Origin of the sequence: Pseudomonas sp. Au-Pse12 (genome assembly GCF_021341665.1) — a bacterium.
Lineage (GTDB): Bacteria > Pseudomonadota > Gammaproteobacteria > Pseudomonadales > Pseudomonadaceae > Aquipseudomonas.
Window position 1 is genome coordinate 1 of the sequence record NZ_JAJTTH010000008.1, and the last position, 111,133, is coordinate 111,133.

At 62.7% G+C, this 111,133-nt stretch carries 114 protein-coding genes (1 of these 114 cut by a window edge); 67 read left to right on the top strand and 47 right to left on the bottom strand.

Annotated elements, in window-relative coordinates; translation table 11 throughout:
- Positions 1-150 precede the first annotated feature (150 nt).
- The 30 genes from rpsJ to bfr all read left to right on the top strand — a co-directional run bounded on the left by rpsJ (position 151) and on the right by bfr (position 16,092).
- On the top strand, positions 151-462 hold the full coding sequence (gene rpsJ / locus LXM55_RS21700) for a 30S ribosomal protein S10 (protein WP_003186070.1): 312 nt from the start codon (positions 151-153) through the stop codon (positions 460-462).
- Positions 463-542: 80 nt separating this feature from the next.
- Entirely contained in the window at positions 543-1,178 is a 636-nt protein-coding gene (gene rplC, locus LXM55_RS21705; RefSeq protein WP_007924205.1) for a 50S ribosomal protein L3, read from the top strand.
- Between the two features lie 12 nt (positions 1,179-1,190).
- Positions 1,191-1,793, top strand: coding sequence for a 50S ribosomal protein L4 (gene rplD / locus LXM55_RS21710; RefSeq protein WP_007924200.1), 603 nt, complete (start codon positions 1,191-1,193; stop codon positions 1,791-1,793).
- The gene (gene rplW, locus LXM55_RS21715) at positions 1,790-2,089 is read left to right on the top strand and encodes a 50S ribosomal protein L23 (protein WP_002555488.1); all 300 of its coding nucleotides are present in this window, start codon (positions 1,790-1,792) and stop codon (positions 2,087-2,089) included. The genes rplD and rplW overlap by 4 nt, the downstream gene beginning before the upstream one ends.
- Positions 2,090-2,103: 14 nt before the next feature.
- The gene (gene rplB, locus LXM55_RS21720; protein ID WP_011063775.1) at positions 2,104-2,928 is read left to right on the top strand and encodes a 50S ribosomal protein L2; all 825 of its coding nucleotides are present in this window, start codon (positions 2,104-2,106) and stop codon (positions 2,926-2,928) included.
- 16 nt (positions 2,929-2,944) lie between these two features.
- On the top strand, positions 2,945-3,220 hold the full coding sequence (rpsS, locus tag LXM55_RS21725) for a 30S ribosomal protein S19 (RefSeq protein ID WP_002555486.1): 276 nt from the start codon (positions 2,945-2,947) through the stop codon (positions 3,218-3,220).
- A 13-nt stretch (positions 3,221-3,233) separates the two neighbouring features.
- The gene (rplV, locus tag LXM55_RS21730) at positions 3,234-3,566 is read left to right on the top strand and encodes a 50S ribosomal protein L22 (RefSeq protein WP_003103908.1); all 333 of its coding nucleotides are present in this window, start codon (positions 3,234-3,236) and stop codon (positions 3,564-3,566) included.
- A gap of 13 nt (positions 3,567-3,579) precedes the next feature.
- Entirely contained in the window at positions 3,580-4,266 is a 687-nt protein-coding gene (gene rpsC / locus LXM55_RS21735; protein ID WP_007924192.1) for a 30S ribosomal protein S3, read from the top strand.
- A 12-nt stretch (positions 4,267-4,278) separates the two neighbouring features.
- Positions 4,279-4,692 (top strand): 50S ribosomal protein L16, encoded by a 414-nt coding sequence (gene rplP / locus LXM55_RS21740; RefSeq protein ID WP_003228729.1) that lies wholly within the window; start codon positions 4,279-4,281, stop codon positions 4,690-4,692.
- Positions 4,692-4,883, top strand: coding sequence for a 50S ribosomal protein L29 (rpmC, locus tag LXM55_RS21745; RefSeq protein ID WP_002555481.1), 192 nt, complete (start codon positions 4,692-4,694; stop codon positions 4,881-4,883). The genes rplP and rpmC overlap by 1 nt, the downstream gene beginning before the upstream one ends.
- A 2-nt stretch (positions 4,884-4,885) precedes the next feature.
- Complete coding sequence (gene rpsQ, locus LXM55_RS21750) at positions 4,886-5,152, top strand: 30S ribosomal protein S17 (protein WP_003194644.1); 267 nt, start codon at positions 4,886-4,888, stop codon at positions 5,150-5,152.
- Between the two features lie 23 nt (positions 5,153-5,175).
- Entirely contained in the window at positions 5,176-5,544 is a 369-nt protein-coding gene (gene rplN, locus LXM55_RS21755) for a 50S ribosomal protein L14 (RefSeq protein WP_011063774.1), read from the top strand.
- A gap of 11 nt (positions 5,545-5,555) precedes the next feature.
- Positions 5,556-5,870: a 50S ribosomal protein L24 gene (gene rplX, locus LXM55_RS21760; protein WP_007896770.1), complete on the top strand. Its 315-nt coding sequence runs from the start codon at positions 5,556-5,558 to the stop codon at positions 5,868-5,870.
- Between the two features lie 20 nt (positions 5,871-5,890).
- A complete protein-coding gene (gene rplE, locus LXM55_RS21765) occupies positions 5,891-6,430 on the top strand; it encodes a 50S ribosomal protein L5 (protein WP_003210069.1) in 540 nt (179 codons plus the stop codon).
- 13 nt (positions 6,431-6,443) lie between these two features.
- Positions 6,444-6,749 (top strand): 30S ribosomal protein S14, encoded by a 306-nt coding sequence (gene rpsN / locus LXM55_RS21770; protein ID WP_003228726.1) that lies wholly within the window; start codon positions 6,444-6,446, stop codon positions 6,747-6,749.
- Positions 6,750-6,957: 208 nt separating this feature from the next.
- A complete protein-coding gene (gene rpsH / locus LXM55_RS21775) occupies positions 6,958-7,350 on the top strand; it encodes a 30S ribosomal protein S8 (protein ID WP_011063773.1) in 393 nt (130 codons plus the stop codon).
- A 12-nt stretch (positions 7,351-7,362) separates the two neighbouring features.
- Positions 7,363-7,896: a 50S ribosomal protein L6 gene (gene rplF, locus LXM55_RS21780; protein ID WP_025129400.1), complete on the top strand. Its 534-nt coding sequence runs from the start codon at positions 7,363-7,365 to the stop codon at positions 7,894-7,896.
- Between the two features lie 10 nt (positions 7,897-7,906).
- Positions 7,907-8,257 (top strand): 50S ribosomal protein L18, encoded by a 351-nt coding sequence (rplR, locus tag LXM55_RS21785; protein WP_003186037.1) that lies wholly within the window; start codon positions 7,907-7,909, stop codon positions 8,255-8,257.
- A 3-nt stretch (positions 8,258-8,260) separates the two neighbouring features.
- On the top strand, positions 8,261-8,761 hold the full coding sequence (gene rpsE, locus LXM55_RS21790; RefSeq protein ID WP_007924184.1) for a 30S ribosomal protein S5: 501 nt from the start codon (positions 8,261-8,263) through the stop codon (positions 8,759-8,761).
- Positions 8,762-8,763: 2 nt separating this feature from the next.
- Entirely contained in the window at positions 8,764-8,940 is a 177-nt protein-coding gene (rpmD, locus tag LXM55_RS21795; protein WP_003176408.1) for a 50S ribosomal protein L30, read from the top strand.
- Positions 8,941-8,943: 3 nt separating this feature from the next.
- Complete coding sequence (gene rplO / locus LXM55_RS21800; RefSeq protein WP_007924183.1) at positions 8,944-9,378, top strand: 50S ribosomal protein L15; 435 nt, start codon at positions 8,944-8,946, stop codon at positions 9,376-9,378.
- Positions 9,379-10,707: a preprotein translocase subunit SecY gene (gene secY, locus LXM55_RS21805; protein WP_003210064.1), complete on the top strand. Its 1,329-nt coding sequence runs from the start codon at positions 9,379-9,381 to the stop codon at positions 10,705-10,707.
- Positions 10,708-10,731: 24 nt separating this feature from the next.
- Positions 10,732-10,848 carry a 50S ribosomal protein L36 gene (gene rpmJ, locus LXM55_RS21810; RefSeq protein WP_002555468.1) on the top strand — a complete coding sequence of 39 codons (117 nt, stop codon included), beginning with the start codon at positions 10,732-10,734 and terminating at the stop codon, positions 10,846-10,848.
- Positions 10,849-10,978: 130 nt separating this feature from the next.
- Positions 10,979-11,335 (top strand): 30S ribosomal protein S13, encoded by a 357-nt coding sequence (gene rpsM, locus LXM55_RS21815; RefSeq protein ID WP_003186020.1) that lies wholly within the window; start codon positions 10,979-10,981, stop codon positions 11,333-11,335.
- A 30-nt stretch (positions 11,336-11,365) separates the two neighbouring features.
- Positions 11,366-11,755, top strand: a complete 390-nt coding sequence (gene rpsK, locus LXM55_RS21820) for a 30S ribosomal protein S11 (protein WP_007924177.1) — start codon at positions 11,366-11,368, stop codon at positions 11,753-11,755.
- An 18-nt stretch (positions 11,756-11,773) separates the two neighbouring features.
- Complete coding sequence (rpsD, locus tag LXM55_RS21825) at positions 11,774-12,394, top strand: 30S ribosomal protein S4 (RefSeq protein ID WP_025129398.1); 621 nt, start codon at positions 11,774-11,776, stop codon at positions 12,392-12,394.
- 22 nt (positions 12,395-12,416) lie between these two features.
- Positions 12,417-13,418 (top strand): DNA-directed RNA polymerase subunit alpha, encoded by a 1,002-nt coding sequence (locus tag LXM55_RS21830; protein WP_007970428.1) that lies wholly within the window; start codon positions 12,417-12,419, stop codon positions 13,416-13,418.
- A gap of 42 nt (positions 13,419-13,460) precedes the next feature.
- The gene (rplQ, locus tag LXM55_RS21835; protein WP_007924175.1) at positions 13,461-13,847 is read left to right on the top strand and encodes a 50S ribosomal protein L17; all 387 of its coding nucleotides are present in this window, start codon (positions 13,461-13,463) and stop codon (positions 13,845-13,847) included.
- Between the two features lie 176 nt (positions 13,848-14,023).
- Entirely contained in the window at positions 14,024-15,472 is a 1,449-nt protein-coding gene (locus tag LXM55_RS21840) for a catalase (protein ID WP_233322275.1), read from the top strand.
- 155 nt (positions 15,473-15,627) lie between these two features.
- Complete coding sequence (bfr, locus tag LXM55_RS21845) at positions 15,628-16,092, top strand: bacterioferritin (protein WP_011063770.1); 465 nt, start codon at positions 15,628-15,630, stop codon at positions 16,090-16,092.
- Between the two features lie 118 nt (positions 16,093-16,210).
- Here bfr and uvrA read toward each other — a convergent pair whose 3' ends face one another.
- Positions 16,211-19,045 carry an excinuclease ABC subunit UvrA gene (gene uvrA / locus LXM55_RS21850; protein WP_233322276.1) on the bottom strand — a complete coding sequence of 945 codons (2,835 nt, stop codon included), beginning with the start codon at positions 19,043-19,045 and terminating at the stop codon, positions 16,211-16,213.
- Positions 19,046-19,223: 178 nt separating this feature from the next.
- On the opposite strand from uvrA, the gene LXM55_RS21855 reads away from it, so the two are divergent.
- Positions 19,224-20,618, top strand: a complete 1,395-nt coding sequence (locus LXM55_RS21855; RefSeq protein WP_233322277.1) for an MFS transporter — start codon at positions 19,224-19,226, stop codon at positions 20,616-20,618.
- 9 nt (positions 20,619-20,627) lie between these two features.
- Positions 20,628-21,137, top strand: a complete 510-nt coding sequence (locus LXM55_RS21860; protein WP_011063767.1) for a single-stranded DNA-binding protein — start codon at positions 20,628-20,630, stop codon at positions 21,135-21,137.
- Between the two features lie 96 nt (positions 21,138-21,233).
- Here the strand turns inward: LXM55_RS21860 and LXM55_RS21865 are convergent, their stop codons facing one another.
- From LXM55_RS21865 to LXM55_RS21925, 13 genes are all read right to left on the bottom strand, one after another.
- Positions 21,234-22,286 carry a hypothetical protein gene (locus LXM55_RS21865; protein ID WP_233322278.1) on the bottom strand — a complete coding sequence of 351 codons (1,053 nt, stop codon included), beginning with the start codon at positions 22,284-22,286 and terminating at the stop codon, positions 21,234-21,236.
- Positions 22,287-22,298: 12 nt separating this feature from the next.
- A complete protein-coding gene (locus tag LXM55_RS21870) occupies positions 22,299-24,125 on the bottom strand; it encodes a hypothetical protein (RefSeq protein ID WP_233322279.1) in 1,827 nt (608 codons plus the stop codon).
- Between the two features lie 3 nt (positions 24,126-24,128).
- The gene (locus LXM55_RS21875) at positions 24,129-25,415 is read right to left on the bottom strand and encodes a hypothetical protein (protein WP_233322280.1); all 1,287 of its coding nucleotides are present in this window, start codon (positions 25,413-25,415) and stop codon (positions 24,129-24,131) included.
- A 13-nt stretch (positions 25,416-25,428) separates the two neighbouring features.
- Entirely contained in the window at positions 25,429-26,370 is a 942-nt protein-coding gene (locus LXM55_RS21880; RefSeq protein ID WP_442799779.1) for a hypothetical protein, read from the bottom strand.
- A gap of 67 nt (positions 26,371-26,437) precedes the next feature.
- On the bottom strand, positions 26,438-28,867 hold the full coding sequence (locus LXM55_RS21885; protein WP_233322281.1) for a hypothetical protein: 2,430 nt from the start codon (positions 28,865-28,867) through the stop codon (positions 26,438-26,440).
- Between the two features lie 11 nt (positions 28,868-28,878).
- On the bottom strand, positions 28,879-30,066 hold the full coding sequence (locus LXM55_RS21890) for a hypothetical protein (RefSeq protein ID WP_233322282.1): 1,188 nt from the start codon (positions 30,064-30,066) through the stop codon (positions 28,879-28,881).
- Complete coding sequence (locus tag LXM55_RS21895) at positions 30,045-31,490, bottom strand: alkaline phosphatase family protein (RefSeq protein WP_233322283.1); 1,446 nt, start codon at positions 31,488-31,490, stop codon at positions 30,045-30,047. Before LXM55_RS21895 ends, LXM55_RS21890 begins: the two co-directional genes overlap by 22 nt.
- Positions 31,480-32,718, bottom strand: coding sequence for a metabolite traffic protein EboE (gene eboE, locus LXM55_RS21900; protein WP_233322284.1), 1,239 nt, complete (start codon positions 32,716-32,718; stop codon positions 31,480-31,482). The genes LXM55_RS21895 and eboE overlap by 11 nt, the downstream gene beginning before the upstream one ends.
- Positions 32,715-33,599: a TatD family hydrolase gene (locus LXM55_RS21905; RefSeq protein WP_233322285.1), complete on the bottom strand. Its 885-nt coding sequence runs from the start codon at positions 33,597-33,599 to the stop codon at positions 32,715-32,717. The genes eboE and LXM55_RS21905 overlap by 4 nt, the downstream gene beginning before the upstream one ends.
- A gap of 57 nt (positions 33,600-33,656) precedes the next feature.
- The gene (locus LXM55_RS21910; RefSeq protein WP_233322286.1) at positions 33,657-34,424 is read right to left on the bottom strand and encodes an EboA domain-containing protein; all 768 of its coding nucleotides are present in this window, start codon (positions 34,422-34,424) and stop codon (positions 33,657-33,659) included.
- Complete coding sequence (locus tag LXM55_RS21915) at positions 34,421-35,305, bottom strand: UbiA family prenyltransferase (RefSeq protein WP_233322287.1); 885 nt, start codon at positions 35,303-35,305, stop codon at positions 34,421-34,423. Before LXM55_RS21915 ends, LXM55_RS21910 begins: the two co-directional genes overlap by 4 nt.
- Positions 35,302-37,185 (bottom strand): 3-dehydroquinate synthase, encoded by a 1,884-nt coding sequence (locus LXM55_RS21920; RefSeq protein WP_233322288.1) that lies wholly within the window; start codon positions 37,183-37,185, stop codon positions 35,302-35,304. Before LXM55_RS21920 ends, LXM55_RS21915 begins: the two co-directional genes overlap by 4 nt.
- A 741-nt stretch (positions 37,186-37,926) precedes the next feature.
- The gene (locus tag LXM55_RS21925) at positions 37,927-38,493 is read right to left on the bottom strand and encodes a cysteine hydrolase family protein (protein WP_233322289.1); all 567 of its coding nucleotides are present in this window, start codon (positions 38,491-38,493) and stop codon (positions 37,927-37,929) included.
- A 159-nt stretch (positions 38,494-38,652) separates the two neighbouring features.
- Here LXM55_RS21925 and LXM55_RS21930 point away from each other — a divergent pair, with 159 nt between their 5' ends.
- Positions 38,653-39,594: a GlxA family transcriptional regulator gene (locus tag LXM55_RS21930; protein WP_267924536.1), complete on the top strand. Its 942-nt coding sequence runs from the start codon at positions 38,653-38,655 to the stop codon at positions 39,592-39,594.
- 27 nt (positions 39,595-39,621) lie between these two features.
- Here the strand turns inward: LXM55_RS21930 and LXM55_RS21935 are convergent, their stop codons facing one another.
- On the bottom strand, positions 39,622-43,908 hold the full coding sequence (locus tag LXM55_RS21935) for a DEAD/DEAH box helicase (protein ID WP_233322291.1): 4,287 nt from the start codon (positions 43,906-43,908) through the stop codon (positions 39,622-39,624).
- A 190-nt stretch (positions 43,909-44,098) separates the two neighbouring features.
- Here LXM55_RS21935 and LXM55_RS21940 point away from each other — a divergent pair, with 190 nt between their 5' ends.
- Together LXM55_RS21940 and LXM55_RS21945 are read left to right on the top strand one after the other, a co-directional pair.
- Positions 44,099-44,983, top strand: a complete 885-nt coding sequence (locus tag LXM55_RS21940; protein ID WP_233322292.1) for a sugar nucleotide-binding protein — start codon at positions 44,099-44,101, stop codon at positions 44,981-44,983.
- Entirely contained in the window at positions 44,976-45,905 is a 930-nt protein-coding gene (locus LXM55_RS21945) for an NAD-dependent epimerase/dehydratase family protein (protein ID WP_233322293.1), read from the top strand. The genes LXM55_RS21940 and LXM55_RS21945 overlap by 8 nt, the downstream gene beginning before the upstream one ends.
- Positions 45,906-45,963: 58 nt before the next feature.
- Here LXM55_RS21945 and LXM55_RS21950 read toward each other — a convergent pair whose 3' ends face one another.
- The 5 genes from LXM55_RS21950 to LXM55_RS21970 form a co-directional block, all read right to left on the bottom strand.
- On the bottom strand, positions 45,964-46,662 hold the full coding sequence (locus tag LXM55_RS21950; protein WP_233322294.1) for an OmpW/AlkL family protein: 699 nt from the start codon (positions 46,660-46,662) through the stop codon (positions 45,964-45,966).
- A gap of 179 nt (positions 46,663-46,841) precedes the next feature.
- On the bottom strand, positions 46,842-47,363 hold the full coding sequence (locus LXM55_RS21955) for a DUF3299 domain-containing protein (protein ID WP_233322519.1): 522 nt from the start codon (positions 47,361-47,363) through the stop codon (positions 46,842-46,844).
- Positions 47,364-47,388: 25 nt separating this feature from the next.
- Complete coding sequence (locus LXM55_RS21960; protein WP_233322295.1) at positions 47,389-48,654, bottom strand: ABC transporter permease; 1,266 nt, start codon at positions 48,652-48,654, stop codon at positions 47,389-47,391.
- Position 48,655: 1 nt separating this feature from the next.
- Positions 48,656-49,366, bottom strand: coding sequence for an ABC transporter ATP-binding protein (locus LXM55_RS21965; RefSeq protein WP_233322296.1), 711 nt, complete (start codon positions 49,364-49,366; stop codon positions 48,656-48,658).
- 58 nt (positions 49,367-49,424) lie between these two features.
- A complete protein-coding gene (locus LXM55_RS21970) occupies positions 49,425-50,042 on the bottom strand; it encodes a DUF2796 domain-containing protein (protein ID WP_233322297.1) in 618 nt (205 codons plus the stop codon).
- Positions 50,043-50,176: 134 nt separating this feature from the next.
- Between LXM55_RS21970 and LXM55_RS21975 the strand changes: the two genes are divergently transcribed.
- On the top strand, positions 50,177-50,530 hold the full coding sequence (locus tag LXM55_RS21975; protein ID WP_233322298.1) for a hypothetical protein: 354 nt from the start codon (positions 50,177-50,179) through the stop codon (positions 50,528-50,530).
- 92 nt (positions 50,531-50,622) lie between these two features.
- On the opposite strand, the gene trxA is transcribed toward LXM55_RS21975, so the two are convergent.
- The 3 genes from trxA to LXM55_RS21990 form a co-directional block, all read right to left on the bottom strand.
- On the bottom strand, positions 50,623-51,495 hold the full coding sequence (trxA, locus tag LXM55_RS21980) for a thioredoxin (protein ID WP_233322299.1): 873 nt from the start codon (positions 51,493-51,495) through the stop codon (positions 50,623-50,625).
- Between the two features lie 62 nt (positions 51,496-51,557).
- On the bottom strand, positions 51,558-52,214 hold the full coding sequence (locus tag LXM55_RS21985; protein ID WP_233322300.1) for a class I SAM-dependent methyltransferase: 657 nt from the start codon (positions 52,212-52,214) through the stop codon (positions 51,558-51,560).
- Entirely contained in the window at positions 52,211-52,669 is a 459-nt protein-coding gene (locus LXM55_RS21990) for a hypothetical protein (protein WP_233322301.1), read from the bottom strand. Before LXM55_RS21990 ends, LXM55_RS21985 begins: the two co-directional genes overlap by 4 nt.
- A gap of 129 nt (positions 52,670-52,798) precedes the next feature.
- Between LXM55_RS21990 and nrdR the strand changes: the two genes are divergently transcribed.
- From nrdR to LXM55_RS22050, 12 genes are all read left to right on the top strand, one after another.
- Complete coding sequence (gene nrdR, locus LXM55_RS21995) at positions 52,799-53,263, top strand: transcriptional regulator NrdR (protein ID WP_019095943.1); 465 nt, start codon at positions 52,799-52,801, stop codon at positions 53,261-53,263.
- A complete protein-coding gene (ribD, locus tag LXM55_RS22000; RefSeq protein WP_233322302.1) occupies positions 53,260-54,393 on the top strand; it encodes a bifunctional diaminohydroxyphosphoribosylaminopyrimidine deaminase/5-amino-6-(5-phosphoribosylamino)uracil reductase RibD in 1,134 nt (377 codons plus the stop codon). Before nrdR ends, ribD begins: the two co-directional genes overlap by 4 nt.
- A gap of 47 nt (positions 54,394-54,440) precedes the next feature.
- On the top strand, positions 54,441-55,106 hold the full coding sequence (locus LXM55_RS22005) for a riboflavin synthase (protein ID WP_233322303.1): 666 nt from the start codon (positions 54,441-54,443) through the stop codon (positions 55,104-55,106).
- Between the two features lie 16 nt (positions 55,107-55,122).
- Positions 55,123-56,214 carry a bifunctional 3,4-dihydroxy-2-butanone-4-phosphate synthase/GTP cyclohydrolase II gene (gene ribBA / locus LXM55_RS22010; RefSeq protein WP_233322304.1) on the top strand — a complete coding sequence of 364 codons (1,092 nt, stop codon included), beginning with the start codon at positions 55,123-55,125 and terminating at the stop codon, positions 56,212-56,214.
- A 91-nt stretch (positions 56,215-56,305) separates the two neighbouring features.
- Positions 56,306-56,782 carry a 6,7-dimethyl-8-ribityllumazine synthase gene (ribH, locus tag LXM55_RS22015; RefSeq protein WP_011063735.1) on the top strand — a complete coding sequence of 159 codons (477 nt, stop codon included), beginning with the start codon at positions 56,306-56,308 and terminating at the stop codon, positions 56,780-56,782.
- Complete coding sequence (gene nusB, locus LXM55_RS22020; RefSeq protein WP_047306286.1) at positions 56,779-57,279, top strand: transcription antitermination factor NusB; 501 nt, start codon at positions 56,779-56,781, stop codon at positions 57,277-57,279. The genes ribH and nusB overlap by 4 nt, the downstream gene beginning before the upstream one ends.
- 18 nt (positions 57,280-57,297) lie before the next feature.
- The gene (gene thiL, locus LXM55_RS22025) at positions 57,298-58,263 is read left to right on the top strand and encodes a thiamine-phosphate kinase (protein ID WP_233322305.1); all 966 of its coding nucleotides are present in this window, start codon (positions 57,298-57,300) and stop codon (positions 58,261-58,263) included.
- On the top strand, positions 58,260-58,763 hold the full coding sequence (locus LXM55_RS22030; RefSeq protein WP_233322306.1) for a phosphatidylglycerophosphatase A family protein: 504 nt from the start codon (positions 58,260-58,262) through the stop codon (positions 58,761-58,763). Before thiL ends, LXM55_RS22030 begins: the two co-directional genes overlap by 4 nt.
- Before the next feature lie 10 nt (positions 58,764-58,773).
- Complete coding sequence (locus LXM55_RS22035; protein ID WP_233322307.1) at positions 58,774-59,532, top strand: substrate-binding periplasmic protein; 759 nt, start codon at positions 58,774-58,776, stop codon at positions 59,530-59,532.
- A 113-nt stretch (positions 59,533-59,645) separates the two neighbouring features.
- Positions 59,646-60,263, top strand: a complete 618-nt coding sequence (gene ribA, locus LXM55_RS22040) for a GTP cyclohydrolase II (protein WP_233322308.1) — start codon at positions 59,646-59,648, stop codon at positions 60,261-60,263.
- Positions 60,260-60,679 carry an MFS transporter gene (locus LXM55_RS22045; protein WP_233322309.1) on the top strand — a complete coding sequence of 140 codons (420 nt, stop codon included), beginning with the start codon at positions 60,260-60,262 and terminating at the stop codon, positions 60,677-60,679. Before ribA ends, LXM55_RS22045 begins: the two co-directional genes overlap by 4 nt.
- Positions 60,679-61,476 carry a cobalamin-binding protein gene (locus tag LXM55_RS22050; protein ID WP_233322310.1) on the top strand — a complete coding sequence of 266 codons (798 nt, stop codon included), beginning with the start codon at positions 60,679-60,681 and terminating at the stop codon, positions 61,474-61,476. Before LXM55_RS22045 ends, LXM55_RS22050 begins: the two co-directional genes overlap by 1 nt.
- Before the next feature lie 64 nt (positions 61,477-61,540).
- On the opposite strand, the gene LXM55_RS22055 is transcribed toward LXM55_RS22050, so the two are convergent.
- The 4 genes from LXM55_RS22055 to LXM55_RS22070 form a co-directional block, all read right to left on the bottom strand.
- Positions 61,541-63,433 (bottom strand): TonB-dependent receptor plug domain-containing protein, encoded by a 1,893-nt coding sequence (locus LXM55_RS22055; protein WP_233322311.1) that lies wholly within the window; start codon positions 63,431-63,433, stop codon positions 61,541-61,543.
- 121 nt (positions 63,434-63,554) lie between these two features.
- On the bottom strand, positions 63,555-65,456 hold the full coding sequence (gene dxs / locus LXM55_RS22060) for a 1-deoxy-D-xylulose-5-phosphate synthase (RefSeq protein ID WP_233322312.1): 1,902 nt from the start codon (positions 65,454-65,456) through the stop codon (positions 63,555-63,557).
- A gap of 101 nt (positions 65,457-65,557) precedes the next feature.
- Entirely contained in the window at positions 65,558-66,445 is an 888-nt protein-coding gene (locus LXM55_RS22065) for a polyprenyl synthetase family protein (RefSeq protein ID WP_233322313.1), read from the bottom strand.
- Positions 66,442-66,684 (bottom strand): exodeoxyribonuclease VII small subunit, encoded by a 243-nt coding sequence (locus LXM55_RS22070; RefSeq protein ID WP_011063724.1) that lies wholly within the window; start codon positions 66,682-66,684, stop codon positions 66,442-66,444. Before LXM55_RS22070 ends, LXM55_RS22065 begins: the two co-directional genes overlap by 4 nt.
- Before the next feature lie 368 nt (positions 66,685-67,052).
- Here LXM55_RS22070 and LXM55_RS22075 point away from each other — a divergent pair, with 368 nt between their 5' ends.
- From LXM55_RS22075 to nirK, 7 genes are all read left to right on the top strand, one after another.
- The gene (locus tag LXM55_RS22075; protein ID WP_233322314.1) at positions 67,053-67,844 is read left to right on the top strand and encodes a YfaP family protein; all 792 of its coding nucleotides are present in this window, start codon (positions 67,053-67,055) and stop codon (positions 67,842-67,844) included.
- Between the two features lie 37 nt (positions 67,845-67,881).
- Complete coding sequence (locus tag LXM55_RS22080) at positions 67,882-69,594, top strand: DUF2138 domain-containing protein (RefSeq protein ID WP_233322315.1); 1,713 nt, start codon at positions 67,882-67,884, stop codon at positions 69,592-69,594.
- Positions 69,564-70,238 (top strand): DUF1175 domain-containing protein, encoded by a 675-nt coding sequence (locus tag LXM55_RS22085; RefSeq protein ID WP_233322316.1) that lies wholly within the window; start codon positions 69,564-69,566, stop codon positions 70,236-70,238. The genes LXM55_RS22080 and LXM55_RS22085 overlap by 31 nt, the downstream gene beginning before the upstream one ends.
- Complete coding sequence (locus tag LXM55_RS22090; RefSeq protein ID WP_233322317.1) at positions 70,235-74,812, top strand: alpha-2-macroglobulin family protein; 4,578 nt, start codon at positions 70,235-70,237, stop codon at positions 74,810-74,812. Before LXM55_RS22085 ends, LXM55_RS22090 begins: the two co-directional genes overlap by 4 nt.
- 1 nt (position 74,813) lies before the next feature.
- Entirely contained in the window at positions 74,814-76,457 is a 1,644-nt protein-coding gene (locus LXM55_RS22095) for a DUF2300 domain-containing protein (protein ID WP_233322318.1), read from the top strand.
- A gap of 3 nt (positions 76,458-76,460) precedes the next feature.
- Positions 76,461-77,276, top strand: a complete 816-nt coding sequence (locus LXM55_RS22100) for a YfaP family protein (protein WP_233322319.1) — start codon at positions 76,461-76,463, stop codon at positions 77,274-77,276.
- Between the two features lie 113 nt (positions 77,277-77,389).
- The gene (gene nirK / locus LXM55_RS22105; RefSeq protein ID WP_233322320.1) at positions 77,390-78,478 is read left to right on the top strand and encodes a copper-containing nitrite reductase; all 1,089 of its coding nucleotides are present in this window, start codon (positions 77,390-77,392) and stop codon (positions 78,476-78,478) included.
- Between the two features lie 13 nt (positions 78,479-78,491).
- Here the strand turns inward: nirK and LXM55_RS22110 are convergent, their stop codons facing one another.
- The 15 genes from LXM55_RS22110 to exaC all read right to left on the bottom strand — a co-directional run bounded on the left by LXM55_RS22110 (position 78,492) and on the right by exaC (position 94,955).
- Positions 78,492-79,574: an alpha/beta hydrolase gene (locus LXM55_RS22110; RefSeq protein ID WP_233322321.1), complete on the bottom strand. Its 1,083-nt coding sequence runs from the start codon at positions 79,572-79,574 to the stop codon at positions 78,492-78,494.
- Between the two features lie 126 nt (positions 79,575-79,700).
- On the bottom strand, positions 79,701-80,150 hold the full coding sequence (locus LXM55_RS22115; RefSeq protein WP_233322322.1) for a DUF3828 domain-containing protein: 450 nt from the start codon (positions 80,148-80,150) through the stop codon (positions 79,701-79,703).
- Between the two features lie 10 nt (positions 80,151-80,160).
- Positions 80,161-80,532, bottom strand: coding sequence for a CHAP domain-containing protein (locus tag LXM55_RS22120; protein ID WP_233322323.1), 372 nt, complete (start codon positions 80,530-80,532; stop codon positions 80,161-80,163).
- Between the two features lie 192 nt (positions 80,533-80,724).
- Entirely contained in the window at positions 80,725-81,876 is a 1,152-nt protein-coding gene (locus LXM55_RS22125; RefSeq protein ID WP_233322324.1) for a GGDEF domain-containing protein, read from the bottom strand.
- 141 nt (positions 81,877-82,017) lie between these two features.
- Positions 82,018-82,449: a hypothetical protein gene (locus LXM55_RS22130; RefSeq protein WP_233322325.1), complete on the bottom strand. Its 432-nt coding sequence runs from the start codon at positions 82,447-82,449 to the stop codon at positions 82,018-82,020.
- Between the two features lie 506 nt (positions 82,450-82,955).
- Positions 82,956-83,483 (bottom strand): inorganic diphosphatase, encoded by a 528-nt coding sequence (gene ppa, locus LXM55_RS22135; protein WP_011063696.1) that lies wholly within the window; start codon positions 83,481-83,483, stop codon positions 82,956-82,958.
- Positions 83,484-83,723: 240 nt separating this feature from the next.
- Positions 83,724-84,536, bottom strand: a complete 813-nt coding sequence (locus LXM55_RS22140; protein WP_233322326.1) for a zinc-dependent peptidase — start codon at positions 84,534-84,536, stop codon at positions 83,724-83,726.
- Between the two features lie 5 nt (positions 84,537-84,541).
- On the bottom strand, positions 84,542-85,198 hold the full coding sequence (locus LXM55_RS22145; RefSeq protein WP_233322327.1) for a DedA family protein: 657 nt from the start codon (positions 85,196-85,198) through the stop codon (positions 84,542-84,544).
- Positions 85,199-85,442: 244 nt separating this feature from the next.
- The gene (locus tag LXM55_RS22150; protein ID WP_233322328.1) at positions 85,443-85,901 is read right to left on the bottom strand and encodes a GNAT family N-acetyltransferase; all 459 of its coding nucleotides are present in this window, start codon (positions 85,899-85,901) and stop codon (positions 85,443-85,445) included.
- 106 nt (positions 85,902-86,007) lie between these two features.
- Positions 86,008-86,832, bottom strand: a complete 825-nt coding sequence (eutC, locus tag LXM55_RS22155) for an ethanolamine ammonia-lyase subunit EutC (protein ID WP_233322329.1) — start codon at positions 86,830-86,832, stop codon at positions 86,008-86,010.
- An 11-nt stretch (positions 86,833-86,843) separates the two neighbouring features.
- The gene (locus LXM55_RS22160) at positions 86,844-88,238 is read right to left on the bottom strand and encodes an ethanolamine ammonia-lyase subunit EutB (RefSeq protein ID WP_233322330.1); all 1,395 of its coding nucleotides are present in this window, start codon (positions 88,236-88,238) and stop codon (positions 86,844-86,846) included.
- A gap of 51 nt (positions 88,239-88,289) precedes the next feature.
- A complete protein-coding gene (locus LXM55_RS22165; protein ID WP_233322331.1) occupies positions 88,290-90,485 on the bottom strand; it encodes an ethanolamine ammonia-lyase in 2,196 nt (731 codons plus the stop codon).
- 29 nt (positions 90,486-90,514) lie between these two features.
- On the bottom strand, positions 90,515-91,951 hold the full coding sequence (locus LXM55_RS22170; RefSeq protein WP_233322332.1) for an ethanolamine ammonia-lyase reactivating factor EutA: 1,437 nt from the start codon (positions 91,949-91,951) through the stop codon (positions 90,515-90,517).
- A 25-nt stretch (positions 91,952-91,976) separates the two neighbouring features.
- The gene (eutH, locus tag LXM55_RS22175) at positions 91,977-93,257 is read right to left on the bottom strand and encodes an ethanolamine utilization protein EutH (RefSeq protein ID WP_233322333.1); all 1,281 of its coding nucleotides are present in this window, start codon (positions 93,255-93,257) and stop codon (positions 91,977-91,979) included.
- Positions 93,258-93,434: 177 nt separating this feature from the next.
- Positions 93,435-94,955, bottom strand: coding sequence for an acetaldehyde dehydrogenase ExaC (gene exaC / locus LXM55_RS22180; protein ID WP_060841271.1), 1,521 nt, complete (start codon positions 94,953-94,955; stop codon positions 93,435-93,437).
- A gap of 375 nt (positions 94,956-95,330) precedes the next feature.
- On the opposite strand from exaC, the gene LXM55_RS22185 reads away from it, so the two are divergent.
- The 4 genes from LXM55_RS22185 (at position 95,331) to LXM55_RS22200 (ending at position 99,643) form a co-directional block, all read left to right on the top strand.
- A complete protein-coding gene (locus LXM55_RS22185) occupies positions 95,331-97,250 on the top strand; it encodes a sigma-54-dependent Fis family transcriptional regulator (protein WP_233322334.1) in 1,920 nt (639 codons plus the stop codon).
- A 134-nt stretch (positions 97,251-97,384) separates the two neighbouring features.
- The gene (mpl, locus tag LXM55_RS22190) at positions 97,385-98,734 is read left to right on the top strand and encodes a UDP-N-acetylmuramate:L-alanyl-gamma-D-glutamyl-meso-diaminopimelate ligase (protein WP_233322335.1); all 1,350 of its coding nucleotides are present in this window, start codon (positions 97,385-97,387) and stop codon (positions 98,732-98,734) included.
- Positions 98,731-99,363 (top strand): flavin prenyltransferase UbiX, encoded by a 633-nt coding sequence (ubiX, locus tag LXM55_RS22195; RefSeq protein ID WP_233322336.1) that lies wholly within the window; start codon positions 98,731-98,733, stop codon positions 99,361-99,363. The genes mpl and ubiX overlap by 4 nt, the downstream gene beginning before the upstream one ends.
- Positions 99,356-99,643 (top strand): YceK/YidQ family lipoprotein, encoded by a 288-nt coding sequence (locus LXM55_RS22200; protein WP_233322337.1) that lies wholly within the window; start codon positions 99,356-99,358, stop codon positions 99,641-99,643. Before ubiX ends, LXM55_RS22200 begins: the two co-directional genes overlap by 8 nt.
- Positions 99,644-99,703: 60 nt before the next feature.
- On the opposite strand, the gene LXM55_RS22205 is transcribed toward LXM55_RS22200, so the two are convergent.
- From LXM55_RS22205 to LXM55_RS22215, 3 genes are all read right to left on the bottom strand, one after another.
- Entirely contained in the window at positions 99,704-100,345 is a 642-nt protein-coding gene (locus LXM55_RS22205; RefSeq protein ID WP_233322338.1) for an oxidoreductase, read from the bottom strand.
- Between the two features lie 28 nt (positions 100,346-100,373).
- Positions 100,374-102,092, bottom strand: a complete 1,719-nt coding sequence (locus tag LXM55_RS22210; RefSeq protein WP_233322339.1) for a C13 family peptidase — start codon at positions 102,090-102,092, stop codon at positions 100,374-100,376.
- 103 nt (positions 102,093-102,195) lie between these two features.
- Positions 102,196-102,651, bottom strand: coding sequence for a MaoC family dehydratase (locus LXM55_RS22215; protein WP_233322340.1), 456 nt, complete (start codon positions 102,649-102,651; stop codon positions 102,196-102,198).
- A 178-nt stretch (positions 102,652-102,829) separates the two neighbouring features.
- Here LXM55_RS22215 and LXM55_RS22220 point away from each other — a divergent pair, with 178 nt between their 5' ends.
- Genes LXM55_RS22220 through LXM55_RS22230 form a run of 3 tightly spaced genes read left to right on the top strand, consistent with a single transcriptional unit; the run spans position 102,830 to position 104,506 of the window.
- Positions 102,830-103,192 (top strand): CidA/LrgA family protein, encoded by a 363-nt coding sequence (locus LXM55_RS22220; protein ID WP_233322341.1) that lies wholly within the window; start codon positions 102,830-102,832, stop codon positions 103,190-103,192.
- On the top strand, positions 103,189-103,905 hold the full coding sequence (locus LXM55_RS22225) for an LrgB family protein (RefSeq protein WP_233322342.1): 717 nt from the start codon (positions 103,189-103,191) through the stop codon (positions 103,903-103,905). Before LXM55_RS22220 ends, LXM55_RS22225 begins: the two co-directional genes overlap by 4 nt.
- Positions 103,906-103,915: 10 nt before the next feature.
- Positions 103,916-104,506: an LON peptidase substrate-binding domain-containing protein gene (locus tag LXM55_RS22230; RefSeq protein ID WP_233322343.1), complete on the top strand. Its 591-nt coding sequence runs from the start codon at positions 103,916-103,918 to the stop codon at positions 104,504-104,506.
- A gap of 56 nt (positions 104,507-104,562) precedes the next feature.
- On the opposite strand, the gene LXM55_RS22235 is transcribed toward LXM55_RS22230, so the two are convergent.
- Positions 104,563-105,879 (bottom strand): bifunctional DedA family/phosphatase PAP2 family protein, encoded by a 1,317-nt coding sequence (locus LXM55_RS22235; protein ID WP_233322344.1) that lies wholly within the window; start codon positions 105,877-105,879, stop codon positions 104,563-104,565.
- Between the two features lie 48 nt (positions 105,880-105,927).
- Entirely contained in the window at positions 105,928-106,614 is a 687-nt protein-coding gene (locus LXM55_RS22240; protein WP_233322345.1) for a DNA-3-methyladenine glycosylase, read from the bottom strand.
- Between the two features lie 175 nt (positions 106,615-106,789).
- Here LXM55_RS22240 and LXM55_RS22245 point away from each other — a divergent pair, with 175 nt between their 5' ends.
- The 5 genes in view from LXM55_RS22245 to mrdA are tightly spaced (at most 60 nt apart) and all read left to right on the top strand, a layout consistent with a single transcriptional unit that may run on beyond the window.
- Positions 106,790-108,055, top strand: a complete 1,266-nt coding sequence (locus tag LXM55_RS22245; protein WP_233322346.1) for a glutamate-5-semialdehyde dehydrogenase — start codon at positions 106,790-106,792, stop codon at positions 108,053-108,055.
- A complete protein-coding gene (gene nadD, locus LXM55_RS22250) occupies positions 108,055-108,699 on the top strand; it encodes a nicotinate-nucleotide adenylyltransferase (protein WP_233322347.1) in 645 nt (214 codons plus the stop codon). The genes LXM55_RS22245 and nadD overlap by 1 nt, the downstream gene beginning before the upstream one ends.
- Before the next feature lie 60 nt (positions 108,700-108,759).
- Positions 108,760-109,182, top strand: a complete 423-nt coding sequence (rsfS, locus tag LXM55_RS22255) for a ribosome silencing factor (RefSeq protein ID WP_015637171.1) — start codon at positions 108,760-108,762, stop codon at positions 109,180-109,182.
- A 9-nt stretch (positions 109,183-109,191) separates the two neighbouring features.
- Positions 109,192-109,659: a 23S rRNA (pseudouridine(1915)-N(3))-methyltransferase RlmH gene (rlmH, locus tag LXM55_RS22260; RefSeq protein WP_011063671.1), complete on the top strand. Its 468-nt coding sequence runs from the start codon at positions 109,192-109,194 to the stop codon at positions 109,657-109,659.
- An 11-nt stretch (positions 109,660-109,670) separates the two neighbouring features.
- A protein-coding gene (gene mrdA / locus LXM55_RS22265) for a penicillin-binding protein 2 (protein WP_233322348.1) crosses the window boundary here: on the top strand, positions 109,671-111,133 show its 5' portion. The gene runs 433 nt beyond the window's last position; 1,463 of the gene's 1,896 nt are visible here — the first part of the coding sequence; it begins with the start codon at positions 109,671-109,673; its stop codon lies beyond the right edge, outside the window.

A 111,133-nucleotide genomic window follows, 5' to 3' on the forward strand; every position in this document is an offset into this window, starting at 1 on the left:
TATCGAGTAATCGACGACTCATGAAGAAGCCCCCGCTTGCGGGGGCTTTTTTATTGGGTTGACACTCTGTGGGGCCGTCTATAGAATTGCGCCTCCTTTTAACGGGCGTATTGCGCCCGGTGGGAATAGCAGCCTGGAGTCTGAAATCCAATGCAAAATCAGCAAATCCGTATCAGGTTGAAGGCTTTCGACCATCGCCTGATCGACCAATCCACCCAGGAAATCGTGGAAACCGCGAAACGTACTGGTGCTCAAGTGCGTGGTCCAATTCCACTGCCTACCCGTAAAGAGCGGTTCACCGTTCTGGTCTCCCCGCACGTCAACAAAGACGCGCGTGACCAGTACGAGATCCGTACTCATAAGCGCGTACTGGACATCGTCCAGCCAACGGATAAAACCGTTGATGCTCTTATGAAGCTTGATCTTGCGGCAGGTGTGGAAGTGCAGATCAGCCTCGGCTAAGACTCGGTCTTAGTCGTGTAACGCTCTGAAATGGGCGGCCATAGCGGGTGAAAGCCCCGTACACTCATGAGGTTTACAACATGACTATTGGTGTAGTCGGTCGTAAATGCGGTATGACCCGTATTTTCACCGAAGAAGGTGTCTCCATTCCGGTCACGGTCATTGAGATCGAGCCGAATCGCGTCACCCAGTTCAAAACTGAAGAAACCGATGGCTATCGTGCAGTGCAAGTCACTGTAGGTGAGCGTCGTGCTTCGCGCGTGACTGCTGCTCAAGCGGGTCACTTCGCTAAAGCGAACGTTGCTGCCGGTCGTGGCGTTTGGGAATTCCGTCTTGAAGAAGGCGAGTACCAAGCTGGCGATCTGATCAATGCAGAAATCTTCGCAGCTGGCCAACTGGTAGATGTTACCGGCCAGTCGAAAGGTAAAGGCTTCGCCGGTACCATCAAGCGTTGGAATTTCCGCGGTCAAGATAACACCCACGGTAACTCCGTTTCCCACCGCGTCCCGGGCTCTATTGGCCAGTGCCAGACTCCTGGTCGTGTATTCAAGGGCAAAAAAATGTCCGGTCATATGGGCGCTGAGCGCGTGACCGTGCAGTCCCTGGAAGTAGTGCGCGTCGACGCTGAACGCAATCTGTTGTTGGTCAAGGGTGCTGTTCCTGGCGCTACTGGCGGCAACCTGGTTGTACGTCCGGCGGCCAAGGCTCGCGGTTAAGGGGAAGCTGACATGCAATTAAATGTAAATGACGCTCAAGCGATCGAAGTTTCCGAACTGACATTTGGCGGCGAATTCAACGAGACGCTGGTTCACCAAGCAGTCGTGGCCTACATGGCTGGTGGCCGTCAAGGTAGCAAGCAGCAAAAGACCCGTTCCGACGTTTCCGGTGGCGGCAAGCGCCCATGGCGTCAGAAAGGTACTGGCCGTGCTCGTGCCGGTACTATTCGTAGCCCAATCTGGCGTGGCGGCGGTACCACTTTCGCAGCTCGTCCTCAGGATCACTCCCAAAAGCTGAACAAGAAGATGTACCGCGCAGCAATGCGTTCCATCCTTGCTGAGCTGGTGCGTACTGATCGTCTGGTCGTGGTTCAGGATTTCGCTGTTGAAACTCCGAAAACCAAAGATCTGCTGGGCAAACTGAACAACATGAGCCTGACCGACGTTCTGATCGTGTCGGACGCTGTTGATCAGAACCTGTACCTGGCTGCTCGTAACCTGCCACACGTCGATGTGCGTGATGTGCAAGGTTCCGATCCAGTTAGTCTGATCGCATACGACAAAGTGTTGATCACTGTGTCGGCCGTGAAGAAATTCGAGGAGCTGCTGGGATGAACCAGGAACGCGTATTTAAAGTTCTGCTTGGCCCGCACGTTTCCGAGAAGGCTACGGTTCTGGCAGACAAGAAAGGCCAGTTCGTTTTCAAGGTTGCTACTGACGCAACCAAGCTGGAAATCAAGAAGGCCGTCGAAAGCCTGTTCAGCGTGAAAGTGGAACGCGTTACTACCCTGAATGTTCTGGGTAAGAGCAAGCGTACCGCTCGCGGTCTGGGCAAGCGTAATGACTGGAAGAAGGCAGTTATCTCCCTTCAGCCAGGCCAAGATCTCGATTTCAGCAGCAGTGCTGAGTAAGGAAGGGGTGCATCATGGCAATCGTTAAATGCAAACCGACTTCCCCTGGCCGCCGTTTTGTGGTCAAGGTGGTCAACCAGGAGCTGCATAAAGGCGCTCCTCACGCACCGCTGCTCGAGAAGAAGTCGAAGTCTGGTGGTCGTAACAACAATGGCCGCATCACTACTCGTCACGTTGGTGGTGGTCATAAGCAGCATTACCGTCTGGTCGATTTTCGTCGCAACGACAAAGATGGCATCGCTGCCACTGTCGAGCGTATCGAATACGATCCAAACCGTACTGCTCACATCGCTCTGCTGCTGTACGCAGATGGCGAGCGTCGCTACATCATCGCCCCTAAAGGCGTGAGCGCTGGCGACCAGCTGATCGCAGGTGCTCTGGCACCGATCAAGCCGGGCAACGCTCTGCAGCTGCGCAACATTCCAGTTGGTAGCACCGTACACGGCATCGAACTGAAGCCAGGTAAAGGCGCGCAAATCGCTCGTTCGGCTGGTGCTTCGGCTCAGCTGGTCGCTCGTGAAGGTGTCTACGTGACCCTGCGTCTGCGTTCTGGTGAGATGCGTAAAGTGCTGGCTGAATGCCGTGCGACCCTGGGCGAAGTCTCGAACTCCGAGCACAGCCTGCGTTCGCTGGGTAAAGCTGGTGCCAAACGCTGGCGTGGCGTTCGCCCAACCGTTCGTGGTGTTGCCATGAACCCGGTTGACCACCCACATGGTGGTGGTGAAGGTCGTACCTCTGGTGGTCGTCATCCGGTATCGCCATGGGGCTTCCCGACTAAGGGCGCGAAGACTCGTGGTAATAAGCGTACCGACAAAATGATCGTCCGTCGTCGCAAGTAAATAGAGGGATACGACAGTGCCACGTTCTCTGAAAAAAGGTCCTTTTATTGATCTTCACCTACTGAAGAAGATCGAAGTGGCGGCGGAAAAGAACGATCGCAAACCAGTTAAGACCTGGTCGCGCCGTTCCATGATCCTGCCACAAATGGTCGGTCTGACCATTGCTGTGCATAACGGTCGTCAGCATGTTCCAGTTCTCGTGAACGAAGACATGGTCGGCCACAAACTGGGCGAGTTCGCCGGTACCCGTACATATCGCGGGCACGTGGCTGACAAGAAAGCCAAGCGTTAAGGGGTAAGGAACGATGGAAGTAGCCGCTAAGTTGTCGGGCGCTCGAATCTCCGCCCAGAAAGCCCGCTTGGTCGCCGACCAGATCCGCGGGAAGAAGGTGGGCGAAGCGCTCAACCTGTTGGCTTTCAGCAGTAAGAAAGCCGCCGAGATCATGAAGAAAGTGCTGGAGTCGGCCGTAGCCAACGCCGAGCATAACGAAGGCGCAGACGTTGATGACCTGAAGGTCTCTACCGTTTTCGTCAACGAAGGGCGTTCGCTGAAGCGCATCATGCCACGTGCCAAAGGCCGTGCTGATCGCATCGTCAAGCGGTCTTGCCATATCACTGTCAAGGTTGCTGACAAGTAACGGAGTCGAAGAGATGGGTCAGAAAGTACATCCCATTGGCATTCGCCTGGGAATCGTCAAGGAGCACACCTCCGTCTGGTACGCAGACGGTCGGACTTATGCGGACTATTTGCTCGCAGATCTGAATGTGCGTGAGTATCTCCAAGACAAACTAAAAAGCGCGTCCGTAAGCCGTATCGATATCCATCGTCCGGCTCAAACTGCACGCATCACCATCCACACCGCTCGTCCCGGCATCGTGATCGGCAAGAAAGGTGAAGATGTTGAGAAGCTGCGTCAGGACCTGACCAAGCAAATGGGTGTGCCTGTGCACATCAATATCGAAGAGATCCGCAAGCCGGAGCTCGACGGTATGCTGGTTGCGCAGAGCGTAGCTCAGCAGCTGGAGCGCCGCGTAATGTTCCGTCGTGCTATGAAGCGCGCCGTACAGAACGCCATGCGCATTGGTGCCAAAGGCATCAAAATCCAAGTGAGCGGTCGTCTCGGCGGTGCTGAAATCGCACGTACTGAATGGTATCGCGAAGGTCGTGTGCCACTGCACACCCTGCGTGCCGATATCGACTATGCCACCTACGAAGCTCACACCACTTACGGTGTGATCGGTGTGAAGGTTTGGATCTTCAAAGGCGAAGTAATTGGTGGTCGCCAAGAAGAGCTGAAGCCGCAAGCACCTGCGCCTCGTAAAAAAGCTGCTAAGTAAGGGGTACGCCAAATGTTGCAACCAAAGCGTACGAAGTTCCGCAAGCAAATGACCGGCCACAACCGTGGTCTGGCATTGCGCGGTAGCAAAGTCAGCTTCGGCGAGTTCGCGCTGAAGTCTGTTGCTCGTGGTCGTCTCACCGCTCGTCAGATCGAGTCAGCGCGTCGTGCTCTGACCCGTCACGTAAAACGTGGTGGCAAGATCTGGATCCGTGTATTCCCGGACAAGCCTATTTCCAAGAAGCCACTCGAAGTTCGGATGGGTAAAGGTAAGGGTAACGTCGAGTACTGGGTAGCCCAGATTCAGCCAGGCAAAGTCCTGTATGAAATCGAGGGTGTTTCTGAAGAGCTGGCGCGTGAGGCTTTCGCCCTGGCTGCTGCAAAGCTGCCGCTCGCCACCTCCTTTGTTAAACGGACGGTGATGTGATGAAAGCGAATGAACTTCGTGAAAAATCCGCACAGCAGCTGAACGAGCAACTGCTCGGCCTGCTGCGCGACCAGTTCAATCTGCGCATGCAGAAAGCAACTGGCCAGTTGGGGCAGTCTCATCTGCTCTCGCAAGTTAAGCGTGACATCGCTCGCGTGAAGACTGTGCTCAACCAGCAGGCAGGTAAGTAATCATGGCTGAAGCCGAAAAAACTGTCCGTACGCTGACTGGCCGTGTTGTCAGCGACAAGATGGACAAGACCATCACCGTTCTGATCGAGCGTCGCGTTAAGCACCCTATCTACGGTAAATACGTTAAGCGTTCGACTAAGCTGCACGCGCACGACGAAACCAATCAGTGCCACATCGGCGACAAAGTCACTATTCGTGAAACTCGTCCGATGGCCAAGACCAAGTCTTGGGCCCTGGTTGATGTTCTCGAACGCGCTGTGGAAGTCTAAGGGCTAGGGGTCGGAGAAATTATATGATTCAGACTCAATCCATGCTCGATGTGGCCGATAACAGCGGCGCTCGCCGTGTTATGTGCATCAAGGTGCTGGGTGGCTCCCATCGTCGTTACGCTGGTATCGGTGACATCATCAAAGTTACCGTCAAGGAAGCAATTCCTCGCGGTAAGGTGAAAAAAGGCCAAGTGATGACTGCTGTTGTAGTCCGCACTCGCCATGGTGTTCGTCGCGCAGACGGCTCCATCATCCGCTTTGATGGCAACGCTGCTGTTCTGTTGAACAACAAGCAAGAGCCGATCGGCACCCGTATCTTTGGGCCAGTGACCCGTGAACTTCGTAACGAGAAGTTCATGAAGATCGTCTCGCTCGCCCCAGAAGTGCTGTAAGGAGATCCGACATGCAAAAGATTCGTCGTGACGACGAGATCATCGTGATCGCCGGCAAAGACAAAGGTAAGCGCGGTAAGGTGCTTAAGGTTCTGGCTGACGACCGTCTGGTTGTTGGTGGCCTGAACCTGGTCAAGCGTCATACCAAGCCTAACCCGATGTCGGGCGTACAGGGCGGTATCGTCGAGAAAGAAGCGCCACTGCACGCTTCCAACGTCGCCATTTTCAACGGCGAAACCAACAAGGCTGACCGCGTTGGTTTCAAAGTAGAAGACGGCAAAAAAATTCGTGTCTTCAAGTCGACCCAAAAAGCGGTTGATGCTTGAACACTGCTAGGTAGAAGACCATGGCACGACTAAAAGAGATTTACCGGAAGGAAATCGCTCCGAAACTTAAGGAAGAACTTAAGCTTTCGAACGTGATGGAAGTTCCGCGCGTTACCAAAATCACCCTGAACATGGGTCTGGGCGAAGCGATCGGTGACAAGAAAGTCATCGAGCATGCTGTTGCTGACCTGGAAAAGATCACCGGCCAGAAAGTCGTTGTGACCTACGCTCGTAAATCCATCGCTGGCTTCAAAGTCCGCGAAGGATGGCCGATCGGCGTCAAAGTGACCCTGCGTCGTGAGCGTATGTACGAGTTCCTGGATCGTCTGCTGTCGATCTCCCTGCCTCGGGTTCGCGACTTCCGCGGCCTGAATGCCAAGTCCTTCGACGGTCGTGGCAACTACAGCATGGGCGTGAAAGAGCAGATCATTTTCCCGGAAATCGATTACGACAAGATCGATGCTCTCCGCGGTCTGGACATTACCCTGACCACCACTGCTAAGAACGATGATGAAGGCCGCGCTCTGCTGCGTGCTTTCAAATTCCCGTTCCGCAACTGATTGGAGTAGGAAAATGGCCAAGAAGAGCATGAAAAACCGTGAGCTGAAGCGTCAGCTCACCGTTGCCAAGTACGCCACCAAGCGTGCAGCGCTGAAAGCTATCATCGTGGATCTGAACGCAAGTCCAGAAGCTCGTTGGGAAGCTACCGTAGCTCTGCAGAAGCAGCCACGTGACGCAAGCGCTTCGCGCATGCGTAACCGCTGCCGCCTGACTGGTCGTCCGCACGGCGTTTACCGCAAGTTCGGCCTTGGCCGTAACAAGCTGCGTGAAGCTGCAATGCGTGGTGACGTACCAGGTCTGGTTAAAGCCAGCTGGTAATAGCTATCAAAGTCGCGGTGGTCGGGGTTGCAAGATCCCGATCGCCGGTGGCCTTGAACGTGAATCAAGCCCCTTTTGGGGCTTGATTCATTTCTGGGGTGTGTCTAGAATGACCGGCTCGCCTGAGCCCGTGTTTTTTTGCCCGGAATTTCTCGGCGACAGTTGTAGCCGCAAGGCTAATTCTTTTTGTATCAGGAGCATCTAGCCCATGAGTATGCAGGACCCGTTAGCGGACATGCTAACTCGAATCCGTAATGCCCAGATGGCTGAAAAGTCCGTCGTAAGCATGCCGTCTTCCACGCTGAAGGTGGCTGTAGCAAAAGTCCTGAAGGACGAAGGTTACATCGCGGGTTATCAGATCAGCAGCGAAATCAAACCTCTGCTGTCCATCGAGCTGAAATACTTCGAAGGCCGTCCGGTCATCGAAGAAGTGAAGCGCGTTAGCCGTCCAGGCCTGCGTCAGTACAAGTCCGTTGAAGAACTGCCGAAAGTACGTGGCGGTCTTGGCGTGTCTATCGTCTCCACCAACAAAGGTGTGATGACTGATCGTGCTGCGCGCGCTGCCGGTGTCGGCGGCGAAGTTCTTTGCACTGTGTTCTAAGGGGGGATAAGCATGTCTCGCGTCGCTAAGAACCCCGTTAAGCTGCCAGCTGGTGTCGAAGTTAAATTCGCCGGCCAACAGCTTTCGGTGAAGGGTGCCAAGGGCACTCTCGAACTGAACGTTCACTCGTCCGTTGAAATTGTTGAGGAAGCTGGTGAGCTGCGTTTTGCTGCTCGCAATGGCGACCAACAAACTCGCGCAATGGCCGGTACCACTCGTGCTCTGGTAAACAACATGGTCCAAGGCGTAAGCCAAGGCTTCGAGCGCAAGCTCCAGCTGGTCGGTGTTGGTTACAAGGCACAGGCAAAAGGCACAGTGCTGAACCTGGCCCTCGGCTTCTCGCATCCAGTGGATTACGAACTGCCGGAAGGCATCACCGCTGAGACTCCTAGCCAGACCGATATCCTGATCAAGGGCATCGATAAGCAGCTGGTAGGTCAAGTGGCCGCTGAGATCCGCGACTTCCGTCCACCAGAGCCTTACAAAGGCAAAGGTGTGCGCTACGCGGACGAAGTCGTCCGTCGTAAAGAAGCCAAGAAGAAGTAGGGCATAGCAAATGACCGACAAAAAAGTTACTCGACTGCGTCGCGCTCGCAAAGCACGCCTGAAAATGCACGAACTCGAAGTCGTGCGTCTCTGCGTGTTCCGCTCTTCGCAGCACATCTACGCCCAGGTCATTTCGGCCGACGGCAACAAAGTCCTGGCAAGTGCCTCGACTTTGGATAAAGAACTGCGTGATGGCGCCACTGGCAACATCGACGCGGCCACTAAGGTTGGCCAGCTGGTCGCTACGCGTGCGAAAGCCGCTGGCGTCTCGCAGGTGGCTTTCGACCGCTCTGGCTTCAAGTACCACGGCCGCGTCAAGGCGCTGGCTGATGCTGCTCGTGAAGCTGGGCTGGAGTTCTAAGTTATGTCAAATAACGACCAAAAGCGCGACGAAGGCTACATCGAGAAGCTGGTTCAAGTTAACCGCGTAGCCAAAACCGTAAAAGGCGGCCGTATCTTCACTTTTACCGCGTTGACCGTGGTTGGTGATGGTAAAGGCCGTGTTGGCTTCGGCCGTGGCAAGTCGCGTGAAGTGCCTGCTGCGATCCAGAAGGCAATGGAAGCTGCTCGCCGCAACATGATCCAAGTTGATCTGAACGGCACTACTCTGCAGTACGCAATGAAGTCCGCTCACGGCGCTTCCAAGGTGTACATGCAACCTGCCTCTGAAGGTACCGGTATCATCGCTGGCGGCGCTATGCGTGCTGTTCTCGAAGTTGCTGGCGTTCAGAACGTTCTGGCCAAATGCTACGGCTCGACTAACCCAGTAAACGTGGTTCACGCCACTTTCAAGGGTTTGAAGGCTATGCAGTCCCCTGAATCCATTGCCGCCAAGCGTGGCAAAAGCGTCCAGGAGATCATCTGATCATGGCTACCGTAAAAGTAACGCTGATCAAAAGCATGACCGGCCGTATCCCTAACCACAAACTGTGCGTTAAGGGTCTGGGTCTGCGTCGCATCGGTCACACTGTAGAAGTCCAAGATACTCCCGAGAATCGCGGGATGATCAACAAGGCTTACTACATGCTGCGTGTCGAGGGTTAATCGATGAAACTCAATGATCTGAGTCCAGCGCCGGGTTCCCGTCGCGAAAAGCATCGTCCGGGCCGTGGTATCGGTAGTGGTTTGGGTAAGACTGGTGGCCGTGGTCACAAAGGTCAGACTTCCCGCTCCGGTGGCACCATTGCTCCAGGCTTTGAAGGCGGTCAACAGCCGCTGCATCGTCGCCTGCCGAAGTTCGGTTTCGTTTCCCTGAAGGCCATGGACCGCGCAGAAGTGCGTCTGTCCGAGCTGGCTAAAGTGGAAGGCGACATCGTCACCGTGCAGTCCCTGAAAGATGCCAACGTGATTAATCAAAACGTACAGCGTGTGAAAATCATGCTGTCCGGCGAAGTTACTCGCGCTGTGACTATCAAGGGCATCGCAGCCACCAAAGGTGCGCGTGCGGCTATCGAAGCAGCTGGCGGCAAGTTCGAGGAATAAATGGCTAAGCAAGGTGCTCTCTCTGCGCTCGGCAAAGGCGGTATGTCTGAACTCTGGGCTCGTCTGCGTTTTCTGTTCCTGGCGATTATCGTCTACCGAATAGGCGCACACATCCCGGTTCCAGGTATCAACCCTGACCGACTCGCAGACCTGTTTCGACAGAATGAGGGGACCATTCTTAGCTTGTTCAACATGTTTTCCGGCGGCGCGCTGGAGCGGATGAGCATCTTTGCACTGGGGATCATGCCGTACATCTCGGCATCGATCATCATGCAACTGATGACCGCCGTCAGCCCGCAGCTGGAGCAGTTGAAGAAGGAAGGTGAAGCTGGCCGTCGCAAGATCAGCCAGTACACCCGCTACGGCACTGTCATCCTGGCCCTGGTTCAAGCTATCGGCATGTCCGTTGGTCTGGCGGGTCAGGGTGTTGCGTTCACTGGTGACTTTGGCTTCCATTTCGTCGCGGTATCCACTTTTGTGGCTGGTGCGATGTTCATGATGTGGCTGGGTGAGCAGATTACTGAGCGTGGTGTTGGCAACGGTATCTCGATGTTGATTTTCGCAGGTATCGTCGCCGGTCTTCCGAGAGCGATCGGGCAGTCTTTCGAGTCTGCGCGTCAGGGTGATATCAATATTTTTGCCCTGGTTGCGATCGGTTTGCTGGCAGTAGCGATTATCGGTTTTGTGGTGTTCATTGAGCGTGGCCAGCGTCGTATTGCTGTTCACTACGCCAAGCGTCAGCAGGGCCGTAAGGTGTTTGCTGCGCAGACCAGCCACTTGCCGCTGAAAGTGAATATGGCCGGTGTTATTCCTGCTATCTTCGCGAGCAGCATTTTGCTGTTTCCGGCTTCGTTGGGTGCCTGGTTCGGTCAGTCTGAAGGTATGGGCTGGTTGCAGGACATCTCGCAGTCGATCGCTCCTGGTCAGCCGTTGAATATTCTGCTGTTTAGTGCAGGGATTATTTTCTTCTGCTTCTTCTATACGGCGTTGATGTTCAATCCGAAAGACGTAGCGGAAAACCTGAAGAAGTCCGGTGCCTTTATTCCGGGCATCCGTCCGGGTGAGCAGTCGGCGCGCTACATTGATGGCGTTCTGACCCGCTTGACCATGTTCGGTGCTCTATATATGACGGCCGTCTGCCTGTTGCCCCAGTTCCTGGTGGTTGCTGCAAACGTTCCGTTCTACCTTGGCGGGACCTCGTTGCTGATCGTGGTCGTGGTTGTTATGGACTTTATGTCGCAAGTACAATCGCACCTCGTTTCCCACCAGTACGAATCCCTGATGAAGAAAGCCAACCTGAAGGGTTACGGCAGCGGCATGCTGCGCTAATCCATAAGGTTCGAGGAGTTGGTGATGAAAGTTCGTGCATCGGTGAAAAAGCTGTGCCGTAACTGCAAGATTATTCGCCGCGAAGGTGTTGTTCGAGTAATTTGCAGCGCGGAACCGCGTCACAAACAGCGCCAAGGCTGAGTGTGATTGTGCTTCAAGCCCGGCAGCTAGTGCGCTGCCGGGTTGATTATTTGTTATTACAGCGATATTATCTCGCGCCCTATTTCTTGGCTTCCGGGGCGTAGGTAGCTGTCAATTGGAGTCCCACTGAATGGCCCGTATTGCAGGCGTTAACATTCCAGATAACAAGCATACTGTTATCTCGCTGACCTACATCTATGGTGTTGGTCGCACTACTGCGCAGAAAATCTGTGCGGTGACTGGGGTCAACCCAGCGGCGAAGATCAAGGATCTGAGCGACGAGCAAATTGAACAGCTGCGTGGCGAAGTGGCGAAGTTCACCACTGAAGGTGACCTGCGTCGCGAAATCAACATGAAAATCAAACGCTTGATGGATCTGGGCTGCTACCGCGGTCTGCGCCATCGTCGTGGTCTGCCAGTACGCGGTCAGCGTACCAAGACCAACGCGCGTACTCGCAAAGGTCCGCGTAAGCCGATCCGCAAGTAATCGCACCAGCGAATCGACAGGAATTTAGTCATGGCAAAACCTGCTGCTCGTCCTCGTAAAAAGATTAAAAAGACAGTGGTTGATGGCATCGCCCACATCCACGCGTCTTTCAACAACACCATCGTGACCATCACCGACCGTCAAGGTAACGCTCTTTCCTGGGCAACCTCCGGTGGTTCGGGTTTCCGCGGTTCTCGCAAGTCCACCCCGTTCGCTGCTCAAGTAGCTGCTGAGCGTGCTGGTCAAGCTGCGCTGGAATATGGCCTGAAAAACCTCGACGTTAACGTCAAGGGCCCAGGTCCAGGTCGTGAATCCGCAGTCCGCGCTTTGAACGGCTGTGGCTACAAGATCGCCAGCATCACCGACGTGACGCCAATCCCGCACAACGGGTGCCGTCCGCCGAAGAAGCGCCGCGTGTAATCCAGGAGATTGTAAAGAATGGCTCGTTACATTGGTCCAAAATGCAAACTGGCTCGTCGCGAAGGCACCGATCTCTTCCTGAAGAGCGGCGTGCGCGCTATCGAATCCAAGTGCAACATCGAAGCAGCTCCTGGCATCCACGGCCAGCGTCGCGGTCGTCAATCCGACTACGGCACCCAGCTGCGTGAAAAGCAAAAAGTTCGTCGTATCTACGGCGTACTCGAGCGTCAATTCAGCGGCTACTACAAACAAGCAGCTGGCAAGAAGGGCGCAACCGGCGAAAACCTGTTGCAACTGCTCGAATGCCGTCTGGACAACGTTGTATACCGCATGGGCTTCGGTTCTACTCGTGCCGAATCCCGTCAGCTGGTATCGCACAAGTCGATCAGCGTAAACGGTCAGACCGTTAACGTCCCGTCTTTCCAGGTTCGTGCTGGTGACGTGGTCGCTGTCCGCGAGAAAGCAAAAAACCAACTTCGCATTGTCCAAGCTCTCGATCTGTGTGCTCAACGTGGCCGCGTAGAATGGGTAGAAGTAGACACTGAGAAGAAGTCGGGCGTTTTCAAGAACGTTCCAGCTCGCAGTGATCTGTCCGCCGACATCAACGAAAGCCTGATTGTCGAGCTCTACTCCAAGTAAGGGCTAGAAAATAGGTGCATCCATGCAGATTTCGGTAAATGAGTTCCTGACACCCCGCCACATTGATGTGCAGGTTGTCAGTCCAACCCGCGCCAAGATCACCCTCGAGCCTCTCGAGCGTGGTTTTGGCCACACCCTGGGCAACGCGCTGCGCCGCATCCTGTTGTCCTCAATGCCCGGCTGTGCAGTAGTCGAGGCCGAGATTGACGGTGTGCTCCACGAGTACAGCGCCATCGAAGGTGTACAGGAAGACGTAATTGAAATCCTGTTGAACCTTAAAGGTCTGGCTATCAAGCTGCACGGCCGTGACGAAGTTACGCTGACCTTGTCGAAGAAGGGTTCGGGGGTGGTTACCGCTGCCGATATTCAGCTGGATCATGATGTCGAGATCGTTAATCCCGATCACGTAATCGCTAACCTGGCGTCTAACGGCGCCCTGAACATGAAGCTCGTAGTAGCTCGTGGTCGTGGTTATGAACCGGCCGACTCGCGTCAGAGCGATGAAGACGAAAGCCGCAGCATTGGTCGCTTGCAGCTCGATTCTTCGTTCAGCCCGGTTCGCCGCATCGCATACGTGGTGGAAAACGCCCGTGTCGAGCAGCGTACTAACCTGGACAAGCTGGTTATTGATCTGGAAACCAACGGTACTCTGGATCCTGAAGAGGCTATCCGTCGTGCTGCAACCATCCTGCAACAGCAGTTGGCTGCGTTCGTCGACCTCAAAGGTGACAGTGAGCCAGTGGTAGTCGAGCAGGAAGACGAGATCGATCCGATCCTGCTTCGCCCGGTTGACGATCTGGAACTGACTGTACGTTCGGCTAACTGCCTTAAGGCGGAAAACATTTACTACATCGGCGACCTGATTCAGCGTACCGAAGTAGAACTGTTGAAGACTCCGAACCTCGGCAAGAAATCCTTGACTGAAATCAAGGACGTTCTGGCCTCCCGCGGTCTGTCCCTCGGCATGCGCCTCGACAACTGGCCGCCTGCAAGTCTTAAGAAGGACGACAAGGCGACTGCCTGATCGTCGTAATCACCGAACGTTGTGTTTGGTAAGGAATGAACCATGCGTCATCGTAAAAGTGGGCGTCACCTGAGCCGCACCAGCTCGCACCGCAAGGCCATGTTCCAGAACATGGCGGTGTCGCTGTTCGAGCACGAGCTGATCAAAACTACACTGCCGAAAGCTAAAGAACTGCGCCGCGTTGCCGAGCCGCTGATCACTTTGGCTAAGACAGACAGCCTGGCTAACCGCCGTCTGGCTTTCGACCGTACTCGTTCGAAAGCTATCGTTGGTAAGCTCTTCAACGACCTGGGCAAGCGCTACGCTACCCGTGAGGGTGGCTACCTGCGCATCCTCAAGTGCGGTTTCCGCGCTGGCGACAACGCTCCTATGGCGTACGTTGAACTGGTTGATCGTGCTGTCGGCGGTGAAGCTGTATCCGCTGAGTAAGACGTCAGTCTGAAACAAGAAACCGGGCCTAGTGCCCGGTTTTTTGTGTCTGTATGTATTAGATATTTCTATCGTTAGCTAATGTGTAATGCATTGGATGTTGTAATACTGCTGGTCAATACTCTTTGTCAGCCGATTAGCCGGCAGTTTCACAGACTGACAGAGGAAGATTGAGCATGAGCCAGACCAAAACTCTTACTACCGCAAGTGGCGCTCCTGTCGCTGATAACCAGAACTCCCGTTCCGCCGGCCCCCGGGGCCCTTTGCTTCTCGACGATTTTCACCTGATCGAAAAGCTCGCCCATTTCAACCGCGAGAATATTCCGGAGCGTCGCGTGCACGCCAAGGGCTCGGGCGCCTATGGTACTTTCACCGTTTCTCGCGATATCACCCAATACACCAGTGCCAAGTTGTTTGAGGCGGTAGGCAAGAAGACTCCGACCTTTCTGCGTTTCTCCACAGTAGGTGGCGAACGTGGCTCGGCTGACACCGAGCGCGATCCGCGCGGCTTTGCCCTCAAGTTCTACACCGAAGAAGGCAACTGGGACATCGTTGGCAACAACACCCCGGTATTCTTCATCCGTGACCCGCTGAAGTTCCCTGACTTTATCCACACGCAAAAGCGCCTCCCTCAGAGCAACCTGAAAAGCGCCCAGATGATGTGGGATTTCTGGTCGCATTCGCCTGAGGCGCTGCATCAGGTGACCATCCTGTTCTCCGATCGGGGCATTCCAGACGGTTACCGTCATATGCACGGCTTTGGCAGTCACACCTATAGCCTGATCAACGCCAAGGGCGAGCGGCACTGGGTCAAGTGGCACTACAAGACCAAGCAGGGTATCAAGAACCTCGCGCCGGCAGAGGCTGCACGTTTGGCAGGTACCGACCCGGATTACGCCCAGCGCGACCTGTTCAACGCCATCGAGCGCGGTGATTTTCCGAAGTGGAGCGTATGCATCCAGGTCATGACCGAAGCTCAGGCCGCTGGACATTACGAGAACCCGTTCGATGTGACCAAGACCTGGTCGCAGAAGGAGTTCCCGCTGATCGAAGTCGGTGAGCTGGAGCTGAACCGCAACCCGCTGAACTATTTTGCGGAGGTTGAGCAAGCGGCATTCGGGCCTAGCAACATGGTCCCGGGCGTAGGCCTTTCGCCAGACCGCATGCTGCAGGGGCGGGTATTCGCTTATGCGGATGCGCACCGCTACCGTGTCGGTACCAACCACCAGCAGTTGCCGGTGAACGCTCCATTGAGCCCGGTGAATAGTTACCAGCGCGACGGATCCATGGCTTTTGGTAGCAATGGTGGTGCCGCACCCAACTACGAGCCCAACAGCTACAGCGCTGCGCCGAAGCAGGCTCCACGCTATGCGGAACCGCCCTTGGCGCTTAGCGGTGCCGCGGATCGCTACGATCATCGTGAAGACACCGACTATTACAGCCACGCGGGAGCTCTGTTCCGCCTCATGAATGACGAACAGAAGGCTCTGTTGATCAACAATATTGCTGGTGCGATGACGGGTGTGACGGCTGATGTGGTTGATCGTCAGCTGCAACATTTCTACAAGGCTGACCCGGCTTACGGCGAAGGTATTGCCAATGCCTTGGGCGTATCGCTCAAGTAAGTCTAAATAAGAAGCAGAACCGCCCTCATTAGGGCGGTTTTTGCGTTATTTCTACTGGTTTTCTCAGATATTCTTAACTTTTCTAGCTGTTTCTAAGTGACCTGCAAGTCAGCTTGGTTCAAACTATCCACTTTCAAGCAGGGAGATTTAGGGCGATGCAAGGTCACCCGGACGTAATCGATTACCTCAACACGTTGCTGACGGGCGAACTGGCAGCACGCGACCAATATTTCATTCATTCGCGGATGTATGAAGACTGGGGCTTCACCAAGCTCTATGAACGTATCAACCACGAAATGGAAGAGGAGGCGCAACACGCCGATGCCCTGATGCGTCGCATTCTGATGCTCGAAGGCACACCACGCATGCGCCCCGATGATCTAGACACTGGGACCACCGTGCCCGAGATGCTGGCCAGCGACCTGCGCCTGGAATACAAGGTCCGCGCTGCGCTGTGCAAAGGCATCGAGCTGTGCGAACTGCACAAGGACTACGTCAGCCGCGACATCCTGCGTATTCAGTTGGCAGATACCGAGGAAGATCACACCTACTGGCTGGAGAAGCAGTTGGGCCTGATCAAGTCCATCGGGTTGGAAAACTACCTGCAATCGCAGTTCTGATTGCGTTAGCTGTGGTGGCCTGTTCGCGAGCAAGCTCGCTCCTACGGGAAACACAGCAACCCATAGAGACAAAAAAAGCCCCTGGCACCGTCAAGTGCCAGGGGCTTTTTCATGGGCCTCAGGCGCGGTCGCGAGTCAGCAACGGCTTGAGGTAGTGCCCGGTGTGGGACTGCGGCATCTCCGCAACCTGCTCCGGGGTACCGACGGCGATGATCTGGCCGCCCTTGGAGCCGCCTTCCGGCCCCAGGTCCACCAGCCAGTCGGCGGTCTTGATCACATCCAGGTTGTGTTCGATTACCACCACGGTGTTGCCGTGGTCGCGCAGGCGGTGCAACACGTCCAGCAGCTGCTGGATATCCGCAAAGTGCAGGCCTGTGGTTGGCTCATCGAGTATGTACAGGGTCTTGCCGGTGTCGCGCTTGGACAGCTCGCGGGACAGCTTGACCCGCTGGGCCTCGCCGCCGGACAAGGTTGTCGCCGACTGGCCGAGCTTGATGTAGGACAGGCCCACATCCATCAGCGTCTGCAGCTTGCGCGCCAGGGCCGGCACTGGATCGAAGAACTCGCGAGCCTCCTCGATGGTCATTTCCAGTACCTCGTGGATGCTCTTGCCCTTGTACTTGATCTCCAGGGTCTCGCGGTTGTAGCGCTTGCTCTTGCACACGTCGCAGGGCACGTAGATGTCCGGCAGGAAGTGCATCTCCACCTTGATCAAACCATCGCCCTGGCAGGCTTCGCAGCGCCCGCCCTTGACGTTGAAGGAGAAGCGCCCAGGCCCGTAGCCTCGGGAGCGCGACTCGGGCACTCCGGCAAACAGCTCGCGGATCGGCGTGAACAACCCGGTGTAGGTCGCCGGGTTGGAGCGCGGAGTACGACCGATCGGGCTCTGGTCGATGTCCACCACTTTATCCAGGTGCTGCAGGCCGTTGATGCTGTCATGCGGCGCCGCTTCCAGCGTGGTTGCTCCGTTCAGCGCCGTGGCGCTCAAGGGGAACAGGGTGTTGTTGATCAGCGTCGACTTGCCCGAGCCGGATACCCCGGTGACGCAGGTCAGCAGGCCAATCGGGATTTCCAGGTCGACATTGCGCAGGTTATTGCCGCGCGCGCCCTTGAGGGTCAGGGAAAGCTTCTTGTTGCGCGGCGTACGCTTGGCCGGCACCACGATCTTCACCCGACCGGACAGGTACTTGCCGGTCAGGGAGTCCGGGTGCGCCATGACTTCCGCGGCAGTACCTTCGGCCACGATGCGCCCGCCATGCACACCGGCACCCGGGCCGATGTCCACCACGTAGTCGGCCAGGCGAATGGCGTCTTCATCGTGTTCAACCACGATCACCGTGTTGCCGATATCCCGCAGGTGTTTCAGGGTGCCCAGCAGTCGGTCATTGTCCCGTTGGTGCAGGCCGATGGATGGCTCGTCGAGGATGTACATCACCCCGACCAGGCCCGCGCCGATCTGGCTGGCCAGGCGGATACGCTGGGCCTCGCCGCCGGACAGGGTATCGGCGCTGCGGTCCAGGGTCAGGTAGTCGAGCCCGACGTTGACCAGGAACTGCAGGCGTTCGCGGATTTCCTTGAGAATCTTGTCGGCGATTTCGCCGCGGCGCCCAGTCAGTTTCAGGGTGCCGAAATAGTGGGTGGCATCGCCGATGGGCAGGCTGGTGACCGCCGGCAGGGTCTTCTCGCCCACCCACACGTGCCGCGCTTCGCGACGCAGGCGCGTGCCGCGGCAATCCGGGCAGGGCTGGGTGCTGAGGAACTTGGCCAGTTCTTCACGCACGGTGGCCGACTCGGTTTCCCGGTAGCGACGCTCCAGGTTCGGCACTATCCCTTCGAACGGGTGGGACCGCTTGACGATGTCGCCCCGGTCATTGAGGTACTTGAAGTCGACATTCTGCGTACCGCTGCCATGCAGGATGACTTTCTGCTGATCCGCCGGCAGTTGATTGAACGGCACTTCAAGGCTGAAACCGTAATGTGCGGCCAGCGAGCCGAGCATCTGGAAGTAATAGACATTGCGCCGATCCCAGCCGCGGATCGCCCCTTCGGCCAGAGTCAGCTCGCCATTGACCAGGCGCTTGATGTCGAAGAACTGCTTGACCCCCAGGCCGTCACAGGTCGGGCAGGCACCTGCCGGGTTGTTGAAGGAGAACAGCTTGGGTTCCAGCTCGCTGATGGCATGACCGCAGATCGGGCAGGCGAAGCGCGCGGAGAAGATCATCTCTTCGCCCGGCTCGTCGTCCATCGGCGCCACCAGGGCAATCCCGTCTGCCAGCTTCAGCGCAGTTTCAAAGGATTCGGCCAGGCGCTGCTGCAGGTCGGCGCGGACCTTGAAGCGGTCGACCACCACATCGATGGAGTGCTTCTTCTGTTTATCCAGCTTCGGCAATTCGTCCAGCTCGAACAGCTTGCCGTTGACTCGGGCACGGACGAAGCCCTGGGCCCGCAATTCTTCGAAGACCGACAGGTGTTCACCCTTGCGCTCGCGAATTACCGGCGCCAACAGCATCAGCTTGCTGCCTTCAGGCTGGGCCAGCACCAGGTCGACCATCTGGCTGACGGTCTGGGCTTCCAGCGGGATGTCGTGGTCCGGGCAACGCGGAGTGCCGACGCGGGCATAGAGCAGGCGCAGGTAGTCGTAGATTTCGGTGATGGTGCCGACGGTGGAGCGCGGGTTGTGGGAGGTGGATTTCTGTTCGATGGAAATCGCCGGCGACAGGCCCTCGATGGTGTCGACATCGGGCTTTTCCATCATCGACAGGAACTGGCGGGCATAGGCCGACAGCGACTCGACATAGCGGCGCTGGCCTTCGGCATACAGCGTGTCGAAAGCCAGGGACGACTTGCCGGACCCAGACAGCCCGGTGATGACGATCAACTTGTCCCGTGGCAGGGTCAGGTCGATGTTCTTCAGGTTGTGGGTGCGGGCCCCACGAATCAGAATCTTGTCCAAAAGTGGCCTCGATCGGCGGGCGTAAAGGCAGGAGTATAAAACCAAATACTGGATGGATGCACACTATCGTTCGGTGCTTTTTTGATCGCTGGCAAGGGCCGCGCGGCAAAGCGTCGCCATATACCCCCTCAATCGATCCGACTGGTAGAATCGCCGCCGGTTCACATGAGGTTTATCCATGCACGATCCCCACAACGAACGCATGAGTGGCAGCGAGACCCGCGCGGCAAGCGGGCTGGCCCTGGTGTTCGCCTTCCGTATGCTTGGCATGTTCATGGTACTGCCGGTCCTGGCGACCTATGGAATGGATCTCGCAGGAGCGACCCCGACGCTGATCGGGCTGGCGATTGGTGCCTACGGCCTGACCCAGGCAGTGTTCCAGATTCCCTTCGGGATCATTTCCGACCGCATCGGCCGGCGCCCGGTCATTTACCTGGGGTTGATCGTGTTCGCCCTGGGCAGCGTGCTGGCGGCCAATGCCGATTCGATCTGGGGCGTGATTGCCGGACGTATCTTGCAGGGCGCCGGGGCGATTTCCGCGGCCGTGATGGCGCTGCTCTCCGACCTGACCCGCGAGCAGCACCGGACCAAGGCGATGGCCATGATCGGCATGACCATTGGCCTGTCTTTCGCCGTGGCCATGGTGGTCGGCCCGCTGCTGACCCGCAGTTTCGGTCTTTCGGGGCTGTTCCTGGCTACCGGCGCCATGGCCCTGGTGGGCATCCTGATCATCGCCTTCATGGTGCCGCGCTCCACCGGGCCGCTGCAGCACCGCGAATCCGGAGTGGCGCGCCAAGCGCTGGTCCCGACCCTCAAGCATCCCGATCTGCTGCGCCTGGATCTTGGTATCTTCGTGTTGCACGCGATGCTGATGTCGAGCTTCGTTGCCTTGCCCCTGGCGCTGGTGGAAAAAGCCGGCCTGCCCAAGGAACAGCACTGGTGGGTCTACCTCACCGCGTTGCTGATTTCCTTCTTCGCCATGATCCCGTTCATCATCTACGGCGAGAAGAAACGCAAAATGAAACGAGTTCTGTTGGGCGCGGTCAGTACGCTGCTGCTCACCGAGCTATTCTTCTGGCAGTTCGGCGACAGTTTGCGGGCGCTGGTGATTGGCACCGTGGTGTTCTTCACGGCCTTCAACCTGTTGGAAGCGTCCTTGCCGTCGCTGATCAGCAAGGTTTCACCGGCCGGTGGCAAGGGCACGGCGATGGGGGTGTATTCCACCAGCCAATTCCTCGGTTCGGCGCTGGGCGGCATCCTCGGCGGCTGGTTGTTCCAGCATGGCGGTTTGTCGGTTGTGTTCCTCGGATGCGCAGGTCTGGCTGCACTCTGGCTGGCCTTTGCTGTTACCATGCGCGAGCCCCCGTATGTGACGAGCCTGCGCTTGCCGTTATCGCCCGAAGCGATCCGCGAAGCCGGCCTGGTCGAGCGCCTGAAGGCCGTTGTTGGGGTAACAGATGCCGTGGTGGTGGCCGAAGAGGCCGCCATTTACATCAAATTGGACACCGAATTATTGGATCGCACGACCCTCGAGCAGCTGGTCAATCCAGCGCCGTCGGCGCGCGAAGCCTAGGAGAACGTTATGGCCCGTGGGGTTAACAAAGTCATATTGGTCGGCACTTGCGGCCAGGATCCCGAAGTTCGCTACCTGCCTAACGGTAACGCCGTGACCAACCTGAGTCTGGCCACCAGCGAGCAGTGGACCGACAAGCAGACCGGTCAGAAGGTCGAGCGCACCGAATGGCACCGTGTGTCGATGTTCGGCAAGGTGGCCGAGATCGCCGGCGAGTACCTGCGCAAAGGTTCGCAGGTCTACATCGAAGGCAAGCTGCAGACCCGCGAGTGGGAAAAAGACGGTATCAAGCGTTACACCACCGAGATCATTGTCGACATGCAGGGCACCATGCAGCTGCTGGGTGGCCGTCCACAGGGCGACCAGCAGGGCCAGGGCGGCATGTCCAACTCGGCACCGCGTCCTCAACAATCGCGTCCTGCGCCGCAACCTCAGCGTGAGTCGCGTCCAGCGCCACAGCAGGCCGCTCCGCAGCCGGCACCGGATTTCGACAGCTTTGATGACGATATTCCGTTCTGATCGCCTTTTCCGGCGTTCAGCAGCGATGACAAAGGGGCCCCGTACAGGGCCCCTTTTTCATGCCGGATGGTTTTCTTGCGCGGCGTTGCTGCCGCTTCAAAGCTGCACCCGGCGCAAGCGTCCGCTCAGGGCCACCACCTGCTGATCCGCCGTGGGAATCGGCCGTCCACTCAGGCCCATGCCTTCGCTGACCAGCACCGCGCCCTCGACACAACACAGGTTGGACGGCGTATCCAGGCCCTGGGCAAGTACTTGCACGCGGCGTTGCTGCAAATCGCAACGCAGCAGGCGGCCGCTGAAGCGGGCAAAGCCGCCGTGCAGCACTTCGCCGGACCAGTCGGGCTGCAGGGGCTGCAACAGGCGGTCGCACAGTTCCAGCACCAGAATCCGCCCTAGTGGGTCCAGTGCCAGCCCGGTGGGCAGTTGCAGCCCGCGAATCAGCACTTCGATTCGACCGCTGGCCGGCCAGACGCGAATCACCTGGCCGGCCTTGTCGGCGAAGTCGATGCCCTTGCGCGCCGGGTCGCGATGCAGTTCTCCGGAGAACAGGCTGATCAGCACGGCATCGGTCTGCGGTTCGTGGACCAGGGTCACGGGGACCGCTTCCTGGCCTTGATCCAGGTCGGGCAACTGGGCCAGGACCTGCTCGCCGGCTTCGGTGAACTCCACCAGTTGGTTGGTATCGGGCTTGACCGCCAGCCAGCTTCGGCGCGCGGGGTGATAGCACAACGAGTTGAGATTGCCGCGGCTGTGGAACAGTGGCTCGGGCGGGCTGTATTGCAGGTCCAGGAGCTTCGACCCGGCGACGTAGTCGGTCTGGCTGACCAGGTAGCGCCCGGCACCGAAGGCGATGTCCGACAGGCCCATGATCTCGTCGCGCAGCATGCGCGCCTGCATGTTCATCGAGCGAAAGCCCTGGGCCAGGACCTCGGGTGGCCGGTAACCGCCGGGGGCCTGCGGATCGGGTCGCAAGCGGCTGACGCGGCCGCTGAACGCTTGATCCGGCAGGCCTGAGCCGGCTTCCACCAGCAGCAGGCTACCCTCCGCTTCCACGCAGACCCCGCGGGGGTTGAGCAGGCCTTCGGCGATGATGCTGCCGGGGCGCAGCAGCGGTTCCGGCTGGGCGGGAATATGCAAAGCAACGGGCATGGTCTTCTCCTTTCAAGGCCGCCAGGGCGTGCCATTGAGATAGGCCGCCAGCAGCTCTCGTTGGCTCGGCGACATCGAGCGCACCACCGACATGTAGAGGGTGGTGTTGTGGTACTCGGGGGATATCCGGGCCAGGATCGCCTGCTTGTAGCCCATCACGGCATCGGGCTGGTTGAGTTGGATGTAACGGGACATGGCGGGGAAGGCCAGGTAGTGAAAGCGCAAGACGTTCTGATAGGCCTGCTCCCAGGTGATGAGGCTGCCGGCGGGAATGCCGAAGTCGGTCTGGGCGTATTTGCGGAAGTTGCTGAAGCTCTGGCTCAGCGGATGGCTGCCGAGGTTGTAGTTCAGCGTGGTAAAGCCGGCCTGGCCACTGGAGCCGGCAACCGGGACGACGTTGAAGCTCACCGAGGGTTGACCGGCCGGCACCGTCAGTGCGGTCGGAAACTCCAGGAAGTCCCAGTAGCGGGTGGCCTCGTAAACGGAGGTTGCCGAAGCGGCGATGCTGATCGGTGTGTCCGTCGGCACCGGGGCTCCCAGGTAACGGGCTTGCAAGGTGATCTGGACCCCCGAGTTGTTCGGGTCGAAGTAGCTGTTGCGCTGGTCGCTGTAGACCCGGTAGGGGCATTCGGGCGCCGATAGCGCTGGATTGCGGGCATTCCCGGGGGCGCTGATGCACAAGGGCGTGCTCTGCACCAGTTGGGTCTGGGCCGTGTCGAGCGGCACGTCGACGATTCCGCCGTAGCGGTAGTAGTCCTGCAGGATCGGGGCGCTGGGTTCGAAGCTCGCCAGGGCGGTCTCGCCCGCGGCGACGGTGACGGTCCCGTAGTCGGCGTTGGGTCCGATGGGGCTGGTGATATCGTCGCGCACGGCCCTGAACCGCTGCTTGGGGATCAGGTTGACCATGTCGATGCTCAGTTGCCCGTTGGCGACCTCGGCATAGGCGACGCTGGTGATGTTCAGGTCCTGGTCGGCATTGATGATCTGGCGGCCCGGCGGGCAGATCTGCGGCTCATCGGCATAGGCCGTGGCCAGGGTGCCGATGACCCGGCCAATGCTCGGGTTGGGGCTGAACTGGTTGGCGGCGTAGTCCGCGTTCAGTTGGTCGGTGGTCAGAGTCGGGCACATTTCGAACATCACGAAACGCAGCACGATCCCGCTGGCGTTGGGTGCCTCGATCAGGGCCTTGAGCCCGGCGCTGTCCTTGTTGTAGCTGACGATGCTGCTCAGTGGAAAAGTCAGTTGAAAGGTGCCGCTGCCATGAAAGGAGCCGGGAGCGTCCATGCTCCTGGGCTCCAGGACTCGAGTGTTGACGTCGAAACTGCTGCAGACCGCGTTCCAGCGGATCAGGAGTTGGGGGTTGCTGCTGTTGCCGATCTGCAAGCCGCCGACAAAGATCTGGGTGGTGGTGGTCGCCGTGGGGTCGAGGTCGACCATCATCGGGCCGGAATAGGGGCCTTGCCCGGTGCCGGGGGTCACCGAGCCGAGCAGGTACACCGGCTGGCCGACCATGTCCCCTTCCAGCGCGATGTTGCCCGGGGTGCCCTGGGAGCTGATCAGCGCGTTGTGCAGCGTCACCACGTGTTCACCGTAGTGGTTCCAGCCGCCGGCGGTGTAGCGGCTGTTGGGGCCGATCCTGGGGTCTGGGGCGTTGATCAACTCATACAGCTGGTCATCGCTGTAGGTCCGGGCCTGTTCCGCCACGGTCGAGGTGGTCAGGTCGAACAGGTCCAGGGAGGTTTCGATGCCATTGGGCAGGGTCGGCGAGTTATTCGGCACGCTGACGTCGGTGGAAATACCGCCCCAGAAGTTCAGCCGGGGTCCGTTCAATATGCTCATGATCTATTCCTTATCCTGGGTGGCACGGGTGACCGGGGGGTGGGCGAATCTGAACAGGAAGGAGAAGTCGCTCTTGGATTGGCTGTGCAGCGGTGTCGCCATGGAGTGACAGTTCATGCAGCTGCTGTTGGGCTGGATGTAGCTTTCCATGGTGACGTTGGCCGACAGCGATGGGGTTGGCTGGCCCAGCGGGTTGCCGGGGTTGTCCGGCGACTGGGGGCGCTGGGTGGTGATCAACTGGTAGTACTTGAACACGCTCTGCTGGACCTGCGGATTACCCTGGTACTGGGTATTGATCTGCTGGGTCACGTCGGTGATCGGAGTGACCCGGTTCAGCGGGTCCGGGGTGCTGAAGCTGGAACCGGGTTTTGGGGTGCAGACCATCTTTGCGTCTTGTTGCTGCCACAGGCAGGGGGATTGGTTGACGCTGTCGGCGGGGGCCTTGGCGTTGAAGTAGGAGTAGAAAATCCCCGAGACCGGTTGATCGACCCATTTGCCCTCTATCTTGGCCTTGGGGGGCACGTTGTCGATCTGCTCGAAGGTCGACCAGATCCACTGCGGGAAGCCCTCCACCTTGCTGATGATGTGCAGCCCTACCAGCCCCAGGTTGGCCGGTCTGGTGCCGTTGGGCCGCCCCTGGCTGTCGAATTTCGTGACCAGGGCTTTCATCGTCAGGTAGCGGCGGCTGTCGTCGGCGCTGGTGAGGATGCGCCAACTGGCCTTGATCTCGCTGGCGTTGTCGGGAAAGTTGATGTTCTTCGCCGCATCGACGATGGCTGCGTTGTAGAAGCCGTTGCTGACGATGTAGTTGTAGGACACCTCGTTGGCGGCGATGTCGTAGTAGGTCGGGTTGCCGCGCTGATCGATCAGCCAGCCGCCGACCGCCTGGTTGTCCGATTGCACCACCTGGGTGTTCTTGACCGCGGCGATATTGATCAGGCTGAGGTTCCGGCGCGGCAGCTGCGAATTCCAGGGCCCCGGATTCTTGGCCCCGGGGAGGAACGTTTCGCTGACGCTCTTGTAGGTCTGCCACACGGTATTGCCGGGGCTGCCCAGGGGCTTGCTGCAATCGGCGACCCCGCGTTGGCCGATCTTGGCCGGCCAGTTGAGGTTGATGAACAGCTGCCAGCTGTATTGATCGAACGCCTGCTGCGAGGCGCCGGCAGCAGGCACCACGGCAGTGGGCGGGCAAGCAGTCTGCGGCCCCGGCGCGCTGGGCTGCAGGGCGCTGGCCTGCTGGCAGCCCAGGCCCAGCAACAGCAGGGCGGTGAAACGGCTCCAAGGGTTCATGAGGCGGCTCCTGTCACTGCGGGGTGGGCGAGAGTTGGTTCCATTGCGGCCGCGCACCGTTTTTCAGCGACGGCGGTGGGGTGAAGAGCTGGCAGTCCGGCGGGTTGGCCGGGCACATTTTCGCCACCTGGTCCCAGGTCTTGGCCGGGTCCGGTTTGGCGTTGCTCCAGTTGCGATAGTTCTGGCTGACGATCGGCGCGTTGGCCACGCTGGCATCGCCGGAGAAATAGAACGACTGCGGATGCTGATAGGCCGGCTGGCCCGGGCCGTCGCTGGTGGCTTTCTTGTAGAACGCGTAGCCGAACAGGATCGGGCTCGGCTTGACCGGGATCTCCAGCGCGTAGGCCTGTACGCTGCCGTCCAGGTGCTGGCTACGGGCGGCGCTGTAAGGCAGGTGCTTGATGAAGTCCTGGCGGGGCGGGTGGTTCATGGGCGAGAACATGCAGCAGGCCGGCATGTCCTTGGGCCGGTCTTCGGGGTAGGTGAGGAAGTAGGCCTTGTTGCCCAGGGAAACGAAGGAGCAGGTGTAGTTGTTGTTCTTGATCGGGAAGATCGGCAGGCAGTACTTCTCGTAGTGCTCCATCATCGCGCCGGTGCCGTCACCGTCGGCCGGCACATAGTCGTTGTCGTAATAGCTGGTGCCCTGGGACACGGTGTAGTCGGAAGGTTGCAGGGTGCTGGGCGGGCTGCTGTAGGGCGGCGGGTTCTTCGCGTAGTTGGCGGTGACCCGGTACATGGTCCAGTCGCTGACCCAGGTCGCCGGGTAGAGCGGGTCGGCCGGATCGCCGGGCTTGCGCTTGGCGATGCAGTTGTTGGTCTTGGCGTCGCAGCCCTTGTTGTTGTGCACGCCCATGTTGAAGTAGACGTTGTCGGGGTATTCCTGGGCCCACAGCGTCTGGCTGGCGCCCAACAGCAGGGCCGCCCACAGCAGGCGTTTGAGGAAGCGCATGTTCATCTGACTCTCCTTTGCCAACGCCGGGCGCCGTGGGGCGCCCGGGGTTCCATTGCCGGGCCGTTGCGGCTCAGCCGTGCGGGTAGTTGTTGAGGTTCAGCGGGCGCGGTGGGTAACCCGTGCTCACCAGGTCCTTGGCCCAGATCTCCAGCACCTGGCGCCGGCTTTGCGGCAGATCCCGGGTAATGGGCATGGCCAGGGTGCTGGCCTCCTGATACTCCTTGCTGATCAATTTGATGAACTGCTCGATCGCGCCCTCGATGCGTTGCAGGGAGTTGAGCGGCATGTACTTGTTCATGATCGGGTAGAGGTAATAGAAGGGCTGGAGAATCCGCGGATAGATGAACTCGTTCCAGATCCGCACATTGGCGTTGTCGGCCGTGCACATCCGGTTCCAGCTGTCGATGAAGTCCTTGAGCATCTCTGTCTCTTGCGGCAGTACCCGCAGCGGCGACAGGAAGTCGGTGAAGGCATCGGTGTAGGAGAAGCTGAACGGAATGCCCGCCGGATCGTCCTGGATGAAAAAGCGCAGGGTGGGGAAGCCCGCTGCCACGGCTTGCACCGTCACCTGGGCAATGCCGGCGTCATTGGTCTGGATGCGCGCCAGGCTGTAGCTCACGGTGGCGCCCAGGCCGGCGTCATTGTCCAGTTTTCCGGTCATCGGTTGCGGCGTGTCGAACCTCAGGCATGGGCCCAGATCGACAGCGGCCGGGGTTTTCAGGAAGTCCTGATAGTGGATGGGGATGCTGGGCGGATCTTCGTTCTTGGCGCTCTTGATGAGCAGGGCGCTCAGGCGCCTGCCGCTGCCCTCCCTGGACAGGCTGGGATGCTGCGAGGCGTCGGCGAACTGGGGCATTCCCGGCTTATTGTTTTCTCGAGCCTGCGGAACGTCGTTGATCAGCACGAAATCCGCCGGGTTGCTGAACGCCAGGTAGTAGTTGCTGGTGGTCAGCATGAAGGCGTTGTTGTACTCGGCGACCCACAAGGTGGTGCCGGGCGGTGCGGGCTTGCCGTTGTACTGCACCATGATGTTCAGCGTCCGGCTGTCACCGACGTCGATGAAACTGCCGCTCTCGATGACTTCCGCGGTCCACATCTGCTGTTGAGCGGCGATGGTGTCGGTGCCCTTGAGCCGCAGCGCCAGGTTGCCGTTTTCCAGCAAGGCCTGGGCACTGGCGTCGAGGGGCAGGTCCAACAGGCCGGAGCGCTTGTCAAAGGCCGATTGCTGATACTGGTTGAAGCCGATGCTGGTCAGCGGTTCGAAGTTGTTGCCCAACTGCACCCCCAGCTCATAGCTGCCGACGTGGAACTTCGCGGCGACCGGAATCCCGTTGTTGCGTCCATCGAGATCGGGGGCAGCCGGGCCGTCATGGACGGCCGGGTAGATCGGAAAGGTATTGCCCAGGTCCAGCGACAGCGTACTGCCGTTGAGCTGGGCGCTGATCACGCCCAGGTTGACCACTTGTTCCTTTTTATGGATCAGCGCATCTCCCGGCACTTTCTTGTAGAAGGGCACTGGGTCCTTGGGCGCCAGGCGCTGGCCGGCGGGTGCGGTGGGGAACTCGTTGTTGAGCCACAGGCCCAGGGTGCCGGCGGTGCGGCTGTAGGCCGGGTTGAAGAAGAGTTCGGTCGGGTTGTCCAGGCCAATTTGATAGAGCATCTGCAACCTGGACATGTCCCAGGGCGCCTGGGAGTGGCTGTTGACGATCTTGAAGTCGTTGAACAGGCCGTTCTTGTCATAGACCGTCAGGTAGGTGGTGAACCTGAGCATCAGGCCCTGGGCGTCCTTGTTCTGCTCCATTTCATCCTTCAGGTTCTGCAGCAGTTGCGAACCACCGACGAAAAAGTCCACCTGGTCCTTGGTAAAGCAGGTCTGCCAGGTGCAGGTCACATAGACCAGGCCGCCGAATGCCCCCCAGTTGAAATCGAGGAAGCGGTTGAGCATGCGGCAGCCCTTGTTCAGGGTCACCCCGCAGGTGGTATCGCCCAGCGTGATCTTTTCGAAGTACAGCGCGGTGAAGGTGTTCTGCCAGGGGCTGACGTCGACAAAACGTGCCGCGGTCGGGCTCGGGTTACCGAAGGAGTTGCCCAGCAGTTGGTAGGGCTTGTTGATCAGCGGATCGCTGTCGATGTAGCTGTCGACCTTGGATTCCCCACCGATGATCACCGAGCGGAACTGTTGGTAATCCACGGTGCCGCAGGCGTTGTCACCGAACAGGTCCCACTCGGCGGGAATCATCGGGTAGTTGCTGGCGTCGCCGTTGGTGGGCACCTGCAGCACGTAGTCCGGAACGTCCTTGTAGGCCAGTGGGGCGATGGCCCACGGCATCAGCGTTTGCGGGGCATTCTTGTCGTTGATCCCGTACTTGCTCAAGAAGCGCCAGTTCATCTGCATCTGCACGGCGTCGTACAGCGGTAGCACATCGTTGTTGTTGAAGGTGGGCGGGTTCCAGAACATGAAACCGTTGAGGTAGATCCGAGGAAAGTTCAAGACACTCATGGTGGCTCTCCTTAGCGTTTCCACTGGGCGCGTTTGAGCGACCAGACGTAGTCCAGTTTTTGATAGCCGATGAAGTCTTCGTTCGGCAGTACGCTGGTGGGGTAGAGGATTCCGCCTGTGTGGTCGATGTTGAACGAGAAGAAGGTGTTCTTCTGCGTCGAATAGGCCGCGGTGCTGTGGCAGGCCAGGCACGATGAGGTGCCCTGGAAGGCCGACTCCAGCTGGGAGTTGGCCAGCAGCTTGGGCTCGGCCCGGTTCTGGTCGTACTGCACGCCGATCAGTTCGTACTGGGCCAGGTTCGAATACTGCTGCTGGAAGCTGCTGTTCACCGGCTTGGCCGCCTCGGTGGGGCCGGTGGTGTTGGTCATGGGCTTGGGCGGCGTGTCGTTGGTGACGGTGTACTTGGGATTGTTGCGGTTCTCGAAGGTGGTCCAGACCCAGTCTTCAGTCAGCTTGTTGATCACATGCATGCCGCTCAGCGCGGCATAGCCCACCTGATACTGGCCGGTGCTGTTCACGTAGTAGGCCTGGGAGATGTAGTAGCCGTCCTTGACCAGCTGGGACTTGAAGTCCTGGTTGGTGCCGATCCAGAACCAGGACGTCTTCAGCTCCCAGGCCGTGGCTGGAAAGCTCAGATTGCTGGTGAGCTTGGCCAGGCCGTCGCGGTTGTAGATCCCGTTGCTGACGATGAAGTTGAAGGTGTCCTCGCCCATCATCAGGTGAAAGCGCACCAGCTGTTCCTTGTTCGAGGGGGGAACCGGCGGGTTGGGGCTCATCTTCAAGGCCAGCCCATCCACCTGCTGGATACCGTTCTGCGGGCTGCCCGGGGTGTCATTGCCAAGAAACTGGAACAGCCCCTTGGGGTCCATGCCCTGTTGCTGCGCCAGTTCCGTGACCTGGCTCGGCAGGTTCTCCCGGGAGCTGTAGGGCAGCGGCTCCGCGCCCTTGAGCAGGTAGACCTGATCGTCAGGCTTGAAGGTTTCCCAGACCCGCAGGCTGGCTTGCGTGGCATCAGGCTGATTGAGGCACACGAACCAGTTCCAGGCCATGGTTTCCGGGCTCTGCTTGAAGGTGGTCAGCGTCGTGCCGGGATCGTTCGCGAACTTGAGGAAGTTGTTGCAATTAAAGGCATTCGAGGTCTGTGCCTGAGCAAGGCCGCTCAACACACTCAGCACGACTATAGGGATGGTTCGCCGCATGGAATCTCCTTGGCCTGAGCCGTATCGTCATAGGGGCGCCCTAGGAAATGCTCTAGGAGCAGGTGCTTTACCGCGGTGGCCGGCAGATGCTCCGGCAGGGGTAAATCGCAATCGGTGATCAGCAATGGCCCGACCTCAGGGTGGCTCGGCAAGCGTCCGTGGCTGCCGCGAATCAGTGAGGTGTCCAGGGGAATCAGGTCCATGTAGTAGCGAAAGCCGAGCTTCTTCTGCAGCAGCCGGCGGGCGACCCGCAGCTTGGGAAAACGAATCGCCGGGTCGATGAACAGCTCCAGCGGGTCGTAGCCCGGCTTGCGGTGAATATCCACGGTGCGGGCGAAATCCGGGGCCAGACGGTCGTCGAACCAGTAGTAGTAATCGAACCAGAAGCCTGCTGCGGCCACCGCCACCAGCTCGCCGCTGCGTGGGTGGTCGAGCTGGCAAGCCTGTTGCTCGCGCTTGTCCAGCACCTGCTCGATACCGGGCTGGCGCAGCAGCAGCGCCTTGACCCGGGCAATGTCCTCGGGCTGGCGCACGTAGACGTGGGCGATCTGGTGGTCGACCACGGCAAAGGCCGCGCTGGCGCCGGGGTCCAGCAGCTCCCAGCTCAGTGAACGGCGCACCTGCAGCAGGCCCTGCTCGCGCAGCACGCGGTTGATGGAAATCGATTGCTGCACCGCTTCGATGCCGTATTCGGAAAGCAACATCACCGCCGCGCCCTGCTGCTGGGCAAAGTCCAGCAAGCGCCCGACCTCATGATCGATGGCCCGCACTTCGTCGCTGATGGACGGATGCTCCGGCCCCAGGCGCTGCAGGCTGTAGTCCAGGTGCGGCAGGTAGATCAGTTGCAGGTCGGGACGGCTGATCTGGAATTCGGCGATGGCGCAATCGACGATCCAGCGGCTGGAGGCGATTCCCGCTGCCGGGCCCCAGAAGCTGGGAAAGGGGAATTCGCCGATCTGTTGTTCGATGCGTTCATGCAGGCCCGGTGGCGACGAATAGAGGCCGAACATCTTGCGCCCGTCGGCCGGGTAGTGCGGCCGCGGAGTAATGGCCGCCTCGACCTGGGCGTACATGTTGAACCACCAGAACAACTGGCTGCAGCGCAAGCCGGGGATTTCCCGTTGCAGCGTCTGCCAGATCTTCTCGCCCTGGATCAGCGCATTGGGTTGCAGCCAGAAGCGCACTTCGGCCTGATCGCGAAAATACCAGCCGTTGCCGACGATGCCGTGTTCGGCGGGCGGCAACCCGGTGAGGATCGAGGCCTGCACCGTCGAGGTCACGGCGGGGAACACCGGCCGCAGCCTGGCCATCCGCGCCCGTTGCAGCAGGCTGTTGATGCGCGGTGTGGCCGCGCCCAGCAGGCTCGGGGTCAGGCCCACCACATTGATCAGGAGCAAGGGTTGGCGTGCGCGTTCAGAAGGCATGGGCCGAGGCCTCCAGGGACAAGGACAGGCTACGCAGCAGGTCCCGCTGCTGCAGTTGGCCCTCGACCCACTGCAGCTCGCTGGCGATGCCGTGCAGCAAGGCCTGTTCGCTGTCCGGACGCAGCTCGCCGGGCAGCACGTTCCAGCTGTAGGTTTCCACTTCGAGCACCGGCTGGAAGGACGGATGCGCGGCGAGGAAGTCGAAGGTGCGCAGCAGGGCCGGCTGGCTGCCACTGAGCTCGGCCAGGAGCAACTGTTCGCTGAACAGCGGCACATGAAAGTGAATGCGCAGTTCGGGGCATTGCCCCTGTGTCGGTTCGGCGGCGTTCAAGGCCCCAGGCAGGTCGGCCCAGGCCAGCAGTTGCCCAGCGCTGTCGCGGGCCTTGACCTGATGCAGGTAGGTGGCTTCGGCAAAGGTGCCCAGGGCCAGCAGCACCTGCTCGCGGCGCCGGCGATCGGTGAGCGGCAACTGGCAGATCAGCGCATTGGACAGCTGGATCTTGCCCACCGGAACCCGCGCATCCAGCAGCCGTTGCAGGGATTGGTAGCAGTCTTCGAAGACCACCGCCTGATGGCAGACATCGAAGCACAGCGCCAGGTAGCCATGATGAGGATCGGTGGCTTGCCAGTGCTTGAAAAAAGCCAGGGCCTGGTCGGTGTTTTCCAGCACGCAGTCCGGCTCCATCTCCAGGCACAGCAGAATCTTGCGGCCGCTGCTGCGGTGCAGGCTGGCCAGCTCGGCGGTCAGTTGCCGCAGGTGGGCTTCGGCCTGTTGCTGCTGGCTCTCGTCCCAACAGGCGGCGTAACCGAAGGGCACGCTGGAAATCACCCCTTGCTGGCAATCCAGCGGCAGGGCGGCGGCCAGCAGGTGCGCCAGTTGCAGGCTGTACTCCAGGCGCTGGGGCTCGGCCCAGGTCGGCCGGTAGACCTCGGCTTTCACCGCGCCCTGATGGAACTGGCCATAGGGAAAACCGTTGAGCGACGTCAGGCGCAGGCCGCAGTCGTGCAGCAGGTCGATGAAGGCCTCGCGCACCTCGGGTACCTGCAGTTCGGCGGCGGCCTGGGCACTGATCCACAGGCCGCTGTCCTGTACCGCCAGCCCGCGCTGGCGCCGTACCCCCTGGAAGTGCTGCTGGATCGACGCCCGCAGGCCCGCCACGTCAAGGGCCGGATGCACGTTGCTGCAGTAGCCGATCTGCGCGGCGCTCCAGCCGGCCCGGGTACTCATTTGACCACCGGTTCCTGGCCGCGCAGGGCCGAGTTGTCCTGCCACTGGCGACGCTGGTCAATCGGCAGCGGGGTGCTCACCTGTTGCTTGTCCAACTGCCCGCTCTGGGCGAAGAAATCCACCGGGTTATGGAACAGCACCTGCTCTACCTGGGCCTCGCTGAAGCCGGCGGCGAGCATCGCCTGGCCGGTCTTGGGCACCTTCAGCGGGTCGCTGATGCCCCAGTCGGCGGCGCTGTTGACCACCATTTTCTCGGTGCCGTACTCCTGCAGTAGGGCCACCATGCGTTGCTCCGACATCTTGGTGTTGGGGTAGATCGAGTGCCCGCGCCAGCAGTCGCTGTCCAGCACCAGGGGCAGGGTCAGCTCGTTGAGGTGGTCGATGATCACCAGGTTCTCGGCGATGCCCACTTCACGGATCACCGCCAGGGTGCGCTTGGTGCCGCCGATCTTGTCACGGTGCGGTGTATGCACCAGCACCGGCAGGTTGAACTGTTTGGCCAGCTCCAGTTGCGCGGCCAGAAAGCGGTCCTCTTCCGGGGTGATGTCGTCATAGCCGATTTCCCCTACCGCCACCACGCCGTCCTTGACCAGGTAGCGCGGCAGGATCTCCAGCACTTCGTTGGCCACCGACAGGTCGTTGGCTTCCTTGGGATTGAGGCCGATGGTGCAGAAGTGATGGATGCCGAACATGCTGGCGCGAAAGCGCTCCCAGCCCAGCAGGGTGTCGAAATAGTCGATGAAGCTGCCGACGCTGGTGCGCGCCTGGCCCTGCCAGAAGGCCGGTTCGATGACCCCGGTGATGCCGGCGGCGGCCATGTTCTGGTAGTCGTCGGTGGTGCGGCTGACCATATGAATGTGCGGATCGAAGTACTTCGCCATGGTGGCTCCTTGATGTGCTTGTAGAGAAACCGTTGCCTGGGCCCTGCCGGTTGCGGTTCAGGCGCCGGCCGGGAAATGTTCGCGCCAGTGCCCTGGCAATCGCCCCTGCTGGCACAGGCCGCGCAGGCGCAGGCGCTGGGCCTGGCTCAACAGGTCGAAGGCGATGGCCTGGGGCAGGCCGTAGGAAACCTCGCGCTCGGCGGCCAGTTGTTCTTCCATCAGGTCCAGGGCCAGCTGGTTGAGGTCGACGCTGCGGCGCTCGGCCAGGCCATCGATGCGGCGGCTGTCCAGGCCCATGCCCAGGGCCTTGAGCACCAGTTGATGGAAGGCCCGGTCCGGGTAGTGGCGCGCGGCAAAGGGGTTGTCCAGGGCGAGGGCGGCGAACACCTCGCGGTTGTTGGTGCGCCCGGCCTGGAGCGCCAGGTCGAGGCTGGCACCCTGGCTGTCGAGGTCATCCAGGGCTTTGAGCAGCGCGGCTTTTTCCTGGTCGTCGCCCCAGAGAAACAGCTGGCGCAGCAACGCCAGTTGCTCGGCGCCGGCCTGTTGTTCCAGCCACTGGGCCAGCAGCAGCGCCCGAGCCAGTTGGGTGCGGCTGGAGTGCGGGCTGGCGGCCAGGGGCGCATCCCCGAGGCGGCGCCGGCACTGGCTGCTGAGCAGTACCAAGGTATTGGCCGAAGGCGCTCGGGCCAGTTGCTCCCGGGCTTGTTGCCACCAGCGGCGGCTCTCATCGTCCAGATGCCGCTCCAGCACTTGCTGGCGCTCGGCGAAGGCTGCATGACGAATGGCGAGCGCAGGTTGCGCGAAGGAAAGGGCGTCCATGCTCATGTCGGCTTGATCCAGCGTTGAAGGTGGGGCAGCAGAAAGAACACCAGCACACACAGCAGGCTGCCCAGGGGCTGATTGGCCACGGCCAGCACCAGGGCATCGAACAGTGGCAGGGCGGCCAGCCCGGCACCAATGAAGGCGCGGATCTGCCGGTGCTGCGGGTTGGCCAGATGGCGTTGGTAATGCCAGCCCAGCCAGCCCAGCCACAGCAGCAGGACCAGCCAGAACACAGGGTTGTCGGCGTAGGCGGCCAGGAGCAGGGGGCTGAGCATGAGCAGCAGCGGCAGGCGGCTGAGCAACTGGTTGCGATGCTCCAGGCGGGCCAGGTAGGTCAACCCGGCAATGTAGGTGCCCAGCAGCGCGGCGCACAGCCACAACGGCTGGGGCGGCATGGCCAGGCTGGCGGCGGCGGTCAGGTACAGGGCCGAACGGCAGCCGCCCATCAGCCAGACGCTGTGCGGGTACTTTTTATGCAGCAGGTTGTAGCCAAGGATGAACAGCAGCAGCAAGCCGGCACTGGCCAGCAGCCAGTGGGGCTGGGCGATCAGCCGGCTCAGGCCGAGGACCGCCAGCGCCGCCAGCAGCAACAGCGCGGCGGTGGCCAGGCTGACCTGGGTGCGGCTGACCAGGCCGAGGACGATCGGCCGCGGGTTGTGATGCCGCTGGTCCCAGTCGGCATCCAGCAGGTCGTTGAGCAGCATGCCCGCCAGGTACAGCGCCGAGAGCGCCACCAGCAGCAAGCTCCAGACCAGCGGCGAGGGCGGCGCCAGGGTGGTGACGCTGCTGGCCAGCAGCGCGGCGGCCAGGGCGTTGGTCCACACCGTCGGCAGGTTGGACACCCGCCCCAGGGTCAGCCAGGTGGTCAGCGCCGAGTGAGTCATTGCACGCACCTCGAACCCCAGGCGAAATCCGGCCCGCCGAAACCCGCCAGGCGCAGCAGGGCCTGTTCCATCAGCGGCAGCTCAATGTGGTGCACGTCCACCGACTGGCCCAGGCGGCTGAGCATGGGGATCGACAGCTGGCCGCCCAGGTGCTGGCGAAACTCTTCCAGGCCCTGGAGGATCGGCGAGCGGCCCTGGGCATCGCGCAGGCTCAGTTCCGGCGGGCACAGGTTGAAGCCGAGCTTGTCCAGCAGTTGCAGCAGGCGCTGGCAGTCGGCGTCGGACAGCAGGCCGCAGGCGTTGGCATACAGCGCATCCAGGGCCATGCCCACGGCCACGGCTTCACCGTGGCGCAAGCGGTGCTGGCTGAGGTTTTCCAGCTTGTGGGCGGCCCAGTGTCCGTAATCCAGGGGCCGGCCATTGCCGCGCTCGAACGGATCGCCGGCGCCGGTGATATGCCCCAGGTGCAGCTCGGCGCAGCGGCGGATGGCGTAGCGGCTGGCCCGGTGCTCGAAACTAGCCAGGGCGTCCACTTGCTGCTCCATCCACTGGAAGAAGGCCGCGTCCTTGATCACCGCGACTTTTACCGCCTCGGCCAGCCCGGCCATCTGGTCTCGCTGGGAAAGGCTGAGCAGCAGCTGGAAGTCATTGATCACCGCCGTGGCCGGGTAAAAGGCCCCCAGCAGGTTTTTCTGGGCGAAGGCGTTGATGCCGTTCTTCACCCCGATGCCGGCATCGTTCTGCGCCAGCACGGTGGACGGGATGCGGATCAGGCGCATGCCCCGGTGGAAGGTGGCGCAGGCATAGCCCACCGCATCCAGCACCGCGCCGCCGCCCAGGGCCAGCACATAGCAATGGCGATCCAGGCCGTGTTCCAGCATGTGCGCGTACAGCTGCTGGAGCACATCCGGGGTTTTGCTCAACTCGCCGGCCGGCACCGCGATCGGTGCGGCCTGCAGATGCAGGTCGGCGGCGTGGGCGCTGAAGTAGTCGTTGATCTGTTGCGGCAATTGGGGTGAGCACAGCAGCAATTGTTCATCGGCAAACACCAGCACCGTGATCGGCCCCTGGCTCTGCCGGGTCAGTTGCTGGTGCAGGCACGGGTTGTCCGCCTGGAAGATGTGGTCGGTGAACAGCACCGGGTAGTGGTAGCTCACCTGGAAGCGGCCCTGCAGAGGCTGAGCCTGGTCGAGCGGTGGCTGGGCCAGACGTTCTTTGAACAGGCTGCGGGCGCCGAGGAACAGCCCGGGCAGTACCATGCTGGCAAGAATGGTCGCCAGCAGTGCGTGCTGCTCCACCAGCAGGCTGCCGATGGCGGCGTAGGCCAGGGCCAGCCCGGCATTGGCCAGGGTGGTGACCAGCAGGAACTGGCGCAGCGGATAGCGTTGCATGCCGGCCGCCAGTACCGAGGTTTCCGCCAGCACCGGCACGCCGCGCAAGCACACCAGCGACAGCGTACTGAGGCGATAGGCCAGTTGCCCGGGTTGCCAGCTTCTGAGCCCTAGCCAGTTGGACAGCAGGCGAAAATAACCGGCCCCCAGCCAATAGCCGAGGCTGGCCCCCAGGCACAGGCCGACGAAAATCACCAGGTAGCCGCCAATGGCCCCCAGCGCCGCCACCGCCAGCAAGGCCACCAGGCTGGAAGGCACGGGCAGCAGCACGTCCAGCGCCAGCAGCGTGACCAGCAGCAGGGCCAGGCTCAGGCGTTGTACCGGGTCGCTGGGAAGGAAGGTGCCCAGGTGGTTCAGCAGTTGTTGGATCTGCTGTTCAAACAGCAGAAAACTGACGATCACCAGGGTCGAGAACACCAATAACGAGAGCCAGTAGTTTTCGGCCGCACCCTTGAACGAAAAGGCACCAGGCAACGAGCTGCGCTTCATCAAGCATCCCTCTTGATTGATATGACTAAATTCCGTGTCAGTGTCAGCAGGGTACGGTGGGAGGGCGTCCGGTTATTGAATACCTCGACGATTGTTATTGAGGTTCTGGCGGCTGAATAACTCTTCAGTGGCGAGTAGCTATCAACTTAGTCAAGGTCAAGGGTTTTGCAAGTAAGTTCAATCAACAAGCCTGTCGGGCAATGCTGTGCCAGCTGGAAAAAGTGCGGGATTAATCAGGGGGGATCTGGGCGTCGCACTGGAGACGCTTTGCCGGGGTGCGGCGCCGCTCAATGGAATCGGGGGGGAGTGCGAAGGAGGTGGGATTTTATTCGCGTTCGCTATAAATATTATGAACTTTTGAAATATAAAAGAATGCCATCTAGTAGAGGTGGATCAAGTGTTTTGCAAGGGCTGTATTTATGCGCGTTGGTGGAATCTTGTAAATGTTTCAAATCAGGTTTTGAAATAACGGATTAACGCTTGATTTCTATTGGTCAGCTATTTAGTGGTTTGCTTATTAGTCGGCGGTTATTTGCCTGGATAAATAACATTCGCCCGAGTAGTTGGCTTGGTTTTACTTGTTTCGGTAGCGAGAAGCATTCGCATTGTCTGTGATTAAGTTGCCAGGCCTGTAACTTTCGGCACCTTCTGTAATAACCCGCGAGCCAACAAGGGCGAACTAATTCCCGTCAATGCCCGGCATGAAGTTGCGGTGAGCCACGGCTCACCGCGCTCCGGGTTTCAAGCCGAAGTGGCCTGTCCGGTTGTCAGAAACTGCTCGGTGGAGAGGACGCTGGCGTAGGCGAACGCCAGCGCCGCCATCGCTGTGCTGTGTACCTGGGCGGCGGCAATGCGCTGGCCATTGAACTCCAGGTCGAGGGTGGCGCAGGCATCGTGGATCACCTTCACCGGGTAGCCCAGGTCGGCGGCGGCCCGGGCGGTGCCCTCCACGCACATATGGCTCATGTTGCCGACGATCACCAGCTCCTCGATGCCCTGCTGCACCAGGACCGATTGCAGTTCGGTGTCGCGGAACGAGTTGACGAAGTGCTTGAGCACCACCGGCTCATCGGCGCGGTTCAGCACCTTGGGGTGCAACTGTGCGCCGGGGGAGCCGGGGGTGAAGAAGGGCGCGTCGTCGGAGGTGAATTCGTGGCGGACGTGCACCACCGGCTCGGCGTTCTGGCGAAATGCCTGGATCAGCCTGGCGGCGTTGTCCGCTGCGGCGTCGACGCCGATCAGTGGCCACTTGCCGCCGGCGAAGTAGTCGTTCTGGATATCGATTACGATGAGCGCCTGTCTGGCCATGGGAAGTACCTGCGAGTGAGTGGATAACGTGGGGGCCAGTATCGCCACCGGCCGTTCCTTGGGGGATTGGCCGCACCGACATTAACCGGGGGAAAACTGACAGTGGGCATTCAAGGCACGCGCGCCGAATTGGGGGTACTGCTCTATCCCGGTGTGCAGATGGCGGCCGTACACGGCCTGACCGACTTGTTCGAGGTGGCCAATCGCGTTGCTGGCGAACAGCCGCAAGCGCAGTTGCCGCTGTTGCGCGTCAGCCATTGGCAGGCGACGGATGAACAGCCTCCGGTGCGGGTCTACGACAGCCTGGCCGGCGCCCCCGAGGGCTTGCTGGGCGTCTTGATTCCACCTTCGCTGGCGGGGTTTTCAAGCCATCAATCATCACCCGCCTTGATGAGTTGGCTACGCCAGCAGCACGCCGCCGGGGCCACCCTGGGCGGGGTCTGCGTGGGCTCGATCCTGCTGGCCGAAAGCGGCCTGCTCGATGGCCGCAGCGCCACCACTCACTGGACTTCGGCCCAGGCATTCGCCAAGCGTTATCCACAGGTGCGGCTTGAGGCCGACCAGCCCATCGTCGATGACGGCGACCTGATCACCACCGCCGGGCTGATGGCCTGGGCCGAGCTCGGGCTGCGCCTGGTGAACCGCTTGCTGGGGCCGAGCATCGCCAGTGCCACCGCGCGTTTCCTGGTGATGGAGCACAGCGCCAGCGCCAGCCAGTGCGGCAGCAATTTCGCGCCGATCCTCAGCCATGGCGATGGGGCGATTCTCAAGCTCCAGCACTGGTTGCAGGCCAATGGCGCGGTGGACGTGTCGCTGGCGGTGATGGCGCAGCAGGCCGGGCTTGAAGAACGCACCCTGCTACGGCGCTTCCGGGCGGCCACTGGCCTGAAACCGACCCAGTACTGCCAGCACCTGCGGGTGGGCAAGGCTCGGGAGTTGCTGGAATTCACCAACGGCACCATTGATCACATCGCCTGGACCGTGGGCTATCAGGACCCCGCGACCTTTCGCAGCCTGTTCCGGAAAATCACCGGGTTGGCGCCCAGCGAATACCGCAATCGTTTCGGTGCCACTCCCGCGGCGGCTAGCCGGGCACAGTAACGCCGGGCGCCGGCGGGGTGGGAAGGGTCAGTGCTGGATGAGTTTGTTGCGCAGCGCCTGGGTGGCCTGAGTGTCCAGCTCCAGCCACAGGTGCTGGGTGCCGGCGATGTCGGCCGCGGCGGGCAGGCCGTCGCGGTACACCAGGCGGTTGCCGCTCAGGGCCGGAACCTTGGGCCCGGGCAGCAGGGTGCCGGCAAGGTTCAGCGGGTCGACGCCGCACACCGCGATCAGGCTGCCGTCGAGGGGGCGGCGGCGTACTTCGCGCAGCAGCGGGATGGCTTCCGGCAGGGCGAATTGTTCGCCAGCCAGACCGCTGACGAAGCGCCCGCCACGGATCTCTCCCCGCGCTTCCAGGCGATGGAAGGTGCGCAGCAAATCGCGCCAGCTGGGCAGCCAGTCGGCCTCGCGTTCCAGCAGGCGCCAGAACACCACGCCATAGCGTCGCAACAAGGTCATGGCCACGTGTTCCAGGGTGGCGCTGGAGTCTTCGCTCGTGGTGCGGCGCAGCAAGGCCCAGCGCCCGGCATCGTCCATGCCGCCGACAAAGGCGCCGCGCCCGCGTCGGCTGCTGCGGTTCTGGCGTTTGCTGGCCGGGGTGATCAGGGCCCGCAGCCCGGCGAAGCTGTCGGCGTTCACTCGCCCGGCTCCCACCAGTTCCTGCAGCACCGTTTCCAATTCGCTGCGCAGCAGGTGCGCTTCATGCAGCAGTTCATCGAAAAACAGTGCGCCCTGCTCGCTGAGCACGGCATGGACCTTCTGCGCCTTGGGTGACAGCTCGCAACGTTCGGGCGGGCAGGTCAGGGTGCTCCAGAGCGCCGCCCGGGCCCGGGGCAGCAAGACGATGGGGGTACTGCGCAAGGCGCTGCTGACGCTTTTGCCACTGCTGTTGATCCGACTCCAGACCACCTTGCCACTGCGGCACAGCTCATCCAGCCAGTTGGCGGAGTAATCCTTCAGGCGCGCCGGCAGCAGGTCGCTGTCCCAGGCCGAGGCCGCCGCGGGGTAGCCTTCGAACTGCGCGACCACCTTGGCCAGCATGGCGCTGCCCTGGCCCTGGGTGCCCGGAGACAGGTGCTGCCAGTCGAACAGAAAGCGCATGAAGTCCTGCAGGGCCACCGGTTCGATTTCCCGGCGCAGGCGTTTCACCGTGTAGCGATGGATCCGCGCCAGCAGGTGCCGCTCGCACCATTGTTCTTCAAGGCCTGCGGGGCTGAAGCGGCCCCGCAGTACATAGCCTTCGCTCTCCAGCTGGATCAGCGCCTGATGGATGCTCGCCGCGGGCAGCCCCAGGGGCGCGGCGATCTGCGCCAGGGTCAAGGGCGCGAAGCCGCTGAGGCGCGCGCGAAGCAGTTCCACCAGCGCCGCTTGCGCCTCCCAGGCTTGGTCAAAGCCGGGCACCGGCAGCAATGCGGGTTGCAAGGCGGCCTGGGGATACAGCGCCCGCAGGCAACTGATGCGCTCCAGCGCCAGCCACAAGCCGCCATCGGGCCCGGCCTGCAAGCGGCAGGCGCGGCCCTGGGTGGCGAGGGTTTGCAACCAGCCCGGCCAATGAGCGTTGGCCTGCGCCTCGGCCGCGCTGATACAGGCCAGGCTCATCAGCGCTTCATGCATTTCATCGGCATTGGCCGGTGCTGGCCAGGCCTCGCTGGCGACCGCGGCAATCGCTTCGGCATCCAGGGCGCCGAGGTCATCGGCGGCTTGCGGGTCGCTCCAGCGCCGGGCCAGCACCGCCTGGGTGCGGCGTTCCTCCAGCGGTGCGTCATCGAGAAAGGTGTAGGGCTTGGCGCTGAGAATTTCCGCCGCCAGGGGCGAGGGCGCCGGCAGATCGCGGCTGAGCAGGCGTACCTGGCCCTGCTCCATGCGCCGCAGCAGGTGCAGCCAGCCTTCGCTGTCCATGGCTTCGTGCAGGCAGTCGTCTAGGGTCTGCTGCACCAGCGGGTGATCGGGAATCTCGCGCTCGCCGGCGAGGTTTTCCAGGCAGGCGATCTGGTCGGGAAACACGCTGGCGATCAGGTCTTCGCTTTTCATCCGCTGGATCTGCGGCGGGACTTTGCGCCCGCCGCTGTAGCGCGGCAGGGCCAGGGCCACGCCGGCGTTCCAGCGCCAGCGCACGCCGAACAGCGGGGCGTCCAGCAATGCCTGGATCAGGATGTGTTCGGCGCTGTTGCTGTGCAGGTAACGCCAGACGTCGTCCAGGGCGAAGCTGTGGCTGGTGGACAGCGACAGGACGATCGCGTCTTCGCTGGCGGCGGCCTGCAGCTCGAAATTGAAGGTACGGCAGAAGCGCTTGCGCAGGGCCAGGCCCCAGGCGCGGTTGATGCGGCTGCCGAAGGGGCTGTGGATCACCAGCTGGGTGCCGCCGGACTCGTCGAAGAACCGCTCCATGATCAGCGTGTCCTGGGACGGCAAGGCGCCCAGGGCCAGGCGCGCGGGCGCCAGGTAGTCCACCAGTTGCTCGGCACTGGCCAGGTTCAGCCCCAGTTCGTCGTGCAGCCAGTGGATGGCCGCGTGCGGTTGCCCGGGCGTGGCGCCGAGCCGTTCGTCCAGCTGGGCCAGCAGGCGCGCCACGGCGCTGGACAGTTCGGCGCTGCGCCCCGGGGCCTCGCCGAGCCAGAAGGGGATGTTCGGTGGCTGGCCCTGGGCGTCTTCGACCCGCACCTTGCCGGTTTCCACCCGCAGGATGCGATAGGAGGTGTTGCCCAGCTGGAACACGTCGCCGGCGATGCTTTCCACGGCGAAGTCTTCGTTGACGCTGCCGATGTTCAGGCCTTGGGGTTCCAGCAGCACGCTGTAGTCGGCGTTGTCGGGAATGGTCCCGCCGCTGGTCACGGCGGTCAGCTTGGCCCCCCGCCGCCCACGCAGGCTGCGGGTCTGGGCATCGCGGTGCAAGTAGGCGCTGCGCAGGCCCTGGCGCCCGTTGAAGCCCTCGGCGAGCATCTGCAGCAGCGCCTGGTAGTGGGCCTGATCCAGATCGGCGTAGGGCGTGGCGCGGCGCAGCATCTGCAGCAAGGCGGCTTCCGACCATTCCTGGCAACTGACTTCGGCGACGATCTGCTGGGCCAGCACATCCAGCGGTGCATGGGGGATCAGCAGGCTGTCCAGTTCGCCCCTGCGCACGCAGTCGAGCAGGGCGGCGCATTCGATCAGGTCGTCGCGGGTCAGGGCGAACAGCCGGCCCTTGGGCGTGCCACCGACCTGATGGCCGGAGCGGCCGACCCGTTGCAGAAAGGCCGAGATCGAGCGCGGCGAGCCGATCTGGCACACCAGGTCGACCTCGCCGATATCGATCCCCAGTTCCAGGGACGCGGTGGCGATCAGCACTTGCAGGTCGCCGGCCTTGAGCCGTTGTTCGGCGTCCAGGCGCTGTTCCTTGGCCAGGCTGCCGTGGTGCGCGGCCACCGCCTGCTTGCCCAGGCGCTCGCTCAGGTGCCGGGCCAGGCGTTCGGCCAGGCGCCGGGTGTTGACGAAAATCAGCGTGGTGCGGTGTTCCCGGGCCAGATCGGCGAGGCGTTCGTACACCCGTTCCCAAACGTCATTGGCCATCACCGCCGACAACGGCACCGGCGGCACTTCGATGTCCAGGTCACGGGGGCGGGCATGGCCGATGTCGACGATTTCGCAGGGGCGGTCGTGGCCCACCAGAAAGCGCGACACGGCATCGATGGGCTTCTGCGTGGCCGACAGGCCGATGCGCAGCAAGGGTTCGGCGCACAGGGCCTGCAAACGCTCCAGGCTCAGGGCCAGGTGGCTGCCGCGCTTGCTGCCGGCCAGGGCGTGGATTTCGTCGACGATCACGCTGCGGGTGCTGGCCAGCATGCTGCGGCCGGAATCCGAACCCAGCAGCACGTAGAGGGATTCCGGGGTGGTGACGAGGATCTGCGGCGCATTCTTGCGCATGGCGTTGCGGTCTTTCTGCGGCGTGTCGCCGGTGCGCACCGCGGTGCTGATCGACAGTTCCGGCAAGCCCATCCGGCGCAATTGCTCGGTGATGCCGGCCAGCGGTTGCTGCAGGTTGATCTGGATGTCGTTGCTCAGGGCCTTGAGCGGCGAGACATACACCACCAGGGTGGCGTCCGGCAGTTGGCCGCCGGCGGCCAGCCCCTGGCGCACCAGGTCATCGATCACCGCGAGAAAGGCGGTCAGGGTCTTGCCCGAGCCGGTGGGCGCGGCGATCAGGGTCGAGCGGCGCTGGGCGATCAGCGGCCAGGCGCGAGCCTGGGCCGTGGTCACGGCGGCAAAAGTGCGCTTGAACCAGGTGCTGACGGCGGGGTGGAAGCCGTCCAGCACCGCGTTCATGGATTGGGCGAGGTTCATGGAGGGATTTATGCGGCCGCACCTGGCAACTTGCAAGCACCGTTGATTCCACGGCCGCTTCGACACTTTCTCAGTGACGCTTGCGCCACAAACCCGCAAAATGCAACGATTCCGGCAATTCTCGACGGCCAGACCCACGGGATTGGCCGACCCCAACCATCGTTCTGAACAGACTGGGCCTGCTGACTCTATGCGAATGCGCCTTATGTTACTGGGCGGCGGAAATGCCCTTGGGCAGGCGCTGATTCGCCTCGGTGCGGAGGAAGACATCGGTTTCCTCGCCCCCCGTCCGCCGCAAGACGGCTGGGATGCCGCGAGCCTCACGCAACTGCTCGACGACACCCGCCCGGATGCCTTGATCAACCTGGCTTACTACTTCGACTGGTTTCAGGCGGAGACCGTGAGCGAGGCGCGCTTGAGCGGCCAGGAACGGGCGGTCGAGCGGCTGGCGGAGCTTTGCCAGCATCACAACATCATCCTGCTGCAACCTTCGAGCTACCGGGTCTTCGATGGCTCGCGCGCTACCGCCTACAGCGAAAAGGACGAGCCGGTGCCTCTGGGCCTGCGCGGCCAGGCGCTGTGGCGGGTCGAGCAAAGTGTGCGCGCCACTTGCCCGCAACACGTGCTGGTGCGTTTCGGCTGGCTGCTGGACGACAGCCCGGATGGCATTCTCGGGCGTTTCCTGGCCCGCGCCGAAGCCCCCGATGAACTGTTGATGGCGGATGACCGGCGGGGCAATCCGACCCCGGTGGACGACGCCGCGCGGGTGATCATCTCGGTGCTCAAGCAACTCGATTGCGCCGCGCCGCTGTGGGGCACTTACCACTACGCCGGCCAGGAAGCGACCACCCCTCTGGCCCTCGGCCAGGCAGTGCTGAGCGAAGCCCGGCAACTGCACCCGCTGGCCATCGAGGCGCCGACCGCCCAGGCCCATGCCGCCTGTGCCGATGCCGCCGAGGAACCGCAGCACGCGGTACTGGCCTGCAAGAAAATCCTTCACACCTTCGGGATCAAGCCGCGCGCCTGGCGTGCCGCGCTCCCGGCTTTACTGGATAGGTTTTATCGTCATGGCTGATGGCCCTGTATTGATCACCGGCGGCGCCGGTTTCATTGGTTCGCACCTAGCCGATGCGTTGCTCGCCAAGGGGTACTCGGTGCGGGTGCTGGACGACTTGTCCACCGGCAAGCCGAGCAACCTGCCACTGGATAACCCACGGCTCGAACTGATCGAGGGCGATGTTGCCGACGCGGCCCTGGTGAGCCGGGTGATGCAGGGGTGCTGCGCAGTGGCGCACCTGGCGGCGGTGGCGTCGGTGCAAGCCTCGGTGGATGACCCGGTACAGACTCACCAGAGCAACTTCATCGGCACCCTGAACGTCTGCGAAGCGATGCGCGAGCATGGCGTCAAGCGGGTGCTGTTCGCTTCCAGTGCCGCGGTTTATGGCAACAACGGCGAAGGCCAGTCCATCGATGAAGACACGGCCAAGGCGCCGTTGACGCCTTACGCCTCGGACAAGCTGGCCAGCGAGCATTACCTGGATTTCTACCGGCGCCAACATGGGCTGGAGCCGGCGATCTTTCGTTTCTTCAACATCTTCGGCCCGCGCCAGGATCCATCGTCGCCCTATTCCGGGGTGATCAGCATCTTCAGCGAACGGGCCCAGCAGGGCCTGCCAATCACCGTGTTCGGCGATGGCGAGCAGACCCGGGACTTCGTCTACGTCGGCGACCTGGTGCAAGTGCTGGTGCAGGCCATCGACGCGCCGCAACTGGAAGTGGGGGCGGTCAACGTCGGCCTGAACCAGGCCACCACCCTCAAGCAGATGCTCGCGGCCCTGGCCGAGGTGGTCGGGGATCTGCCACCCATCAGCTACGGCCCTGCCCGGGCTGGGGATATCCGTCATTCGCGGGCCAATAACCAGCGCCTGCTGCAACGCTTCACGTTCCCCGAACCGACCCCGATGAGTGTCGGCCTTGCCCGCTTGATGGGCCGCTGAGGGGTATTGCAGGCATGAAAAAGGCGCCTGCAAGGCGCCTTTTTTATCGCTGGCGGGGTTAGAACTTGTAACCCAGGCCAACCATGTAGACCATCGGGTCCACGTCGACGTTGACCTTGGCGCGAGTGCCAGGGGCCACGCTGTTGTTGTCCACGTAGGCGGTGGTGTTGATGTCGATGTAACGCACTTGGGCGTTGAGCATCAGCTTGTCGGTCAGCATGTAGTCAGCACCCACCTGCCAGGCCAGGCCCCAGGAGTTCTTGGCGCGGAAGTTGTCGAAACCGGCTGCGCTGGCGCGGCTGCCGACGTGTTCGTCGTAGATCCAGGTGTAGTTGATACCGGCGCCGACATAGGGTTGGAACACCGACTTGGAGTCCAGCGGGTAGTAGACCACGCTCAGGGTTGGCGGCAGGTGCTTGAGGGTACCGAGCTTGCCGTTGGCCGGTGCCAGGGCGGTGTTCTTGAGTTTTACATCGTGCTCGAACGGGGTGGCGGCCAGCAGTTCGATACCGATGTTGTTGGTGAGCATGTAGGCGAAGTTCAGACCCAGCTGAGTGTCGCTGCTCATGGTGGCCTTGCCACCCAGGTTGGTGCCTGCTACTGGGCCACGGTCCACTTTGACGCTGCCGCTGTCGGCTTTCGGGTTTACGGTGATGGCACCGGCGCGGACGAGAATGTCGCCAGCTTCGTGGGCGTTGGCAATCGGGGCGGCGAGTGCGAGCGCGATCAGGGAAGCGCTAAGCAGAGACTTGTGCATGGGAGCTCCAAAGGACGATTCAAATTGGCTATGTCCAATGGTAAGGATCGTCAAGTTGACCGCCTTGACTCAGCTCAATGAAATGGCGAACCCCGGTGGCAGCGCTGAACTATTCTTTTGTTCTGCACTCTTTTGCCCTCGCCCCTGTAGACGCCGGCTTGCTGGCGCTGCTGCCTCGCTTACTCCTGCAACTCGTAGACGTAGATCTTCTGCGCCGCCATCTGGTAGCCGGCGTCCGCCAGTTCGCTGGTGGAGGGCTTGACCTGCATGGCGCCTTCGATCCAGTACGGCTGGTACAGCTCATCGAGTTTCACCCCGACTTCGCTGGTGACGTGGACGATCTGGTTCGACGGCGGTGGCGGCACATGGATGCAGGCGCCGAAGTAGGGCACCAGCAGGAAGTCGGTGGTGCGGCCCGCTTCATTCACTTCCAGGGGCACGATGTAGCCGGGCAGGCGCACCGACTGGCCGTCGAGGCTCTTCACCACCGGCGCGTTGGGCAGGTCCTGCTTGGCCGCGGGGGCCGATTCGGCGGCCAGCGCATCGCTCATCTGCGACAGGTCGTGCAGCGGCTTCATGTTCGGCACTTCCGGCGGCGCGTCCGGCGGGATCATTTCCGACCAGGTCAGGTCCTTTGGCGCGCCCGCCGCCCACAGCGGCGAGCTGAACAACAGCGACAGGGCAAGCAGGGTGCGCAGCAAGCGTTGGGTCTTCATAAACCAGGGCTCATAAACGAATCGACAGGCCATCGGCCAGGGATTGCCGGTAGGCGCGCCAGGCCGGCACGCTGCCCATCAGCAGCGCGGCGATCAGGATACCGCCCAGCAGCGTCCACTCATACTGGCTGGGCCAGGACAGGGGCAGGTACAGGCCGTAGCTGGATTGCACGTAGCCCTGGGCCAGGGCGATGCCCAGGTACAGCAGGCCAAGCCCGGCCAGCACCCCGAACAGCGCCAGGGCGAAGGCTTCGAGGATCAGCAGGGTCGCGATGTGCCAGGGGCGTGCGCCCACCGAACGCAGGATGGCCATCTCCCGACGCCGTTCGTTGAGGCTGGTGAGGATCGCCGTGAGCATGCCGATCAGGCCGGTGAGAACCACGAACAGCGAGACCACGAACAGCGCCTTCTCGGCGGTGCCCATCAGGCTCCAGAGCTCCTGCAGGGCCACGCCGGGCAGGATCGCCAGCATCGGTTCGCCGCGGAATTCGTTGATCTCGCGCTGCAGGGCAAAGGTCGAGATCTTGCTGTTGAGGCCGAGCATGAAGGCGGTGATGGCCTGGGGCGTCAGGTCCATGTTGCGCGCCTGGTCGGCGCTGATGCGTCCCTCGCCGCGGGCCGGCACGCCGTTGTGCCAGTCGATGTGGATCGCTTCCATGCCGCCCAGGCTGATGTGCAGCGTGCGGTCCACCGGCGTGCCGGTGCGCTTGAGAATGCCGACCACGGTGAAGGGCTTGTCGTCATGCTTGACCAGGCTGATGGCTGCAACGCCGTGGGCCAGCACCAGTGGGTCCCCCAGTTTGTAGTGCAGGGCATCGGCGACTTCGGCCCCCAGCACCACCTCGAAAGGATCGTTGGCGAAGGCCCGGCCCACGGCCAGTTGCAGGCTCTGCTGATGACCGTACTGGTAGTGCTGGAAGTAGGCCTCGGTGGTGCCCATGACCCGGTAGCCGCGATGGGAGTCGCCCAGCGAAATCGGGATCGCCCACTTCACCTTCGGGTTGTTGGCGAAGTGCTCGAAGCTGTCCCAGCGGATGTTGTTGGTGGCGTTGCCGATGCGGAACACCGAGTACAGCAGCAGGTTCACCGAGCCGGAACGGGCACCGACGATCAGGTCGGTGCCGCTGATGGTGCTGGCGAAGCTGGCCCGGGCTTCGGTGCGTACCCGTTCCACCGCCAGCAGCAGGCAGACCGAGAGGGCAATGGCGAACGCGGTGAGGATCGCGGTGAAGCGGCGGTTAGCCAGGCTGGCCATGGCTAGACGGAACAGATACATCTCAGACCTCTGCGGGCTTGGCGGCGCGATTGAGTTCGGCCAGCGACAGGTTGCGATCGAACAGCGCAGCCAGGCTCTGGTCATGACTGACGAACAGCAGGCTGGACCCGGCTTCACGGCATTCGGCGAACAGCAGTTGGAGGAAGGCCTCGCGGGCGTCGTAGTCCAGCGCGGAGGTTGGCTCATCGGCGATCACCAGCTCCGGCTGGCCGATCAGCGCCCGCGCCGCGGCCACCCGCTGCTGCTGGCCGATGGACAGTGAATCGGCGCGGCGGCCGAGCAGGTCGGGGTCTTTCAGGCCCAGGTGGGCCAGCAAGGTGGCGGCGGCCTGGTCGACGCTGCCGTGGCGTTGCACGGCGCGAGCGGCCCGCAGTTTGGAAAAGTGGCAGGGCAGTTCAACGTTCTCGCGCACCGAGAGAAACGGCAGCAGGTTGAACTGCTGGAAGATGTAGCCGGTGTGATCGACGCGAAAGCGGTCACGGGCGCCGGCCGAGAGTTCGGTCAGTTCCTGGCCCAGCAGGCGAATGCTGCCCTGGTTGGGTTTCTGGACCCCGCCCAGCAGGCCCAGCAGGGTGGTCTTGCCGCTGCCGCTGGGGCCCTTGAGGAACAGGGTCTCGCCGGCTTCGAGGCGGAAGCTCGGGATATCCAGCAACGGTGGATGACCGGGCCAGTTGAAGCCCAGGTTGGACAGTTCGATAAGTGCTTGGGTCATGGTGGGCCGGTCATCGAAAAAGTGTTGTAGCCGCCCGGAGCGGCTACAGGGTTGGCGCTCAGAACTTCAGGGTTGCGGCCTTGGCGCTGGCTTCGACGCCTTGCTGGCCACTTGGCGAAATGAGTTGTACCTGAATTTTCTGGGTGGCGGGGAAGGTCTTGAAGACTTGCCCCAGATCGAGGGTCTTCAGGGCGTCCGGCTTGGCACAGGTGAACTGGTAGTGGGCGTGGATCTCGCTGTGCTCATGGTGATGCTCGTGGCCGTTGGCGCCCTTGGCCTCTTCGTCGTGGTCGTCGTGGTCGTCGTCATCGTGATCATCGGCATCGGGCTTGTCACCGAACAGCGGGCTGTGCAGTTCCTGCTTGGCTACCACGCACGCGGCAGCCTTGGGCAGGCTGAACAGCGCCAGGGGTTGTTCCAGCTGGGCACGGGCGGCCGCTACCTTGGCCTTGTCGGCGTCGGTGCTGGGGGCGTGCTCGAAGCCCACCAGGTTCATCGCCGGGCTTTCCAGCTCCAGCTCCAGGGCCTGGCCGTCGAGCACCGCGTTCAGGCGCCCGACTCCATGTTCGTGGGCGCCGAGGCTGCCGTGTTCATGCTCGTGGTCATGGGCTTGCGCGGCCTGGACGGCGGCCAGTGGCAACAGGGCGAATGGCAGGGCGAGTAGCAGACGACGCATGGCAAGTCTCCGGAGCGAAGATGAAATAAATGTTATGTGATCTTATAACAATCGGCCGCTGAGTTTGACCGCCTGCTTGGCGTTGCGCAAGACGCGTGGGAGCATGCTTGTCAGAAAAAAACGGGAGCATGGCAATGTTGCGGATTCGTGGAAGCATCGGCGACTGGCCGGTGGATTTGACCCTGGAACTGGACGAAGGCGATTGGGCGCAACTGGGCGCGCAGCTGGGTGCGCAGCTGCAAGCGGCCAAGCCTGAAGCAGCGGCGTCGGCGGCCAAGCCGGCCAGCCAGGACGATGCCCTGTGGCAGGCCGCCAAGGACCTGTTGCGCAAGGCGGGCCAGATCAGCGGGCCGCAGTTGCTGGAGCAGTTGGAAGGGCTGACCGGTAGCGCGGCGGCGGGCAAGCGATTGCTGGTGCGCTTGCGCCACTGTGCCGAGGTCAAGGTGGTCAGCGGCGCCGATACGCCGCTCTACAGCTGGGTGCAGTGAACCTGTAGGGGCCAGCTTGCTGGCGAAAGGGCTCTGTCTGTCAGAACGCCTTCGCTGGCAAGCCCGCTCCTACACAGGCTGGTGCGTCAGGCTCAGTACAGCGCGGCGAACAACTTGCGGCGGTAGGCCGTTACCAGGGAATGGTCGTTGCCCAGCAGGTCGAACACCTGCAGCAGGGTCTTGTGGGCGATGCCTTCGCTGTAGCTGCGGTTGCGCATGAACAGCTTGAGCAAGGCTTCCAGCGCCGCTTCATATTGCTGGCGTGCCAGTTGCTGGATCGCCAGTTGGTACAGCGCTTCATCGTCTTGCGGGTCCTTGGCCAGGCGCGCCTTGAGCTCGGCGGCATCCGGCAGGTTCGCGGCCTGCTTGAGGAAGGTGATCTGCGCCTTGGCCCCGGCCAGGGCGGCCTTGTGCTCATCGCTCTTGACCGCGTCGAGCACGGTCTGGGCTTCGCCCAGCTCGCCACGTTCGGCCAGGCAGCGGGCGTAGAGGATCAGTGCCTTGGCGTTGCTGTTGTCTTCGCCCAGCAGCACCTTGAGGACGGCTTCGGCATCGCCGATACGGCCTTCGCCAAACAGCGCTTCGGCCTGTTCCAGCGGGTCGGCGGCGGGCGGTGGCGGCATCTGCACATGAGGCTCGAGCATGGCCCGTACGGCCGACTCCGGTTGCGCGCCGGCAAAGCCGTCCACCGGCTGGCCGTCCTTGAACAGCACCACGGTCGGCAGGCTGCGAATGCCGAAGCGGGCGACGATGTCCTGCTCGACATCGCAGTTGACCTTGGCCAGCAGCAACTCGCCCTGATAGCTCTCGGCGATCTGTTGCAGCATTGGCATCAGCGCCTTGCAGGGCGCGCACCATTCGGCCCAGAAGTCCACCAGGACCGGTTTGTGAAAGGAATTCTCGATCACCGACTGGTCGAAATCAGCGGTGCGGGCGTCGAAGATGTACGGCGTTTCCTGACTCATGGGGTATCTCGAATAAGCGGGAATGGAACCACTATAAAGGCTGGCCGGGAGGCTGAAAATCGCTATTGCCGCTGCGCGTGATACAGGCTCACGTTGCGAAATTCCCAGGGCTCGGCCAGGTCGGGCAGAGTGAAGGCATTGAGCATTTCCAGGCGCTGATACAGCGGATGCTGGAAGTCCCGGACCCGGGAATCCGCCACCAGGGCCTGGCGGCCACGGCTGAGGAACTGGTCCAGTAGCGGCAGGTTGGCCCGGTCATAGAGCACGTCCGCCACCAGGATCAGGTCGAAGCGATCGGCCTCGGCGAAAAAATCCGTGGAATAGCTGAGCTCGACGCCATTGAGTTCGGCGTTCGCCCGGCAGGCGGCAATGGCCAGCGGGTCCAGGTCACAAGCCACCACTTCCAGGGCTCCGGCTTTGGCTGCGGCAATCGCCGCCACGCCGGAACCGGCACCGAAATCCAGCACCCGCTTGCCCTGCACCCAATGCGGCTGCTCGGCCAGATAGCGCGCCAGGGCCAGGCCGCTGGCCCAGCAGAAGCTCCAGTAGGGCGGCTCGTGGAGAATGCGTCGGGTTTCTTCCAGGGTGAAGGCGCGGTCCATGTTCTGGGCATCGATCAGCCAGAGTTTCAGCGTGGTCTCGGGCAGCTCGCAGGCCACCAGTCGCGCGTCCCCCAGCAGTTCGCTGAGGGCGCCTTGCAGGTCGAGCGGAACATTCATGGGGCTTTGACGAATTGCAGTTGTCCTAGGGACTGGGTGGTGGGCTGGTCGATGCGTTGCGCAGGCAGGTGCAGGATCAACTGGCCGGACTGGCTGGCACGGCCACGCAGCTCGACCCGGGCGCCGGCCGGGAAGGCCTCGGCGGCAAAGCGCAGGCGGAACGGCAAGGCCTGGTTGCTGCCGCTCAGGTTGCTGCTGGCCAGCAGGCGTTGCGGGCGACCGCGTTCATCGATCACCAGCAGCGCCAGTTCGACGTCGGCGCCGGCCGGCACGCCTTCCAGGGTGCCGCTCAATTCGCGCTGGTAGGCGGGCAGGGGGCCGAGATCGGCAGGCGGCTGGTTTTTTTTCACGGCCTGTTGCTGTGAAGTGGAGGGAGCCGCAGGTTTCGGGGCATCGCTGCTGCAAGCGACCAGCAGGCTGACGAGACTGAGCAAAACGAGCGGTCTGAGCGGCATCTGAAGCTCCAACAAGACGAATTTCCATGTGCGAAACATAATAGTCGGTCTGTATACCGTAAAGGCTATGGCTTGTCTTGCCAGTGGGATGCGCTACCATGGCCCTCCCTTTTTTTGTTGCCTGCCACCATGCACTGTCCCTTCTGCGGTGCCAACGACACCAAGGTCATCGACTCGCGTCTGGTCGCCGAGGGCGAACAGGTGCGCCGCCGGCGTGAATGCCTGGCCTGTGGTGAACGTTTCACCACCTTCGAAACCGCCGAACTGGTGATGCCGCGCCTGATCAAGACTGACGGCAGCCGTCAGCCCTTCGACGAAGAAAAACTGCGCGCCGGTATGCAGCGCGCCCTGGAAAAACGCCCGGTGAGTGTCGAGCGCCTGGAAGCGGCGCTGGTGCACATCAAGCACAAGCTGCGGGCCACCGGCGAGCGCGAGGTCAAGTCCCTGGTGGTCGGTGAACTGGTGATGACCGAGCTGCAGAAGCTCGATGAAGTTGCCTATATCCGTTTCGCTTCGGTCTACCGGCGCTTCCAGGACCTCAACGAATTCCGCGAAGAGATCGACCGTCTCGCCCGCGAGCCGGCCAAGCAATGAGCCTGCCTGCCGAACAAGCGGTACTCGACGCACATTACATGGCCCGCGCTTTGGAACTGGCGCGCAAGGGCCGCTATTCCACCCATCCCAACCCGCGTGTCGGCTGCGTCATCGTGCGTGATGGCCAGGTGGTCGGTGAAGGCTGGCACGTGCGCGCCGGTGAGCCTCACGCTGAAGTTCATGCCCTGCGCGCGGCCGGTGAGCTGGCCCGTGGCGCCACCGCCTATGTGACCCTCGAACCGTGCAGCCATCATGGCCGCACCCCGCCTTGTGCCGACGCCCTGGTGAGCGCCGGCGTGACGCGGGTGGTCGCGGCCATGCAGGACCCGAACCCGGAAGTGGCCGGCCGCGGCCTGCGGCGCCTGGCCGAAGCCGGCATCGATACCCACAGCGGTGTATTGGAAGGCGAGGCTCGGGCGATCAACAAGGGCTTCCTGAAACGCATGGAGCACGGCCTGCCTTATGTGCGGGTCAAGCTGGCGATGAGCCTGGATGGTCGCACCGCCATGGCCAGTGGCGAGAGCCAGTGGATCACCGGGCCTGCCGCACGCTCTGCGGTGCAGCGCCTGCGGGCCGAATCGTCCGTGGTGCTGACCGGTGCCGATACCGTGCTGGCCGACGATGCGCGCTTGACCGTGCGTGCCGCCGAGCTGGGCCTGGACGCCGAGCAGACGGCCCTGGCCATCAGCCGGCCGCCCCTGCGGGTATTGATCGACGGGCGCCTGCGGGTGCCGCTGGATGCACCGTTCTTCAAGGCGGGTCCGGCATTGGTGGCCACCTGCGCAGCCGTGGAAGAGCAATACGCCAATGGCCCGGAATGCCTGATCGTGCCCGGCGCCGATGGCCAGGTGGACCTGCGTCACCTGTTGCTGGAGCTTGCCGCTCGCGGTGTCAACGAGGTGCTGGTGGAAGCCGGCCCGCGACTGGCCGGGGCCTTTGCCCAACTGGGCCTGGTGGACGAGTACCAGATCTTCGTCGCCGGCAAGTTCCTCGGCTCCTCTGCGCGACCGTTGCTCGACTGGCCGCTGGCGCAGATGCGCGAGGCACCGTTGCTGAAGATCATCGAAATGCGCGCGGTGGGCGATGACTGGCGAGTCACTGCCATCCCGGCCCCGCCAGCGAGCGTATAATTCCCGACTTTCGCCTACCCGGCGGCCCTGTTCTCGAGGAGGACTCCATGTTCACCGGCATCATCGAATCCATCGGCAGCATTCGCGCATTGACCCCAAAAGGCGGAGATGTGCGGGTCTATGTAGAAACCGGCAAGCTTGATCTGGCCGACGTCAAACTGGGCGACAGCATTGCGGTGAACGGCGTCTGCCTGACCGCGGTCGAGCTGCCGGGCGATGGTTTCTGGGCCGATGTCAGCCGCGAGACCCTGGATTGCACCGCCTTCCATCAGTTGAAAGCCGGCAGCCGGGTCAACCTGGAGAAAGCCCTGACCCCGACCACCCGCCTGGGCGGTCACCTGGTCAGCGGTCACGTCGACGGTGTCGGTGAAGTGGTGGCGCGGGAAGAAAATGCCCGGGCCATCCAGTTCCGCATCCGTGCACCGAAAGAACTGGCCAAGTACATCGCCCATAAAGGCTCGATCACCGTCGACGGCACCAGCCTGACGGTCAACGCGGTGAATGGCGCCGAGTTCGAGCTGACCATCGTGCCCCACACGCTGGCGGAAACCATCATGGCCGACTACCGGCCGGGTCGGCAGGTCAACCTTGAGGTCGACCTGCTGGCACGCTACCTGGAGCGTCTGCTGCTGGGTGACAAGGCGGCCGAAGCCACCACCGGCGGCAGCATTACCGAAAGTTTTCTGGCCGCTAACGGCTATCTCAAATCCTGACTCAAGGGGGTGCCGAGTGGCGCTCAACAGCATCGAAGAACTGGTTGAAGACATCCGCCAAGGCAAGATGGTCATCCTCATGGATGACGAAGACCGCGAGAACGAAGGCGACCTGATCATGGCCGCCGAGTGCTGCAAGGCCGAACACATCAACTTCATGGCCAAGCACGCCCGTGGCCTGATCTGCATGCCCATGAGCCGCGAGCGTTGCGAGCTGCTCAAGCTGCCGCTGATGGCGCCGCGCAACGGTTCCGGCTTCGGCACCAAGTTCACCGTCTCCATCGAGGCCACCGAAGGTGTGACCACCGGCATCTCTGCCGCTGACCGTGCGCGCACCGTGCAAGCGGCCGCCGCCAAGGACGCCAAGGCTGAAGACATCGTCAGCCCGGGCCACATCTTCCCGCTGATGGCCCAGCCTGGCGGTACCCTGGCCCGTGCTGGCCACACCGAAGCTGCCTGCGACCTGGCGCGCATGGCCGGTTTCGAGCCCAGCGGGGTGATCTGCGAGGTGATGAACGACGACGGCACCATGTCCCGTCGCACCGAGCTGGAAGCCTTCGCCGCCGAGCACAACATCAAGATCGGCACCATCGCCGACCTGATTCACTACCGGATGATCCACGAGCGTACCGTTCAGCGGATTGCCGAGCAGCCCCTGGACAGCGAACTGGGCCAGTTCAACCTGGTGACCTATCGTGATTCGGTGGAAGGCGACGTGCACATGGCACTGACCCTGGGCGAGATCTGTGCTGAAGAACCGACCCTGGTACGGGTGCACAACATGGACCCGCTGCGCGACCTGCTGATGGTCAAGCAACCGGGCCGCTGGAGCCTGCGCGCGGCCATGGCCACCGTGGCCGAGGCCGGCAGCGGCGTGGTGCTGCTGCTCGGGCACCCGCTCGATGGCGACGTACTGCTGGCGCACATCCGTGAAACCGCGGAGCACCAGCCGGTGAAGAAACCCACCACCTACAGCATCGTCGGTGCCGGTTCGCAGATCCTCCGCGACCTGGGCGTACGCAAAATGCGCCTGATGAGTGCGCCGATGAAGTTTAATGCGATATCCGGTTTCGACCTGGAAGTTGTAGAATACGTGCCCTCCGAATAAAAGCCGCTCGTTTCTGGCAGCCTATTCGCGGTTCAAATATCACTGAAGAGCGTGTGTTAGACACGCTCTGGCTCTTTAAGAGATTTGTCGAATGACCCTGAAGACCATCGAAGGTACCTTCATCGCCCCTAAAGGCCGCTATGCCCTGGTGGTCGGCCGTTTCAACAGCTTCGTCGTCGAAAGCCTGGTCAGCGGCGCGGTTGACGCCCTGGTTCGCCACGGCGTGAGCGAAAGCGACATCACCATCATCCGTGCTCCTGGCGCCTTCGAAATTCCGTTGGTTGCCCAGAAAGTCGCACAAAAGGGTGAATTCGCGGCGATCGTCGCCCTGGGCGCGGTCATTCGTGGCGGCACTCCGCACTTCGAATACGTGGCCGGCGAGTGCACCAAGGGCCTGGCCCAGGTGTCCATGGAGTTCGGCGTGCCAGTGGCCTTCGGCGTGCTGACCGTTGACTCGATCGAACAAGCCATCGAACGTTCCGGCACCAAGGCCGGCAACAAAGGTGCTGAAGCTGCCCTGTCCGCCCTGGAAATGGTCAGCCTGCTGGCGCAGTTGGAGGCCAAGTGATTAGCGACGAAAGCGATCGTTTCAACCCGCGCGATCCCAAGCCTGCCAACGCCGGCAAGCCATCCAAGAGCGCCAAGCGTCGCGAAGCCCGTCAGCTCGCGACCCAGGCGCTGTACCAATGGCACATGGCCAAGCACTCGCTGAACGAGATCGAAGCGCAGTTCCGGGTCGACAACGATTTCACGGACATCGACGGCGCCTACTTCCGAGAGATCCTGCACGGGGTTCCGGCCAACAAGAACGAGATCGACACCGCGCTCGTGCCTTGCCTGGACCTCGCCATCGATGAGCTGGACCCTGTGGAACTGGCGGTTCTGCGCCTGTCCACCTGGGAGCTGCTCAAGCGCGTCGACGTGCCTTACCGGGTTGTGATCAACGAAGGTATCGAACTGGCCAAGGTCTTCGGTTCCACCGATGGCCACAAGTTCGTCAACGGCGTACTCGACAAGCTGGCCCCGCGCCTGCGTGAGGCTGAAGTGAAGGCGTTCAAGCGCTGAATTGCGCTTGCGGCTGCCATGGGCGAGTTTGAGCTGATCCGTAACTTCTTCGCTGCCGCGCCTTGTGCGCAGGGCGGCGAGGGCGTTGCCCTGGGGATTGGCGACGACTGCGCCTTGCTGGCCGTTGCACCTGGCGAGCAGTTGGCGATTTCCACCGACACCCTGGTGGCGGGTGTGCATTTCGCCGAACCCTGCGAGCCCTTTCTTCTTGGCCAACGCTCTCTGGCGGTGGCCGTCAGTGACCTGGCTGCCATGGGCGCCACCCCGCTGGCCTTTACCCTGGCCCTGACCCTGCCGACGGTGAGCACCGATTGGCTGCAGGACTATGCCCGTGGTTTGAATGCCATGGCGCAGAACTGCGGCGTGCGCCTGATCGGCGGCGATACCACGCGTGGTCCCTTGACCCTGACCCTGACGGTATTCGGCCGGGTGCCCGCGGGCCTGGCCCTGACCCGCAGCGGCGCCCAGGCGGGCGACCTGCTGTGTGTCGGCGGTGAGCTGGGCAATGCTGCCGGTGCCTTGCCGCTGGTGCTGGGCCAGCGCGCCGCCGAGCCGGCGCTGGCCGACCCCCTGCTGGCTCATTACTGGTCGCCGCAGCCGCAATTGGCCCTGGGCCAGGCCCTGCGCGGCAAGGCCACGGCGGCGCTGGACATCTCCGATGGCCTGCTGGCCGACTGCGGCCACATCGCTGCCGCCTCGATGGTCGGCTTGCAGGTGGAGGTCGAGAGGCTGCCGCTGTCGCCGGCGTTGCTCGGCTTTCTCGGCCAGCAGGGCGCTCGCTCCGCGGCCTTGAGTGGCGGTGATGACTACGTCCTGGCCTTCACCCTGCCGCCCGCCGAACTGGCGCCGCTGCTGGCCGCAGGCTGGCCGGTGCACGTGATCGGGCGAGCCGTGGTCGGCCAGGGGGTGGCTCTGCTGGATGCCGACGGGCAGGACATCACCCCCGGTACCCGGGGCTATCAACACTTTCCGGAGACACCGTGACAGATCATCCCAAGCAGGTTCCAGCGGAATTCGTGCCGCCCTCGGTGTGGCGCAACCCCTGGCATTTCCTGGCCTTCGGCTTTGGCTCCGGTACCTTGCCCAAGGCCCCGGGCACCTGGGGTTCGCTGGTTGCGCTACCCTTTATCCCGCTGTGGCAGATGCTGCCGGACTGGGGCTACTGGCTGATGCTTGGCGTCACCATGCTGTTCGGCTTCTGGCTGTGCGGCAAGGTCGCCGACGATCTGCGGGTGCATGACCACGAAGGCATCGTCTGGGATGAAATGGTCGGCATGTGGATCACCCTGTGGCTGGTGCCCGAGGGCTGGTACTGGCTGCTCGCAGGCTTCCTGATGTTCCGCTTCTTCGACATTCTCAAGCCCTGGCCGATACGCTGGATCGACCGGCATGTACATGGCGGCGTCGGCATCATGCTGGATGACGTTCTCGCCGGGGTGTTTGCCTGGCTGGCGATGCAAGGGCTGGTGTGGTGCTTCAGCTGAGGGATTAGGCATGGGTGTCTGCCGCGTGCTGTTGGTGTTGCTGGTCGCCTGGAGCTGTTGCGGCGTCCGGGCCGGCGAGCTGCCGGCGCAGGCCAAGCCTATTCGCATCGCCAGTGAAGTCTGGAGCGACTACAGCGAAGCCGATGGCGAAGGGTTGGCCTGGGATATCCTGCATGAGGTGTTCGAGCCTCTGGGAATTGCCATCGAGCGGTGCAGCGTGCCCTATACCCGCTCGGTGGGGCTGGTGCAGCGCGGCGAAGTGGATGCCCAGGTAGGCGCCTACCGCGACGAGTCGCCGGGTGTGCTTTACCCCCACTGGAACTACGACACTGACCACATCTATGCCCTGGGCCTGGCCAGCAACCCCGAGCTGAGCCTGGCGACTATCGGCAGTTACCGGCTGGTCTGGGTGCGCGGCTACAAGTATCAGGACTACCTGCCCAACATTCGTCGCTACAACGAGATCCGTCGGCGTGTCGGTATCCTGCCGATGCTGCTGTATGGCCGCGCCGACTATTACATCGATGCCCGGACCGAGATCGACTACGTGCTGGGGCAGGCCGAGGACCCGAGCCTCTTCAAGCGTGCCCATCTGGCCGAGCTGCCGCTGTACCTGGGGTTTGCCAATAATCCGCGAGGGCGGGAACTGCGTCAGCTGTACGACCAGCGCATGGCGCAATTGGTGAGCACAGGGCGCTTGCGCCCGATTTTCCAGCGCTGGAAGCAGCCTTATCCGTTCGACGGGAGCCCGCAGCCAGCGCTTCGTTGATCAAACTTATCGATCTTTATCTCCGATAATTCAGCCTAAGCGTCCAGTGGAGGCTGCTGTTACAATGCCGCCTCTGCGAATCTCCAGTCCTCATACAGATCAGGAGCACAACAGTGCCCGTCGTTTTTGTTGCTGCTTGCAAGCTGCCTACGCCTTTTGCGCAATTCACCATGCATGGTTTTCTCGATGAAGCCACCGGCCGCGAGCACGTGGTGCTCAGCCTGGGCGATATCGCCGATGGCGCGCCGGTTCTCGGCCGCCTGCACTCCGAGTGCCTGACTGGCGATGCACTGTTCAGCCAGCGTTGCGACTGCGGTTCGCAACTGGAGGCCGCCCTGCAGGCCATCGCCCGCGAAGGTCGCGGGGTGTTGCTGTACCTGCGTCAGGAAGGCCGGGGCATCGGCCTGCTGAACAAGGTGCGCGCCTACGAGTTGCAGGATGGCGGCGCCGACACCGTGGAAGCCAACGAGCGCCTGGGCTTCGCCGCGGACCAGCGCGACTACGCCATGTGCCTGCCGATGCTCGAACATCTGGGGGTCAACTCCCTGCGCCTGATGACCAACAACCCGCGCAAGGTCAAGGCTCTGACCGAGATGGGCATTCAGGTCGCCGAGCGTGTGCCGCTGCACACCGGGCACAACCCGCACAACCGGCTCTACCTGGCAACCAAGGCCAGCAAGCTCGACCACATGATGGGCAACGAGCACCAGGGCGAGGTTGACCGCGCGTGACCCGGGGCCAAGTCAAGCGGCGCCTGGCCGTCAGTTGGTGGCAGTACCTGGCCCTGGCCTTGCTGCCGCTGTTTGTGATCAACCTGGTGTTTGGCCAGGGCGAGGCATTGATGCCAGTGCTGGCGATGCCGTTCTTTATCGCCGGTACCGCCTCGATGTTCGTCAGCCTGCGTTTTTTCAACGGCTACAAGCATGCCTTGATCGCCGCCGGCAAGGCCCTCGATACCCCTGAGGAGCCGGCCGCCTGGATCACCTTGGCAGCCCGTCGTCGTGCCGCCTTCCTGGCGGCATCGTTGCCAGCCTGGATCGGTGCCCTGGCGGTGTTCGTCGGCCTGGAAGCGGTGCCGCTGATGCTCCTGGCCGTGTCCACGGCGGTGCTGTTCTACCTCTACCGTATTCCGCGTCAACTGGGCTGATGCGACGCTGGCTGGCGCTCCTGTGCCTGCTGCTCGGCATGCCGGCACTGGCCGCGCAGCGGGTGGTCAGCCTGGCGCCGTCACTCTCGGAAATCGTTGTCGAGCTGGGGGCTTCCGACTTGCTGGTGGGCGTGCTGGATGCCGGTGAGCGGCCGGCACCGCTCAAGGACCTGCCTTCGGTTGGGCGTTACGGCCAGTTGGATATCGAGCGTCTGCTGAGCCTTCAACCGGATTTGCTATTGCTCTGGCCGGGCAGCGTCGGCCCGGCCCAGCGCGATCAGCTGGCACGCCTGGGGATCCCCACGTATGTCGCCGAGCCCCATGACTTCAAGCAACTGACGGCGCAGATCGCCGAAATTGGCGAGCGCCTGGGGCACTCGGCGGCCGGCCGTAAACTGGCCGCCGAGTTGGACGGGCAACTGGCCGGTTTGCGTGCCCGCTATCACCGCGAACCGGCGTTGCCGGTGTTCTACCAAGTCTGGGACCGGCCGCTATATACCGTGGGCGGTGGCCAGATCATCAGCGAAGCCCTGAGCGTCTGTGGCGCCCGCAATGTGTTTGCCGACCAGTCGTTGCCAGCGCCCCAGGTCAGCCTCGAATCGGTGTTGCAGCGCAACCCGCAGGCAATCCTGGCCACCGCCCAGGGGCAGCTGGATGCCTGGAAAGCCTGGCCGCAGATTGCGGCGGTGCAGCAGGGGCGGTTGTTGTTGGTGAGGGACAAGGGGCTGGAGCGACCCAGCGGGCAAATGATCGCGGCGACGGCCAAGCTCTGTGCGTTGATCGCGCCTGAGCGCTGAGCCCTGTTCGCCGGCCCCTACGCCATCACTGTAGGTGCCGGCTCGCCGGCGAAGGCGTCGAACCTTACAGCTCCGGCGTCCAGGTCACGCCAAGCATCCAGGTGCGGCCTTCTTCACGGTAGCCGTAGTCCTTGCCGTTGTATTCGTAGAGCGTGCGGGTATAGGACTTGTCAAAGACATTGTCGAGTTTCAGGTCCAGCCTCACTTCCTGATTGATTGCCCAGCTGCTTCGCAGTCCGAGCAGACCGTAGCCGCCAATCGGGACCTGCTTTTTCGTGCTCAAGTCCTCATAGCTCTTGCTCACTAGCTGCCAGCTGGCGCCGAGCGCCAATTGGTCGAACTGCCGGTCCAGATCCAGGTTCAAGGTGCGGCGGGCACGGCGCGGCAGTTGATGGCCATCCTTGCGATTGCGCGGATCAATGATTGCGGTGCCGATGCTGGTCTGCCAGCCGAACAGTTCCTGTTTCAGGGCCGCTTCGAAACCGTTGATTCTCGCTGCTCCGACGTTTTCCGGGCGCTGCGCTACGCGGTCATAAATAATCGCGTCTTTGATATCGGTACGGTAGATCGAGGCCTCCAGGCGACTGCTTTGCGTCAGCTGGCTACGCCATTGCAATTCATAGCTTTTGGAATGTTCCGGCTTGAGATCGGGGTTGCTGAAGCCGGGGTAGTACAGATCGCTGAAGTTGGGCGCCCGGAAGCCTTCGCTATAGGACAGCAGCAGGTCATTGTCTGGGTTCAGCGGCAGGGTAAAGGTGCCGCTCCAGGTGTTCTGGCTGCCATATTGCTGGTTCTGATCACGGCGCAGTCCCAACTCGGTGGAGAAGCGGTCATCGCGAAAACGGTGCTGGATGAAGGTCGCCCGGTTCCAGCGGCTGTCTTTGGCAAATCGCGCCGGGCTGGTATTGAGCTGGTCTTCGTACCAGTCAGCGCCGAGGATCAGGCTGTTGTACTCGTCCAGGCGTAGATCGTTCTGCCAGTTCAGCAAGTCCCGGTAGGTATTGAATACGCTACGTTCGTCACTGAGTTTGTCGCGCTTGAGGTCTCGGTTCTCGCTATGTCCAAGCTCCACTCGCGACTTCCAGTAATCATTGATGTGAGCATCGAGATAACCGCTGATGTTGCTGACACTGAAGTCGGTGTAAGGATCCTGGGCGAAGACGTTATAGCTTGAGTCGTAGCGCCCGAAGGGGTTGTCATAGCGCGTGCGGCCTCGGTTATCCAGCAGGTTGAAGCCCACCTCCAGGTCATCGTTCAGCGCGTGGCTGAGGGTGAAGCTCAACGACTTGTTGCGGTAGCCATCATGGTCGGCATCGCTGGAGAACGATTCGTGGGTCCAGTCGATTCCAGCACTTTCATCCAGGCTGGCGCCGAGGCTGAAGCGTGTCTGCTGATCACCGCCAGACAATCCAAGGCTGCGCTCCCAGGTCTGGTTGCTGCCAGCGGCGAGGCGCATGCGCCCATGCAGTCCCGAGTCGGCGCCGCGTCGGGTAAAGATCTGGATCACCCCGCCAATGGCATCGCTGCCGTAGATCACCGAGCGCGAGCCACGCAGCACTTCCACCCGTTCGATCTGCTGGATATTCAGGTACTGCAGGTTGCTGTCGCCGGAGGATGAACTGCTGATGCGCTGGCCATCCACCAGTACCAGGCTCTGGGCCGAACCGGTGCCGCGCAGATAGATGCCCGGCAGACTGCCACGGCCACCGCTGCGTGCAACCTGCACCCCGGGCACCCGTTGCAGCAGGTCGGTCAGGCTGGTGGGTTGCAGGCGGTCGATATCTTCCCGGGTGAACACCGTGTTCGCCGCGCTGCTGTCGTTGCGAGCTTCCACCTGTCGGTTGGCACTGATCAGCATCTCGGGCAGTTTCAGGGCCTGATCGCGGTCGGGGGTGTCGGCAAAGAGTTCAGCGCAGGGCAGAAGGCAAAGCGGCAGGGCCAGGCGAAAAAGTGTCATGGCTATTCCGTTGGCGCGGCTCGGCCTTCGCCGCAGGGTAAGGGAGGCCGGGAAAGGCGAGGCTAAAAAGCGCCGCCCGCAGGGCGGGCGTGCATCAGCGGCCAGGGTTGGCCGCTATAGGTCAAGCCAGGCCCAGCAGCGTCAGGCGCTGACGGACCGAGGCTTCGATGCCGGCTTCGTCGAGGCCGCATTCGGCAAGCATCTGCGCCGGTTTGGCGTGCTCGACGTAGGCGTCCGGCAGGCCCAGGTGCAGGATCGGCTTGAGGATGCCTTCGCGGGCCAGGAACTCGCTGACCGCTCCACCGGCGCCGCCCATGATGGCGTTCTCCTCGATGGTCACCAGCAGTTCATGGCTGCCGGCAATCTCGCGCACTAGGGCTTCATCCAGGGGTTTGACGAAGCGCATGTCGACCACGGTGGCGTCGAGTTTCTCGGCCACTTGCAAGGCTTCGGCCAGTTGCACGCCAAACACCAGCAAGGCCACTTGCTTGCCCTGGCGGCGGATCACGCCCTTGCCGATCTCGATCGGTTCCAGGTCCTTGTCGATCGGCGCGTTGGGGCCGGTGCCGCGCGGGTAGCGCACGGCCGCAGGGCCGTTGTACAGGTGCCCGGTGCTGAGCATCTTGCGCAACTCGTTCTCGTCGCTTGGGGTCATCACCAGCATGCCGGGGATGCAGCGCAGGTAGGACAGGTCGAAGCTGCCAGCGTGGGTCGGGCCGTCTTCGCCCACCAGCCCGGCACGGTCGATGGCGAACAGCACGTCGAGGTTCTGCACCGCCACGTCGTGGATCAGCTGGTCATAACCGCGCTGCAGGAAGGTGGAGTAGATCGCTACCACCGGCTTGGCGCCTTCGCAGGCCATGCCGGCCGCCAGGGTCACCGCGTGCTGTTCGGCAATCGCCACGTCGAAGTAGCGCAGCGGGAAACGCTCGCTGAAGGCCACCAGGTCGGAACCTTCCTTCATTGCCGGGGTGATGCCCACCAGCCGTGGGTCGGCGGCGGCCATGTCGCACAGCCACTCGCCAAACACGCCGGAATACTTCGGGCCGCCGGCCTTTTTCGGTGCGGCGGCCGGGGCGTCCAGGGGCTCCAGCTTGGTGATGGCGTGGTAGCCGATCGGGTCGACTTCCGCCGGGGCGAAGCCCTTGCCCTTCTTGGTCACCACATGCAGGAACTGCGGCCCCTTGAGGTCGCGCATGTTGCGCAGGGTGGCGATCAGGGTCGGCAGGTCGTGGCCGTCGATGGGGCCGATGTAGTTCCAGCCCAGCTCTTCGAACAGGGTGCCGGGGACCAGCATGCCCTTGGCGTATTCTTCGGTGCGGCGGGCGATTTCCCAGGCACCGGGCAGGCGCGACAGCACTTTCTTGCTGCCTTCGCGCATGCTGGCGTAGGTGCGGCTGGAGAGAATCTTGGCCAGGTAGTTGGACAACCCGCCGACATTGCGCGAGATCGACATGTCGTTGTCGTTGAGGATCACCAGCATGTTGGCGTCCACTTCCGGCGCGTGGTTCAGCGCCTCGAAGGCCATGCCCGCGGTCAGGGCGCCGTCGCCGATCACCGCGATGGCCTTGCGCTCGCTGTGCTGCAGGCGGGCGGCGATGGCCATGCCCAGCGCGGCACTGATGGAGGTGCTGGAGTGGCCGACGCCAAAGGTGTCGTACTCACTCTCGGAGCGCCGCGGGAAGGCGGCCAGGCCGTCTTTCTGGCGCAGGGTGGCCATCTGCTCGCGACGACCGGTGAGGATCTTGTGCGGATACGCCTGATGACCCACATCCCACACCAGCCGGTCGTCCGGGGTGTCGAATACGTAATGCAACGCGATGGTCAGCTCGATGACGCCAAGGCCGGCACCGAAGTGCCCGCCGGTCTGGCCGACCGTGTAGAGCAATTCCAGGCGCAATTCATCGGCCAGGGTTTCCAGCTCGGCTTCACCTAACCGGCGCAGGCCGTCCGGCGTCTGGGCACGGTCGAGCAGCGGGGTGGTCGGGCGTTTGCGGGGAATCTCATGAAACGTCGTGGGCATCAGGCGAATCGTTATAGGTATAGAAAGAGGCGGCAGTTTACCTTATGCATCGCAAGCTGCCCACGCAGAGCACCGAACTTGGCCGATATGCGGCGCGTCGATCAGTTGCGCCGCTCGACGATATACCGCGCCAGCTCGCGCAACGGCTCGGCCGCTGCGTCAAACGGACGCAGCGCGTGCAGCGCCTGGTCGCGCAGTTCCAGGGCGTATTCCTTGGCCGCAGCGAGACCCAGCAGCGCCGGGTAGGTCGGTTTGTCCCGGGCGATATCGGCGCCCTGGCGCTTGCCCAGGGTCGCGGTATCACTTTCGACGTCGAGGATGTCGTCCTGCACCTGGAACGCCAGGCCGATGGCCTTGGCGTAGGTCTGCAGGGCCTTGAGCTCGTCTTGCTCGGCCCGGCCACTGGCCAGGGCGCCGAGGATCACGCTGGCTTCGATCAGCGCGCCGGTCTTGTGCCGATGCATGTACTCCAGGGCCTGCTGGTCGAGCTTGAGGCCCACCGAGCCCAGGTCGATGGCCTGGCCGCCGACCATGCCCGCCGGGCCTGCGGCCTGGGCCAGGGTGGTGACCATGCGCAGGCGAATCTCGGCGCTGGCGTCGCTCAGGCCCGGGTCCAGCAGGGCGCCGAAGGCCAGGCTCTGCAGGCCGTCACCGGCGAGGATCGCGCAGGCTTCGTCGAAGGCTTTGTGGGTCGTGGGCTGGCCGCGTCGCAGGTCGTCATCGTCCATCGCCGGCAGATCGTCGTGGACCAGGGAATAGGCGTGAATCAACTCCACCGCACAGGCCGCGCCGTTGGCTTGCTCGGGCTGGCCACCCAGGGCCTCGCAGGCGGCGTAGGCCAGCAACGGGCGCACGCGCTTGCCGCCATTCATCACGCTGTAGCGCATGGCGTCATAAAGGCGGGCAAGTTCGGGGCTTGGAGCGGTGAACAGGGTGTGCATTGCAGCGTCGACGCGGGCCTGACTGGTGGCCTGATAGGCGGTAATCATTCTGGTTGTTCCGCGTCGAAGGGTTGTTCGGCTAGCTCGCCATCGCGTTCCAGCAGGATCTGCACCTTTTGCTCGGCCTGGGCCAGGGCCGCCTGGCAATCACGGGTCAGGCCGATGCCTTGTTCAAAGGCGGTCAACGAGTCTTCCAGCGACAGCTCGCCGTTCTCCAGACGCTCGACCAGGGTTTGCAGGTCGGCGAGGGATTGTTCGAAATCTAAGGCAGCTTTTTTGCGGGCCATGGCGGCTATCCCGGTTGACGTTAAACCGGCGCGACACTAGCAGACAGCGGGGTTTCGGGCAAATGAGAAGCGGCCGTTGGCAGGCGTTGGACGGGGCGGTTCAAGGGGGGCATGACGGGTTCTGACACGACGTGCAGCTCGCACGATGGGGAGGCGTGATGTCGCCGTAATGGCACTGCCTGCGCGGGTTTCAGGGCAGTGCCGATTCCCTCGCAAAATCCCTTTTCGCCAATTGTGTAACAGGCGCCAAGTCGCTAATCTGCGGCCTTTCCAACGCCCGTTGTCGCCGGGCGCTCCCATTGTGAATATTTGCAGCCGCGCCGAGGATCTGGCGCCAGGGTTTTCCCATGCATGGCAGGACGCAGTACATGCGCGCTCTCTCCTCCCTTCTGCTGACCTGGCTGGTGGCCTGTACGGCGTTCGCCGAACCTTCCGCCGAGCTGCAGGAACCCCTGGCCGGCTGGCGCTATTCCGGCTTGCTGGACCGCACCGAACAGGACCGGGTGGCCTACCCGACGCCACCGATCGACCGTGGTATCCAGCGCAATCGCACCCTGATCGAGGGCCAGCTCAAGGCCATCGGCCATCTGCGCCAGCCCCACAGCCTGTCGGTCAACGGCAACCCGCTGAACCTCTACACCGACGAACAGGGCCGTTTTGCCCGGCCCTATGCGTTCGGTGCCGGCTCCAACAGTGTCGAAGTGCGCAGTTCCGAGGGCAAATCCCTCAAGCGCGTGCAGTTCTATGAGGCCAACCCGAACAAGACCCCGCCGCGGATTCGCGTGGTGCTGGGCTGGGACGATCCCAAGGCCGAACTGGACATGCACATCATTACCCCCGACGGCCAGCACGCGTTCTTCGGCCACCCCGGCCTGACCAATGGCGGCGGCCTGGACCCGGACGGTGTCGATGGCCCCGGCCCGGAAATGTTCACCATGACCGCGCCACTGCGCGGCACCTACCTGATCTACGTGAACTATTGGGGCAACTTCGGCAGCGGCGGCTACAACTTCGACGAAGGCAGCAATCAGAACGAGGTGATCACCTCGCAGATCAACCTGATCCTTAACGAAAACACCGTCGATGAGAAACGCGAGACCTTTATCGTGCCCATGCGGGCCATCGGCGACCTGTTGCTGGTCAAGTCTTTCAACTATTGAACATCCCGCACCACGGATGAATTGGGCTTTGTGAATCATGAGCGAAAACACCGCATCCCCGGCTGCCGGCGTGCCCGGCACTGAACAACCCGCCAGCAAGCGACGCTGGCCGGTCCTGGTCATGGGCCTGTGCCTGGTGGCGGCCGCGGTCACCGGCGTGGGCTGCAAGCCCAAGACCCCGGTGGCGGAGCTGGCCGGCGACAAGCTGGGCCTGAGCCGCCCCGACGGGCTGCTGGAAACCCATTCCCTGGCCCAGTTGCCCAAGGACCTGCTGGCGGTGCCTTTCCTCAAGGAAACGCTGACCGAGGACTTCGTCTTCTATTACCAGACCCACGCCGACCGCCTGGGCCTGATCGGCAGCCTGCGGCGGATCATCTACGAGCATGACCTGAAACTGCAGGACAACCTGATCGAGCAACTGTTCGACCAGCCGGCTGACGTGGCGTTGTGGCGCGGCGCCGACGGGCGCCTCAAGGACTTCTTGCTGGTGATGGACCGCGGCGGCCTGGCCAAGCTGTTGGAACCTCTGGCCAAGGTCGCCCTGGACGACACGCAGTTGAGCAAGCTGGCCGAACTCAAGGTCGGTGGCGATGCGGTGACGCTGTACCAACTGAACTACAACGCCAGCAAATCCCTGGCGTTCGCCTCCCACGGCGACAAGCTGGTGGTGCTGTCCAACCCGGCCAAGCTGTATGACCTGAGCAGCGGTGCCGACGATGAGCACGGTGCCGTTTCCACCGCGGCCCTGGAAGCATTGCTCAACGGCGACAAGCTGTTCCCCGAAGCCTTTGGCCTGGAGGCGCGCAAGCCCGAGGTGCAGCAGCGACTGGCGGTCAACGCGGGCGTCCTGGCCATGGGTTACCAGCGTTTTATCCCCAACTTCGCCGGCCTGCGCTTCGACATGGACGACAAGGGCTGGCACAGCTATCTGGCCATGGAAGAGCAGGACAACCAGCCGGCCTTCGACTTCAAGCCGATCTGGCAGGCCATGCCCATGGGCGCCAGCGCCTGCGTAGCCCTGCCACTGGCAGCGGAGCAGCAGAAGCCGTTGCTGGTCAAGCTGGGCGCTGAAGAAGCGGTGGCCGCCACCCTGACCGAGCACATGGCTGGCACCGCCGGGCTGTGCTGGTACGCCGATTCGCGGCTGTATACGCCGCTGCTGGTGGCCAGTCTCAAGGACAAGGACAACGCCAAGCTCGATGCCGAGCTGGGCAAGCTGTTCGGTTCCATGGTCGGTACCTTCGAGGGCAAGGTGCCCGAGCGCATCTTCCCGGTGGTCGAACAGCAGAACGGCGATGTGCACCAGTGGCAGCGCCAGGTCAGCTCCAACTTCGGCCAGTACCCGGCCAAGCAAGCCAAGGACCCGCAAGCCATTACCGGCCGCGCCTTCATGCAGGTCAGCCTGGCTCGCCATGGCTCGACCCTGGTGTTCTCCCTGGACGACAAGCTGGTGAACAAGGCCCTGGGCACCCTGGATAAGCGCTTCCCGCCGCTGGCCGACGTGGTGCCCAAGGATGCGCTGATGCCGGTGTACCTGGGCCCGCAATCGCTGGCCCAACTGATCCAGCAGGAAACCTTCGACAGCCTGCCCCAGGACATGGAACCGGTGTTCAATAACGCCGCGCAAACCTACCTGGTGCCCAAGCTGCGCACCCTCGGCGGTTATGGCAAGTACGCCCTGACCCTGCCCGAAGGCAGCGAGCCCAACGGTCACTGGCAATGGCTGCCCCTGCAGTGGCGCGCGCTGTGAGTGCATGGCGCAAACGCCTGACCAGTCTCGGCCTGCTGGCCCTGTTGCTGAGCAATGCCGTGGGCGCGACCCAGGCTCCGCCGCTGGACGTGCAGCAGTCCCAGGTGTTCCGTGCCTGGTTCGTGCGCATTGCCCAGGAGCAGCTGAGCCAGGGGCCGAGCCCGCGCTGGTATCAGCAGGACTGTGCGGGGCTGGTGCGTTTTGCCGCCAACGAAGCGCTCAAGGTCCACGACAGCAAGTGGCTGCGGGCCAACGGTTTGTCCAATCGCTACCTGCCGCCGGAACTGCAACTGAGCGAAGGCCAGCGCGGCCTGGCCCAGCAGTGGCAGCAGGGTGGCGGCCAGACCGGGCCCTACGTCAATGCGATCAAGCTGATCCAGTTCAACAGTCACCTGGTCAGCCGTGACCTGGGCCAGGCGCGCCCCGGCGACCTGTTGTTCTTCGACCAGGGCGACGACCAGCACCTGATGATCTGGATGGGCCGCAACATCGCCTATCACACCGGCACCACCACCCCCACCGACAACGGCATGCGCTCGGCTAGCGTGCAGCAACTGATGACATGGAAGGACACCCGATGGATACCCGACCCCGCCAACCCCAACTTCATCGGCATCTATCGACTGAACTTCCTCACCCAATGAGCGAATCGCGTATGTCCCGTTTCCTGTTTCGCCTGACCCTGGCCTTGACCCTGCTGGCCCCCGTGGCCCTGGTCAACGCCGAAGACTCGGTGCCGTCCAGCGATTACGCAGCGGTGTCCGGGGAGAGTTTCTTCCTCTTGTCCGACAGCAGTTTTGCCAGTGACGAACAGGCCATGGTGCGCCTTGAAGCCCCGGGCCGTGACTACCGGCGCTTTCGCATGGAACCCTATGGTGGCGCGGACATCCGGGTGTACCGGATCGACCAGCCGCTGGACTTCCTCAAGCGCCAGAAGAACCTGCACCGGGTGGTCAGCGACGGCCAGTTCAAGGGCGAGGGGCTGTCCAACACCCTGGCCTACCTGTGGGACAACTGGTACCGCAAGTCGCGTCGGGTGATGCAGCGTGCGTTCTCCTATGAGTCGCGCAAACAGGTCACCGAGCAAGTGCCGGAACTGAAGGTCGGCAATTCGATGCTGGCGCCGACGGCGTATGACGCTCAGCCGCAATTCGCGCTGATTCCGGGGCTGCCCCTGGTGACCCAGTTCCGTTATCCGCTGTGGCAGGCCAAGCCGATCCAGCCGCCGGCCGGGGTTGACCTGTCCGGTTCCTCCAGCCAGTTCATCAACGTCGCGCCAGGCAACGTCTATATCCCGCTGGGGCAACTCAAGCCCGGCCTGTACCTGGTGGAAGCCCTGGTCGGCAAGTACCGCGCCACCACCATGGTTTTTGTTTCCAACACCGTGGCGGTGAGCAAGATCGCCGGCGACGAGCTGCTGGTCTGGGCTGCGGGCAAGCATGAAGGCAACTCCGTGCCCAAGGTCAATGTGCTGTGGACCGACGGCCTTGGCGTGATGAACAGCGGCGCCACGGACGAACAGGGCCTGGTGCGCCTGAAACACGTCAGCCCGGAACGTTCCTACGTGATCGGTGAGGACCAGGAAGGCGGGGTGTTCGTCTCCGAGAACTTCTATTACGACAGCGAAATCTACGACACCAAGCTCTATGCCTTCACCGACCGGCCGTTGTATCGCCCGGGGGACTGGGTTTCGCTGAAGATCGTCGGTCGCGAATTCAAGAACGCCCGTGATTCGGTGCAGCCGGGAGCCGGCGCGGTGAATGTCAGCGTGCTGGATGCCGCCGGCACCGCCTTGCAGAACCTGACCCTGAACCTGGATTCCAAGTCCGGCACCCAAGGCCGTTTCCAGCTGCCGGAAAATGCCGTGGCCGGTGGCTATGAGCTGCGTTTTGGCTACAAGGGGCAGGTCTATAGCAGTGCCTTCCGCGTGGCCGAGTACATCAAGCCGCACTTTGAAATTTCCCTGGCCCTGGCCAAGCCGGACTTCAAGACCGGCGAGCCGGTGAAGGGCAACCTGGTGCTGCTGTACCCGGACGGCAAGCCGGTGGCCAATGCACGGCTGCAACTGAGCCTGCGCGCCCAGCAGCTGTCCATGGTGGATAACGAGCTGCAGTACATGGGCCAGTTCCCGGTGGAACTGACCAGTGCCGAGCTGACCACCGACGCCAAGGGCAGCGCCACGCTCGACCTGCCGGCGGCGGACAAACCAAGCCGCTACATGCTCACCGTGTTCGCCAGTGACGGCGCCGCGTACCGGGTCAAGACCACCAAGGAAATCCTCATCGAACGTGGCGCGGCCAGCTTCAGCCTGAGTGCGCCGCAGCGTTTCAGCGCCGCGGGTGACAAGGTCCAGTTCAGCTACGCCAACCAGAACACCAGCGAGCAGAGCAAGAACGTCAAGCCCAACCGCTACAGCTGGGTGCGCATGGAAGACCAGACCACCGGCGAGGGCACGCTGGCTAGCGCCGACAATGGCTTTGCCCTGGCCTTCGAGCGCCCTGGCACCTACAACCTGACCCTGCGCGACGAGCATGATCGGGTACTGGGCGGCACCAGCCATTCGGTCACCGGTGAAGGTGTGAAAGCGGTGCCGGGCACCGTGGAAATCGTTCTCGACAAGCCCGAGTACAAGGCCGGCGACGAAGCCCTGGCGCTGATCACCTTCCCGGAACCGATCAATGACGCGCTGCTCTCGCTTGAGCGCGACAAGGTCGAGGCCACGGCGTTGCTGTCCAAGGGCGGCGACTGGCTGAAGGTGGAAAAACTCAGCCCTACCCAGTACCGCGCCCGGGTACCGGTGAAGGACAGTTTCGCGCCGAACCTGACCTTCTCCGTGCTCTACACCAAGGGCGGTGAGTACAGTTTCCAGAACGCCGGGATCAAGGTGCTGACGCCGCAGATCGACGTGGCGATCCACACCGACAAGGACAAATACCAGCCGGGCGACCTGGTTACCGTGGACCTGTCCACCCAGTTCGCCGGCAAGCCGGTGCCCGCGCACCTGACGGTCAGTGTGGTGGACGAAATGGTCTACGCCCTGCAGCCGGAAGTGGCGCCGAGCATCGACCAGTTCTTCTACCACCCACGGCGCAACAACGTGCGCACCAGCGCCAGCCTGTCGTTCATCAGCTACGACGTGGCGCTGCCGGGCAGCCCTACCGCCCCGGGCAAGGCCAACCGCAGCGAACGTGGGGTCAAGGTGCTGGAGCGGCCACGGCGTGAAGACGTTGACACGGCTGCCTGGCAGCCGGAACTGGTGACCGATGGCAGTGGCAAGGCACGCTTCACCTTCCGCATGCCGGACTCCCTGACCCGCTGGCGCATCACCGCCCGGGCCATTGCCGATGACGGCCAAGTGGGGCAGAAGAAACAGTTCGTGCGTTCCGACAAGGCCCTGTACCTGAAGTGGAGCGGCCCGACCCGCTTCCGCACGGGCGACAAGCCGGACCTTGGGGTATTCGCTTTCAGCCAGTCGGAACAGCCGGCCAAGGCCGAGCTGGTCATTCATTACGCCGGGGAATCCCAGCGCCTGCCGTTGACCCTCAACAGCGGCATCAATTACGTCGCGCTGCCGGCCATTGCCCCGGGCAATGGCGAGTGGAGCGCCGAACTGGTGCAGGGCGGCAAGACCGTGGATACCCTGGCGGTGCGCCTGGTGAGCAGCGCGGCCGGTTGGCAGAGCGTGCAGACCCAGAGCCTGGATGTCGTGACGGCCAGCACTCCGCTGGGCTTGCCGGCGGACGCCGCGCAGATTCGCCTGCGCCTGGACGACAGCCCGCAAGCGCTGTTCCGTTCGGCCCTGGATGACTTGCTGGAATACCCGTACGGCGGCGTAGAACAGACCGCCAGCCAGTTGCTGCCGTTGAGCGTTGCCTACCCGGCGCTGGCCAGCAACCCGCAGATCCGTGATCGGCTGCGACTGATGATGCAGAACAGCCGTCTGCGCCTGGTGCACATGGCCGGCCCGGAAGCGGCATTCACCTGGTGGGGTGAAGATGCCGATCCGGATGCGTTCCTCACCGCCTACGCCTATTACGCCGACTGGAACGCGAGCAAGGTGCTGGACCTGAACCTGCCGCCAGAGCACTGGCAGCGGGTGCTGGAGGTCTACGCCAAGCAGGCCGGCAATACGCCGTTGCTGCAACGGGCGCTGATCCTGTCCTTCGCCCGTGATATGAAACTGCCGATCAATACCCTGGTCAGCGGCCTGATGGACGATCTGGCCAAGGTCGGCAACGGCCCGGCGGCCAGCCTGCAGGAAGACGGCGGTGACAGCCTGGTGATGGACGATCCGGACTCGGCCCTCGGCCTGGCCTCTGCCCGAGTGCTGACCGCGGCCCTGGCGCGGGATGCCAAGGTCACGCCTACGCCGGCCTTTGTCGCGCAACTGGAAGCGGCGCAGCAGCAGGTGGATCTGAGCTCGCAGCCGTTCACCCAAGCCCTGAGCCTGTCGCTCAAGCCTTTCGATCAGGCCTCTGCGCGGACCCTGCTGCAACGCCTGCTGCCGTCGCAATCGACCCTGGAACGGGCCCTGGCCCTGACCTGGCTGCAACGCAGCATCGCCCAGTCGACGCCGGCCGTGGCCTTGAACCCGGGGCAGGGCTGGCAACAGCAGCACGGCGCCAGCGGTGAAAGCTACTGGCAGTGGCAAGGGCCGCAGGTGCCGACGGTACTGGCTCTGGGCAACGTGCCGGAACGTCCGCTGCAGGCTTCGGTGAGTTACCTGAGCAAGCTGGACATGGGCACGCCGTCGCCGGTGAACATCACTCGCCGCTTGCTGCGCCTGGTGCCGGGCGACGAGGCCTTCACCTTCAAGCTGGAGCCGGTGGGCAATAAGCCGATCGCCAGCGATGGCCTGTACCTGGATGAAGTGATCATCGCCAACCAAGGCAACCGGCCACTGCTGTACGGCATGCTGGAAGTGCCGTTGCCACCGGGCGCGGATGTCGAGCGCACCACCTGGGGCATCAAGCTGGCCGGGCCTGCCGGTACTGAAGCGGCTTCGCTGGAGAAGGCCCGTTCCGAACCGGGGCAGATGAGCTACGCGGTGCCGCTGGACGCCTTGAACGACAGCAGCGAGGTGCGCCTGCGCCACCTGGTTCGTTTCTCGCAGAAGGGCCAGTTCAACCTGCCGCCGGCTCGCTTCTACCAGGTGTACGCACCCGAGCATCAGGCTCAGGAACGCACCCCGGCCCTGGGTCAGGTCACGGTCAAATAACATGGCGCGGCGCTGGGCCTGGTTGTTCCTGTGTTTGCTCCCTGGGCTGGCGACGGCCCAGGACGAGCCCCTGCGCCTGGCCTGGAAAAGCGCCCCGGACAGTGAGCTGGTGAGCCTGAGCAAATCCCAGGTACTGGCGCGCGAACCCTTGCCCATGGACCTGCAGGCGCCGCTGGGCAGTGTCTGGAAACTCTTCGTCTACGCCTGGCTGGTGGACACCGGCGCCGAGGAGCCGGCCTATGCCTGCCAGGGCAAGTCCAAGGAAGAGGTCTACTGCTGCTCGGTGGGCGCCAGCATCGCCCGGGATCAGGCGCTGGTGCGTTCCTGCGGGTTGTATTTCGAACCGCAGCGCTTGCAGTTGTCCGCTGCTGACTGGCGCCACTACTGGCAAGCCCGCAATGCCCCGGAGTGGTTGCAGGACCTGAACCAGCTGCAACCGCAGACCCGGGTTCCGGTGGCGCAGTTGCTGCAGGTGCTGGCGCTGCTGCCGGCCCGGGACACGGCGCGGCGGGTGCTGCTGGACGTGGTGCTCAATGCCGGTGACGGCGCCGTGGTGGGGGAAGTGGGCGGACGTTTGCGGGTCAAGACCTGGAGCTGGCTGGCGGATCAGGATCGGCAGTCGCGCCAGGGCGGTTTCGCCGGCTGGCTGGTGGACGGCACGCCGCTGTGGGTGGGCGGGCGCGGCACCAGCCAGCGAGTGCTGAAGGACTACGCCCAGGCCCTGAACCAGGTGCTGCCGGACAACCCGTCTGTGGATAAAGGCCGCTGCGTGGAAGTCAGCCTGTTTTCCCGCTATCCGCTGAAAAGCGTCAGCCAGAACGGCCAGCTTGCCAATCCGGGGGCCTTGCAAGGCGATTACCGGGTGGAGTTCGCCAACGGCAACCAGCTGGATATCCACAGCGCCGGCGAACTGTTCCTGCAGCGTGATCCCGCAGCCCAGCGACTGGTGGCACGCCTGGACCGTGAGGAATATGTGGCGCGGGTACTGCAACGTGAGGCCAGCAGTGAACCGGCGGAAGCCGCCAAGGCCCTGGCCGTGGCGATCCGCACCTACCTGTTGCAGAACGCCGGGCGCCGCGGCGAGTGCCTGAGCATCGACGACAGCAGCAACCGCCAGCGGGTGGCGCCGCGCCCAGCCACCGCCGAGGCCCGGGCCATCGCCGCCTGGACCAGTGACCTGGTGCTGGCTGGTACACAAGTCACCTATCACTCGGACCTGAAGGCGCCGGACAAGCTGTCCTGGCAGCAGGCGGTGGAGCAGGCGCGCTCCGGTCAGCGCTATGACGCCATCCTGCTGCATGCCTATCCGCGCGCCAGCCTCAGCCGCTGGGACAGCCCGGTGGCCTCCTGCGACCCCTTGCCGGCGGCCCAGGATTGGCTGCTGAACCAGCGTCGGCGCTGGCGCCAGCCGCTGGAGCAAGAGATTGGCTACAACGAAATCAGCCAGTTCGCCGTGTGCCGCCTGAATTTCGGCCGGCCCTACGTCGACCGCGAACGGCAACGCATCTACGTGCGTGGCGTGCTCTCGCTGCAAGACCGCCTCGACCTGACTCACGAATACCTGCACCTGGCCTTTGAAGCTCATCCCAACGGCCAGGATGAAACCTACATCGAAGGGCTCGCCCGTCATCTTTTATTGGAATAGGCCATGAAACTTCCTGCTCCCCCGGTCCTCCTGTTCCTTTGTGGAATGTTCAGCCTGCCCGTGGCCCTGGCCGACAGCGGTATCCAGCTCGACACCCCCAAGGGCGGCTGGCGTACCCGCGCCATCGATGGCGAGCAATACATTCAGGAGGTCAACTACCCGGCCTCCTCGGTCAACACCCCTCAGGGACAGGCCGATACCGCGCGCATTCGCGGGCAGATCAAAGGCGCGTCCAAGGCGAGCAAAGAGCCGGGCAAACTGATCGTCAACGGCGTCAGCATGCCGCTCAAGTTCGATGAGCAAGGCGGGTTCGACCGGCCTTACTCATTTCCCAACGGCAGCAACAGCGTCGAAGTGCGCAGCCCCGACGGCCAGCAGCGCAAGCGCGTGCAGTTTCTCAACAGCGGCGGTGGCGTGACCCCGCCCAAGTTGCGCGTGCTGCTGTCCTGGGACAGCGACAACACCGACCTTGACCTGCACCTGGTGACCCCCGATGGCGCGCACATCTGGTACGGGGATCGGGTTGCCCCCAATGGCGCGACCCTGGATGTGGACGTGACCACGGGCTACGGCCCGGAGATCTTCTCCATGCCGGCCCCGCTCAAGGGCCAGTACCTGGTCTATGTGAACTACTACGGAGGCGGTTATCGCAGCGACGATGAAGACGGCGGCCAGGAAAATGCCGTGCAAGCCCTGACGACGGCCCAGGTGACGGTGATTACCGAAGAGGGCACGCCGGATGAGAAGAGCGAGTCGTTCATCGTGCCGATGCGCGCGCCAGGGGAGCTGACGCTGGTGCGCAGTTTCAGTTATCCATGATCGAGCGCAACGGATGCGCCCTCGCGGCCATCCGTTCATTGCCCTGAGACAATACGCGCCCCCAGTGTTTGCCTTGCAATGAATCACCATTCATTGGCAGGGAAATGCAGAGCATGGGTGCTTTTCAATCGTGGTTGAAGTGGTGTGTGGTGGCCGGCGGCTGTGTTTCCGGCCTGGCGTTGGCGGCGGGTGCGGACGGCCTGCAACGGGTCAAGGTGGAACTGGTGACGCCGCCCCAGGTGCATGCTCACGAGCAGATGGTCAGTGGACCGCCCAAGGTGATGCAGTTCCACATGCGCGTCGAAGAGAAAAAGATGGTGGTGGATGACCAGGGCACCACCCTGCAGGCCATGACCTTCAACGGCTCCATGCCCGGCCCGACCCTTGTGGTGCACGAGGGCGACTACGTCGAGCTGACCTTGAGCAACCCGGCCAGCAACACCATGCCCCACAACATCGATTTCCATGCCGCCACCGGCGCCCTGGGCGGGGCCGCGCTGACCCAGGTCGTGCCGGGCCAGGAGGTGGTGCTGCGTTTCAAGGCTGATCGTAGCGGCACCTTTGTCTATCACTGCGCGCCGTCGGGCATGGTGCCCTGGCACGTCGTCTCGGGCATGAGCGGAACCTTGATGGTGCTGCCGCGCGACGGCTTGAAAGACCCCGCCGGCAAGCCCTTGCACTATGACCGGGCCTACACCATCGGCGAGTTCGATCTGTATATCCCCAAGGACAAGGACGGGCATTACAAGGATTACCCCGACCTGGCCTCCAGTTACCAGGACACCCGTGAAGTGATGCGCAAGCTGACCCCGAGCCACGTGGTGTTCAACGGCCGGGTTGGCGCTTTGACCGGGGCCAATGCGCTGACCGCCAAGGTCGGGGAAAGCGTGCTGTTCATCCATTCCCAGGCCAATCGCGACAGCCGTCCGCACCTGATTGGCGGCCATGGCGACTGGGTCTGGACCACCGGCAAGTTCGCCAACGCGCCACAACGCAACCTGGAAACCTGGTTCATCCCCGGCGGTTCGGCGTTGGCCGCGCTCTACACCTTCAAGCAGCCGGGCACCTACGTGTACCTCAACCACAACCTGATCGAGGCCATGGAACTGGGGGCTTTGGCCCAGGTCAAGGTCGAGGGGCAGTGGGACGACGACCTGATGACCCAGGTAAAGGCTCCGGGGCCCATTACTCCAGCCCAGTAAGAGCCGCCGGGGCTCAGAGGTTCAGGGCGAATGTCAGGTAACCCGGATACGCCTGGCGCCAGTCGGCCTGGAAGGTGTGGCCTTCAGCATGCTCATGGCTCTGCACCTGGTTGCCGGGTTCCAGGGCCTGCTGCGTGGTGGCGGTGAGCTTCTGGTTGCTCTCATGCTCCTTGGCGCCATGAACGATGACGATGCGCTTGTCCCGGGCCTGGGTTTCGCCGAACGGAATCCGGTAACCACCGGGGGACAACAGCAAGGCGCCGCTGTATTGCTGCGGGTACTCGGCGATCAGGTGCGAGGCGTGTTCGGCACCTTGTGAGAAGCCCATCAGGGCGATGCGCGAGTGATCGATGCGGGTCTGCTTTTCCAGCTTCTTCAGCGCCGCGCTGACCGCTTCCTGGGTCGGCGCCACCGAGTTCTGCTGCCACATGAACGAATGCTCATCGCGCTTGAGGGTGCCGTTGATGCCCACCAGCACGGCTTTCTCGCCCACCAGCTCGGCGCGCATATCGACGCCGTCGCTGCCCTCGGTGCCGAAACCCGACAGCCAGACCACCACCGGCCAGCCCTCGGCCGGGGCTTTGCCTTGGGGAATGCTGAAGGCCGCAAGGCCCGCGTCCTTGGCCTTGGCCGGATAATTCTTCTCGGCGGCCTGCAGCAGCTTCTGGTAGGCCGGGGTCTGCTGCAGGGATTGCAGTTCGTCGTCTTCCTTAAGGATGACCCACTGCCAGAAGCCTCGCTCGCGGGCCTGGTCGAGGAACTCGGCGGCGCGCTTGTTCTTGTCCATGGCGGCCAGGCTGCCAGCGGCCTGGTACGAGGCGTAGGCATTCTTCGGGTCGAGGCGGGCGGCGGTCAGGTAGTAGGCGAGGGCGCCGGCATAGTTGTCGTGCTGGCTCTTTTCGTTGTCGCCGGCTTCGATGAAATCGGCTGGCGTGGCGTCGTCCAGGTACAGGTTGGCCATGGCCGCCATGCCTTGCCAGCGCCCTTTGGCGACATCCTGCTGCTCATCGGCCTGGGCCCAGGCGGCGCCCAGCGTCAGGGCGGTAAACAGAGAGAGAAACGACAGGGGCAGGCGTACTGCGGCCGGCAACGACATGACTGAGAGTCCTTGTTCAGTGAAGGAGGTCTCGGGCGGACGCCCAAAACGGCGCGCAGCTTAGCATGGCGGGTCGCCCGGCTGGACGACCCTTGCGGGTGCTGGAGTCAACGCCGCGGCGCTGGATCAGTCGCTCTGATCCGCAGTGGAAATCACTTCGTCGATCTTCCAGCAGCCCTTGTCCTTGACCATCCGCACATCGACCACCTGAGTGGTGTCCGGGGTGCTGCCCAGGGTCACTTGTTCCTTGGCGCTGGAGCCCTGGATCTGTGGCTCGCTGACCTTGATCTGGGTCAGCCACTCATCCATGTAGTCCTGGGCCTTGAGGAAGTAGTCCTCTTCCAGGCCGTCGGGGCTGGCCATCTGTTTCTTGATCTTGGCGATCAGCGAGTCCGTGACGTATTTCTTCATCTCCGGGACGCTGTCGGTGATCGGGTCCTTGTCTTCGCTGAAGGTTTGCAGGTACCAGCTGTAGAACGCCTGGGTGACAGGCTTGGGCGAACTGGCGCAGTCGGCCAGGGCGACCGACTGATGCATGGCGACCGCCGCCAGCAGCGAGCAGAACAGCATTCTCATGGGGAACCCCTTACGGATGGCGATAGATTTTGTAGGCAGGCTTCTGCACGCGATAGGAATGTCCCGGGTAGAAACCGTGCAGTTGCTTGAAGTCTGACACCCAGAGGGTGCCGTTGAACATCGCCATGTGGCCGTGGGGGTGCCCGGGAATGGGCTGGATGATGACCACATCGCCCGCTGCGGGCGTCTGGCCGGCCGGCTGCTCGACAAAACCGGCGGAGGTCAATGATGAGCCGAAGTCCTTGGCCGAGTGCTTCCTGTGCAAAATCACCCCGCCGCCACCGGCTTCGATTGCCTGGCGGGTATAGGCCGCGCAACGCCCGGTGCTGCCGGCGTGAGCGTGAGCGTTCAAGTGACTGATAGCGGCTTGCTTATTCCACATTCCTTGTCATCCGAGAGTCCTGGAGAGCGGCGATTTTATTCTTGCGCAGGGATGCCGGAAATACTGGCTAAGTGCCTTGATCTGGGGCTTTGGGGGGCGTGTCACAGTTATACGGCGGATCGATAGAACCGTACGGGAGCTGCGCAGCGGATCAATGCTCGGGCTGTTCAGTGCGGCAGCAGTTCGAGCGCTCTATGCGAGGCTGCCTGTAACCCGGTTACGTCCCTGATCCTTGGCGCTGTACAGCGCTTGATCAGCCAGGGACAGCAGGCGTGGCAGGTCGTAGCCCAGGCTTTCACTGCTCACCACGCCGATGCTGACGCTGAGCAGCCCAGGTTCCAGCAGCGGCAACCGGGCAAAGGCCTGGCGAATTCGTTCGGCCACCAGCAAGGCCGCCTGTTCATCGGTCGAGGCCAACAGGCAGGCGAACTCCTCGCCGCCGATACGGGCAAATACTCCTTTCCCGCGCAGGTTTTCTGAAAGTACCTGGCTGAAGGCAATCAGCGCCTGGTCGCCCGTGTGGTGGCCGAAGGCATCGTTCAAGCGCTTGAAGTGGTCCAGGTCGCACAGCAGCAAGGCTATTGGCACGGCGTGACGCTGGCATTCGATCAGCAGCCGCTCGCCATTGACCATAAAGGCCCGGCGGTTGCCGATACCGGTCAGGGCGTCGCAGAAGGCCGCTTCCTTGAAGCGCCGTTCAACCCGCTCCTTGACCATGGACAGCGTCACATAGGCAATACCGATCACATAGAGCATCGATTCGAACAGCATCAAGGAGAAAAGCATCGCGCCGGTGTTGTCGCCTTTCAGCGCCTGATCCATGGCCAGGCCCTGGTCAATCACGGCGCGCACGCTGTAGTACGTGGTGTGCAGCAGGGTCAGAAGCAAGGCTGGCATATAGGCAACCTCCAGCTGCCGGCGGCTGCGCCAGAACTCCAGCAGGGTCAGCAGGCCGTAGCCGACTGTCAGCAGTGAGTAGGCCGAGACCCGCACCGTCATTGACTGGTAGAACGCCGGGAGCAGGCACAGCGCTAGCCATATGCCGGCACCGGCGAGCATGCCCGGGACATGCGGCGAGCGCCCGGCAAAGACCCGCATCGCCGTCCAGTTGAGGGCCGCGCTCAACAGCAGGACCACGTTGCCGAGGATCTTCGGCACGTAGTCCATACCCATGCCGCGCAGGCTGACCAGCACCATGCCCACTGCCGCCAGGAGCATCATGGCGCCCAGGTAGGCCAGCGGGCGCTCGCGGGTTTCCCGTAGCCAGGCGTGGAAGGTCAGCAGGCTCATCAGAAAGAAAATGAACACCGAGACTACGAGCAGGGTCGGGATGTGCAGGGCCATGTCCTGGGGTCTCGTTAACGTCGTCTCTAGGGCGAGGCAGCAAAGCCGGCTGCCGGAAAGTGGGCGAATTGCCATCAAGGGACGGGATTGTAGCGAGAACTTATGGGCCACGGTGAATGTTGCTACAACAACTCTCCGAGCCTAACGGAACACCCCGCAGACCGCGTTGCCCTGGTACCCATGCATGATCGGCCCCAGGAACATGAACGGGCCGCAGGCGTAAAACTCCGAGCTGATTTTGTGGCTTGAGTACAGCAATGGGGCTTCGATACCGCCTATATCGTTGCCGTATGAGGTGGCGCTGTAGGACTCGCAAACCGGTAGTTTCAGGGGGATGGGCAGAATAACGGCCCAGACGGTGGTGCCACACCACTGGCGTTCGGGTGTGCTCTTCTGCGTACGGGTGATGACCGGTGTCATGGCGTTGCCGATGAGTGTTTGGTGAGCTGCGGTTTTTGTGACCTGCTCTTCGGGCATGTCCACCCAGGCACCGACACAGCCGCAGAGGCCAAGGGCTGCCAGTGCGGCCAGCAGCGCGCATTGCATGGCCCGCCGCAAGGCGCGCGTGGTCAAGGGCGCGGGTATTGTTGCCTGAGGGGGGAGCGGAGCTGCAAAGCTTAGTCGGTCGTGCATCCTGCACCTGCTGTCAGAGTGGCCAGTGCTTCCCGTGCCCGGGTTTCAGGCATTAAAAAGCCGGCTTGTGGCCGGCTTCTCGGGGACTGGCTTGGTTCATTTTTGGTAAACCGCACCAGCCTTCAAAACGTACACCCAGCTCTTGCGGCTGGCTGTGGGACTGGGCGGGAAAGTCATCCGCTTCGTCGGGCGATCTGACCGCAGAAAGGGTCGATGCGCAAATGTGGGGCGCAGCATACGCAGGTTCGCCGGGAATTCCCAGTGCAAAGCGCGATCCAGAGGCCTTGAGGGCGAAAATAGTGCGTGGGAATTTGTTGCGCGATGCGTATCTGGTGCAAGCCCGTTCGCTGGCAAGCCGGTTCCTGCGGGAAATCGCGGGCACAAAAAAGCCCCGATCACTCGGGGCTTTCTCTTGAAGCGTGTCGCTAGCAGCTTGCAGCTGCTTCTCAGCCTTTGTAGGCCGCGACCGACTTCAGGATCTCGGCACGGGCCGCGTCAGCGTTGCCCCAACCGTCGATCTTCACCCACTTGCCTTTTTCGAGGTCTTTGTAGTTCTCGAAGAAGTGCTTGATCTGTTCCAGCAGCAGGGCTGGCAGGTCGGTGTATTCCTTCACGTCCACGTACAGCTGGGACAGCTTGTCGTGAGGAACCGCGATCACTTTGGCATCGCCGCCGCCGTCGTCGGTCATGTTCAGGATGCCCACTGGACGGGCGCGGATCACCGAGCCTGGCGCTACTGGGTAAGGGGTCACGACCAGCACGTCGAGGGGGTCGCCGTCGTCAGCCAGGGTGTTGGGGATGAAGCCGTAGTTGGCCGGGTAGAACATTGGGGTGGCCATGAAACGGTCAACGAACAGGCAGTCGCTGTCTTTGTCGATTTCGTATTTGATCGGCGCGTGGTTGGCCGGGATTTCGATAGCGACGTAGATGTCGTTCGGCAGGTCTTTGCCCGCCGGAATCTTGCTGTAGCTCATTGGGCGTTGCCCCCGTTAGTTGACCAAATGACTTGGCCGGATTGACCAAAAAGTGGCGGCGATTATAGACACACTCCGCTACCGATGCTACGTGCCAAGGGTCGTAGAACCTTGGTTGTACTGTCGCGCAGAGCTGTTCGGGCGGGCCGTGCGACCGGCGGTTTGGCCATCGGTCGGCAGGCGGGGCAGTGGTCTTTCAACTGGCCTTCAGATGAACAGCTTAAATGGCGCGACAGGACATTAGTGGTGCGTTTGATAGACCGGGTCTTCAGCTTGAAGTTGCTGCAGCCGGGCCAATGGATTCTGCCGATAAAACAACTGCAACTGTGCATAGACTTTCGGATAAGCCGCCACCAGCAAGTCCGGGGCGCTGAAGAAGTATTCGCTGGTGACGGCGAAGAACTCGGCCGGGTTTTCCGCCGCATAGGGGTCAATGGCGGTTTCTGCGTCCGGGTTGCGGTCCAGCTGGCGGTTGAGGTCGTCGTAGGCGTGCTGCATTACGTGCGCCCAGTCGCTGACCCGCATGTCGCTGTGCAGCGGTGGCAGGCCGTTGGCGTCGCCGTTGAGCATGTCCAGCTTGTGGGCCAGTTCGTGGATCACCAGGTTGTAGGCTTCCCAGCCCCCGCTGGCCAGGACTCCGGGCCAGGCGAGGATGATCGGCCCCTGCTGCCAGGCTTCGCCACTGTGCTCGCCATCCCATTCGTGCTCGATGCCGCTGGCATCGCGATGGCGCTGGGGGCTGAGGAAGTCGTCGGGGTAAAGGATGATTTCGTGGAAACCCTGATACCAGTTCAGGTCTCCCAGGTGCAGCAGGGGCAGTTGCGCCTGGGCCGCCAGCAGCAGGCGCTGTTCCTGATGCAGCTCGACCCCGGGCAAGGCCGTCAGGTGTTTGTCGTCGAGAAACAGCACGCTGGCTTCGCGCAGCCATTGATCCTCGGCGGCGCTGATGCCGTCGAGGAAGGGCAGGTGCTGGCGCACCCGCTGCCAGGTTTCATCGCTGACCGGATGCTTGGCCAGCCGGCGCTTGCGGCGCCAGGCGCTGAGGGACCACATGCGCTTTAGCGGGTTTCGGCTTTTTCGGCGTTGCGGCCCAAACGGCTGCGCAATACGCCAATGATCATTGGCACCAGGGACAGGAGGATGATGGCCACCACCAGCAGCGAGAGGTTTTTCTTGATGAACGGCACGTTGCCGAAGAAGTAGCCCAGGGTCACCAGGCCGCCGACCCAGAGGATGGTGCCGGCCACGCTGAAGGCGAAGAACCGCGGGTAAGGCATGCGCGCCACGCCGGCGACGAAGGGCGCGAAGGTGCGGATGATCGGCAGGAAACGCGCCAGGGTCACGGTCTTGCCGCCGTGCTTTTCATAGAAATCGTGGGTTTTCTGCAGGTAGTCGCGGCGGAAGATTTTCGAATTGGGGTTGCTGAACAACCGCTCTCCCGCTGTTCGCCCGATTACGTAGTTGGTGCTGTCGCCGAGGATCGCCGCCAGCATCAGCAGGCCGCCCAGCAGCACCGGGTCCATGCCACCGCCTGCGGCCACGGCGCCGGCGATGAACAGCAGGGAGTCCCCGGGCAGGAACGGCGTCACCACCAGGCCGGTTTCACAGAAAATCACCAGGAACAGGATGGCGTAGATCCAGGGCCCGTAGTTGGTCACCAGCATGTCGAGATAAACGTCGAGATGAAGGATTAGGTCGATCGGGTTGAAATCCATTGGGGCACCTGTGATGACAGCCTGGCTCGGCAGGCCTGTGCGATGACTCGGAGAAAGAGACTACAGGGGTATGTAGCTTTTCTTACGATCCGAAAAGGTCGGCATTATAAAGGCTGATAAGTGAAATGCGTGTTCAGATTGTAGCGGGGCGTTTCGGCCTGGCGGGTCGCTGAGCGAATGCCGGGAGGGCGCGCGGGCCTGGGCCGAAAAGAACAAAGCGGCCCTGAGGCCGCTGTCTGCAGGATCAGTCGTCGCCGAGTGGCAGGATGTAGTTCTTGAACTCGGTGTCTTCACGAAAGCCCATGGATTCGTAGGTTTTCTGCGCCACTTGGTTGTTGCTGCTGGTGGACACTCGAAGGCGCACGGCATTGGATTCCTTGGCCATTTTCTTCGCGGTGCGCATCAGGTTATCGGCCACCAGCTGACGGCGTGCGTCTTCGGCGACGTAGATATCGTTGAGAATCCACACGCGCTTGAGGGACAGCGAAGAAAAGCTCGGGTACAGCTGGCAAAAGCCCAGCAACTTGTTGCTGTCATCATCGGCCAGGGCCAGGTAGATCACCGACTCCTTGCGTCGCAGGCGCTTTTCCAGAAAGGCCCGGGACGAATCCGGATAGGGCAGGGCGCTATAGAATTCGCGGTATTTGACGAATAGCGGGGTCAACAGATCCAGGTGCTCGAGGGTTGCTTGAGTTATCCGCATGGTGGCTCTCAACTTCAAGTGGATGTGACGGCACAGGTTGGATGACTCGGACAGCCGTGTTGCGATGCTGCCCAAAGCGGCAAAAAAGCGCAATCGTCTTGCAACGTCACGCTTGTGGCGGGCTCAGGAGGAAATTGCCCTTCATATTCGCCGGCTCGTCGCTGTCCAGGGTCTGCACTTGTGCCTCGTCTTTGAGGTTCACCCCTGACAGTTGCCGGCGGCAGGCTTCACGCATCAGGTACAGCAGGCGGTGGGCGGCCATGCCATAGCTCAGGCCCTCCAGGCGTACATTGGAGATGCAGTTGCGGTAGGCGTCGGTGAGGCCGACTTTCGGCTGGTAGGTGAAATACAGCCCCAGGCTGTCGGGGGAGCTGAGCCCCGGGCGTTCGCCGATCAGGATCACCGTCATCTTTGCCCCCAGCAGTTGGCCGACCTCGTCGGCCACGGCCACCCGTCCCTGTTCCACCAGGACCACCGGTGACAACGACCAGCCTTCGGCGGCGGTCTGTTCTTCCATGCGGGCCAGGAACGGCAAGGTGTGGCGATGCACCGCCAGGGCCGACAGGCCGTCGGCCACTACCACGGCCAGGTCGACTCCACCGGGATGGGCGCTGGCGTAATCGCGCAGGCTCTGGGCCGACTCGTCGCTGAGCCGGCGACCCAGGTCGGGGCGTTGCAGGTAGCTGTGGCGATCGGTGGCGGCGCTGTGCAGCAGCAGGCTGTCACGCCCGCGCTCGGCCAACTGCGCGCTCAGGCCGGAGTGGTCGAAGGGCAGGTGCACGGCGTCGCGGGCCTGGGCGTGGGCAAACTGGAAGTCCAGTTGGGCGCCGGTGGGCAGGCTGGTGCCGGTGCGACCCAGGGCAATCCGCGCCGGGGTCAGGCGGCGCAGTTCCAGCCAGGGGTTCTGTGAGTCGGTCGGATGTTTTTGCATGAGCCTGTTCCTTATCCCAACTGGGCCAGTGCCTGGCGGAACGCCGGCGGCAGGTTATTGCCGAAATGCACCTTGCCGTCGGCCTGGGTGAAGATGCCGGTCCTGGCCAGCCATTGCTCGAATTCGGGGGCGGGTTTCAGGCCAAGGGTCTGCCGGGCATACAGCGCGTCGTGGAATGAGGTGGTCTGGTAGTTGAGCATGATGTCGTCGGAACCGGGGATGCCCATGATGAAGTTGATCCCGGCCACGCCCAGCAGGGTCAGCAGGTTGTCCATGTCGTCCTGGTCGGCTTCGGCGTGGTTGGTGTAGCAGATGTCGCAGCCCATGGGCACGCCCAGCAGCTTGCCGCAGAAGTGGTCTTCGAGGCCGGCGCGGATGATCTGCTTGCCGTTGTACAGGTATTCCGGGCCGATGAAACCGACCACGGTGTTCACCAAAAACGGCTTGAAATGCCGGGCCACGGCGTAGGCGCGGGTTTCGCAGGTCTGCTGGTCGATGCCGAAGTGGGCATTGGCCGACAGGGCGCTGCCCTGGCCGGTTTCGAAGTACATCAGGTTCTGCCCGAGGGTGCCGCGGTTCAGGCTCAAGCCGGCCTCGTAGCCTTCCTGGAGCACGTTGAGGTTGATGCCGAAGCTGGCGTTGGCCGCTTCGGTGCCGGCGATCGACTGGAACACCAGGTCCAGTGGCACGCCGCGGTTGATTGCTTCGATGGAGGTGGTGACGTGGGTCAGCACGCAGGCCTGGGTCGGGATTTCGTAGCGCTGGATGATGGCGTCGAGCATTTCCAGCATGGCGCAGATCGAGGCGATGCTGTCGGTGGCCGGGTTGATGCCGATCATCGCGTCGCCGTTGCCGTACAGCAGGCCGTCGAGAATGCTTGCGGCAATGCCCGCGGGTTCGTCGGTGGGGTGGTTGGGCTGCAGGCGGGTGGACAGGCGCCCGCGCAGGCCCAGGGTGCCGCGAAACTGTGTTACCACGCGAATCTTCTGCGCCACCAGGATCAGGTCCTGCACGCGCATGATCTTCGATACCGCGGCGGCCATTTCCGGGGTCAGGCCCGGGGCCAGCGCGCGCAGGCTCTGCTCGTCGGCGGCGTCGCTGAGCAGCCAGTCGCGAAAGCCGCCCACGGTCAGGTGGCTGACCGTGGCGAAGGCCTCGCGGTCATGGGTGTCGATGATCAGCCGGGTGACTTCATCGGATTCATAGGGAATCAGCACCTCTTCGAGAAAGTGCTTGAGGGGGATATCCGCCAGGGTCATCTGGGCGGCGACCCGCTCGCCGTCGTTGAGGGCGGCAACCCCGGCCAGAAAGTCGCCGGAACGCGCCGGGCTGGCCTTGGCCATGACTTCCTTGAGGCTGTCGAAGCGATAGGTCTGAGAACCTACGCTGTGGGAAAATTGGGCCATCTCAGTCTCCGTTTCAACGATGTAGGGGCGTTGCCGAGTGCTGGCGGATCATCAGGATGCCACCTTCTTCAGCAGGTTTTCCAGACGGTTGCCGGCCGCCCGGTGATGGAGGATGGCAAAGGCCTTTTCCGCCACCAGGCTGCCGCCTTCGAGCGGTGGCAGGCCACCGCTGTAGATGTTCGAGATCACGCTGTATTCGTAGCGAATGTCCGGGTTGCCGCTGAACTGCGCGGCCGCGCGACGGGCCTGGTCGTCCGGCAAGCGGTAGCCCAGGTAGGCGGACATGCTCCGCGAGGCCAGGGCATCACCGCCGGGCCGTTCGCCGATCAGCACGATGATCAGTTGTGGTTGCAGGGCTTCGCCCACCGACTCCGCGAGCTTGACCCGGCCGTAGGGCGCGAGGATCGGCTGGCCAATGCGCAGTTCACGGCTCTGCAGGCCGTCCAGCAGCACCGGCAGCAGTTCGGGAATGTTGTGGTGGATGGCTTCGGCGCTGAGACCGTCGGAAATCACGATCTGCACATCGTTGTATTCCGGTTGCAGGCGCCGCAGTACTTCTTCGGTCAGCCGCGCGCCCAGCTCCGGGTCTTGCAGGTGGGCCAGCTTGTCCGGGGCCGCGGTGCGCAGCTCGCGCAGAGCAATGGCGCCGATCTCGGCGGGGCGCAGGTCGACGTAGATCGCTTCCCGGGCCACCGCCAGGTTGGCCCGTACCGTGCGTGACACCTTGTTGGCCGGTCGCGGCCCGGCGTTGTCGAAACCGTAGGTGGCCGGGGTGGATTCCAGCAGGCGCTGGAAGTCGATGTCCGACGCGCAGAAGATCCTCGGGTTGCCCCAGTTCGGCCCGCGCTCCACGTTGCCGTGGGCATCCTCCTGGAAAATCCCCTTGCCCAGGGCCCAGCGCAGGTATTCCGGGGCCGGTGCCAGGTCATGGACCTCGCGCAGGGTCTGGTTGTCGTGGGCGCTGGTGTCGAAGTAGGCGAGCATGCGGTCGGTGCTCAGGTACACGTCCATGAAGAAGTTGGCGCCAGCGGCGGTCAGCAGCTCGGTGGCCATTTGCTGGCCTTCCAGGGTCACCTGGGAATGCAGGGTGTAGCAGGGCGCCATGCCCATGGGCAGCCCCAGCAGCTTGCCCATGAACTGGTCCTGCAGGCAGGAATAGGTCATCTCGAAGTTGTCGAGGTGGGTTTCCGGGCCGATGAAACCGGTGACGTTGTTCACCATGTACGGTCGGTAGCGCCGGGCCAGCCCGTAGCACAGGGCTTCGCAGGTGGCCATGTCGATGCCTTCGTGCTTGCCGTAGGTCAGTTCGCTGCCCTGGCCGGTCTCGAAGTACATGAAGTTTTCCGCCACGTCCCGCAGCGGGCCGCGCTCGGCCATGGTCCGCCAGGCCTGGTCGAGCAACTCGACGGTGACATCGAACTCGTCGGTCAGGGTGCGTTCGGTGCCGGCCAGGCTCTGGAACATGATCTCCACCGGCGCGCCCTGATCGAGGCAGGCCAGTTGGGTCTTGATGTGGGAGAGCACGCAGATCTGCGTTGGCGCTCCGGTTTCCCGGCGCAATTTGTCCAGGTGGTGCAGGGTGGCGCTGATGTTGTCCACCGTGTCGATGGCCGGATTGAGGCCGATCAACGCGTCTCCCGAGCCCATGCTCAGCCCGGTATAGACCAGCAAGGTGATGCCGCTGAGGTTGTCGGTGGGATGGTTGGGCTGCAACCGCGATGACAGGGTGCCGGGCAGGCCCACCAGGGTCCGGGCCTTGGCTGCCGCGCCGCTCTTGAGCTTCTTCGACAGCAGGATCAGCTCATGCACGTCCAGCAGCTTGGCCAGCGCCGCCGCCATCACCCCGGTCAGGGCCGTGCCGATGCGGCGGATGTCGTTGCCGTGGCTGCGCAGCAGGCGATCTTTCAGGGCGCCCAGGGTCAGCTCGGCGATTTCGCTGAACACTCCGTGGTCGATGTCGTAGTTGACCTGCATGACACTGTCGATGTGGCCGTGGCGATCGGTCAGCGGATGCTCGAAATAGTGCGCCAGGGTCAGCTCCGAGAGCACCTTGCGCGCCGCCTCGCGAGTGATCTCGTCCACGGCGGCAAGCCCTGCCACCCGGTCGCCGGCCTTGCTGATGTCGGCGGCGCCGAGCACCGCCTTGAGGCTGCCGAAGGCGATCTCGCGATCCAGCACCCGGGTGCTGTAGCCACGCTCGGCCGGGGCGACGGGAAGGCGGATGTGCTGCAGTTCGGTGAGTGACATGGCAAGAGGCTCCTTGGCCGGCATCGGCATCAGTGCACGCCGTAAAAGGCGACGGGCACGATGTGCTGATGGGGTGTTCCCAGATTGATGAAGTGCGCCGAACGCTCGCGCACTTCATCGATGACGATCAGGTTGCAAGAACTGCGCCCCCAATCCGTGGCGTAGTTGCCCAGGACCTTGCCGACGTTGCTTTCCAGCAACAGCACCAGCGGCCATTGAGGTTCGGGCTGGGCGGCGCCCAGGGCCTGGCACAGCAGGCCACCCAGTTGACGGATTTCCTCCAGGCCCGGCGCCTGGCCGCCGTCGAGCAGTTGCAGGCAGGCGCCCTCGCGGCTGCTCAAGGCCAGCTCCAGGGCCGCCTCCAGTTGCTGCCGGGAGGCGCGCACCGAAAGGCGCGCGACGATGGGCAGGTCTTTGAGGGGCAGCGCTTCGGGGTGGGGCAGGAACAGGGTGCTGCCGGAAATCTCGGTGTTGTGCAGGGTCAGGCCGTAGACCGTGGCCCGGCCACGGTTTTCCGGCAGCAGGCGGCCGGTGTCGCGCACCAGCCTCGGGTGACGGGCAATGGCCAGGGCCAGGTCGATGCCCAGGTCGCCGTAGTGGGTGGTGCCGGGCAAGGGTTCGCCTTGCAAGTGCCGATACAGCAACTCACCGACGCCCCCGGAAAAGGTCAGCGCCACCTCGCCTTCGCAGGCCGGCAGGTGCAGCGGCAGTTGCTCGGTCAGTCGGCCCAGTGAGTTGGCGAAGAAGCGCCGGTCGCCCTCGACAATGGCCAGCAGGGCGTCGATGTACCAATCGAGCACGGCGCACCGTTGTGAGTCGTCGAGGACCTGCCCGGGTGTCTTGTCGATCGCCAGATGGTCGAGCAGGGCCCGCCCGAACTCCGACAGGCCGCTGAGTCGATAGCTGCCCGGCTGGAACTGCAGGTGCCGGGCGCCGATGAAGTGGCAGCCGCTGGCCAGCACATTGCCGTCCAGGCCCCAGGCGGCATTGGTGGTGCCGCCGCCGATATCCAGGTTGAGCATGGGCTGCTGCGCGTGAAAGCGGCTCAGGGCCGAACAGCTGCCCATGAACGCCAGCCAGGACTCAAGGCCGCCGTCGTCGGCACGGGTAATCAGCGCGTTGCCGATCAGCTGTCCCACTAGTTGCGCCAGCGCCTGGGCGTTGTGCCGTCGGGCGGCCAGGCCGGTGATGATCACCCCGCCGGAAAACAGCTGCTGCGGGCGCACGTCGGCCTGCTCAAGCCAGGTTTCGATCAGGCTGCGGATCGCGGCTTCATCGATGACCTCATCCTTGAAGGGCGTGAACACCGGGTCGCCGCGAAACAGCACCCGGGGTTCGTTGAGGGCCATGCGCCCGGTGATGCAGTGGCTGCTGAGGCTGGCCTGGGCAATCAGTGCGCTGCTGGTGGTGGAACCGAAGTCCAGCCCCAGCAGCAATACCGTTGCGCCGCCCGTGGTGGCTTGCATGCAGGCGTTCCTCGCCGCGGCGGAATCAGGCGGTGGCCTTCTGGCCCGCAGGTTCCGGAGTGTCCAGCGCGGTGCCACCCAGGTACTCGCCCGGGGCGATGATTCCGGCGGCACGATCCTGGGCTTCCAGTTGCAGCGCCTTGGGCACCGACAGCCAGTAGGCCAGGCCGACAGCGACGAAGCCGGCGCTGATCTTGCCGATCAGCACCGGCAGGATGATGGTCGGCTGGAAGTTGGCGGTGAAGGACAGGTGGTCACCCAGCAGGAAGGCGGCGCAGACACCGAAGGCGATGTTCACCACCTTGTCCTTGGGCGGCATGAAGCGCACCAGGCGGAACATCGCCAGGATGTTGGCGATGGTGGCCAGCATGCCGGCGCTGCCGACCGCGCTGAGGCCGATCTTGCCACCGAGGTTCTCCAGCGGCTTGCCCAGGTATTTGCGCAGCAGGTAGACCATGGGGAAGGCGCCGGCCAGCATGATGCCGATATAGCCGGCGGTTTCCAGGGCGCGGGTCTGGTCCTGGGCATCGGCGATGATCGGGTGGAAGCCCCAACTGCCGAACACCGCGGAGAAGGCCCCGGTGAAGTATTCGACGATGGAGAACACCAGCACCAGCTTGATCGCTGCGTCCATGGCCCGGCCGAAGATGATGAAACCCTTGATCATCATGTCCGGCAAAAAGCGCAGGCCCAGGGCCAGGGCCACGACGAAGATCAGGATCGGCAGCAGGTTGGCGAAGATGCTGCCCAGGCCCAGGGCCAGTTGGTAGCTGGCTTCACCGTTGGTGCTCACCAGTTCGCGGACCACCGGGTTGCTGAAGGCCAGGATCAGGCTGGCGATCATCACCCCGACGGGGATGGTGAGGATGCCGGACATGATCCCCAGGGCCATGTACTTGTGGTCGCGCTTGTCGAGCATCGCCAGGCCCATGGGGATCGAGAAGACGATGGTGGCGCCGCCCATGAAGCCGGTGATCAACGCCATCACCAGGGCTTCCTTGCTCGCGGCCAGGGCCGAGGCCAGCTGATAGCCGCCCATGTCCGAGGCGATGATCATGGTCGCCGCCAGGGCCGGGTCGGCGCCCAGGGAGTTGAAGAACGGCCCGAAGACGGTTTCGATGACCACGGTGAGGTAGGGGATGGAAGCCATGATTCCCGCGGCCGGTACAAAGATGTAGCCGGTGGCGTGGATGCCTTCCATGAATTCTTTGCCCAGGCCTCGCTCGCTGTCGTAGATAGCGGCGAAGGCGCCGAGTACGGCGCAGAGCATGATGAGGTAGAGCACGTAGTTGCCGATCTGATCCATTGCGTTTGTCCCTTGTTATTGTTTTTCAAGCAGGGTCTGTGCACGACTGGTTTGGCGCAGAACTTCCGACAGCAGTGTCCCGTCCGGCCAGCCTTTGGCACCGGATCAGAGCAGGTGAGCACGTGCGGCAAGGCCGCGAAAAGGCCTCCCGGCGACCGGGGTCGCCGGGAGGATGGATCAGAAGAAGCCCAGCGGGTTGATGTCGTAGCTCACCAGCAGGTTCTTGGTCTGCTGGTAGTGGTCGAGCATCATCTTGTGGGTTTCACGGCCGACGCCGGATTTCTTGTAGCCACCGAACGCGGCGTGCGCCGGGTACAGGTGGTAGCAGTTGGTCCACACGCGGCCGGCCTTGATCCCGCGGCCCATGCGATAGGCACGGTTGATGTCGCGGGTCCAGACCCCGGCACCCAGGCCGAACTCGGTGTCGTTGGCAATCGCCAGGGCTTCGGCTTCGTCCTTGAAGGTGGTGACGCTGACCACCGGGCCGAAGATTTCTTCCTGGAACACGCGCATCTTGTTGGTGCCCTTGAGCAGGGTCGGCTGGATGTAGTAACCGCTGGACAGGTCGCCTTCGAGTTTCTCCACCTTGCCGCCGGTGAGCAGCTGCGCGCCTTCGTTCTTGGCGATGTCGAGGTAGGAAAGGATCTTGTCGAACTGCTGCTCGGAGGCCTGGGCACCGACCATGGTGTCGGTGTCCAGCGGGTCGCCGCGCTTGATCTGCTCGATCTTCTTCATCACCACTTGCATGAATTCGTCGTAGATCGACTCCTGCACCAGGGCGCGGGACGGGCAGGTGCAGACTTCGCCCTGGTTGAAGAATGCCAGCACCAGGCCTTCGGCGGCCTTCTCGATGAACTTCGGCTCGGCCTGCATGATGTCTTCGAAGAAGATGTTCGGCGACTTGCCGCCCAGTTCCACGGTCGACGGAATGATGTTCTCGGCGGCGCACTTCATGATGTGCGAGCCCACCGGGGTCGAGCCGGTGAAGGCGATCTTGGCGATGCGTTTGCTGGTGGCCAGGGCTTCGCCGGCTTCGCGGCCGAAACCCTGCACCACGTTGAGCACGCCCGGCGGCAGCAGGTCGCCGATCACTTCCATCAGCACGGTGATGCCCAGCGGTGTCTGCTCGGCGGGCTTGAGCACCACGCAGTTGCCGGCGGCCAGGGCCGGGGCCAGCTTCCAAGCGGCCATCAGGATCGGGAAGTTCCACGGGATGATCTGCCCGACCACGCCCAGGGGTTCATGGATGTGGTAGGCCACGGTGTTGCCGTCGATTTCCGCGGCGCTGCCTTCCTGGGCCCGCAGGCAACCGGCGAAGTAGCGGAAGTGGTCGGCGGCCAGGGGAATGTCGGCGTTCAGGGTTTCGCGCACGGCCTTGCCGTTGTCCCAGGTTTCGGTGATGGCCAGCAGTTCGAGGTTCTGTTCGATGCGGTCGGCGATCTTCAGCAGGATCAGCGAGCGAGCCTGCACCGAGGTGGCGCCCCAGGCGTCGGCGGCGGCATGGGCGGCGTCCAGCGCCTTGTCGATGTCTTCGGCGGTGGAGCGGGGGAATTCGGCAATCGGCTGGCCATTGACCGGCGACGTATTGGTGAAGTACTGGCCTTTGATCGGCGCGACGAATTCGCCGTTGATGTAGTTACCGTACTTGCTCTTGAACGAAACGATAGCGCCTTCAGTACCGGGGTGTGCGTAACGCATGGTGGGTATCTCCTGGCTTTTATGCTTATGGGGGAGGACGCGCTATTGCGCATGACTAGCGTAGAGCAAAGGTTGGGCCAGTGTGGCTCAAGCCATATGCATCAAGGGTTTGCGAATGTTTCGAGCGAGCGCTGGCGCGGTGTTGTGACGGATCCGGTACAGGGGCAAGTGACAGTTTGTAACGTTATTGGCACAACCTGTGACCTGTGGGTCAGGCCGGCATTGCAATGGAGCAGCGGCTGGAGGATGCTGGTTCGCGTGTCGAATCTTGTCGGACAAATCTGATGAGCATTCCTCCTTCGTAGTCGATTGCAGCCCGGCAGTGGCGACGGTATTTCGTCTGAGCGTGTCAGCGCAGCAGGAGAATAATAAGAAATGCACAGTAGTAATCACTTGAGCCGGCATGCCCAGCAGGTGCTCACCGTGGCCCAGGGCAAGGCCCATCTGCAGGGCCCGGGCAGCGATCCTTCCATCGCCCGTTCCTGGCTGCGCTGCCTTGAGGACTATCATCTCGATCCGGCCCAGGCCATGGCGCCCACGGTGCTTGAACATGGTCGTCTGCTGGAGAGCCGCGAGCGGTTGCAGGATGTGCTGCAGATTGCCGGAACCGAGATGACCAACCTGCATCAACAGTTGTCTGGCGCCGGGCATGCGGTGCTGCTGACCGACGCCCGCGGGGTGATCCTCAACTGCATTACCGCTCCCAGCGAGCGCAAGATCTTCGAGCATGCGGGCCTCTGGCTGGGGGCCGACTGGAGCGAGGCGCGGGAGGGCACCAATGGCATCGGTACCTGCCTGGTGGAGCGCCAGTCGCTGACCATTCATCAGGGCGAGCACTTTCGCGGCCGGCACACCGGCCTGACCTGTTCCGCAAGCCCGGTGTTCGACCCTCATGGCGAGTTGCTGGCGGTGCTGGATGTATCGTCGGCGCGCCAGGACGTTTCCCGGCAGAGCCAGTTCCACACCATGGCCCTGGTCAATCTCTCGGCGAAGATGATCGAGAGCTGCTATTTCCTGCGCTATTTCGAGAACCAGTGGCTGCTGCGCTTTCATCTGCAGGCGGAATCGGTGGGGCTGTTCAGCGAAGGGTTGCTGGCGTTCGACGGCGAAGGCCGGATCTGTGCAGTGAACCAGAGTGCCCTGAACTTGCTGGGGCACATTCGTGGCGGTTTGCTGGGCAAGCCGGTCGAGAGCTTTTTCGATTGCTCCCTGGATGAGTTGTTCAGCCGTGCCAGCATCAACGCCAGCGCCAGTTGGCCCTTGCGCACCCGGGATGGAAGGCGCCTGTTTGCCTTGTTGCGCGGCCAGCCGCAGCCGGCGTCAGCGCCGGTGCTGCGGGCGCCAGTGGTCATTGCGCCGCCGCGGCCGGCAGGCATCTGCCTGGGGGATGACGGCCTACAGAATGATTTTCGCAGGGCTTCGCGGGTGTTCGAACGCGACGTACCGTTGCTGATCAATGGCGAGACCGGTTCTGGCAAGGAGGCTTTCGCCAAGGCCGTGCACCAGGGCAGCGTGCGGGCGAACAAGGCCTTTGTCGCACTCAACTGTGCGGCGATTCCGGAAAGCCTGATCGAGAGCGAGCTGTTCGGTTATCGCGGTGGCAGTTTTACCGGCGCGCGCAAGGAAGGCATGCGCGGCAAGTTGCAGCAGGCCGATGGCGGCACCCTGTTCCTCGATGAAATCGGCGACATGCCCCTGGCCTTGCAGACCCGTTTGCTGCGGGTGCTGGAGGATCGGCTGGTGGTGCCGATTGGTGGTGAGCCGCAGCCGGTCAACGTGCGCATCATCAGCGCGACTCACCGGGACCTGCTGGAGCGGGTGCGCGACGGCAGTTTCCGTGAAGACCTGTATTACCGGCTCAATGGCCTGGAGATCGCGCTGCCGGCCCTGCGCGATCGCAGCGACAAATCCCAGCTGCTGGACTTTCTCCTGGCCGAGGAGGCAGGCGGGCAAGCGGTGGTGCTGGAGGACGCGGTGCGCCAGAGCCTGTTGAGTTATCCCTGGCCGGGTAACGTGCGGCAATTGCGCAACGTGCTGCGGACCCTGGCGGCCTTGTGTGAAAACGGCCGCATTGGCCTGGAGGACCTGCCGCCGTTGATCCGTAACAATCGCCCGGCGCCGATCAGCGAGGCGCTTGCCGAGGTTCAGGAACGGCCCCTGGATGACGCCGAGCGGGTGGCGCTACTGGCGGCTCTGGAACAGCAGCGCTGGCACATGACCCATACCGCCGAACAGCTGGGGGTCAGCCGCAACACCCTCTATAGAAAGCTGCGCAAACACGGTATCGCGCGTTAAGCCGCATTTGCAGCCGCTGGCGCCGGGCCACCTGCCGGGTGCCAGCAACGGCGCGCAGCAGCCTCCCGGTCAGCTAATGGGTGCGATTTGCAGCCCTCTAGGCTAACCTGCGCCGATGTTTTTCGAGGTCGACTATGCACATCCATATTCTCGGTATCTGCGGCACTTTCATGGGGTCGATGGCGGTTCTGGCCAAAGAGCTGGGCCACCACGTCACCGGTTCCGACGCCAACGTCTATCCGCCGATGAGCACCCAGTTGCAGGCCCAGGGCATTGAGCTGACCCAGGGTTACGATCCTGCCCAGCTGGACCCGGCGCCGGACCTGGTGGTGATCGGCAACGCCATGTCCCGGGGCAATCCGGCCGTGGAGTATGTACTGAACAAAGGCCTGCCTTATGTGTCCGGCCCGCAATGGCTGGCGGACCATGTGCTGCAGGGGCGCTGGGTATTGGCAGTGGCCGGGACCCACGGCAAGACCACCACCAGCAGCATGCTGGCCTGGGTCCTGGAGCATGCGGGCATGAGCCCGGGCTTCCTGATCGGTGGCGTGCCGCAGAACTTCGCCGTTTCGGCACGTCTGGGCGGCACGCCGTTCTTCGTGATCGAGGCCGATGAATACGACAGCGCCTTCTTCGACAAGCGTTCGAAGTTCGTCCACTACCGCCCGCGCACCGCGATCCTCAATAACCTTGAGTTCGATCATGCGGATATCTTCCCGGATCTGGCGGCCATCGAGCGGCAGTTCCATCATCTGGTGCGGACCATTCCCAGCGAAGGCCTGGTGATCCATCCCACCACCGAGCCGGCCTTGCAGCGGGTGATCGAGATGGGCTGCTGGACCCCGGTGCAGACCACCGGTGCCGGTGGCCAGTGGCAGGTCAAACTGCTCAGTGCCGACGGCTCGGCCTTCGAGGTGATGTTCGAAGGCGTGAGCCAGGGCGTGGTGGAGTGGGAGCTGACCGGGCAGCACAACGTGGCCAATGCCCTGGCAACCCTGGCCGCGGCCCGCCATGTCGGCGTGGTGCCGTCCATGGGGATTGCCGGCCTGAGTGCGTTCAAGAGCGTGAAGCGGCGCATGGAGAAGGTCGCCGAAGTGCATGGCGTGACCATCTATGACGACTTCGCCCACCACCCGACCGCTATCGCCACGACGCTGGATGGCCTGCGCAAGCGGGTCGGCGACGCCCCGGTGATCGCCATCATCGAACCGCGCTCCAATTCCATGAAGCTTGGCGCGCATCGTGATGGCCTGCCGGAAAGTGTCAATCAGGCCGATCAGGTGATCTGGTACGCCCCGGCCAACCTGGGCTGGGACCTGGCCGCCACTGCGGCGTTGTGCCGTGTGCCATCGATCGTCAGCGACTCCCTGGAGGGCATCATCGAACGGGTGAAGAGCCAGGCCAAACCCGGCACCCAGGTGGTGATCATGAGCAACGGCGGCTTCGGCGGGCTGCACGGCAAACTGGCCGAGGCGCTGCGATGAACAACGGCCCGGAACGCATCACCCTGGCCATGACCGGCGCTTCTGGCGCCCAGTACGGCCTGCGCCTGCTGGACTGCCTGGTGCGTGAAGACCGGGAGGTGCACTTTCTGATCTCCAAGGCCGCGCAACTGGTCATGGCCACGGAAACCGATGTCAGCCTGCCACCCAAGCCGCAGCTGATGCAGGCCTTCCTCACCGAGTACACCGGTGCGGCGGCGGGGCAGATCCGTGTCTATGGCAAGGAAGACTGGATGTCGCCGGTGGCTTCGGGTTCCGGCTCGCCGGCGGCGATGGTGGTGGTGCCCTGTTCCACCGGTACCTTGTCGGCGATTGCCACCGGGGCCTGCAACAACCTGATCGAACGCGCCGCGGACGTGACCCTCAAGGAGCGTCGGCAGTTGATCCTGGTGCCGCGCGAGGCGCCGTATTCCAGCATCCACCTGGAGCACATGCTCAAGTTGTCGAACATGGGCGTGACCATCCTGCCGGCCTCGCCAGGCTTCTATCACCAACCGCAGACCATCGATGACCTGGTGGATTTTGTCGTGGCGCGGATTCTCAATCTGTTGAATATCCCGCAGGACATGTTGCCGCGCTGGGGCGAGCATCATTTGAGCAGCGATGAATAAGCCCCTGCTGATCATGCTGGTTGCCCTGCAACTCGGTGGGTGCGCCACGGCTCGCACTTTGAATGCGGCTCAACCCGGGGCTCCGGTGGTGTATTCGGGGACGCGCCTGGACCTGTATGCGATGCAGGGAGGCTGCTGCGCCATGGACCGGTTTGGCGCCGAGGCACCGAGCTATCCAGGGGTGGATCTGCCGGCCAGCGCTCTGCTCGATACCCTGTTGCTGCCGTTGTCGGTACTGACGGTATTGGGGGTGGGGTTTCAGGCGACGGGCGGGTTGTAGCGCTTCGCCGGCAGGCCGGTTCCTACAGGTCTGTGCAGGAGCCGGGCTGGCGGCGATGTTTCATTTACCCAGCTTGCGCAGTTCATCGGACTCGACGATCCGCGTGCCGCTCTGTTCTTCAAGCGCCAGGCGCCACATGGCCCGAGCCAACTGACAGGCTTCGATTCCGCGGTATTTCCCGGGGATCAGTCGCGACAGCGGCCCGGCCAGCTGCTCGCCCAGGCGCGGCTCGATACGATCCCCCAGCAGCAGTGAGGGCCGGCAGATGGTCAGCTGTGGCCAGCCTTGCTGTTTCAGTGCCTCTTCCATTTCCCCTTTGACCCGGTTGTAGAAGATCGACGACTTGGGATCGGCGCCCAGGGCGCTGATCACGATCAGGTGCCGTGCGCCCATTTCCCGCGCGCGCTTGCCGAAGGCCACCACCATGTCCAGGTCCACTGCGCGAAAAGCGGCTTCGGAACCGGCCTGCTTGATGGTGGTGCCCAGGCAGCAGAAGGCAATTTCCACCTTGCCGCTGAGCTGCGGCAGCACCACCACCGGGTCGCCAACAGGGTTCTCCAGGCGTGGGTGTTCGCTCAATGGGCGCCTGCTGGGTGCGAGGACGCGGGTGATGGTGGGCTCGTTGAGCAGGCGATCGAGCAGTTGCTCCCCGGTCAAGCCAGAGGCGCCGGCGAGCAGGATATGCTGAGGCGTCAAGTACATGGTCATTCCCCCTTGATACTGTTTCAGCTTAGTTGCTCTGTGCTTCCTTGCTGCTGATAGAGACACTCTGCAGGGCCTTTCGTGCCTGCTGTTTGCGCAATTGCTGCCAGTGCGCAATGACGCCCTTGGGAGCCCAGATCTGCGGCTCGGACGCTTCGAAATTGTCTGCCTGCTCGCGTTCGGCAACGATTCCCCGGGCCAACTTGAAGGCGTGCTCAAGGTCATCGGTCTGGTTCAGCGCCTGGGCGAACAGGGCATCGCCAAAGTAGGTGAAGTCGGCTTCTTCCGAGCAGCCGAAAGACACTCGGTCTGCCTGGGAGGCGGTCATGATCAGTGTTCGTTCGTCCTTGAGCGCCGGGATGAAGCCGCCGGAGTAGCAAGAGGAAATGACAATGATCTTGTCACGGTTCTTCAGCGGGGCCAGGGCTGTGGCCAGCTCATCGGCGGGCAGGTCCGCCAGCTCCAGGCGTGGCTGATCGAGCACCAGCTCGTGGTCGCTGGTGCCGTGGCTGGTGAGGTAGATGAACACCAGGTCTTCCGGGCCGCTGCGCTCAGCCAGGGTCTGGGCGGCGCGGCGCAGGTTTTCCCGGGTGGCCATGGGCCGGTTCATCAGGTGGTCGCGGTGATTGACCAGGCGGATCTGGCCGTAGGCGCCGAAGCGGCTAGCGAGCATGTTGCTGACGTAGTCGGACTCGCGCAGGAACACGCTCTGCTTGCCATCGCCGGCCAGGGTCAGGCTGTAGAGCTCGATGGCCGAAGTCGAGGCGGGCACCGCATCGAGGGCCTCCTTGAGCAGGCGGCCCTGGACCAGCAGGGCGGTTTCCAGCGGGTCGGGCAGCAGCTTGCCGTCGGCGTCGCGAACCCGCAGGCCGTTGTTCCACACCCCGCTTTGCACGCTGCCGTCGCGCAGTACCAACACACCGCGGCCTTGATAGTTGTCGCTGTCGAAGCCGCCAATGTAGAAACTGCCGTCGCTGAGGTTGAGGCGGCCCTCACCGCTGAAACGCCAGTCACTGAAGGTGCCGACGTAATGGCTGCCGTCGGCGCCGATCAATTCGCCCTTGCCGCCCAGGGCGCCTTCCTTGAACTGGCCGATCCACACATCGCCGTCGGAGTTTTCGTAGCGGCCCTTGCCGTTGAGCTGGTTGTGCTTGAAGCCACCGACATAGATGTCGCCTTCGGCGCTGTTGAAGGTGCCGTTGCCTTCCAGTTGGCCGTTGAGGAAGTTGCCGGTGAACTGGTTGCCGCTGGCGTCGCTGCGCTGGCCTTCGCCGTTGGGCTTGCCCTTGGCGAACTGGCCCTGGTACTGGCTGCCGTCTTCGAGCTCCAGGCGCCCCAGGCCCGAGTACAGGTCGGCCTTGAACTCGCCACGGTAGGTCATGCCGTCTTCTTTGAGGGTGCCTTCGCCGTCCCGGCGGCCGAGCTTGAAGCCGCCGCTGTAGCTGCTGTCCTTGGTGGTGAGGGTGCCTTGGCCGTGAAACAGCCCTTGCTGGAACTGGCCGCGATAGACCTCGCCATTGCTGCCGTGCCACTCCCCCTGGCCATGCCACTGGCCTTTGTCGAATTGACCGGCGTACCAGCTGCCGTTGGGATAGTCGATGCGTCCTTGTCCTTGCAGCAGGCCATTGACCAGATCGCCACGATAGCGTCCGCCGTCCGGCAGGCGGGCGTCGGGTGGCAACAGCGATTCGCCGTCGCCGCAAGCGCTGAGCAACAGGGTCAGGAGCAGAGGTACAAGTGGGCGCATAACGGGTTCCGGATAATTAGGGGACCGAGTATGCCGCAGCGGTGTGTCTTATATATAGAGAGGTTGAGCGAAACAGCGTGCGCTGTTTCGCATCGGCAAGGTTTCAGACGAAACAGAGCGACAGGGGCTCGGCGATGTAGGCCGGTTTTTCCTGGCCGTCGATTTCCAGGGTGGCGGTGGCCTTGAGCAGCCACTGGCCGGGTTTCTTCTCGGAGACTTCAGTCAGGTCGACCTTGAGCCGTACCTTGGAGTTGACCGGAACCGGCTGGATGAAGCGCACGCTGTCCAGGCCGTAGTTGACCACCATCTTCAGGCCCTGGGGCAGCACCAGGATGTCTTCCATCAACTTGGGAATCAGCGACAGGGTCAGGAAACCGTGGGCAATGGTGCTGCCGAACGGAGTCTGCGCGGCCTTCACCGGGTCCACGTGGATGAACTGGAAGTCGCCGGTCGCTTCGGCGAAGAGGTTGATACGCTCCTGGTCAATGGTGAGCCATGCGGAACGTCCGAGTTCCTTACCGACATAATCTTTGAGCTCCGCAACAGGAACATAGGGCATTGAGACTCTCCTTGGTTCAACGATTTCTGGGTATTCGAAGCGCTATCGTGCGCTCGGAAACTTCCACTGTAGATCATCATGGCGATCCTTCCCGGTAAACATCCATGCTTTTGGCGAATGCCGGTTCATAGCGCCTGCGTGCTTATAATGCGCGACGGGATCTGGCTGGAGAGGCGGTATGTTGTTACGCGGTTTGACATGGCTGGTGCTGTTCCAATTGCTCGGTACGGCGCTCAATCACCTGCTGTTGCCCGTGCTCCCCGGGCCCATCATCGGCCTGTTGCTGCTGCTGGTTTTCCTGGTGGTGCGCGGTGAAGTCGGCGAGCCGCTGAATCTTGCGGCCGGCAGCCTGTTGCGTTACCTGCCGTTGCTGTTGGTGCCGCCTGCGGTTGGGGTCATGGTGTATGCCCGGGATATCGCCGCGGACTTCTGGGCAATCACTGGGGCGCTGGTGTTGTCCCTGGTGATCTCGATGGCCTTTGTCGGGGTATTGATGCAGCGTCTGGTCAAGCGTCAGGCCCACAAGGAGGACAGCCAATGAGCTTCGATTGGCAGGGAGCCTGGGCGGCGGTGATTCATCATCCGCTGTTCGGCATTGGCATCACGCTGGGCGCCTATCAATTGGTGCTGGCAGCGTTCGAAAAGACCCGCTGGATGTTCCTGCAACCGGTACTGGTGTCCATGCTGCTGGTGATCGGCGTGCTGCTCGGTTGCGGCTTGAGCTATGCCGAATACCGCAAGAGCACCGAGATCCTGAGCATTTTGCTGGGGCCGGCGACGGTGGCGCTGGCAGTGCCGCTTTACCTCAACCTGCGGCGTATACGCCAATTGTTCTGGCCGATATTGGCTACGCTGGTGGTGGGTGGTGTCGTGGCCACCAGCCTGGGTGTGTTGCTGGGCTGGTGGTTCGGCGCTGAGCACATGATCCTCATGACCATGGCGCCCAAGTCGGTGACCTCGCCGATCGCCATGCTGGTGGCCGAGCAGATTGGTGGTGTCGCAGCGCTGGCGGCGGTGTTCGTGCTGATTACCGGGGTGATCGGGGCAATCTTTGGCCCGGGCCTGCTCGATCGCCTGGGGGTTCATGGCCCTGAAGCGCGGGGCATGGCCCTGGGCATGACCGCTCACGCGGTGGGCACCTCGGTGGCCTTGCAGGAAAGCGAGGAGTGCGGCGCCTTTGCGGCGCTGGCAATGAGTTTGATGGGCGTGGCCACGGCGGTATTGCTGCCATTGGCGGTGTCTTTGCTGGTTTAAGGATGGATGTATGAACCTGGCGCTTTTTCCTCTGAATACCGTGCTGTTCCCCGATTGCATCCTCGATCTGCAGATTTTCGAGGCGCGTTACCTCGACATGATTGGCCGCTGCATGAAGCAGGGCAGCGGTTTTGGGGTGGTGTGCATTCTTGAAGGCGAGGAGGTCGGAGCGGCTGCCCAGGGGTATGCGCACATTGGCTGTGAGGCGTTGATCACCGACTTCCATCAGCAGGGCAACGGGTTGCTGGGGATCAGGGTCAAGGGCGGTCGACGTTTTCGCATTCTGCAAAGCGAAGTGCAGAAAGACCAACTGACGGTGGCCCAGGTGCAGTGGTTGGAAGAGGCTCCCGAGCAGCCGTTGCAGGATGACGATGCCGACCTGGTCGCGCTGCTCAAGGCCTTGGCCGAGCACCCGATGGTCGAGGCCCTGGACATGGGGGTGGAGGCTGTCGGGCAACTGTCCCTGGCCAATCAGTTGGCTTACCTGCTGCCTTTTTCCGAGCAGGACAAGATTGACCTTTTGCAACTGGATGACCCGCAGCAGCGCCTGGATGCCATTCAGCAACTGTTGGATGAGCTGCAGGGCGAGCTGTTTTCCTGATTGGCGGCCTGTGGTCGTGGCTACAGGCCGCACCTTCCTTTCTCAATAGGCGTATCTCAATAGGCGTAGCGCAGCAGGGCATGCGGCAGGTGCCGCATCGACATCAGGGCGCACATCAGCAGCATCACCGGTAGCACCAGCCACCAGGCCTTGGCGGGCAATGGCTGGAGCGGGGTTTGCCATTGGATCAGGGTCAGGCTGGCGGCGCAGACGCCGGCGGCGAGCATGGCCCCGGCCAGGATATCGGTGGGCCAGTGCACACCCAGGTAGACCCGTGACACGGCGATCGCGGCCGCCGGCAGGCAGCCCAGCAGCAGCCAGGTCAGGCGCATGCGTGGCGGTTGGCCACGGCCGGCCAGTACCGCCAGGGTCAGGAACAGCGCAAAGGACCCCGAAGAGTGCCCGCTGGGCATGCTGAAACTGGTGAGCGGCTCGGTCAGGACTTCGGGGCGTACCCGGGCGAAAAACCACTTGCTGGCGGTATTGGCCAGGGCGGTGCACATCAGGGTCGCGCCGGCGAATGCTGCATGACGCCATTGGCGCAGCGCCAGCAGCAACAGGACCAGCACCGCGCTGATGATGAACATGGCGCGGAACTCGCCGATCTGCGTGGCCATTACCATGATCCTGTCCAGGGCGGGCTCCCGGTGCTCCTGAATCAAGGCGATCAGCCCCTGGTCGAACTGCGCGAGGTGCGGGTAGCCGATAAACAGCCCGGCCAGGAGCAGCAGGCTCAGGCCGGACATCAGCAGCGTTGCCCGGCGATGGCGGCGCAAGCTGCTGTTGACGCTCAGGCCGATGAGCACCGCCAGGCTGCCGATGACGATGCCCGCCTGGGGCCAGAAGCCTTCGGGCAGCGGCAGGCGAATCGCCGCGCCCGTGGCCCAGCCCGGCAGTAGGTAAGCCACCGACCATCCCGCCGCTGCCAGCAGGCTGACCGCGAAGAAGCGCGCAAATGGCATGTCGAACATACCAGCCACCATCGGCAGCATCGGCCGCAGGGGGCCGATGAAGCGCCCCACCAGCAGGCTGGCGATGCCATAGCGCTGGAAGTAGGTTTCGGCGCCGCTGATCCATTCCGGGTGATGGCGCAGGCCTGGCAGGCGCCGGATGCCCTGATGGAAGTGGCGCCCCAGCAGGTAGGACACGACGTCCCCCAGCAGCCCGCCGAAAAGCCCCAATAGCAGGGTTTCCCCCAGTGACAGCGCTCCGTTCCCCGCCAGCACCGCAATCGCGAACAGCAATACCGTGCCCGGGACGATCAGGCCGGCGATCGCCAGACACTCCACGCAGGCCACGATGAACACGGCGGCGGCCAGCCATTGCGGGTTGCTGGTCAGCCAGGCGGTCACGCTGTCGAGCCATGGGCCCATAAATTCAACTCCGTTGTTGTTTTTTGAGGGGCTGCAGGCGCAGCGGTGTCACTCGACGATCAGGTAGTCGCGCCCTTCGACCTGGCCGCGACGCAGCGGGTTCCGCGTGCAGTAGGGGGCATAGCCGGCATCGACGAAGCGGTACATCAGGTGCTCGTCGCGTCCATGGGGAATGCCCAGGCGGGTGGTCTGGAGGATGTGCGGTACGTTGGCGCCGACATCTTCGACGAAGAGCATTTCGTGATCGAAGCGTTTCGCATCCCAGACCGGAACCTTGAGGCCCAGAGCCTTGCACAACAGGGTCTGGCCGGCGCAGAGCTTTTGCGAGGGGCGCGGCCGCCCGCGGGCATCCGGGTTGTTCAGCAGCATCTGCGCCAGGCTGGCAGGGCCGGAAATTTCATCGACCCAGGGGTAGGCGGATTTGATCAGCACCGCGTTGCCAGGGCCTTGGGCGCTGAAGTTCAACGAGTCGCCGCCGCGGGCGTAGTACATATAGATGTGGCCGCCATCCAGAAACAAAGCCTTACGCTTTTCTGTGTAGCCGAGCGAGGCGTGGCTGCCTTTTTCCTCGCAGTAATAGGCTTCGGTTTCGATAATGCGTGCGGATAGCCAGAGATCACCGACTTTATGACGGATGATTTTGCCCAACAATTCGCGGGCCAAAAGCTGGGCGTCACGGTCGAAAAAGCCGTCCGGCAGGGCTTTTGGCGGTTTCGCAGCGGTCAGGATGGACATGGTGGCGAAGGATTTGGCGGAAAAGGTGACGCAATGGTAACAACTCCAGGCTTAATTCAGGCTGAACGCTGGGTATTTGCAGTCCATTTCGACCATCCGCCTGTGACCGCTGTCCGTGGGCCGACGCGACAGCTATAATCAGCCGCTTTCCTCTTTGCCAAGACCACACCAGACCATGACTGAGTCCGTTCTTGACTACATGACCCGCCTGGGTCGCGCTGCCCGCCAAGCTTCCCGGGTGATCGCCCGTGCCACCACTGCGCAGAAGAACCGTGCGCTGCTGGCGGCTGCCGATGCGTTGGACGCGGCACGACCGGAACTGACCGCGGCCAACGAGCAGGACCTGGCCAACGGCCGGGCCAATGGTCTGGAACCGGCTCTGCTGGATCGCCTGGCGCTGACGCCTGCGCGTATTGACGAGATGATCGAAGGCCTGCGTCAGGTGGCCAAGCTGCCTGACCCCATCGGTGAGATCCGCGACATGCGCTACCTGCCTTCGGGCATCCAGGTGGGCAAGATGCGCGTACCCCTGGGGGTGATCGGCATCATCTACGAGTCGCGTCCGAACGTGACCATCGACGCGGCCAGCCTGTGCCTGAAGTCGGGCAACGCCACCATCCTGCGTGGCGGTTCCGAGGCCATCCATTCCAACCGTGCCATTGCTACCTGCATTCAGCAGGGCCTGGCGGCGGCCGATCTGCCGCCCCACGTGGTGCAGGTGGTGGAAACCACCGACCGCGCCGCGGTGGGCGCGCTGATCACCATGCCCGAGTTCGTCGACGTGATCGTGCCCCGTGGCGGCAAGAGCCTGATCGAGCGGGTCAGCCGTGACGCCAAGGTGCCGGTGATCAAGCATCTGGACGGCGTCTGCCACGTGTATATCGACGTGGCGGCGGACCTGGACAAGGCGATCCGTATTGCCGACAACGCCAAGACCCAGCGCTACGCGCCGTGCAACACCATGGAAACCCTGCTGGTTCATGCCGCCATTGCCGAGCGTGTATTGCCACCGCTGGCCGCGATCTATCGCGACAAGGGTGTCGAGCTGCGCGGCTGTGCGCAAACCCGCGCCATCCTTGGTGCCGATGTGCTGCAAGCGACCGAAGAGGACTGGCGCACCGAGTACACTGCGCCGATTCTCTCGATCCGGGTGCTGGACAACCTGGAGCAGGCCATCGAGCACATCAATACCTATGGCTCGCACCATACCGACTCGATCGTCACCGAAAACTTCAGTGACGCCCGACGCTTCCTTAATGAAGTGGACTCCAGTTCGGTCATGGTCAATGCCTCGACGCGCTTTGCCGACGGCTTCGAGTACGGCCTGGGCGCTGAGATCGGTATTTCCACCGACAAGCTGCACGCTCGCGGCCCGGTTGGCCTGGAAGGGCTGACCAGCGAGAAATACGTAGTCTTCGGCGACGGTCACGTGCGCACTTGATGGGCAAACGTATCGGTCTGCTGGGCGGCACCTTCGATCCAGTGCATATCGGCCACTTGCGTGGTGCGCTGGAGGTGGCGGAATCCATGCAACTCGATGAGCTGCGCCTGACACCCAGTGCCAGGCCGCCCCATCGGGATACACCGCAGGTGTCGGCACTCGACCGTCTGGCGATGGTCGAATCGGCGGTGGCGGGCGTCTCACCCCTGGTGGTGGACGACCGTGAGCTGAAGCGGGACAAGCCGTCCTACACCATCGATACCCTGGAACAGATGCGGGCCGAGTTGGCCGCGGATGACCAGTTGTTTCTGTTACTGGGCTGGGACGCGTTTTGCGGCCTGCCCACCTGGCATCGTTGGGAAGAGTTACTCCAGCATTGCCACATCCTGGTGCTGCAACGCCCGGATGCCGACAGCGAGCCGCCGGATGCCTTGCGCAACCTGCTGGCCGCGCGCTCGGTGAGCGACCCAATGGCCCTGCAAGGGCCGGGGGGACATATTGCATTCGTCTGGCAGACGCCGCTTGCGGTGTCCGCCACCCAGATCCGTCAACTGCTGGCCAGCGGTAAGTCGGTACGTTTCCTGGTGCCTGACGCGGTCCTGGCCTACATCGATGCACACGGGCTTTACCGTGCGCCGAACTGAAGGAACGCTGCCAGCCTGTGCTGAGCGGCGCTCCAAACATACGAGCTGAACGAGTTTTATATGACTAACCAAGTAATGAAAGGCGAAGATCTGGTCAAGGTGGCTGTCGCCGCGCTGGAAGACGTCAAGGCCCAGGACGTCCTGGTGATCGATGTTCGCGACAAGCAGAGCATCACTGACTACATGATCATCGCTACCGGTACTTCCAACCGCCAGATCGGCGCGATGCTGGAAAAGGTCCGTGAAATGGTCAAGGCCCAGGGCGTGCGTCCACTGGGTGAGGAAGGCAAGGGTGACAGCGACTGGGTGCTGCTGGACCTGGACGACGTGATCGTGCACATGATGACCGCCTCGGCCCGCCAGTTCTATGACCTGGAGCGTCTGTGGCAGGGCGCCGAGCAGAGCCGCGCGGCCGATGGCAAGCACCACAGCCCGGAACACGGCCACGAGCACTTCACCAAGCTCAACAAAGACCAGCAATAAGGGACGGCTGTGCGCCTGCGTCTGATCGCTGTCGGTTCACGCATGCCCAAGTGGGTGGAAGAGGGTTGGCACGAATACGCCAAGCGTCTGCCATCCGAACTGGCGCTGGAACTGGTGGAAATTCCGCTCAATACCCGGGGCAAGAACGCCGACGTGGCTCGCTTCATCCGTCAGGAAGGCGAGGCCATGCTGGCCAAGGTCGGGCATAACGAGCGCATCGTCACCCTTGAGGTGCATGGCAAACCCTGGAGCACCGAGCAGCTGGCGGTGGAACTGGATCGCTGGCGCCTCGATTCGCGCACCGTGAATTTCATGGTCGGCGGCCCGGAAGGGCTGGCGCCGGAGGTGTGCGCGCGGGCCGATCAGCGCTGGTCGCTGTCGCCGCTGACCTTGCCGCACCCGCTGGTGCGGATTCTCATCGGTGAACAGCTGTATCGCGCCTGGACCGTGCTGTCCGGGCACCCTTACCACAAGTAGCCCGCCCCCCAATGTCCCAGCCGATCCGCATCAAGGACCACGAAAAAGACGCCCGTCTGGTGCGTGGCCGGGTCGTGTTCGGCGCCATCATGGTGGTTTGCCTGATCGGCGTGTTGATCGCTCGGCTGTATTACCTGCAGGTGATCCAGTACGACTATCACTCGACCCTGTCGGAGAACAACCGGGTTCATGTGCAGCCTATTCCCCCGACTCGCGGGTTGATTTTCGACCGTAATGGCGTGGTGGTGGCTGATAACCGACCCAGCTTCAGCCTGAGCATGACCCGCGAGCGTTCCGGTGACTGGCAGCAGGTCCTCGACGTGATCGTCGAGGTGCTGGAGCTGACGCCGGAAGACCGGGTGCTGTTCGAAAAGCGCATGAAGCAGGGGCGGCGGCCCTTCGAGCCGGTGCCGATCCTGTTCGAGCTGACCGAAGAGCAGATCGCCCGGATCGCGGTGAACCAGTTCCGTCTGCCCGGGGTGGAAGTGGTGGCGCAGTTGGTCCGGCATTACCCTCAGGGCGCGCACTTTGCGCATTCCGTGGGCTACATGGGGCGGATCAACGAGAAAGAACTGAAGTCCCTGGACCCGGTCAACTACAGCGGCACCCACCATATCGGCAAGACCGGCATCGAGCGCTTCTACGAGCCGGAACTGCATGGCCAGGTGGGTTACGAAGAGGTCGAGACCAACGCCCGTGGCCGGGTATTGCGGGTGCTCAAGCGTACTGACCCGATTCCCGGCAAGGACATTGTCCTGAGCCTGGACATCAAGTTGCAGGAGGCAGCAGAGCTGGCCCTGGGCGGGCGCCGTGGTGCGGTGGTAGCGCTGGATCCGAATACCGGTGAAGTGCTGGCAATGGTCAGCCAGCCGAGCTTCGATCCCAACCTGTTCGTCACGGGCATCAGTTTCAAGGCCTATGCCGAGTTACGTGATTCGATCGACCGGCCACTGTTCAACCGGGTGCTGCGCGGCCTGTATCCGCCCGGCTCGACGATCAAGCCGGCGGTGGCCATTGCCGGGCTGGATGCCGGAGTGGTCACGGCTTCGACCCGGGTGTACGACCCGGGCTACTACCAACTGCCCAACTACGATCACAAATACCGCAACTGGAACCGCACCGGTGACGGTTATGTCGACCTGGACACCGCGATCATGCGGTCCAACGACACCTATTTCTATGACCTGGCCCACAAGCTGGGGATCGATCGTCTTTCCGCCTACATGAGCAAGTTCGGGATCGGCCAGAAGGTCTCCCTGGACATGTTCGAGGAGTCGCCGGGGTTGATGCCGACACGCGAATGGAAGCGTGCGACTCGGCGCCAGGCCTGGTTCCCTGGAGAGACTCTGATTCTCGGGATCGGCCAGGGCTACATGCAGTCGACACCGCTGCAACTGGCCCAGGCCACGGCCCTGGTCGCCAGCAAGGGCCGATGGAACCGGCCGCACCTGGCCAAGACCATCGAAGGCGAGAA

Coding starts and splice junctions, on each gene's coding strand:
- rpsJ (WP_003186070.1), top strand. CDS start 151: ATGCAAAATCAGCAAATCCGTATCAGGTTGAAGGCTTTCGACCATCGC.
- rplC (WP_007924205.1), top strand. CDS start 543: ATGACTATTGGTGTAGTCGGTCGTAAATGCGGTATGACCCGTATTTTC.
- rplD (WP_007924200.1), top strand. CDS start 1,191: ATGCAATTAAATGTAAATGACGCTCAAGCGATCGAAGTTTCCGAACTG.
- rplW (WP_002555488.1), top strand. CDS start 1,790: ATGAACCAGGAACGCGTATTTAAAGTTCTGCTTGGCCCGCACGTTTCC.
- rplB (WP_011063775.1), top strand. CDS start 2,104: ATGGCAATCGTTAAATGCAAACCGACTTCCCCTGGCCGCCGTTTTGTG.
- rplV (WP_003103908.1), top strand. CDS start 3,234: ATGGAAGTAGCCGCTAAGTTGTCGGGCGCTCGAATCTCCGCCCAGAAA.
- rpsC (WP_007924192.1), top strand. CDS start 3,580: ATGGGTCAGAAAGTACATCCCATTGGCATTCGCCTGGGAATCGTCAAG.
- rplP (WP_003228729.1), top strand. CDS start 4,279: ATGTTGCAACCAAAGCGTACGAAGTTCCGCAAGCAAATGACCGGCCAC.
- rpmC (WP_002555481.1), top strand. CDS start 4,692: ATGAAAGCGAATGAACTTCGTGAAAAATCCGCACAGCAGCTGAACGAG.
- rpsQ (WP_003194644.1), top strand. CDS start 4,886: ATGGCTGAAGCCGAAAAAACTGTCCGTACGCTGACTGGCCGTGTTGTC.
- rplN (WP_011063774.1), top strand. CDS start 5,176: ATGATTCAGACTCAATCCATGCTCGATGTGGCCGATAACAGCGGCGCT.
- rplX (WP_007896770.1), top strand. CDS start 5,556: ATGCAAAAGATTCGTCGTGACGACGAGATCATCGTGATCGCCGGCAAA.
- rplE (WP_003210069.1), top strand. CDS start 5,891: ATGGCACGACTAAAAGAGATTTACCGGAAGGAAATCGCTCCGAAACTT.
- rpsN (WP_003228726.1), top strand. CDS start 6,444: ATGGCCAAGAAGAGCATGAAAAACCGTGAGCTGAAGCGTCAGCTCACC.
- rpsH (WP_011063773.1), top strand. CDS start 6,958: ATGAGTATGCAGGACCCGTTAGCGGACATGCTAACTCGAATCCGTAAT.
- rplF (WP_025129400.1), top strand. CDS start 7,363: ATGTCTCGCGTCGCTAAGAACCCCGTTAAGCTGCCAGCTGGTGTCGAA.
- rplR (WP_003186037.1), top strand. CDS start 7,907: ATGACCGACAAAAAAGTTACTCGACTGCGTCGCGCTCGCAAAGCACGC.
- rpsE (WP_007924184.1), top strand. CDS start 8,261: ATGTCAAATAACGACCAAAAGCGCGACGAAGGCTACATCGAGAAGCTG.
- rpmD (WP_003176408.1), top strand. CDS start 8,764: ATGGCTACCGTAAAAGTAACGCTGATCAAAAGCATGACCGGCCGTATC.
- rplO (WP_007924183.1), top strand. CDS start 8,944: ATGAAACTCAATGATCTGAGTCCAGCGCCGGGTTCCCGTCGCGAAAAG.
- secY (WP_003210064.1), top strand. CDS start 9,379: ATGGCTAAGCAAGGTGCTCTCTCTGCGCTCGGCAAAGGCGGTATGTCT.
- rpmJ (WP_002555468.1), top strand. CDS start 10,732: ATGAAAGTTCGTGCATCGGTGAAAAAGCTGTGCCGTAACTGCAAGATT.
- rpsM (WP_003186020.1), top strand. CDS start 10,979: ATGGCCCGTATTGCAGGCGTTAACATTCCAGATAACAAGCATACTGTT.
- rpsK (WP_007924177.1), top strand. CDS start 11,366: ATGGCAAAACCTGCTGCTCGTCCTCGTAAAAAGATTAAAAAGACAGTG.
- rpsD (WP_025129398.1), top strand. CDS start 11,774: ATGGCTCGTTACATTGGTCCAAAATGCAAACTGGCTCGTCGCGAAGGC.
- LXM55_RS21830 (WP_007970428.1), top strand. CDS start 12,417: ATGCAGATTTCGGTAAATGAGTTCCTGACACCCCGCCACATTGATGTG.
- rplQ (WP_007924175.1), top strand. CDS start 13,461: ATGCGTCATCGTAAAAGTGGGCGTCACCTGAGCCGCACCAGCTCGCAC.
- LXM55_RS21840 (WP_233322275.1), top strand. CDS start 14,024: ATGAGCCAGACCAAAACTCTTACTACCGCAAGTGGCGCTCCTGTCGCT.
- bfr (WP_011063770.1), top strand. CDS start 15,628: ATGCAAGGTCACCCGGACGTAATCGATTACCTCAACACGTTGCTGACG.
- LXM55_RS21855 (WP_233322277.1), top strand. CDS start 19,224: ATGCACGATCCCCACAACGAACGCATGAGTGGCAGCGAGACCCGCGCG.
- LXM55_RS21860 (WP_011063767.1), top strand. CDS start 20,628: ATGGCCCGTGGGGTTAACAAAGTCATATTGGTCGGCACTTGCGGCCAG.
- LXM55_RS21865 (WP_233322278.1), bottom strand. CDS start 22,286: ATGCCCGTTGCTTTGCATATTCCCGCCCAGCCGGAACCGCTGCTGCGC.
- LXM55_RS21870 (WP_233322279.1), bottom strand. CDS start 24,125: ATGAGCATATTGAACGGACCCCGGCTGAACTTCTGGGGCGGTATTTCC.
- LXM55_RS21875 (WP_233322280.1), bottom strand. CDS start 25,415: ATGAACCCTTGGAGCCGTTTCACCGCCCTGCTGTTGCTGGGCCTGGGC.
- LXM55_RS21880 (WP_442799779.1), bottom strand. CDS start 26,370: ATGAACATGCGCTTCCTCAAACGCCTGCTGTGGGCGGCCCTGCTGTTG.
- LXM55_RS21885 (WP_233322281.1), bottom strand. CDS start 28,867: ATGAGTGTCTTGAACTTTCCTCGGATCTACCTCAACGGTTTCATGTTC.
- LXM55_RS21890 (WP_233322282.1), bottom strand. CDS start 30,066: ATGCGGCGAACCATCCCTATAGTCGTGCTGAGTGTGTTGAGCGGCCTT.
- LXM55_RS21895 (WP_233322283.1), bottom strand. CDS start 31,490: ATGCCTTCTGAACGCGCACGCCAACCCTTGCTCCTGATCAATGTGGTG.
- eboE (WP_233322284.1), bottom strand. CDS start 32,718: ATGAGTACCCGGGCCGGCTGGAGCGCCGCGCAGATCGGCTACTGCAGC.
- LXM55_RS21905 (WP_233322285.1), bottom strand. CDS start 33,599: ATGGCGAAGTACTTCGATCCGCACATTCATATGGTCAGCCGCACCACC.
- LXM55_RS21910 (WP_233322286.1), bottom strand. CDS start 34,424: ATGAGCATGGACGCCCTTTCCTTCGCGCAACCTGCGCTCGCCATTCGT.
- LXM55_RS21915 (WP_233322287.1), bottom strand. CDS start 35,305: ATGACTCACTCGGCGCTGACCACCTGGCTGACCCTGGGGCGGGTGTCC.
- LXM55_RS21920 (WP_233322288.1), bottom strand. CDS start 37,185: ATGAAGCGCAGCTCGTTGCCTGGTGCCTTTTCGTTCAAGGGTGCGGCC.
- LXM55_RS21925 (WP_233322289.1), bottom strand. CDS start 38,493: ATGGCCAGACAGGCGCTCATCGTAATCGATATCCAGAACGACTACTTC.
- LXM55_RS21930 (WP_267924536.1), top strand. CDS start 38,653: ATGGCGGCCGTACACGGCCTGACCGACTTGTTCGAGGTGGCCAATCGC.
- LXM55_RS21935 (WP_233322291.1), bottom strand. CDS start 43,908: ATGAACCTCGCCCAATCCATGAACGCGGTGCTGGACGGCTTCCACCCC.
- LXM55_RS21940 (WP_233322292.1), top strand. CDS start 44,099: ATGCGAATGCGCCTTATGTTACTGGGCGGCGGAAATGCCCTTGGGCAG.
- LXM55_RS21945 (WP_233322293.1), top strand. CDS start 44,976: ATGGCTGATGGCCCTGTATTGATCACCGGCGGCGCCGGTTTCATTGGT.
- LXM55_RS21950 (WP_233322294.1), bottom strand. CDS start 46,662: ATGCACAAGTCTCTGCTTAGCGCTTCCCTGATCGCGCTCGCACTCGCC.
- LXM55_RS21960 (WP_233322295.1), bottom strand. CDS start 48,654: ATGTATCTGTTCCGTCTAGCCATGGCCAGCCTGGCTAACCGCCGCTTC.
- LXM55_RS21965 (WP_233322296.1), bottom strand. CDS start 49,366: ATGACCCAAGCACTTATCGAACTGTCCAACCTGGGCTTCAACTGGCCC.
- LXM55_RS21970 (WP_233322297.1), bottom strand. CDS start 50,042: ATGCGTCGTCTGCTACTCGCCCTGCCATTCGCCCTGTTGCCACTGGCC.
- LXM55_RS21975 (WP_233322298.1), top strand. CDS start 50,177: ATGTTGCGGATTCGTGGAAGCATCGGCGACTGGCCGGTGGATTTGACC.
- trxA (WP_233322299.1), bottom strand. CDS start 51,495: ATGAGTCAGGAAACGCCGTACATCTTCGACGCCCGCACCGCTGATTTC.
- LXM55_RS21985 (WP_233322300.1), bottom strand. CDS start 52,214: ATGAATGTTCCGCTCGACCTGCAAGGCGCCCTCAGCGAACTGCTGGGG.
- LXM55_RS21990 (WP_233322301.1), bottom strand. CDS start 52,669: ATGCCGCTCAGACCGCTCGTTTTGCTCAGTCTCGTCAGCCTGCTGGTC.
- nrdR (WP_019095943.1), top strand. CDS start 52,799: ATGCACTGTCCCTTCTGCGGTGCCAACGACACCAAGGTCATCGACTCG.
- ribD (WP_233322302.1), top strand. CDS start 53,260: ATGAGCCTGCCTGCCGAACAAGCGGTACTCGACGCACATTACATGGCC.
- LXM55_RS22005 (WP_233322303.1), top strand. CDS start 54,441: ATGTTCACCGGCATCATCGAATCCATCGGCAGCATTCGCGCATTGACC.
- ribH (WP_011063735.1), top strand. CDS start 56,306: ATGACCCTGAAGACCATCGAAGGTACCTTCATCGCCCCTAAAGGCCGC.
- thiL (WP_233322305.1), top strand. CDS start 57,298: ATGGGCGAGTTTGAGCTGATCCGTAACTTCTTCGCTGCCGCGCCTTGT.
- LXM55_RS22035 (WP_233322307.1), top strand. CDS start 58,774: ATGGGTGTCTGCCGCGTGCTGTTGGTGTTGCTGGTCGCCTGGAGCTGT.
- LXM55_RS22050 (WP_233322310.1), top strand. CDS start 60,679: ATGCGACGCTGGCTGGCGCTCCTGTGCCTGCTGCTCGGCATGCCGGCA.
- LXM55_RS22055 (WP_233322311.1), bottom strand. CDS start 63,433: ATGACACTTTTTCGCCTGGCCCTGCCGCTTTGCCTTCTGCCCTGCGCT.
- dxs (WP_233322312.1), bottom strand. CDS start 65,456: ATGCCCACGACGTTTCATGAGATTCCCCGCAAACGCCCGACCACCCCG.
- LXM55_RS22065 (WP_233322313.1), bottom strand. CDS start 66,445: ATGATTACCGCCTATCAGGCCACCAGTCAGGCCCGCGTCGACGCTGCA.
- LXM55_RS22070 (WP_011063724.1), bottom strand. CDS start 66,684: ATGGCCCGCAAAAAAGCTGCCTTAGATTTCGAACAATCCCTCGCCGAC.
- LXM55_RS22075 (WP_233322314.1), top strand. CDS start 67,053: ATGCGCGCTCTCTCCTCCCTTCTGCTGACCTGGCTGGTGGCCTGTACG.
- LXM55_RS22080 (WP_233322315.1), top strand. CDS start 67,882: ATGAGCGAAAACACCGCATCCCCGGCTGCCGGCGTGCCCGGCACTGAA.
- LXM55_RS22085 (WP_233322316.1), top strand. CDS start 69,564: ATGGCTGCCCCTGCAGTGGCGCGCGCTGTGAGTGCATGGCGCAAACGC.
- LXM55_RS22090 (WP_233322317.1), top strand. CDS start 70,235: ATGAGCGAATCGCGTATGTCCCGTTTCCTGTTTCGCCTGACCCTGGCC.
- LXM55_RS22095 (WP_233322318.1), top strand. CDS start 74,814: ATGGCGCGGCGCTGGGCCTGGTTGTTCCTGTGTTTGCTCCCTGGGCTG.
- LXM55_RS22100 (WP_233322319.1), top strand. CDS start 76,461: ATGAAACTTCCTGCTCCCCCGGTCCTCCTGTTCCTTTGTGGAATGTTC.
- nirK (WP_233322320.1), top strand. CDS start 77,390: ATGGGTGCTTTTCAATCGTGGTTGAAGTGGTGTGTGGTGGCCGGCGGC.
- LXM55_RS22110 (WP_233322321.1), bottom strand. CDS start 79,574: ATGTCGTTGCCGGCCGCAGTACGCCTGCCCCTGTCGTTTCTCTCTCTG.
- LXM55_RS22115 (WP_233322322.1), bottom strand. CDS start 80,150: ATGAGAATGCTGTTCTGCTCGCTGCTGGCGGCGGTCGCCATGCATCAG.
- LXM55_RS22120 (WP_233322323.1), bottom strand. CDS start 80,532: ATGTGGAATAAGCAAGCCGCTATCAGTCACTTGAACGCTCACGCTCAC.
- LXM55_RS22125 (WP_233322324.1), bottom strand. CDS start 81,876: ATGGCCCTGCACATCCCGACCCTGCTCGTAGTCTCGGTGTTCATTTTC.
- ppa (WP_011063696.1), bottom strand. CDS start 83,483: ATGAGCTACAGCAAGATTCCGGCGGGCAAAGACCTGCCGAACGACATC.
- LXM55_RS22140 (WP_233322326.1), bottom strand. CDS start 84,536: ATGTGGTCCCTCAGCGCCTGGCGCCGCAAGCGCCGGCTGGCCAAGCAT.
- LXM55_RS22145 (WP_233322327.1), bottom strand. CDS start 85,198: ATGGATTTCAACCCGATCGACCTAATCCTTCATCTCGACGTTTATCTC.
- LXM55_RS22150 (WP_233322328.1), bottom strand. CDS start 85,901: ATGCGGATAACTCAAGCAACCCTCGAGCACCTGGATCTGTTGACCCCG.
- eutC (WP_233322329.1), bottom strand. CDS start 86,832: ATGCAAAAACATCCGACCGACTCACAGAACCCCTGGCTGGAACTGCGC.
- LXM55_RS22160 (WP_233322330.1), bottom strand. CDS start 88,238: ATGGCCCAATTTTCCCACAGCGTAGGTTCTCAGACCTATCGCTTCGAC.
- LXM55_RS22165 (WP_233322331.1), bottom strand. CDS start 90,485: ATGTCACTCACCGAACTGCAGCACATCCGCCTTCCCGTCGCCCCGGCC.
- LXM55_RS22170 (WP_233322332.1), bottom strand. CDS start 91,951: ATGCAAGCCACCACGGGCGGCGCAACGGTATTGCTGCTGGGGCTGGAC.
- eutH (WP_233322333.1), bottom strand. CDS start 93,257: ATGGATCAGATCGGCAACTACGTGCTCTACCTCATCATGCTCTGCGCC.
- exaC (WP_060841271.1), bottom strand. CDS start 94,955: ATGCGTTACGCACACCCCGGTACTGAAGGCGCTATCGTTTCGTTCAAG.
- LXM55_RS22185 (WP_233322334.1), top strand. CDS start 95,331: ATGCACAGTAGTAATCACTTGAGCCGGCATGCCCAGCAGGTGCTCACC.
- mpl (WP_233322335.1), top strand. CDS start 97,385: ATGCACATCCATATTCTCGGTATCTGCGGCACTTTCATGGGGTCGATG.
- ubiX (WP_233322336.1), top strand. CDS start 98,731: ATGAACAACGGCCCGGAACGCATCACCCTGGCCATGACCGGCGCTTCT.
- LXM55_RS22200 (WP_233322337.1), top strand. CDS start 99,356: ATGAATAAGCCCCTGCTGATCATGCTGGTTGCCCTGCAACTCGGTGGG.
- LXM55_RS22205 (WP_233322338.1), bottom strand. CDS start 100,345: ATGTACTTGACGCCTCAGCATATCCTGCTCGCCGGCGCCTCTGGCTTG.
- LXM55_RS22210 (WP_233322339.1), bottom strand. CDS start 102,092: ATGCGCCCACTTGTACCTCTGCTCCTGACCCTGTTGCTCAGCGCTTGC.
- LXM55_RS22215 (WP_233322340.1), bottom strand. CDS start 102,651: ATGCCCTATGTTCCTGTTGCGGAGCTCAAAGATTATGTCGGTAAGGAA.
- LXM55_RS22220 (WP_233322341.1), top strand. CDS start 102,830: ATGTTGTTACGCGGTTTGACATGGCTGGTGCTGTTCCAATTGCTCGGT.
- LXM55_RS22225 (WP_233322342.1), top strand. CDS start 103,189: ATGAGCTTCGATTGGCAGGGAGCCTGGGCGGCGGTGATTCATCATCCG.
- LXM55_RS22230 (WP_233322343.1), top strand. CDS start 103,916: ATGAACCTGGCGCTTTTTCCTCTGAATACCGTGCTGTTCCCCGATTGC.
- LXM55_RS22235 (WP_233322344.1), bottom strand. CDS start 105,879: ATGGGCCCATGGCTCGACAGCGTGACCGCCTGGCTGACCAGCAACCCG.
- LXM55_RS22240 (WP_233322345.1), bottom strand. CDS start 106,614: ATGTCCATCCTGACCGCTGCGAAACCGCCAAAAGCCCTGCCGGACGGC.
- LXM55_RS22245 (WP_233322346.1), top strand. CDS start 106,790: ATGACTGAGTCCGTTCTTGACTACATGACCCGCCTGGGTCGCGCTGCC.
- nadD (WP_233322347.1), top strand. CDS start 108,055: ATGGGCAAACGTATCGGTCTGCTGGGCGGCACCTTCGATCCAGTGCAT.
- rsfS (WP_015637171.1), top strand. CDS start 108,760: ATGACTAACCAAGTAATGAAAGGCGAAGATCTGGTCAAGGTGGCTGTC.